Source organism: Pseudomonas sp. GW821-FHT09C10, assembly GCF_059418085.1.
Window position 1 is genome coordinate 113,743 of sequence record NZ_JBWKPE010000014.1, and the last position, 104,392, is coordinate 218,134.

Consider the following 104,392-nt stretch of genomic DNA (forward strand, 5'->3'; position numbering starts at 1 on the left):
GGCAGCCTGCGGGGCCGGCGCCTACTACCACATAATCGTATTCAGCAGCTGCAATGGGCATCTGAGGTCTCGCTTGTTTTTCTTATTGGCTCCATCCTAGTTGTTAGTTTTCGTCTTAAAAATGTTAGTTTTTACCCAGCTGCTGTGCGTTTTTAAACAGCGCTATCCGGGCCATGCAATGGAGGCGACATGTTCGACTGGAATGACCTGCGGTATTTTCTGGAGTTGCAGCGCAGCGGCCGCTTGCTCACCGCCGCGCAGCGCCTGAAAACCACGCACGCCACGGTGGCCCGGCATATCGAAGCCATTGAGAAGAGCCTCGGCACCGCGCTGTTCGTGCAGCACGCCCAGGGCTACGAACTGACCCCCGCTGGCGAAGCCCTGCTCAAACACGCCGAGGCCATGGAAAACGTCGCGCTGCTGGCCGAGGACGAACTGACCCACGCCGCTGCGCCCCTGGGCAAGATCCGCCTCGGGGTGGCCGAAGGGTTGGGGGTGATGTTCCTTGCCGGCCGCATGGGCGGGCTGTTCGAGCGCTACCCCGGATTGGAAGTGGAACTGGTGGCGGTGCCGCGCTTCGTCAGCATCCTCAACCGCGAGGCGGAAATCAGCATCCACCTCGAACGCCCCAGCGTCGATCAACTGGTCACGCGCAAACTCACCGATTATCGCCTGTCGCTCTATGCCAGCCGCGCTTACCTGGACCGCAATCCCCCGATCGAAAAACGCGAAGACCTCGCCGCCCACGCCTGGATCGACTACGTCGATGACCTGCTGTTCAGCCAGGAGCTGAAGTTTCTCAGCAGTTTCTGCCGTAACCCCAAGGTGGTGTTCCACAGCACCAGCGTCATCGCCCAGCACCAGGCCGCACGCTCCGGATTGGGGATTGCGGTGTTGCCGTGCTTCATGGCGTCGGGCGACCCGCAGCTGGTGCCGTTGCTGCCGGGGGAGGGGATCCAGCGCAGCTACTGGATCAGCTCGCGCCGGGAGTTGCACAAGTCGGTGCGGTTGCGGGTGCTGTGGGATTACGTGGTGGAATTGTGCGCGCGGGAGCAGCCACTGTTGCTCGGCGAATCCAACGGATGAAACCCTTTCACAGTGATCTGTGGTGTGGGTGACATCGGGTTAATCGCGCAATTCGAATTCGGCACTGCCCAATCGCTCTCCATTCACCAGCACATGCACCGCATGCCTGCCGGGATAATGCTTGCGTGTGGTCAACGCGCGAATATGCTGCTCGCGGCGGATGCTCTGCCGTTCACCCGCGTCCAGCGTAAACGCCTTGAGCTTGAACACCTTGGCCGCGCTGTGCCCGGCGCTTTTGACGTAATCGATGGCGTAGTCCACCACCAGTTTTTGCGCCGTGGCGGCGGTGGATTCCAGGCTGAACGACAGGGTGATCCGCTCGCCCAGGGTAATCACCGCCGGCGTCACGCTCAGGTGATGGAGCTTCACCTCGGCCTTGGCGCCGGCGCCCATGAGGGTCAGCGCGCGGGTGTTGCCCTGCTTGATCAGGCTGCGCAGCGCATGGCGGGCGATCCAGGCGGTGTGCGGGTTATCCAGGTTCCAGCCTTCGATCAGGGCGAGCACCCAATCCGGGTGGTCCTTGGTGATGTCGTTGAGGTGGTTGGCCACGGATTTACGTACGTAGAGGCTGCTGTCGGCCTTGAGGTTGTCGAGGATCGACGCGCACAGCTCGGGGTTGGCCTGCACCTTGGCCAGGCGAAACGACCACGGCAGGCGCGGGCGCGAGCCTTCGCTGGCGAGGCGGCGCACGTGTTCGTTGTCATCCAGCGACCAGGTTTGCATGATCGCCAGGGTGCGTTCGAAGTCGTGGAGCAAGAAGGGTCTTATGGCGAACTCAGCCGAGCCAAAGGGGGTGAAGTATTTGAGCGCGGCCATGGAGCGCTTGAAGTCATCCAGGCCGTAGCTCGCCACGTAGTGCGGCAGGCACAGGCTGACAAACCCGCTGTTCAGGCGCGGCGCCAGGGCGTAAAGCAGCTTGAGGGTCTGGGCATAGTCCAGCGGGATCACCGCGTGCAGGCTTTCGCTGACCCGCGCCATACGCTGCATCACCGATAACTCGGCGAGCCCGGCCTTGGCGTGCTTGAGAAACCCCTTGGCGTCGAACGCCGGGTACACCGCCGTCATCTCGCTGGCGATGTGCTGCAGGCGTTCGAGGTTGAAGATTTCCTTGAGGGCCGGGGCGCTTTGGTCGGTCATCGGTTATTCCGTCGTTAGAGAAACCAGCGGTATTCCCGCGCATGGATTTCTTGTTGAAAGGCCAGGTGATCCTGGCGTTTGTTCTCGCAGTACACGTCGACAAATTCGGCGCCCAGCTTATCGCGCACTACCGGCTGATGCTGCATGGCGCGCACGGCATCGAGCATTTCCACGGGGAAGTCGGTGCCGCTATTGCGGTCCTCGTTCAGTGGCGCGATAGGTTCTCGCCCGGCTTCAAGGCCATGTTCAAGGCCGACCAGGATCGCCGCCAGCACCAGATACGGGTTGGCGTCGGCACTGGCCAGGCGATGTTCGATCCTCAGGTTGCGCGGGTCGGAGTCGGGAATGCGCACGCACGCATCGCGGTCTTCAAACCCCCAGCAGGCGCGGGTGGCCGCGTTGACCGTACCGCCCAGGCGGCGGAAGGCGTTGTGGTTGGGCGAGAAGATCGGCATGCAGTGGGGCAGCAATTCCAGGCAACCGGCCACGGCGTGGCGCAGGGGTTGCTGCTGGTGCGCCGCGAGCACATTGTTGCCCGCACCGTCGTACAGGCTGACATGCACATGCATGCCGCTGCCGGGAAATTGCAGGTAAGGCTTGGCCATGAAGCTGGCGCGGTAGCCGTGCTTGAGCGCCACGCCGCGGGTGCTGCGGCAGAACAGGGCCGCCCAGTCGGCGGCGCGCAGGCCGTCGTCGAGGTGACCGAAATTGATCTCGAACTGGCCGGGGCCGAGTTCGGCGGTGATCACCGTGATGTCGATGCCCTGGTCCTTGGCGGTCTGCGCCATGTCGTCCAGCACCTCGCTGAAGCGCGACAGCCGTTCGATATGCAGGTTGGGCTGGTCGTCGGTGTCATCGCTGAGCGGGTCGCGGGCGAATTGCGGCAGGCCGTTGTCGAGTTTTTTGTCGAACAGGTAGAACTCCAGTTCGAAGGCCACCACCGGGTGAATGCCTTTGTGGTGCAGGCGCTCCAGCACCTTGGCCAGGACTTCGCGAGGTTCGAATTCGATCGGCGCCTCGGTACCGTCCGAGGTGATCAACATCTGTCCCAGCGGTTGCGACTCCCAGCTCACCGGCTTGAGCGTGCCCGGTACCAGGCGGCGGTTGGCGTCCGGGTCGCCATCGTGGAAGCAGTAGTCGCCGATCTTGAACAGCCCGCCCTGAACCCCCAGCAGCACGGCGTTCTGCGGCAGCTTCAAGGGGCTGCCGGCGGCGACCTTTTCCAGCATCTCGATGGGGTAGCGCTTGCCGTAGAAATGCCCGGGAATGTCCAGGGCGATCAGGTCGACATAGCGCACGTCGGGATGGTTCTGGCGAAAGGTCCGTACTTCGGCCAGTAACGTGGAGGCTTGGCTTTTCACGGGTGTTGCTCCTAGTTGTAAACCCACAGCACGCGGGCGGGCAGGTCGGTGAGGTTGGCGTAGCGGCAGTGGGCGAAACTGGCCAGGTGGAAGCTGTCACCGGGGCCGAGGGTGACCGAATCGGCCTCGCCCTCTACCCACAGCGTCAATTCGCCTTCCAGTACAAATCCGGCCTGCTCGGCGCGGTCGCTCATGGTCTGTTCACCGCTGTTGGCACCGGGTGCCAGCAGGCTGTCGAGCATCGAGAAGGCGCCATTCATGCTGGGGGACACCAGGATGTCGGTGATGCCGTTGGCGTAATACACCGTACGACGTTCGTTGGGGCGGGTGACCCAGCTCACGGCCTTGGGTTTGGGCAGGCTGTAGAAATAGGTGGTGGGCACATCGAGGGCATGGCTGATGGCGGTGAGATCCGCCACGGTCGGACGCGACAAGCCCCGTTCCACCTGGGACAGGAAGCCTACCGAACGCTCGATCTTCTGCGCGAGTTGGGCGAGGGTGAGCTTCTTGTACTTGCGCAGGTCGTGGATCAGGATCGCCAGGGCGTCGAGTTCTTCTTGCTGGTTCATGAAATTTATATCTAATAATTTCATGAAAAATTACAGGATTTATTTCATGGCGGCAATGGGCGAGGTGCGTAAGCCAGTGAATACCCTGTGGCGAGCGGGCTTGTCCCGCGTTGGGCTGCGTAGCAGCCCCATTAAAGAAGACGCGGTGTATCAGACACTCTGTAGCGGCTGGTTTTGGGGCTGCTTCGCAGCCCAATGCGGGACAAGCCTGCTCACCACAGGGAGATTTGTCAGGGTCTGAAAAGTTGTGTAGATACCTATGCTCATCACAGGGGATCAAGGTTCAGCAGGCTGAATGATTTCATGCGCCTGCGGTCGGAACCTGGGTACGCATCATTCATTGAAGGAGCACCCATGAAGTCCAAAACCCTCGCTGCCTGTGTCCTGGTCGCCGCCAGCCTGTCCACCGCCAGCTTTGTCGTGCAGGCCGGCGATACTCCCCAGGAAACCGTGCAGCCTTCGAACATCAATACCCGTGATTTGAAAGAAGGCGACCGCGCCCCGGACATCCTGATGCGCAAGGAGTCGGCGGTCAGCGACTGGAAGAAACGCGGTCTCAAGCAGCCTGAGGCCGACAGCCAGTGGGCCCGTGTGGGCGACAGGTTCGTGCTGCTCAAAACCACCAACGGCACCATCCTGGAGATCACGCCCGTCAAGAAATGACCCGCGTTTTTTCCTCGCTCTTGCGTTAAGGTAACCGGCCATCAAGACCGCGTTACCTTAGACGAAAGAGAGCAGGATGCTTGCCACAATAAGAAACTACCCCCGCGCCGTGAACCTGCTGTTGTCCGCCACGTTGCTGCTGACGCTGGCCAAGGCGATTACCTTTCCCTACCTGGTGATCTACCTCACCCGCCAATTTGCCCTAGACATCACCCAGGTCGGGCTGGTGATCGGTAGCTCGTTGATCCTTGGCTCGCTGCTCAGCGTATATGGCGGTTTTCTGGTCGACCGCATCAACAGTTATCGACTGTTGCTGGGGTTGAGCGTGCTGTTTGGGCTGGGATTTATCGGTACGTTGCTGGCGCAGAACATCTGGGCGTTCTACAGCTGCCTGATCCTGATCAACCTGGCCTATGCGGTCATCGATATTGCGGTAAAGGCCGGTTTTGCCAGCTTGCTGCCGGAAGATGCGCGCAGTGAAGTGTTTTCCATCAAGTACACCCTGACCAATATCGGCTATGCCGCCGGGCCGTTCTTTGGGGCGATGGTGGCCAAGCTGGATATCAGCCTGCCGTTCATCCTGTCGGCGTTGTTGGGGGCGGGGTTTTTCCTGCTGTACTGGCGTTGGGGCGATCGTACCCTGGCGACCATCGATGTGACGCAAAAGCCGGTGCCGTTCCTGGCCGTCGGCCGCGTGCTGCTGCGTGACCATCGCCTGGTGTGCTTCACCCTTGGGGGTGTGCTCAGCGCCGTGGTGTTCGGCCAGTTCACCGCCTACCTCTCGCAGTACCTGGTCACCACCACCAGTGCTGAATACACCTACACCGTCATCAGTGCCGTGCTCACCACCAACGCCGTGCTGGTGATCGCCTTGCAGTACGTGATTGGTCGACGTATTTCCCACCGTTACCTCAGCCAATGGCTGATCGCCGGCCTGGGTATGTTCATGCTGGGCCTGATTGGTTTTGCGTTGTCCACCAGCGTGCTCTGGTGGGTGCTGGCGATGGCGGTCTTTACCGTGGGGGAAATCATCGTGTTTCCGGCCGAATACATGTTTATCGACCGGATCGCCCCGGACCACCTGCGGGGCATGTACTACGGGGCGCAGAACCTGTCCAACCTGGGGGCGGCGTTGGGGCCGGTGTTGTGCGGGCTGGTGCTGGCCAGCCTGCCGGCCCATTACATGTTCTACATGCTGGGGGCGTTCATCGTCGCGGGCGGGGTGTTCTATTTCATTGGTTCGTCGTTGAAGGCACGTCTTCCAGCGTGACCTTGCCCATGTTGTTGCTTTGCAGTTCGTAGCGCAGTTCTTCCACCATCTTTTCCACGTCTTGCGGGGTCTGCAGCCGGTTGGTGCTGATCCCCGTCACCACCAGGTCCACCCGGCCGGTGTCGGCGTCGTAGACCTTGAGGGTCAGCGACGCATCCCGGCACAGGGTGAACTCGCATGTCAGCGGCGCGAGGCCTTCTTCGATGCAATTTCGCAGTTGAGAGAGCGTAAACATGTGGGTTCCTTCAGGGTGTCGTTTTACGACGGCACAGGTTGAAAGCCCTGTACTCACACCCTGAAGGTTAGGGATTGGGACTGCGCGGGATAAGGCGAATTCGCACTAACCGCACTAGTGCATTTGCACTTTTATCGGGTTTTCTTAACCCGCAGTTCACCGGCAAACAGCCCGCGTTCACGGGCCCAGACAATCGCTGCACTACGGCTATGCACCCCCAGTTTCGAGTACACCGTGGCCACATGGTTACGCACCGTGTTGGGCGCCAATTTCAGGCGTGAGGCGATCTCCTTGTCGGCCAGGCCCTCGCAGATCAGGCCGAGGACATCGCGCTCGCGGGCGGTCAGGTCGGTGAAGGCCACGTTCGGCAGGTTGGGGCTGTTGACGCTCTTGGCATTGGCCAGTTTCTCGATCAGGGTCTGGCTGAACCAGGACGCGTCCTGCATCACTTCCTCGATGGCCGCCACCAACTCCAGCTCCGAGCGCTTGCGTTCGGTGATGTTCATCATCACCAGCAGATAGCAGGGCACATCCTCAATGATCACCGTGTCTGCCGAGACCACGCAGTCGATGACCTCGTTACCTTTCTTGCGCACCTTGAGGTCCTGGCCATCGAGGTTGCCGGCTTTCTCCAGGGTGGCGAACAACTGCGCGGCCGCCTCCTGGTTGTCGATGAAGTTGATGTCTTCGATGGATTTACCGATCAGCTCTTCGCTGGTGTACCCGGTAATGGTCATGAACGCTTCGTTGACATCCACCACCTGGCGGTTGGCGGCGCTGCACACCAAGGTGGGCACCGGCGTCAGGCGAAACGACTTGGCGAAGCGCTCTTCACTCTGGCGCAGGGCGATTTCGGCCTTGCGGCGTGGCTCCAGGTCGGTGAAGGAAAACAGCATGCAGTCTTCCTCGTTCATGTCCAGCGGCTGGCCGGCGACGATCACCAGTTTGCTGCCGCCTCCGGGCAGTTTCAGCTCGGCCTGCATCTGCGGGATGGTCGCGCCTTCCCCCAGGCGCTGAACGGCCAGCTCCCTGCGTTCGGCATGCTCCAGCACGTCCAGTTCATACACTGAACGGCCGATCACTTGGTCACGGGTGTAGCCGGTCATCTCCAGGAAGCCCTGGTTTACTTTGATATAGCGCAGGTCGCTCAGGCGGCAGATCACCGCCGGCGCCGGGTTGGCGTTGAAGGTTTTCTCGAAGCGCTGTTCGGCGCTGGCCCATTCGGTGGCGTCGCTGAGGATCAGCACCAGCAATTCAGGCGTGCCGTGGGAATCGCTGATGACCAGGCTGCGCAGGCGGTGAACCCAGGTTTTTTCTTCATCGGCGGTGGGCATGACCTCCACTACCACATCACTGAATTCATCGCCTGCCGCCACGCGGGCGAGGGGGTAATTCTCCAAGGGCAAGGGATGATTATTACGATAGCGCAGGCTAAAGCGTTTGGCGTATTCCTGGGTATTGGCACCCAGTGCCGTGACGTCCTCCACACCGTGCATGGCCAGCGCGGCCTCATTGGCCCAGAGAATGGTCTGGTCGACTTCGGCCAGGATGATCCCGTCGGACAGCCCGGAGATAATCTGCTGCAGCTGGCGGCGATTGGTTTCTTTGGCGAGGACATCCTGGGTCATGGTTTCTCCGGGTTTTAGACGCATGAAAGTACGACAGCCCGGTGTCAGGATAGTGCAGGGCAATTGCGCGGCGTGGGGTGCGAATGCACCAGGTGGCCTGGTGCCTTTGCGCGAGGATGAGGAGTTGAAGCAACAGGCCGAGTATAAAACCCGTGAAGTGACGCCAAAGCAGCTGTCGCGTGCGGCGTTGAGTTTCTTTGTGGGGCGAATGGCACTGACGATGCGTCGGGTGCCGTTGGCTTGATCGATTATTGTTGTGTTCAAAAGTGGTTAGGGGGGGGCCCTAACCACACCTTTCAAGTTGCCAGCCAACCTACGATCGGCACAATCATCAACGTACTCAACGCCATTGAAACTACATTGCCAATGTACGGATGAAAATGGGCAGGCAGTCTCGCCGCAATTGCACAGGCCAACGGCGGTGCGATCAGTGCACCCAGCAATGCACTTGAAGTCACCACCATCCAACTGCCACCGTGGGTCAACACTGCTGCCGGTACCACAGATACCAACGGTACATAGGTGGGATACCAACCCCGCTTTATCCATTGATGGCGCCAGATCACTACGCCAAAAGCCGACGTCAGTGCCTGTGCTCCTACCATGTGCAAAAGCAGGCCGGAGCCATAAGCCGGGCTCATGGGGTTGAGGGCATAGGCAAGCAACACGCCTGCCAACAGTCCGAGACTGGCCAGCTCATTTCCAAAAAAGGGTGCTTCGGAAAAGTCCGCCAGCACTCGGCGCAGGCTCCAGAACACTCCGTAACTGGGCGGGGTAACAGGTATCGGTCGGTCTGGAGCGATAGAGTCCGAACGCACCAGCGAGGGCACCCGACGACACAGTGCAAATGCGATGACGCTTCCGATAGCCATACCCAGCACATTACCGACCACGGCTGGTAAACCCAGTGGCACACACACCAGATTGACGATCAACAAGCACAGTGGAGTAACCAGTAACGCTCCCAGCACTGCACCATTGAGGGCGACCTTCCAACCGCTGCCAAACATGAGCACCATCGCTGCTGGCAATGAAACAAACGCCGCAAACGTAGGCTGCCAGGTTTCGGCGGTAACGCTCCAACCCCACAGCAGGTTGCTCAGCAACAGCCCGATCAACGAACTGGTCACCACCCAAGGCCACAATCCGGTGCCGTAGCAAATGGAAAAGCCCTGCCAGGCTTTGCCACGTTTGTTTGCCCACCATGCCAGATAGGCACCACTCAATAGGCCCAGTGACGCGAGTTCATGCTTGTAAAAGGCAACTTCGCTTATATCCCCCACTACCCACCGCAACCACGCTAAGGGTTGGGGGAGGGCCGTCACCATCTCGTTGTATCCTGGCCATGAACCTTGATGACTGGATACAACCCATACCGCGAGCAAGGTAGCGACGAGTCCCAGTACAACAACTGTGATATCCGCTCGTGAGCGGGTTGGCGTTTTCCTGGCAAACAACGTTTCCATAGATTGCCCTCCTCTCAGCGAGGCAGGGCAGGGTGCTGGGAATACCCGAGCATCTGATCATAAAGATCATTGCGACGGTCCCGCTGCAGATCATTGAGGCTGTTCCAGATCGGCGCGCTGCGGGCGCTGGCGATGTCAATGTCGGCGAACAGGATCTCTTGGCGATTGGCCGAAGCCACGGCGCCGATTGGCCAGCCATTTGTCCCTGCAATCAAGGAGCATCCGAGATAGCGGGCATCCCGCTCTTCACCAATGCGGCTCGCGGCCGCGATAAATACGTTGTTCACATGTGCAGCAGTCATCGTCAGGTACGACGCCATGCACTTTCCTGCCTCATCGAACAACGGCGGAGGTGTCCACACCCAATTGTTCAAGCTGCAAATGATATCGGCGCCTTGCTGGCTCAAAATGCGCGGTACCTCCGGAAACCAGATGTCCCAGCAGATCAGTAGGCCGATACGACCGATCGGCGTTTCAAACACTGGAAAGCCAGAATTTCCCGGGGTGAACCAAAGCTTTTCCAGGTTCCATAAATGGGCTTTGCGGTATTTGCCTATGAACCCGTCGGGCCCCAGCAATACGGCTGTGTTGAACAGCTGCATACCATCGATTTCGCTAAGACCGGCGACCAGATACACCTGGTGCTTGCAGGCAAAGTCGATCCATTCCCGCACACTCGGTCCGTTCGGCACTGCCTCTGCATGATCAAACGCGTCCTGGCGGCTGCTGAACAAATAGCCGCAGTTGGAAAGCTCCGGCAGCACGATCAGATTGGCGCCGCCGTTTACTGCTTCAGTCGCCAGTAGAAGACTTTGACGCAGGTTGTCGCTTCGGTTGGCTATACCGACCTGTGGGTTGAACTGAATGACGGCGACGCGGGCAGGGCTTGTTGGTTCGTTCATGGGGGTGACCTCTTATTGTTATGCAACCAGGTTTGGTTGGATGTTTATAAGAGGTGACGAAATGTTCGAGGAGAAGTCGGATGGTTCCTGCTGCGTTGTAGTTAAATTCTCTAACGCTGCTTTAGCTGTTTGTGCTGAAACACCATGCCGAGCAGTGAGGCCCTAAGGTTAGAGAGGTCGTTGCTAAGCAATGGGCTGCTGTGCAGCCCAACGGGAGCAAGCTCCCTCGCCACAGAAACCGACTGTGCTTTTAGCGTGGCTGCACACACTCCAGTGACCGGTCCACCATCACACTCGCTATGTCCACCAGGTGCATGACCGAAAGCACCAGCGTACGTGACGGACCGTCCAGTTGATCACCTGCCGTCTGTGCGGCAACGGCGGCGCAACGCAGCACACTGCTGGCGTGGGCCAGGGCGTCTTCGAAGCTGAGGTCTGGGGTGGTGGTGAAAAATTGCCGTTCTGGGGCGGGTGGCGCGGGGACGAGTTTGTCCATTTTGAAGCTCCTCTAGTCAGTAGGAGCCGACACCATCGCTGCTAAACGATTTGGGGTGGCGGCCATGCGCAGGTTAGCAGACCGGTGACTAGTAACCCGGTGCACCCGAAGGTGCCCTGCGCACGGCCACCATGAAGCACGGGCCGAAAAAAAGCGCCCTGCAAAAGGTGGCGCTTTGCGCCTAGTCATATCGGCGGGCTGCTAAACCCGGTCACTGAATTGGCAGTGACCGCCGAAGACTAGCCACGTGATTTGAGCGGCGCAAGCGCTTGGGATTCTCTCGGAAACGTCCTGCAAGTTAAAGGGAAATGTCACGGCTGCGACTGTTCCTGCACTTGCCAAACCCCACCGATTCTGGGAAAACCCCAGTCTTTACGCCTTCAACGAGAACCACCATGAGCCCCGACGAACTCCAGATCACCGACACTCGCCCAGGCACCGGTAAAGCCGTGGTCAAGGGCGCACTGATCACCACCCAGTACACCGGCACCCTGGAAGACGGTACGGTCTTCGATTCGTCCTGGGAGCGGGGCAAGCCGTTCCAGTGTGTGATCGGCACCGGGCGGGTGATCAAGGGCTGGGACCAGGGGTTGATGGGCATGCAGGTCGGCGGGGTGCGCAGGTTGTTTGTGCCGGCGCACCTGGCCTATGGCGAACGGTCGATGGGCGCGCATATCAAGCCCAACAGCAATCTGCGCTTTGAGATTGAGTTGTTGGAAGTGCTGACGCGGGACGATTAATTTCGCAAAAACCTGGCCCACCACCTCGTACGCAGCTGCCACCTCACATTCAAGCATCGGCGGCTTCAGGCTGGGGGTTCCTGAACCCTCCCTGAAGAATCTTCTTATTCACCATATGGAAACTTTCCTACGGTTTACTCTCCTTAAATCGGGGCGTAAGCTTCGCGCGTTTTCATCAATAGCGGAGACCCTCAGTGGGTACTTGTTCGAGTGACAGTTGTCGGCCGGTCTCGGTAACCGGCACATACTTGGCAAGATAACGCGCATTTTTTTCGATGCCGTTGTCTCGCCACCTAGCGAGAAGCGGCATCCCGACAGCGGCCAGTCCTGGCCCCTGTGCGATCCCTCTCATCGACGCTGACCAGCACCCGGTTAACCTCGGGATGCTACGGACGCGCCTGCCTTTTACGGCGGGCGGGCCGGGCTGACTGTGCCTACGAAGCGGGCGCGGTGGGGCAGGCAGTACCTGCACGACGGTTTTTTCCTCGCGCAGGAGTAACACACCATGAACCTCACTCTGTTGAAAGAGTTCTTCGCCGGCTTCCTGCGGACCCGGCATATCGCCCGGCATTTCCGTCGCCTGGCGATGCTCGAAACCGTCACCGATGCCAGCGTCAGCCGCGAAGTGCCGCCCACCCTGGCGCAAACCCTGGTGGTCGCGGCCAATAGCAGCGCCGTGCAATTGCTCGGTACGTTGGGCAGCCATACCGAGGGCTTGAGCAGCCTGGAAGCCGATGCCCTGCACGTGCAATACGGCCTCAATGAAGTCGAGCACGAGCAGCCGCTGCCGTGGTGGGTGCACCTGTGGCATTGCTACAAGAACCCGTTCAACCTGCTGCTGACCTTGCTGGCGGTGATCTCCTGGCTGACCGAAGACATGAAGGCCGCCACGGTGATTTTCTCCATGGTGGTGCTCTCGACCCTGCTGCGCTTCTGGCAGGAGGCCAAGTCCAACAAGGCCGCCGATGCCTTGAAAGCCATGGTGAGCAACACCGCCACGGTGCTGCGCCGCGATGATGCCAAACGCGTCGAATTGCCCATCAAGCAGTTGGTGCCGGGCGACCTGATCGTGCTCTCGGCCGGGGACATGATCCCCGCCGACTGCCGCGTGCTCAGCGCCAAGGACCTGTTCGTCAGCCAGGCGGCGATGACCGGTGAATCGATGCCGGTGGAGAAGTTCGCCCAGCAGCGCGACACCAACACCCGCAACCCGCTGGACCTGGAGAACATCCTGTTCATGGGCACCAATGTGGTGTCCGGCGCCGCGACGGCGGTGATTCTGACCACCGGCAACAGCACCTATTTCGGTGCGCTGGCCCAACGCGTGACGGCCACCGACCGTGCGACCACCTCGTTCCAGCACGGCGTCAACAAGGTCAGCTGGCTGTTGATCCGCTTTATGTTCGTGATGGCACCGCTGGTGTTGTTCATCAACGGTTTCACCAAGGGCGACTGGACCGAAGCGCTGCTGTTCGCGCTGTCGATCGCCGTGGGCCTGACCCCGGAAATGCTGCCGATGATTGTCACGTCCACCCTGGCCAAGGGCGCGGTGTTCCTGTCGCGCAAGAAGGTCATCGTCAAGCGCCTGGATGCGATCCAGAACTTTGGCGCGATGGATGTGCTGTGCACCGACAAGACCGGCACCCTGACCCAGGACCGGATTTTCCTGGCGCGTCATGTGGACGTGTGGGGCGAAGAGTCTGACGATGTGCTGGAGATGGCTTACCTCAACAGCTACTACCAGACCGGCCTGAAAAACCTGCTGGACGTGGCGGTGCTGGAGCACGTGGAGGTGCATCGCGAACTGAAGGTCGGCACCGCGTTCCAGAAGGTGGATGAAATCCCGTTCGACTTCAACCGCCGCCGCATGTCGGTGGTGGTGGCCGAGCAGGGCCGGCCGCATCTGCTGATCTGCAAAGGTGCGGTTGAGGAGATCCTCTCGGTGTGCAACAGCGTGCGTCATGGTGATGTCAACGAAGCGCTGACCGACGAGCTGCTGGCGCGCATTCGCCAGGTCACTGCCGCGTTCAACGAAGAAGGCCTGCGGGTGGTAGCCGTGGCTGCGCAACCGATGGCCCCGGGGCGCGACACTTACAGCCTGGCGGATGAAAACAACCTCACGCTGATCGGCTACGTCGCGTTCCTCGACCCGCCCAAGGAAAGCACTGCGCCCGCTCTCAAGGCGCTGAAAGCCCATGGTGTGGCGGTCAAAGTGCTGACCGGCGACAACGAGCTGGTCACCGCTAAAATCTGCCGTGAAGTGGGTCTGGAGCAACAGGGCCTTTTGATGGGCAACGACATCGAGGACATGACCGACGCCCAGTTGGCCAAGGCCGTGGAAACCACCAATGTGTTCGCCCGCCTGACGCCCAGCCACAAGGAACGCATCGTGCGCCTGCTCAAGGCCAACGGGCATGTGGTGGGCTTTATGGGGGACGGCATCAATGACGCGCCGGCGCTGCGGACGGCGGATATCGGGATTTCGGTGGACAGCGCGGTGGATATCGCCAAGGAAGCCGCCGACATCATCCTGCTGGAAAAGAGCCTGATGATCCTGGAGGAGGGCGTGCTGGAGGGCCGGCGCACCTTCGCCAATATGCTCAAGTACATCAAGATGACCGCCAGTTCCAACTTCGGCAACGTGTTCTCGGTGCTGGTGGCCAGTGCGTTTATCCCGTTCCTGCCGATGCTGCCGATGCACCTGCTGGTGCAAAACCTGCTGTATGACATCTCGCAGATCGCGATTCCGTTCGATAACGTCGACGAGGACATGCTCGCCAAACCACAACGCTGGCAGCCAGGGGATGTGGGGCGGTTCATGCTGTTTTTCGGGCCGATCAGTTCGATCTTCGACATCACCACGTTCGCACTGATGTGGTATGTCTTCGATGCCAACACCCCTGACCACCAGACGCTGTTCCAGTCCGGCTGGTTCGTGGTGGGGCTGCTGACCCAGACGCTGATCGTGCACATGATCCGCACCCCGAAAATCCCGTTCCTGCAAAGCCGCGCGGCGCTGCCGTTGATGGTGATGACCGGCGTGATCATGGCCGTGGGGATCTTCCTGCCGATGGGGCCGCTGGCGCATTACTTCAAATTGCAGGCGCTGCCGTCGCTGTACTTTGTGTTCCTGCCGGTGATCCTGCTGGCGTACATGGCGCTGACCCAGGCGGTGAAGGGCTACTACATCCGTAAGTTTGGCTGGCAATGAACAGGGACGGTTTCCCATGCAAGCAATCGACAACATCAACCTCAACTCCCTGATCGATACCCTGGTCAGCCTCACCGCTGCCTTTATCCTCGGTGGCCTGATCGGCTTCGAGCGCCAGTACCGCCAACGCACGGCGGGCCTGCGCACCAACGTACTGGTGGCGGTGGGCGCGGCGATTTTCGTTGACATGGCCAACCGCCTCGGCGGTGCGGAAGGCGCCGTGCGGGTGGTGGCGTATGTGGTATCGGGCATCGGCTTTCTGGGGGCCGGTGTGATCATGCGTGAAGAAGGCAATGTGCGCGGTCTCAACACCGCCGCCACGCTCTGGGCGTCGGCGGCGGTGGGAGCGTGCGCCGGTGCCGACCTGGTCCTCGAGGCGCTGTTGGGCACGCTGTTCGTGCTGGCGGCCAACACGCTGCTGCGGCCCATCGTCAATAACATCAACCGCCAACCGCTGGATGTGGTGTCGGCGGAGGTCACCAACATCCTCTATGTGATTGCCCGGCGTACCCAGCAAACCGCGGTATTGGCGTTGCTGGAAGCTGAACTGGCGCGCTGTAACTACCCGGCCAGCGATGTCGATGTACGACCGTTCGGCGCCGAGGAGGTTGAAATCGAAGCCACACTGGCGGTGACCTCGGTAGACGGTGACGAGTTGGACGCCCTGGTGGCGCGAATTTCCCGGTCGACCCTGGTGGTACAGGCGTTCTGGAGCCCCAGCACCACCGAGTAGCTTCTGGAGGACTCTGAGGAAAAGTCCTACATTTAGTCGAGATTATCCCTTCATTTGAAAAAGCACGCGGTTGCTAAGGTTGCGCGCTTGCGCCTGTTCAGGAATTAAGGCGTGGCTTCACATGTTTACTGTGTTTTTCAAAAGGAGGGGCCTGTACTGCCTGAGGTGTTTGACCGAGTAATCAGTGCCGCTTGTCGGAACTGTTACTTTTCACAGGTAGTGGGGTCTCGCGTGATATGTAAGCGTACTGATCTTCCCAGGGGAGTCTTATGAGCAACAAAGCTTTAATCGTGGATGATCACCCTTTTATACGCGCCACCGTGAAGTATCTGTTGAAGCAGGAAGGCTTCGATACCATCTACGAAGCGGGGAACGGCGCTGACGCCATGCAGATTGCTCGTGAAGAACGTCCGGACCTGGTCATTCTCGACCTGGCGATGCCCAAGCTCGGTGGGTTGGAGGTGATCAGCCGGATCAAGGCACTGGAGTTGCCCTGCAGGATCCTGGTGCTGACCTCGTATCTGGCGGTGTTTTTTTCCACTCGCTGCATGCGCGCCGGGGCGATGGGGTTTGTCGCCAAGACCGGTGAGCTGGATGAGCTGCAAAAGGCGATCAGGGCGATCAGGTCCGGCTACAGTTGCTTCCCCAGCCTGCCCACCAGTTCGGTGCGTCGCGACGACCTGCAATCGACCGAGCAGGAGTTGGTGGAGGCGCTATCCGATCGCGAATTGACCGTCCTGCAAAAGCTGGCCCTGGGCCTGGGCAACAAGGATATTGCCGACGACATGCTGTTGAGCCACAAGACTATCAGTACCTACAAGACGCGGCTCAAGGAGAAGTTGCGTATGTCGTCGGTGGTGCATCTGTCCAAGTTCGCCCAGCGCAATCATCTGATCTGAAATGGTCACCTCCCGGCGTGTGAAACGCGCGGCCATCCTGCTGATGGGGCTGTTGCCTTGGGCGGTGATGGCCCTGGAGGAACCGCACGATCTGAAACTTCTGGGCCACTCCACCCTTGAAAACTCTTCCCTGGTGTTGGACGAAGCCGACTGGCGCTGGTTGCGCGAGCGCCGCACACTCACGATGGGGGTGTCGGCGCCCGACTACGCGCCCTTTGACCTGAGTAACAACCAGGAGCTTGAAGGCATCACGGCCGATTTTGCGGCACTGGTTGCCCAGGCGCTGAATATCACCATCGACGTGAAGCGCTACGACACCCGCGATGAGGTGATCGACGCGCTCAAGGCGGGCGCAGTGGATTTCGTGGGGTCGGCCAACGGGTTCGAGGCGGCCGACCCGGAGTTGGTGCTGTCCCGATCCTACGCCAACGACCAACCCGCACTGGTGACGCGTGCGGGAGAAAACCAGGCGCTGAAGGCTGACCTTTCAGGCAAGCGCCTGGCGATGCTCTACCACTATATGCAGCCTGAGGCCGTCCAGGCCTTTTACCCCGATGCGCAATTGCTCTTGTTTGCCTCGACCTTCGAAGCGCTTGGTGCCGTTGCGTTCGGCCAGGCGGATGTGTACCTGGGTGACGCCATCAGCACCCGCTATCTGATCAACAAGAACTACCTTAATAATGTGCGTATGGCGGATTTTTCCGCATTGGAGGTCAACCCTTTCGGGTTTGCATTCGCCAAGGACAATACCCGCCTGTTGGGCATCATCAACACCGCGCTGGCTGCCGTTACGGCCAGCGAGCAAATGGAAATCCTGCGCCGTTGGAGTGCCGGTGGCAGCGGATTCCTGGAGGCGGAGCAACTGCGCTTGAGCGCAAGTGAACAGCGCTGGCTGGAGAAGCATCCGCGGGTGAAAGTGGCGGTGCTCGACAAGTTCGTGCCGTTGTCTTTTTTCAACGAACAAGCGCAATTCGAAGGGTTGAGCGCCGAGGTGCTGTCGCGCATCAGTTTGCGCACAGGTTTGAAGTTTGATGTGGAGCGGGGCAGTTCGCTGCCTCGGCAAATTGAACAGGCCAGTGCGGGTCGCGTGGACATGCTGGCGGTCGTCACGCCGAGTGTCGAACGGTCTGAAAAGATCCGTTTTACCCGACCTTATCTGTCCAGTCCCTATGTCTTGGTGGTGCGCACCGCCGACGAGCATCTGGTTACCCTGGAGGATATGACCGGCAAGCGCCTGGCGGTTCTTCGCGGCAACAGCCTGGCCGCGCAAATCAACCGGGACTATCCAGGCATCGGGTTTGTCGAGGTGGAGAACCCCGAGCAGGCCATGGAATTGGTGGTCAACGGCAGTGTCGATGCGACTGCGGTTTCACTGATGAGCGCGCGCTACATGATCGCCCGCAATTACCGCAAGCGGCTACGCATCACCAGCACTATCGGGAGCGAGCCTGCGCGCGTGACCTTTGGGGTCAACCGCAGCCAACTGGAGCTGTACTCGATCCTCGACAAGGCGTTGTTGAGCATTACGCCAGAAGAAATGGACGAGCTGACCAACCATTGGCGCAGCGAGATCATCATCGAAGACAACTACTGGACACGTCACCGCAACATCATCCTCCAGGGGTTTGGCTTGGCTGCGCTGCTGCTGCTGGTCACGCTGGGATGGGTGTTCTACCTGCGCAGCCTGATTCGCAAGCGCGCCCAGGCCGAGCGTGCGTTGAGCGACCAGATGCGGTTCATGAGTGTGTTGATCGACGGCACGCCGCACCCGATCTATGTGCGCGATCGCCTGGGCCGCCTGATGGCCTGCAATAACGCCTACCTGGATGTGTTCGGCTTCAAGTTGGAAGACGTCATCGGTAAGACCGTGGTGGAAACCGACACGGGTAACGCGCCCCAGGCCCAGTCGTTCCATGCCGATTATTTGCGTTTGATGGAGTTGGGCGAGCCGCAGGTTCATGACCGTGTGCTCAAGGTGCCCGGCGGCGAGGTGTTGACCATCTACCAATGGATGCTCCCGTACCGTGACAGCAATGGCAGTGTCGTGGGCATGATCGCCGGCTGGGTGGATGTCAGCGAGCGCCAGCGCTTGCTGGGGCAGTTGCAGGTGGCCAAGGAGGAGGCCGACACCGCAAACCGTGCCAAGACCACTTTCCTGGCGACCATGAGCCATGAGATTCGCACGCCCATGAATGCGGTGATCGGCATGATCGAACTGGCCCTGAAGAACGCCGAGCAGGGCGTGGCTGACCGCGATGCGTTGGAGGTTGCGTCGGTGGCGTCCCGGAGCATGCTGGAGTTGATCGGCGATATTCTCGACATTGCGCGAATCGAATCCGGCCACCTGTCCCTGAGCCTGGAGCCGGCCAATCTGTACGAACTGCTGGCCTCAGTGGCGCGGGTGTTCGAGGGGCTGGCGCAGGACAAGGGCCTGGTGCTGCAGGTGGAGCTCGACCCGTTGATCGACCGGCCGGTGCTGGTTGACCCGCTGCGCTTCAAGCAGGTGGTGTCCAATGTCTTGGGTAACGCGATCAAGTTCACCGCCTTCGGCCAGGTGCGCCTGGGCGCCCAGGGTGCACCGGTGTTGGCCGACGACCAGTTGCACCTGCGGTTGTGGGTGGAGGACACGGGTATTGGCATCAGTGCGGAAGATCAGCAGCGTTTGTTCAACCCCTTTATCCAGGGCAGCAACAACGAACAGCCGGCGCGAAGCGGATCGGGCCTGGGGTTGGTGATCAGTCGTAACCTGTGCGAGATGATGGGCGGTCAATTGCACTTGAGCAGTGTGCTGGGCAAGGGCACGCGGGTGGATGTGACGTTGACGCTGGCCCTGACCACGGCCGTGCCTGCCAATGTAACGGTCCCCCACGTTCCGCCAGCGCGCGGGTTGAATATCCTGGTGGTGGATGACTACCCGGCCAACCGCTTGTTGCTGGCGCGACAGCTGAGTTTCCTGGGGCATCGCATCACCTTGGCCGAGGACGGCGCCCAAGGATTGTCACTGTGGCAGGCCGGGCATTTTGACGGCGTGATCACCGATTGCAATATGCCCTTCAAGGACGGTTATGCGTTGGCGCGTGATATTCGCGCACAGGAACGCCAGCGTGGGCTGGCGCCGTGCCTGATCCTCGGGTTCACCGCCAATGCCTTGTCGCAGGAAGCCGAACGCTGCCGGCAAGCAGGCATGGACGGTTGCCTGTTCAAGCCGACCGGGCTTGAGGACTTGCGCATGGCCCTGGCATCACGGACCGCTGGCGCGCTAACGGATGAAGTGGAAGTGGCGTTTGATTTAGGTTCACTGATCATGCTGACGCAGGGTGATAAGGATGCTCTCAACGAGCTGCTGACGCCGTTGCTCAAGAGCCTCGAGGAAGACCGTGCGCTGTTGCCGTCCCTGAAATCGCCGGCTGATTTCGCCAAGCTCCATGACTTGGCTCACCGCGTTAAAGGGGGCGCGCGCATGGTCAAGGCTCAGGTGTTGATCACGTGCTGCGAGACATTGGAAAGCGTGTGTGAGCGGCATGACAGCGATGCATCGGACGCTGCGGTAGAGGCGGTAGCTTCGGCCATCGAACAGTTGCATCACAGCCTGGGCCGGTATGGCAATCAGGCTTGACTGCGGGAGTTGGCCATTCGGTTGATTTGGGAGAACTCCTACGCGAAGGGGGAACATGCCTGATTTTGTCTTCGGGATATGTCTGGAAAATGGGCCTCGCTCACTGACGAGCGCTGCCTGCCCAGGGGTTTGCCATGCCGAACAAAGCACTGACCATCCTGATTGCCGATGAACAGCACCTGCAACGGTTGTACATCGAAAAAATGCTCAATCAGTTGGGGTACCACCGGATCGTGCCGGTACAAACCTTCGAGGAAGTCCAGATACTCACGGCTATCCCGGCCGAACCTTTCGACGTGCTGATCATCAATGCGGGGCTGACGGCCCAGGCCTGTGGGCCGCAGCCCCAGGTGCGCCATGTATTGGTCTACGATCACCTGGATGTGGGCGCGCATCCCGGTGTAACGCCGGCGGTGCTGGTGCGGCTGCCCGGCGTGCCGGACAACGTCAATCTCGAACACTTCATGGACATCATCGACCCACCCGAGGCCACGGCCGGCCTGCGGGTATTACCATGGCTGCGCGAGTTATCCCGCACACCGGTGGCCGGGGCTTAGTCCCACTTCGGCGCGATGCCCTTGGGGCTGGTCAAGCGCTGGCCCCGTTCCAGCCCGGCAATGTGCGCCATGTCAGCAGCGCTCAAGGTCAGTTGCAGGGCCTTGAGGTTGCTTTGCAGGTTGGCACGCTTGGTTGAGGACGGGATGACCGCATAGCCCAATTGCATGGCCCAGGCCAAGGTCACTTGCGCCGGGGTGGCCTGATGGCGCTCGGCGATCTGCTGGATCACCGGATCCTTGAGTACTTCACCGTAGGCCAGGGTCATGTATGAGGTGATCTGGATACCGTTGGCGGTGGCGAAATCCACAACCTGCCGGTTTTGCAGATAAGGGTGCAATTCGATCTGGTTGGTGGCGATGTGCTCGGCACCCACGGCTGCGATGGCCTGCTTCATCAGGGCGATGGTGAAGTTGGAAACACCGATCTGGCGTGTCAGGCCCAGGCGTTTGGCTTCCAGCAACTGCTCCATGAATTCGGTGACGGGCACCTGGTCTTCCGGCGATGGCCAGTGGATCAGGGTCAGGTCCAGGTAATCGGTCTCGAGCTTGCGCAGGCTTTCCTTGAGGCTTGGGATCAGTTGGCCTTCAGCAAGGTTGGCAATCCAGATCTTGCTGGTGATAAACAACTCGTCCCGTGGGATGCCGCTGGCGGCGATGGCCCGGCCAACGTCTGCTTCATTTTCGTAGATCTGCGCGGTGTCGATGACACGGTAGCCCAGTTCCAGGCCGGTGCTGACGGAATCGATCACCATCTGGCCTTGCAGGCGAAAGGTGCCGAGGCCGAAGGCAGGGACTTTTGGCGTGAGGGTAGACATCGGTAACTCCAATAGGGCCGTAGGCAATGGCGTTGAGTATCCCCTCGTCGTTGCTTCGGAAACACCGTCGACGCCGAAAAGGACTCTTGCCTGCACGTCACGAATGGCCTGTGTGCCGCAGGTTCTCATGAGGCGCTGTGCCTGCGGCAGCAGCGCCTCGATCCATCAGCCTTAAGCGCGCAGGCGCTCGGCAGCCGCACGCAGCAACTGCTCGGTGGCGGTCCAGCCCAGGCAGCCATCGGTCACCGACACCCCGTATTTCATCGACGGGCTCAATGGCTGGCAGCCTTCGAACAAATGGCTTTCGAGCATCATGCCGATCAGCGAGGTATCGCCCTGCAAGCGTTGCTCCAGCACATCGTTGAACACGGCCGGTTGGCGCAGCGGGTCCTTGTTGCTGTTGGCATGGCTGCAGTCGACCAGGATCCGCGGGGTGACCTTGGACTTGGCCAGGTCGTGTCTTACCCGCGCCACGCTCTGCACATCGTAGTTCGGCCCGTGATGCCCGCCGCGCAGCACCAGGTGGGTGTCGGGGTTGCCCGGGGTCTGGATGATCGCCGGATGGCCTTGGCTGTCGACGCCGAAGTGGCGGTGCGGGTGGGACGCCGAGCGCATGGCGTCACAGGCAATCGCGACGCCGCCATCGGTGCCGTTCTTGAAACCCACGGGCATGCCCAGGCCGCTGGCCATCTCGCGGTGGATCTGCGACTCGGTGGTACGCGCGCCAATCGCCACCCAACTGAGCAGGTCATCGAAGTAACCGGCGGCCATGGGTTGCAGCAACTCGGTGGCGACCGGCAGGCCCAGGCGCAGCATTTCGCGCATCAGCTCGCGGGACAGGGTCAGGCCGGCGGCCATGTCATCGCTGCCATCCAGGCGAGGGTCGTAGGCCAGGCCTTTCCAGCCGATCGTCGTGCGGGGTTTTTCGACGTAGGCGCGGATCACCAGCAGCATCTGGTCGCCGACGTCGAGGGCCAGTTTCTTCAGGTTGCGGGCGTATTCCATGGCCGATTCCGGGTCATGGATCGAGCACGGACCGACAATGACCAGCAAGCGTGAATCTTCGCCATTGAGGATGGCGCGCACGGCTTGGCGGTGGGCGTGGATCTGTTCGTTGAGGAACGGGCTGAGGGGCAACTGGTGCTTGAGCTCAAGCGAGCTGGGCAGGCGCTGGGTCAGGGCTTCATTGGCGCTGTTCAAGGCAGAGAGGGGCAGAGCGGCGACGGAGGAGTTCATATTCAAGGTTTCCTGGGCAAGCGGCGGGCTATTCCCGCGCGCTCGGCCTACTGGGGTGTTCGACAATTCGCCGTATCGGCGATGTGTGTTGGTTTGCCACCGATAGGTGACCGATCGGAGGCGGCAGGCTGTCCCGAGCGGAGCTGGCTAAATCGCCAGGCAGTGCAGAGGTCGTAGCGGTAATAGGTGGCGTAGTTCATGTCGTGATTCCCTTAAGTGTTCTTGATCAAGTTGAAAGGTTTATGGAGGCCTGAAAAAACAAAACCCCCGGTCGGGGAGCCGACCGGGGGTTAGATTTCTCTGGTAGGCGACCCCTTGGTAAGTGGGCGCCGATTTCAGGTATCAGGCGCGCCAGTGGCTAAACCAATACCCAAAATAAAAGCTGACCAGTGCGCTCGAACCGTTCACGCGGGTAGCCGACACCGAGCGCTGGGCGCTGGCAGCAGGGCAAACCTGAGTGTGGGTGAGTTGCAACATGGTGTGTCTCCAAATCTATGGGGGGAGCTTACTCGAGGCACGCAGGCAGATTCAATCAGTAATTTCTATTGCGGTGGGGGACTTACGACTATGGGGGGAGTGCCGATATGCTGTTTGCTCTTTGATACTGATTGCTTGGACGCGACCATGACTGCCTTCACCCTTGCTGTTGCTCAATCCATTTCCATCGCGGGCGATGTCCCGGCCAATATTGAACGGCACCTCGCATTTATGCGCACGGCGGCGGAACAGGGTGTGCAATTACTGGTGTTCCCCGAGTTGTCGTTGACGGGGTATGAGCCGTCGCTGGCCGCTGAATTGGCGATCGCACCAGAGGACAAGGTGCTGGCCCCCCTGCGCGAGATGGCGTGTGAGCTGCGACTGACGGCGGTGGTGGGAATGCCGATCCGACTGACGCCAGAGGCGGGCGTGCTGATCGGTGCGTTGGTGCTGGGAGCGGATGGCTCCCTGGCGGTCTACACCAAGCAGCATCTGCATGCCGGCGAAGAGTCTGTGTTTGTCCCAGGGCAGGGCGGTGCGGTCCTTGAGCGAGGGAATGAGCGGATTGCGCTGGCGGTGTGCGCAGATTTTTCCCAGGCCAGCCATCCCCGTGCCGCGGCGCGAGCGGGCGCCACGGTGTATGCCGCCGGGGTGTTGATCAGTGAGGGGGGCTATGCCACGGACAGTGCGCTGCTCCAAGGCTATGCCGCTGAACATGGCCTGCTGGTGTTGATGGCCAATCATGGCGGCCCGTCGGGTGGCTGGGCCTGCGCCGGTCGCAGTGCGATCTGGGCCGCCAATGGCCGTTTGCTTGCTGCTGTACCTGGCATGGGGGATGCGTTGCTGATTGCCCGTCGCGATGGCGGGGGTTGGGTCAGCCACGTGACGGCTCTCTAATGGCTTTTCACCTGCGCGCTGCAACGGACCAGGACCTGCCCTTTGCGCGGAAGTTGACCCACGAGGCCATGGCCCGCTACTACGTGCAGTACGGGTTGTGGTGGTCCAACGAAGGCTTTGATACGGCCTGGGCCGGTCGGGAAAACTGGCTGATTTGCCGGGACGACAGGGTCTTGGGTTTTATCAGCCTGAGCCGCGACAGCCGGGCCCTCTATATTCGCGAGTTGCATCTGCTCGAGGCGTATCGCGGGTTGGGCGCGGGTGGCTGGGTGTTGGAGCAGATGGCGCTCAAGGCGCAAACGTTGGGACTGTTGCGTTTGACCGTATTCAAGACCAACCCGGCCAGGAGGCTCTATCAGCGCATGGGGCTCAGCATCGTAGGTGAAGAAGACTACTTCTGGCGTATGGAGCGTGTTTGTCGCTCAAGCTAAAGCGTGCAACCACTCCTTATAAGCGCATACTGGCCTCAGGCGCCGATTTCCTGATCGTTGTTCAGGTCTCCCGTCTCAGCAAGGATGATCCCTTCTTTCATGCCCAAAAGGACCGCTACCTTGTGGGCTTCCCCACGCCGTCCCTTTTTGCGCCCAGCGAGCACTTGATAGGTGGTTGCCGGATCTACGCCATGTTCACGGGCGAACGCTTGAACTGACTTTCCTTGATGTTCCAGCCAGGCCTTGGCTTGTGCAGCGGTACGGATTCCGGGCATAGTTCAAAACCGTTCAAGTTTGTTTAATGAAGAGATGAATGTGTCACCTCTTGGGGTGTGCCAAATAGGATCATACATCCAAATGAGTGGAATCGGTTCGCGTTTACGGCAAGAAAGGGAGCGACTTGGCCTGTCGCAAAAAATGTTTGGTGAAATCGGAGGCGTTGAAGCCAACGCACAAGGTAAATATGAAAGTGGAGGGCGTGCGCCTAAAGCGGATTACCTGTCTCGTGTCGCCGAAAGAGGCGTGGATGTGCTTTACGTGTTGACCGGCGCAGCCACGCCGATTCAATTGGAAAATCTGAGCCAGATCGAAGAGAAAGTCCTCGGGGATTATCGCGCGATGCTCAAGGAAGACCAGGCTGCGATCCGGCGCCTGACCTCGACGTTGGCCGAGCACTCGATTGCGATGAATGGAAAACCCAAGCCCCAGCCCCAGGATTCCTGACCCTTCGCCCAGCAAATTGAGCCATCCGCCGCCCGGCGGATGGCTGTCGCTCAATCAATCTCTCTCTATATGACGCGTGCTATTAGGTCTGTGCCTTGGTTTTTTGCTAAGGTGTTCAGCAACCTATAAGACCATTTCGCGAGGTGTCTGCTTGATTAGGGTGCTAGTAGTCGATGACCATGATCTCGTTCGTACAGGCATTACACGAATGCTGGCTGACATCGATGGCCTGCAAGTAGTCGGTCAGGCCGAGTCAGGCGAGGAATCCCTGATCAAGGCCCGGGAGTTGAAACCCGATGTGGTGTTGATGGACGTCAAGATGCCTGGCATCGGCGGTCTTGGCGCGACGACCAAATTGCTGCGCAGTCATCCGGACATCAAGGTCGTGGTGGTGACTGTGTGCGAGGAAGACCCGTTTCCGACACGTCTGCTGCAGGCTGGCGCTGCCGGCTACCTCACCAAAGGTGCGGGCCTGGCGGAAATGGTCCAGGCCATTCGCCTGGTGTTTGCCGGCCAGCGCTATATCAGCCCGCAGATCGCCCAGCAATTGGCTATCAAGTCCTTCCAGCCCACCAGCGACTCGCCGTTTGATGCGCTGTCGGAGCGGGAAATCCAGATTGCCCTGATGATCGTCGGTTGCCAGAAGGTACAGACGATCTCCGACAAGCTGTGCCTGTCGCCCAAGACCGTCAACACCTACCGATATCGCATCTTCGAGAAGCTCGCCATCAGCAGTGATGTTGAATTGACCCTGCTCGCGGTGCGCCACGGCATGGTGGACGCCAGCGCCTGACATGACCACACCGTTTGATCCGAGTGCCTTTCTCTCAACCTGCAGTGGCCGCCCGGGCGTGTACCGCATGTTCGACAGCGAGGCACGCCTGCTGTATGTCGGTAAGGCCAAAAACCTGAAGAGTCGTCTGGCGAGCTACTTTCGCAAGACCGGTCTCGCGCCGAAAACCGCCGCCCTGGTGGCCCGTATCGCCCAGGTCGAAACCACCATCACCGCCAACGAAACCGAAGCGCTGCTGCTTGAGCAGACGCTGATCAAGGAATGGCGACCGCCCTACAACATTCTGCTGCGTGACGATAAATCCTATCCCTATGTGTTTTTATCCGACGGCAACTTCCCGCGCTTGAGCATTCACCGTGGGGCGAAGAAAGCGAAGGGCAAGTACTTCGGGCCTTATCCCAGCGCCGGGGCCATTCGTGAAAGCCTGAGCCTGCTGCAAAAAACCTTTTTTGTGCGCCAGTGCGAAGACAGCTTCTATAAGAACCGCACCCGGCCCTGTCTCCAGTACCAGATCAAGCGCTGCAAGGCGCCCTGTGTGGGGTTGGTTGAGCCGGCCGAATACGCCGAGGATGTACGCCATTCGGTGATGTTCCTCGAAGGGCGCAGCAATGCCCTCACCGATGAGCTTTCCACCGCCATGGAGCAGGCGGCCAGCACCCTGGATTTCGAACGGGCCGCCGAGCTGCGCGATCAGATTTCGCTGCTGCGCCGTGTCCAGGACCAGCAAAGCATGGAAGGCGGTACCGGCGACGTCGACGTGATCGCGGCCTTCGTCAATCCGGGCGGTGCCTGTGTGCACCTGATCAGCGTGCGCGGTGGGCGAGTGCTGGGCAGCAAGAACTTTTTTCCGCAGACCGGTATTGATGAGGAGGTCGCCGAAGTCATGGCCGCTTTCCTGGGCCAATACTACGTGAGCAGCCCCGAGCGCGACCTGCCGTCGGAGTTGATCGTCAATGTGGTGCACGAAGACTTCCCCGCGTTGATCGAAGCCATCCACGAACTGCGCGGCCGCGAGCTGGACATCAGCCACCGCGTGCGTGGCACCCGCGCACGCTGGCAGCAACTGGCGGTGACCAACGCCGAGCAAGCCCTGAGCGCGCGCCTGGCCAACCGACAGCACGTCGCCGCACGCTTTGACGCCCTGGCTGAGGTCCTTAACCTGGAGGAGCCGCCCCAGCGCCTGGAGTGCTACGACATCAGCCACTCCAGTGGCGAGGCCACGGTGGCGTCCTGCGTGGTGTTCGGGCCGGAAGGGCCGATCAAGTCCGATTACCGGCGCTATAACATCGAAGGCGTCACCGCCGGCGATGACTACGCCGCCATGCACCAGGCCCTCACGCGCCGCTTCAGTAAGTTGAAGGACGGCGAGGGCAAGCTGCCGGATATCCTCCTGGTTGACGGCGGCAAGGGCCAGCTGTCCATGGCCCGCGACGTGCTCAATGAGCTGGCGGTGCCTGACCTGATCCTGTTGGGCGTGGCCAAGGGCACGACGCGCAAGGCGGGTTTCGAGACGTTGTACTTGAATGATGCCGCCCATGAGTTCACTTTGAAGGGCGACTCACCCGCGTTGCATTTGATCCAGCAGATTCGCGACGAAGCCCACCGTTTTGCCATTACCGGCCACCGCGCCCGCCGTGGCAAAACCCGGCGAACCTCAACCCTGGAAGGGGTGGCAGGGGTAGGCCCGACGCGGCGTCGCGACTTGCTTAAACATTTTGGTGGCTTGCAGGAGCTGTCCCGTGCCAGCATTGACGAGATAGCCAAAGCACCCGGTATCAGTAAAAAGCTCGCTGAGCTGATTTATGCGAATCTGCATAGCGAATAGAATGCCTTTCCACCTCGTAGCCAGTTGTGCCGATGAATATCCCTAATCTGATCACCGTTCTACGCGTCCTGCTCATCCCTATTTTCATTTTGTTGTTCTATTTGCCGTACGAATGGAGTTATCTGGCTTCCAGTTCAGTGTTTGCCTTTGCCGCCGCCACCGACTGGCTCGACGGCTACCTGGCGCGCCGCCTGGAACAAAGCACGCCTTTCGGCGCGTTCCTCGACCCCGTGGCCGACAAGCTCATGGTGGCCGTCGCTTTGGTCCTGCTGGTGCAGGAACACGGCAACCTGTGGCTGACCCTGCCGGCAGCGGTCATCATCGGCCGCGAGATCGTCGTCTCGGCCCTGCGCGAATGGATGGCCGAAATCGGCGCCCGCGCCCACGTGGCCGTGTCCAACATGGGCAAATGGAAAACCGCCGCGCAAATGCTCGCGCTGGTCATTCTGCTGGCCAACCCGTCGGACTTCTCGTTCTGGGTCCTCACGGGTTATGCGTTGCTGCTGATCGCCGCGGGCCTGACCCTGTGGTCGATGCTCCAATATCTGCGCGCCGCCTGGCCGCATCTGCGCACCACCGTTGAAAAGAAATAAAACTTTTTTGAATCAAGGGGTTGACGGGTGCTGAGGATTCTATAGAATGCGCATCACCAAGCGGGAATAGCTCAGTTGGTAGAGCACGACCTTGCCAAGGTCGGGGTCGCGAGTTCGAGTCTCGTTTCCCGCTCCAAGCATTCACAAAAACGCCACTCAGTAGAGTGGCGTTTTTGTTTGCGCGTGATTTGTATCTGGCATTGATTTAAGAGGCTTCGGCCTCTTTTTTCGTTGTGGCGGCAAGCATGAAAATACACGGCCACCCAGAGTGACTTTGCTGGATTTAATGAGCCGGGCCGAACAGCGCAAGGCGTTAACGACTGGTGCCAGGAACACTCGCTCGGCGGTTTGCGGATTGACCGGGGCACGGGCGTTGAGCATCCGGTCGACGGGCGCGACACTCCGACCGGCCTGCTCGGCGACGGTCGCTATGGTGAGGCGTGTGCGCCTGTTCATAGCGAGCCTCAGGAGTGCCTTGATAGAGAACTATCAAGCTCTATAGCGGCCGGATGATAGCTTGATAGGGAATTGGTGCAAGGGATTGAGTGCAATTTCCCGGCCCCCTATATTTTCTCCTGCGATGTGATTCCACATCCAGGCAAGCGCCTGAAACTATCAAGCTTGCGGAGAATAAGAACATGTCCGAACCAAGTCTGGCTTTTGCACATGTCATCCAGCCTTTAGCCAGTGACTACCGATTGACCGGTCCCTTTTTTATTGCGCTCTAATTGTTTTGATAATGTACAAACACCAACAATAAAAAATAGGAATTTTAAATATGTATATCAAGTCTCGCGTGCTGGCTTCTGCGATGTTTCTTCTGATGAGTACCTCTGTGCTGGCTGAGCTCAGGATCGGTGTAAGTATGCCGACATTTGATGATACTTATCTTACGGCCTTGCGAAATTATTTAAGCAGTCGGGCCGAAAAGGAAGGGGTGGATCTACAGTTTGAAGATGCACGGAATGACGTGGTCAAACAATTAAACCAGGTTCAGAGCTTCATTAGCCAGAAAGTCGATGCCGTCATAGTCAATCCGGTGGATACCGGTGCCACGGACGCTATTACTGAGTCGGCCGTCAAAGCAGGAATTCCTTTGATTTACCTTAACCGGAGACCCGATAAACCTCAGCTGCCTGACGGCGTAGTAACAGTGACCTCTGATGACAAGGAGTCAGGGAGAATGCAAGCGCAATTCTTGGCTGAGAAGCTGGAGGGCAAAGGTCGAGTGGCCATTTTGTTGGGGGACTTGGCCAATAATGCGACGCACAGTCGTACGACGGGTTTCAAGGAGGTTCTGGCCAAGTATCCGAATATCAATATAGTTGAGGAACAGAGTGGCTCCTGGCTCCGTGAAAAAGGTATGGATATTACAAATAATTGGTTGGTGGCCGGTAAAAAAATTGACGCGATTTTATCAAATAACGATGAAATGGCGATTGGGGCGGCGATGGCACTACGTCAATCAGGCGTAAAGGAAGTTCTTGTTGGAGGGGTTGACGGTACTTCCGACGGGTTGGCCGCGATTCAACGAGGCCTCATGACGGTATCCGTGTTCCAGGATGCTAGAGGTCAATCAGAAGGTGCTCTGGAGGCTGCCATAAAAATGATTGATAAAAAAGCAGTTGAACAGAGTTTGTTTATTCCTTATCGCCTCATCACACCCGAAAACGTTGCGGAGTTCCAACGGTTGACGAATAACTAAAATTGTCCATCTGCCGGATAGAGTTTCGAACGTCTTGGAGTGCAAGTTTTCGGCATCGCGCAGGATGTTCAGCGTGAGCTCCTGCGTGTTGCCGATGTACTTGTGGCTTGCCAGCGGCACACTGTCTATGAGTAATGTAAACGCCAGCTTCGCGCTACAACACGGTCAGGCCTAACCCTGATAGCAGCATCGCCGCCTGGCTTTTGGAGATAATCGCGCCCTTGAACATCTTCGCATCGACAAGGCGTAGTCCATCCAGACTCGCCTCCCGCAAATCAGCCTGGTCGAAACGAGCATTATTGACCCGAGCCAGCGACAAGCTTCCCCCCTCAAGAAAGACGGCATGACGAAAGTCGCAGTAACTCAGATCGGCGTCGGCAAAGTCGAGGCCTCGCAGCTGCGATTTGTAGAATGAAAGGCCGGACAGGCAGGCGCTGCGCAGCACGCAGTCGGAAAAACTTAAACCCAGGGTTGAGGTGTCAATGAAATTGGCGCCCGTCAGCTTGCAGCCGTCAAAGGATGCGTGAGCCAGCTTGCTGTGCTGCCACTGGGTATTGTTCAGGTCGGAGCTGACGAACTTGGCATCGACCAATGTTGCCGAGCGAAACATCGCGTGTGCTGCTCGGCAACTCAACCACTCGGCGCTATCGAGCTTCGCCGCGGTCAGATTGCTGCCTGCAAAAAGGCAGCGCTCGAAGCGTGCGCCTTGCAGATTGACCCGCGACAGATCCTGACCGCTGAAGTCGACACCGGTGAACCAGAGGGGCAAGGACTGCCCCTGGATCAACTCCGCTAGAGAAGCTGCATCAAGTTCGCCGGGACCGATCTTCAGATAATTGCTTTCAGAGTGCATTGACCCTCCTGGGGGGCGATAAGTGGCTGGGCTCAATCATTGCGATTTTCGGCACCATCAGCACGCCATCCACCGCCCAGACTTTTGAACAAGTTGGTCAGTGCAATCTGCCGTTCGGTGCTGACCTGAATCAGCGTGGATTGATCGCTGAAGGCACTGCGCTGGGCATCCAGGTAGCGCAGATGGGTATCCATTCCTCCTTCATAGCGGGCCTTGGCCAGTTTCAGCGCCTCTTGGCTGGAATCGGCCAGTGCCTGGCGGGCGACTTCCTCGCGGCGCAGCGTGTCGGTGGCGGCGAGGCTGTCGGCGACCTCGCGGAAAGCGTTCTGGATAGTGCCTTCGTAGTTGGCCACTGCCGAATCCTTGCGCACCTTGGCCAGGTCCAGACCGGCGCGGTTACGCCCGCCGGCGAAGATCGGCAGTGACAGGCTCGGGGCAAAGGTCCAGGCATTCGAGCCGCCGTCGAACAGGCCGGACAACTCCTTGCTGGAACTACCAAACGAGCCGGTCAGTGACAGGCGCGGGAAGAACGCCGCCCTGGCGGCACCGATATCGGCATTGCGCGCCCTGAGTTGGTGTTCGCTGGCGAGGATATCCGGGCGCCGTTCGATCAGCGTCGACGAGGTGCCGGGTTCAATGTCCTGCACCACCAACAGCTCATCCTGCGGTCTGGCGGGCAGGTAACTCGCTGCATCCTGGGTCCCGATCAACAGTTGCAGGGCATGCCCGGCCTGGCGCAGCTCTCGATCGGTGCTCTCCAGTTCGGCCCGGGCCTGTTCGGTCAGCCCCAGGGCCTCTTGATAATCCAGTGCAGTGGCGGTACCGGCCTTGCGTCGCTGGGTCACCAGTTCCAGCGAGGCCATGCGCGTCTCCAGGGTCTGTCGGGTAAGTGCCAGGCGCCGTTGTGCGCCGTCACGGGTCAAGTAGGCCTGGGCGACTTCGGCCACCAGGGCGATCTGTGTGCCGCGGGTTGCTTCTGCGGTCGCCAGGTACTGTTCCAGCGCCGCGTCGGACAGGTTGCGTACTCGACCGAACAGATCGAGCTCGAACTCGCTCAGCCCAAGGCCGACCTGATAAGTGCTGTTGACCTGCGGGTTGCCTGTGGTGGAAAGGTCACCGGGCAGGCGCTGGCGATTGCCGCTGGCGATCGCGTTGAGCGACGGTACTCGGTCGGCGCGCTGGATCCGGTACTGGGCGCGCGCCGCGTCGATGTCCAGCAGCGCCTGGCGCAGGCTGCGATTGTTATCCAGGGCGGCCGTCACGGCCCGGCGCAGCTGTGGGTCGACGATAAAGGCTTGCCAGTTCAGGGCGTCGGCATCGACGGCGGCGGTGCCGGGTGTTTGCGCCGCGGCGTCGCTCCATCGCACCGCAACCGGTGATTCGGGCCGTTGGTAATCAGGGGCCAGCGAGCAGCCCCCCAGCACGACACTCAGTGTCGCTACGGTGGACCAGCGGAAGTTATTCGACGGCATTGGGTTACTCCGTGGTCCGGGCTGGGGCCTGGGTTTCGTCAGGGGTCGATGGGTGAGGTTGACGCTTGAGCCAAGACAGCACCCAGACGAAGAACACCGGGACAAAAATCACCCCCAGCAAGGTGGCGCTGAGCATGCCGCCAATCACCCCGGTGCCGATGGCCCGCTGGCTGGCAGCGCCGGCTCCGGTGGCCAGCGTCAGAGGAACGACGCCGAGGATAAAGGCCATGGAGGTCATCACGATGGGGCGAAAACGCAGGCGCGCGGCCTGAATAGCCGCCTCGCGTACGGGCACGCCTTGTTCCCACAGTTCTTTGGCGAACTCGACGATCAGGATTGCGTTTTTCGCCGCCAGGCCGATGATGGTGATCAGGCCGACCTTGAAGTAGACGTCGTTGGGCATGCCAGCGGCGGTAACCGCCAACACGGCCCCCAAAGCACCTACCGGTACGATCAGCATCACCGTCAACGGGATGGCCCAGCTCTCATAGAGCGCGACCAGCAACAGAAACACCACCAGGAAGGCCAGGGCAAAGACCGTCAAGGCCTGGCCGCTGGCGACCTTCTCCTGATAGGACAGGCCGGTCCATTCGTAACCTATGCCAGGTGGAAGTTCGGCGGCCAGGCGTTCCAGTTCGGCCATGGCTTCGCCGGTGCTGACCCCGGGCGCCGCATCCCCGGCGATCTTGATGGCCGGGTAGCCGTTGTAGCGGGCGATCTGTACCGCGCCTTCCTCCCAACGGGTAGAAACAAACGCGCTCAGCGGCACCAAGGCGTTGCTGTCGTTGGGGACATACAGCTTGAGCACGCTTTCGGGTGTCATGCGGGCGGCCTGTTCGGCTTGCACCACCACGCGTTGCAGGCGGCCGGCATTCGCGAAGTCATTGATCACCGTGGAGCCGAACGCCGTTGACAGAGCGTTGTTGATCGAATCGAAACTCACCCCTAGCGCTCGGGCCTTCTCCCGATCGATATCCAGGCGCAACTGCGGTGCTTCAGCCAGACCTTCCATCAGCGTGTAGAGAATCTTCGGATTGCCGTTGGCCTTGCCCAGCAACTGGTCACGCGCTGCCAACAGGGCTTCTCGGCCGAGTCCGGCGCGGTCTTGCAGGCGCAGGGCGAAGCCACCGGAAGTGCCCATGCCCTCAATCGGCGGCGGGCTCACGGCCATGACGGTGCCGTCATTCAGGCTGGCAAACCGTTGGTTGAAGGCTGCCGCCTCGTCCGCAGCCGACTGTCCCTTGCCGCGCTCCGACCAATCTTTCAACGTCGGGAAGGCGAGGCCGGCGTTTTCGCCTTGGCCGGAAAAACTGAAACCCAGCAACATGGTCATCGAGGCGGTGGTGTCCCGGGACATCATGTAGCGTTCCAGTTCTCGGGCCGTCTGGTCAGTGCGGTTACGGGTGGCCCCAGGAGGGAGCTGGACATCGATAATCAGGTAGCCCTGGTCCTCCACCGGGACGAAAGACTCGGGCAGGCGCAGGTAGAAAAAGCCCAGTAGGGCGACGATGCCCGCATAGATCAACATGTAGCGCCCGGTCCGTTTGACCAGTTGGGTATTGAGGCGCTCATAGCGCTGCGTGAGGCGGTTGAAACCCCGGTTGAACGCGCCGAAGAAACCGCGTTTTTCGTGATGCCCGGCGGGGACGGGTTTGAGCAGGGTGGCACAGAGCGCCGGGGTGAAGGTGAGGGCCAGGAAACCCGAAAACAAAATGGACACCGCCAGGGACAAGGAGAACTGCTGGTAGATCACGCCTACCGAGCCGGACATGAAGGCCAGCGGCAAGAACACCGCCGACAGGACCAGGGTGATGCCGATGATTGCGCCCGACACCTGGCCCATCGCCTTGACCGTCGCAGCGGCGGGGCTGAGTCCTTCCTCAGCCATGATTCGCTCGACGTTCTCCACCACCACGATGGCGTCGTCCACCAGGATGCCGATGGCCAGCACCATGCCGAACATGGTCATCATGTTCACCGAGAAACCCAGCAAGTACATGAAGGTCAGCGTGCCCAGCAGACAGACCGGCACCACGATGCCAGGAATCAACGTGTAGCGGATGTTCTGCAGAAACAGGAACATCACCAGGAACACCAGGACCATGGCTTCGATCAGGGTGTAGATCACTTTGTCGATGGCTACGTCGACAAAGCGCGAGGTGTCGTAGGGAACGGAGAACTCCGCATCGCTTGGCAGGTTGACCGACAGTTCGTTCAGGCGTTGCTTGACCGCCGCCACCGTTGCAATGGCATTGGCGCCGGGGGCAAGTTGCACTGCGGCGGCAACGGCAGGCTTGCCGTTGAGGCGCGACTCGAAGTTGTAGCTTTGACTGCCCACGGCGATACGTGCCACATCGGCCAAGCGCACAGTCGAGCCGTCCTGTTTGGCGCTCAGGACGATCCGGCCGAATTCCTCCGGATTGTCCAGCGTACCCTTGACCGCCAGGGTCGCGGTCAGCTCCTGTTGCGACGAGCCGGGGGTGCTGCCGAAACTGCCGGCCGGTACCTGGACGTTCTGCGTACGGATTGCCGCATTCACATCGTCGATGGACAGCCCATAACCGATCAACTTCTGCGGATCGATCCAGACCCGCATGGCGGCTTCAGCCGCGAAAAACTGCAGCCGACCGACACCTTTGACGCGACTGATTTCATTGTTGACGTTGCGCGCGGCAAAGTCGGCGAGGGCGACGGTGTCTTTGCCGGCGCTGTCGCCTTTGTAGCTCAGGGTGTAAATCATCAGGAAGCCGGAGCTGGCTTGCTCGACCTGCAGGCCCAGATCGAGCACGGCCTTGGGCAGGCGAGCCTCGGCTTTCTTGATCCGGTTCTGGACATCGACCTGGGCCAGCGGTGGGCTGGTCCCGGGTTCGAAGGTTACGACGATCTCGCCGGTACCGTTGGAGTTGCTGGTGGACTCGTAATAAAGCAGGCCCTTGGCGCCATTGAGTTCTTCCTCGATGACGCTGGTGACCGAATCCACCAAGACTTTCGCCGAGGCGCCCGGGTAGTTGGCGGTAATGGTGATCTGCGGTGGCGCGACGACCGGGTACTGGGCCACCGGAAGCAACGGGATGACCAGCAGACCGGCGAGCATGATGAACAACGCGACGACCCAGGCAAAATTCGGGCGTCGGATAAAGAACTGAGACATGTCGTTTCCTTGAGCGCTACGCCCTTACTGGACCTTGGCCTGCTGGGTAGTCAGCGATTTGGCAATGACTTTGTCGCCAGGATTGATGCCGTTCATTGCGCCGGTGACGATCTGGTCACCCACGACCAGTCCCTTGGTGATCTGCCAGCGGGAGCCCTGCATGGCGCCGGTGTTCACCGGTTTGGCTTCGATTGTCTGGTCCTGGCCGATGACCAGCACTCGTGCCTGACCATCGGCAGAGCGCTGCACGGCGCGTTGCGGTATCAGAATGGCGGCCTTGTCCAGGCCTTGTGGCGCACTGACGCGCACGTACATGCCCGGCAGCAGCGCCGTTCCCGGGTTGGCGAAGCGCCCGCGCAGCGAGATCTGGCCGGTGGCGCGGTCCACGGCGACATCGGAGAACAACAGTTCGCCCTGGCTCTGGTGCTCTGAGCCTTCGACACTCAGGGTCAGCGGGTTTTCAGCGTTGCCGGTAAGGCGCCCCTGTTCGATGGCGGCGCGCATGCGCAATGCATCGGCCGCGGGCTGGGTGAAGTCGACGTAGATCGGGTCCAGTTGCTGGATGCGCGCCATCATGGTCGCGTCGCCTTGACCGACCAATGCACCCTCGGTGACCAGGGCTCGGCCTATGCGCCCGGCGATAGGGGCTTTGACCGTGGAGTAGCCGAGGTTCAGCCTGGCTGTCTCGATATCGGCCTGGGCCGAGCGCTTGGCTGCCAGAGCGCTTTGCAGGGCCGCTTTGGCGGTATCGAAGTCCTGCTGACTTACGGCCTCGATCTTGACCAATGGTTCGTAACGCTTGACGGTCGCCTGGGCCTGGAACAGCGCCGCATCGGTCTTGGCCAGTTCGCCCTGAGCCCGCGAGAGCGCAGCCTTGAACGGCGCCGGGTCGATCTGAAACAGCAGATCGCCGGCTTTGACATCCGCGCCTTCCTCGAAATGCCGAGCCAGCACGATGCCCGCTACCCGTGCGCGCACTTCAGCCACGCGCACCGGCTCTACACGCCCCGGTAGTTGTGCGATCAGGGTCAGTGGTTCGCTGCTGACTGTCATCGCTTCGACTTCACGCGGCCCCCCGGGTCCGCCCCAACCCTGCGGCGGCTTTTCACAACCTGCCAGGCTCAATGCGGCCAATAAAGGGAGTACCGGAACCACTTGCCATCTGCGCGACGTACTCATCTTTCACCTGGGCCACGCCCATTAGCTGCTAAAGATGCGAATGATTGTTTATTTTGTCAAATGAGTCAATATTGACTCATGAGAGGCTTTTGTGAGCAACTTGGCCATAGCACTTGAGAAGATGAGCCATTTCTGCACAATGGCTCGCACGTCATTCTGATAATCGAAGAAACGCCTAATGGATTTATCTGCAGCGAACGAGAAACTGTTGAAGGCCCTGGCCATTGCCATGGTCGATCACCCGGCAGGGACGTTCAAAGACATCGCTGAAGCCGCAGGGGTGAGCAAGGCCACGTTGAATCGCTTCTGTGGCACGCGTAACAACCTCATTGAGATGCTGTTCAATTACGGCTCTACCGTGATCAATCAGGTCATGGATAACGCGAACTTGCAGGAAGCGCCGCCTCTTGAGGCCCTACAGCGCCTGATCGAAAACCATTTGACCCACCGTGAACTTCTGGCCTTCCTGGCCTTCCAGTGGCGGCCTGACTCGCTGGATGAACGCGCAGGCGGCAGCCGCTGGCAGCCTTATTCGGACGCGCTGGACAATTTCTTTCTGCGCGGTCAGCACGAAGGAGTGTTTCGTATCGACATCAGTGCCCAGGTGCTGACGGAGATGTTTGCCTCGATCATTTACGGATTTGTCGACGCAGAACGGCGTGGGCGGGTTGCCCGGGTGGGTATGGCGACGCAGGTTATGCAGTTTTTTCTGCAGGGCGCTACCAGCCGTTGAAGGCTGGGCCTCGGAACCGACGCTACGGTGTCGATGCTCGCGGCGCAGGGGGCTTGCACGTATATGAATAGCGACCGCTGTCTCCATAGGCCGCTATCTGGGTGCAGTTTCAGGTTTTCAAACCGTTCGATTGGGGCTGAGTGTTATCGGTGCATGCGGTGAATGCGGTCAAAGCCAGGCTTTGATCTGAGCGCTGACAGCCTCAGTCGAAATGCCGTAACGATCATGCAGCGTCGGCAAGGCCCCGGCATCCAGAAATGCATCGGGTAATGCAATCTGCCTGAAGGTCGGCGTCACGCCATTGCGCAGTAACACGCCGGCGACTGCCTCGCCCAGTCCACCAATAATGGAGCTGTTTTCTGCGGTGACCACCAGGCGACCTGGTTTGCGGGCTTCAGCCAGAATGGTTTGCTCATCCAGTGGCTTGATCGTCGGCACGTGCAACACGGCGACATCAAGGCCATCCGCTTGCAGCTCTTTAGCAGCCTCCAGTGCGCGCATGGTCATCAAACCGGTGGAGATGATCAGAACATCGTTACCGGTACGCAGGGTCTTGGCTTTGCCGATCTCGAATTTGTAGCCGTACTCGTCCAGTACCAGCGGCACATTTCCGCGTAGCAAGCGCATGTAAACCGGGCCTTGGTGCGCTGCGATGGCGGGCACGGCCTGTTCGATTTCAAGCGCATCGCACGGGTCGACGATCATCAGGTTGGGCATGGCGCGGAAGATCGCCAGGTCATCTGTGGCCTGGTGGCTTGGGCCGTAACCGGTGGTGAGGCCGGGCAAGCCACAGACGATCTTGACGTTGAGGTTCTCTTCAGCAATCGCCATGCAAATGAAGTCATAGGCGCGGCGAGAAGCGAACACGGCGTAGGTGGTGGCGAAAGGCACAAAACCTTCCCGGGCCATACCCGCTGCCGCACTCATCAGCAGTTGCTCGGCCATGCCCATCTGATAGAAACGATCCGGATGCGCCTTGGCGAAAATGTGCAGGTCAGTGTACTTGGACAAGTCGGCGGACAGGCCGACGATATCCGGACGCTGATCTGCAAGCGCGGCCAGCGCATGACCAAAAGGTGCGGACCTGGTGGCCTGACCTTCTGAGGCAATCGAGGCGATCATCGCCGAGGTGGTCAGGCGTTTTTTGACCGGTTCAACCGTGGAAGACGGAGTGTTGGATGCGTTGCTCATTGGTTTTTTCCTTCTTCAAGGTTGCTCAGTGCCAGATCCCATTCGTGTTCTTCCACTCGGATGAAATGGGTTTTTTCACGGGATTCGAGGAAGGGCACGCCTTTGCCCATTTTGGTATCGCAAATGATCACCCGTGGCTGGGTTCCGGGATGGTTGCGCGCGGCGTCGAATGCGGCGACCAGTGCTTCCAGATCATTGCCATCGACGCGCTGGGCGAACCAGCCAAAAGCCTGCCAGCGATCGACGATAGGCTCGAACGAGAGGATTTCACTCGAGTAACCGTCAGCTTGCTGGTTGTTGACGTCGACGATGGCGATCAGGTTGTCGAGCTTCCAGTGCGACGCCGACATCACCGCTTCCCAAGTCGAGCCTTCATTCAGCTCGCCGTCCGACAGCAGGTTGTAGACGAAGGAGGGTGAGCCTTTGCGTTTGAGGCCCAGGCAGGCGCCGACCGCGATCCCCAAACCCTGGCCCAGTGAGCCCCCCGTGATCTCCATCCCCGGGGTGTAGGTGGCCATGCCCGACATCGGCAGGCGGCTGTCGTCCGCGCCGTAGGTTTCCAGTTCATCGAGCGGGATGATGTCGGCTTCGATCAGGGCCGCATACAGTGCAATCGCGTAGTGACCGATCGACAGGTAAAAGCGATCGCGGGCTTCCCATTCCGGGTCTTCGGGTCGATAGTTCAATGCGTGGAAGTAGGACACGGCCAGCAGGTCGGCGGCGCCGAGGGCCTGGCCGACGTAGCCTTGTCCCTGAACCTGCCCCATGCGCAATGCGTGGTGGCGGATGTTGTGGGCACGTTGCGCCAGAGTCGTGGATGTCGCGAATGCAGGATGAGCAGTCATGGTGAAAACTCCAATAAGTCAACGATTGACCAAGGCGGCGGGGATGCGCAGCACCAGCGTGGCACCGAACAGCAGTACGCCGGTGATCAGGTACATGCCGATGGCGCTGGAGCCGGTCTGTGTGGTGATCCAGCCGATCAGGTAAGGCGAGCAGAAGCCGGCGAGGTTGGCGAAGCTGTTGACCGCCGCGATGCCTGCGGCGGCGGACACGCCACCCAGCAGCGTGGTGGGTAGCATCCAGAACAGCGACGTCGCCGACAGAATTCCGGAAGCGGCCAGGCAAAGGCTGAGAATGGAGAGCGTTATATTCCCCCCCATCAGAGCTGCCAGGCTCAGCCCGATAGCACCCGCGATCATCGGTACAATGAGATGCCAGCGGCGCTCACGATGTTTGTCGCCGCTGCGTCCGGCATACAGCATGGCCACAATCGCACAGAGGTAGGGCAGGCTGGTCAGGAAGCCGATGTGCAGCGGATCGGAAACCCCTGCGTTACGCACCAGGGTCGGTAGCCAGAAGGTGATGGCGTACTGACCCATCACCACGCAGAAGTAGATGCCGGCCAGCAACCACAGACGACGATCGCGGATGAACTCGCCTACCGAGGCATGGGTGACTTTCTGCTGGTCGTCCTCGGCCAGTTCGCGACTGATCAGTGCTTTCTCGTCATCATCGAGCCAACTGGCCTGATGCACGCCGTCCTTGAGATAGCTCAGCACCAGCAACCCGACAACGACCGTGGGCACCGCCTCCAGCACGAACATCCATTGCCAGCCAGCCCAGCCATGCACACCGGCGAAGTGGTTCATGATCCAGCCGGAGAGTGGGCCACCCACCATTCCCGACAGCGGAATGGCGATAAACCACAGCACGGTCATGCGCGCCCGACGGTAAGAAGGAAACCAATAGGTCAGGTACAGCAACAGGCCCGGTGCCAGGCCGGCTTCGGCGATGCCGAGCAGAAAACGCAGGGCATAGAATTGCCAGGCAGTTTCGACAAAGGCGAACAGGGCAGAAATGATGCCCCAGGTGATCATGATGCGGGCAATCCAGATACGCGCACCGACCTTGTGGAGAATGATGTTGCTGGGCACTTCACACAGGAAATAGCCGATGAAGAACATGCCCGCGCCCAGTCCGTAGACCGTTTCGCTGAGTGCCAGATCGTTCATCATTTGCAGCTTGGCAAAACCGACATTGACCCGATCAAGATAGGCGCACAGGTAGCACAGCATCAGAAAAGGCATCAACCGCCACGCGGTTTTACGGTAGGCGTTGGAGCGCACGGTCGAAACCGCTTCGAGCGACAAGGTTGTCATGATGGTCTGATCTCTTGTTTTTATTGACCGCCAGGCCATGAGGCCCGGCTGCATCGTCGATCCAGAACCGCACGGGCCGTGAAGCCCGCCAGGTGTCATCAGTGAATCAGCATTCCGCCGTTCACATCCAGCGTGATGCCGGTCAGGTAGGAGGACAGGTCGCTGGCCAGAAACAGCGCCGCATTGGCCACATCCTGTGCCTCACCCAGGCGTCCCAGAGGAATGCCTTCGATGATCGCGTGCCGGCGCTCGTCCTGCATGAGGCCGCCGGTGATGTCGGTGTGAATCAACCCGGGAGCAATCGAGTTGACGCGTACCTTGTCCGGCCCGAGTTCGCGCGCCATGGCTTTGGCCAGACCCAGCACGCCCGCTTTGGCGGCACTGTAATGAGGGCCACCGAAAATGCCACCGCCCCGTTGGGCGGAAACGGACGACATGCACACGATGCTGCCGGAGGACTGTTGACGCATGGTTGGAATCACTGCCTGCGACATGAGCAGAGTACCGCGCAGACTGACGTCCAGCACCTTGTCGTAATCGGCAGGGCGGATGTCCAGGGTCTTGAGCGGTTGGGTGATGCCGGCGTTGTTGACGAGAATATCGATGCGGCCGAAATGCTCGATGATTTTGGCGACTGCTTGCTGAACCTGCGATTCGTCAGCGACGTTGGCTGCGAGACCAAGATGACCTTCGCCCAGGGAAGCAGCGGCATCACGTGCAGCGGATTCATCCAGATCGAGTATCACGACGCGAGCGCCTTGTTGCGCGAAAGTGATCGCTGTTGCCCGGCCAATGCCACGTGCTGAAGCTGCACCGGTGATGATCGCGACCTTGCCTTGAAGAAGCATGGGAGGGTACCTCTGATTGTTGTTATTGGGTCGACCCGAAACGAATCGATGGCTCAGCTTGTTCTCCAGGGAAACCTTGAGCAATAACGCGAATTTCACTGGGTGCTGAAAAATATTCAGCACTCGCCAACGACCTATTCCGATGTTTGAATAGCTGCACGCCCGGCCCAAGCCACTTGCAGCGGAATAACAATAATCATGAGTTCACCTGGCGATGTACCTTCAATCCTGCCACCCCTGAAAGCCATTCAGGCCTTTGAACAGACGGCACGCTTCGGCAACGTCGCCCGCGCCGCTGAACTGCTTGATCTGACACCCTCGGCGGTCAGCCACCAGTTGGCCAAACTGGAGGCGATGATCGGTCGACAGTTATTTTTCAGAACGGCCAGAGGCGTGACGCTGACCCCGATCGGCGAGCAATACCTCACTGAGGTTTCCGGCATTCTGCACAGTCTTGCTGTGGCCACCGAACGCGCCGCCAGTGACGTCAGTCTTGATTGTCTGCGATTGCACTCGTCGCCCAGTTTTGGCCTGTTATGGCTGATGCCGCGTCTGGAGCAGTTTCGCCAGAGTCATCCCGATATTCAGCTCAACCTCTCGTGTTCCTACGAATCACTGCACTTCAGTCGAGACAAGATCGATGTCGACATCCGCCATGGGATGCCCAATTGGCCGAGTTTCGAAGTGCGAACGATACGTGATGAAAAAATTGCGGTGATGGCGTCCCCGAAACTGTTGGAAAAGCACCCGATCCGAATGGTCGCGGATCTGCTGGACAGCAATCTGATCCTTTCGGAGGCCACGCTGATCAAGTGGCCACAGCTGTTTGCACAACATGGCTTGTCACGTCCAGAAAAACCCTATTCGCTGAGCTTCGACCGGTCTTACATGACATTGGAGGCCGCCAGCCACGGGCTTGGCTTTGCTTTGGAAAGCACATTGCTGGCGCAGGATTATCTCGCGCGCGGTGCTTTGGTAGAGGTAGCACCGGAGCTGAGCGCTTCAATTACTGCACACCACTTGGTTTTCCCAAGGGCCCACTCAAACTTTCCCAGGGTCAGGCGATTCCTGGAATGGATGCAGAAAGAGTTGGGGCATGATTTCAGTTACTGACTGTCAGTTAGGCGCGGGGAGCTCCGATGCCATGGTCATCAAGAGTCCATCGACGGCGAGACCGCTTTTGCGGCGTTCGATATTTGGAGTGGTGTTCGATCGGGCGATGTCGTTTTTGAATCGCCACGATAAACGAGAGAACACATCTGATCGACGCACCTCCGACCATCGCGGCAATCCTGCGGAAAATGATACCCACGGCCTGATAGCTGCTTCTCCACGTGGCTGTAGAAAGCACTCGGTAGCGCGACTCGGACTTATGTTCTTCTCGTTCTTGACATGCTCTCCGAACAAGTCCAAAAATGAGTCCATTCCCACTGAGGGGATATTAAAAAAACTTTAGATTTCAATGGGTAGGACGCTAGATGCGAGTCTCGTTTCCCGCTCCAAGATTAAGAAAAAGCCACTCATATGAGTGGCTTTTTTTGTGCCTGGAAAATGCCCCGGCGTTTGGATGCCTGTGCTAGATGGCCTGCAAGGCTTTTTGGTGCTCGGGCGTATCGGTAAATGCCAAGCACAAGGAGGCAATTTCAAGTGCTGGTGGAGTAAAGCCCTGGGCGAGGCTTCGTTCGAACAAGGGGCAAGCTTTCGCTTGATCACTTCGCTCGGAGACAGCATTGCGTAAATTAATCCGAGACGATATTGGGCTACGGGATGATCAAGGCCCGCTGTACGGGGCTGGGCTATTTCTTTTGCGGCGTATGCATCGCCGCGCCAGGCTGGCGTGGTGGGTATAAGAGGGCGGGCTTTGAAGCGGCCTCTTTGCCGGCGGCGTTGTATGGGCCCTTTTGGCCGATTCTGTTGAAAAAAATCGGCCATGGTTTTATCAAAGCTCGCTCCTACCTGGCACTAGGCGTGTCACTCTATCGCGCGTGATGTGCTCTGCGACGACTGCCTTAAGCTCAATGGGCTCATGTCGCTCCAGTTCTTTTCTATGTAGGCGAGGCAGTCCGTTTTGGTGCCTTGGAACTCAACGGTGCGCCACCCATTCGGGATTTCCTTGACGATTGGCCATAGGGAGTACTGTCCTTCTGCGTTGACGACTACGTGAAACCAAGTGTCTTCGTTATCCCACAACATGATATACCTTCATAATGAGCACTGTTTTTATTCGCTCCTCGCGTTTGAAAACGGAGGAAAAGATCTGGAGGGCTTAATAGGCGTCAACCAATGCACTTCTGATATTTTCTACTCGGGTAGAAATAACCGACAGAAGTGTATCGCTTAGGCCATGAGTGTCCTCGCAGGCCCCTTGCAGGAAAACAGCAGGTTTGAAGTTTTCCGTCGAGCCTAGGCGGTATTGACGGTCTGCACGCAAGTCGCCCAGATAGGGCAGGAGCGGAGCGAGCAGCGTTTCGTGTTGGTTTCGCACATACCCCGTTGCCAGGATGACGGCGTCGTAGGTATGCCCTTGAGTTGAATTACCAACCATATCGTATGTGTTGATGTGGACACCCTCGGCGTGCGCTTGGGCGCTAGTCACTGTATGGCTTTTCAGGAAGCGGTGTTTGTACTGACTTTTGATTTTCTGGTTGTAGAAAATCTCAAACATCTTTTCTGCCAGTTCAACATCGGGTGCTGAGTAGTTGGTGTGCCAGAACTCTTTGATGAGTGCCTGGCTTTTATCCGGGTGGTGATAAACAAAGTCGACAAAGTCACTGTTGAATATTTCATTCACGAAGGGGCTGTTGTCGGAGACCCTCAGCGTATGCCCGCGCATGATGATATCAATGTTGGGTGAGTCCGGGTGCTTCTGGAGGTCCATGAATATTTCGGCCGCGCTTTGTCCCGAGCCGATGATCGCAACGTTGCGGATGTTGGATCGGCACCTGATATCTTGTAGGTAAGAACTGGAGTGGAACACCCGGGCATCCGCTTTCAATGACAAAAAAGCCTCGGGGATATGCGGGGCGCCACCAATGCTGACGACGAGGTTGCGGGTCAGGTGTTCATGGGGCGTTCCGTCGCTATTGATGGATTGCACGCGAAGCGCGCTCACTTCATCTCCCGTTTTTTCAGGGGTGATGCTGACTACCTCTTCACCATAGCGGCAATGGTCTTCGAAGTGACTGGCTGCCCAGTTGAGGTAATCATTGAATTCATATCGACTTGGGTAAAAGGTCTTGAGGTTAATGAAGTCCTGAAGACGCTGTTTTTGGTGCAGATAGTTGACGAAAGTAAAATGGCTTTTCGGGTTGCGCAGTGACACCAGATCTTTCAGAAACGAGATCTGCATTCTAGTGTCTTCCAGCATCATATGTTTGTGCCAGGCGAACACTGGCTGACGCTCAAGAAAGAGGGTGTTGAGCGGACGCTCCTTCTGGGGCTTTTCATTTAGTGCAATGGCCAGCGCCAGATTTGAGGGGCCAAAACCGATGCCGATGAGATCGTGAACTTCCATGTTTTGACGTCCATTGAAATAAGAAAGTTGAATCAGTTTACCTTTGGAATCCAAAGGCTTTCCTCAAAGAATCGCTCTCGTGATATTACACACAAGGCCGCTCGCTTGTGGGGAAAAGAGAACTCTTTAAGGAGGGCGTAGCCGCACTTGGATAAGTTGCCGATCATCTTCAGGTTGTCCACGCGGGGTTCTACCACGACCCGTTCTGTACGGCAATCGTCGAGAAAAAGATAATGCGCAAGAGAAGGCAGCCACGCTGACAGATAGGCTCGGCCCCTGTATGTGGGCTCTCCCACCAAGGCGTGCCAACCGCGGTCATGGTCGCCTGGATTGCAGAACGGGGCGATACGGTCTTCTTTGGCCCAGTACGTTTCGAAGTAGCCGAAGGGGACGTCATCGAAGCAGCCTACGACGCTTTGCTGATGTGGCATGCCCTGTAAAGTTTGGATGTAGGTTTTGTGTTGTTCTAGATCGCCTTCCTCCTGCCAGAAATGTGCAACACGCGGGTCATTCATCCATTTATGGAAGAGCGGCAGATCATCCTTAGGATCGAGTGTTCGAAAGCTCAGGGTTTTGTTCAGCCACGGCACATGGCGTTGGTACAGAACCCCGGATGTTTTGGGGCGGCGAAGGGGGTGTCGCGTGCCTTGGGCATTGACGTATCGGGTCGGATAGGGAGCGGGATTGGTGCTGTGCCAGATTCTTGGTGATTGCCAGAAGGCTTCCCGTGCAACGACCGCACCATGGTCGCCCTGGGGGACAGCAACGCCGGTATGCAGCAGATGTTCCACATGGCGTGGCGAGCCAGAAAAGTGAACGTGGCCGATGCCAGGGTTGCATGCAAACACGGCATCGATGACAGCCAGTGAATGTCGACCCTCATGTGAGGCCTCAACGTCGGTTGAGGATTCCAATTGCACCAGATGATTCTCGCCAGTCAATCGCCAATGGCTGTGCGTAGAACAGTCATGACTGTTCACTGTAAATGCCCTGCCGTTTTGCGAAATCTCCAGCAATTGCGCGTCGATGAAGGAGCGGAAGTGTTGGATATTATTCTCGATTTCGGAAGCACATCCTATTGCTTGCATGTTGTAATCTTCTGTAATGTAATATTAGCGAAACACGGTTCGAGCTATGGTAGCAGCAGTTCTTCCCGCAACGCACGCGAGTGACTGTCAAGATCATGAAGCATCAATGCTCGCTCTGGCTCACGTAGTAGCCGATTTTGGGCAGTAAGATCCATTCAAAAAAGGCGGCGAGCAGTTTCTTCCTAACTAATTTTTCCTCAAGCCTCCGTGTGTGTCAGCTGAAATGACTGGCCGCGCCAGTGCCGTGACAACGGCTCTGGCGTTCGAGCGGGTGCGCAGAATACCTACCGTTTGCAATAAGGATGTTGTGATGATCTGCGGCGATTACATCGAAATCACCCACAAGTTTTATTCCATTGAAGACATCAGCAAGGCAGCTGCGAGTGGGCTGCCTATTCGCCTATCGCCCGAGGTCGCTCGCAAGATTGATGAGGGCCGCGACTATGTGTTGAAAATCGCTTCGTCGGAAGATTTCGCCTACGGTATCAATACTGGTTTCGGTTCGTTGTGCACAACGAAAGTGGATCAGTCCGAACTGTCCGCTTTGCAGCATAATCACCTGCTTTCGCATGCCTGTGGCGTCGGGATGATCGTTCCGGAGTTGCTCAGCCGTATCGTGGTGCTGGTTAAATTGCTGACCTTCCGCAGCGGCAATAGTGGTATTGGTCGCGAAACCCTTGACCGGGTGATTGACCTCTGGAATCAAGGCGTGGTGGGTGCCATTCCTCAAAAAGGTTCTGTAGGGGCCAGTGGAGACCTGGCGCCGTTGGCGCATCTTGCACTACCCCTGATCGGCCAAGGTGAAGTCTGGATGGATGGTCATTTGATCCCGGCATCCGAGGCTTTGAGTCGCTTGGGTATGGCGCCCGTCCAGCTCGGACCCAAGGAAGGGTTATGCTTGACCAACGGCGTGCAGTACATCAACGGTTACGGCGTGATGTCTTTGGTCCGGGCGCAGCGCTTGCTGAGGCTCGCAGACCTGTGTGCAGCCATGAGTATTCAGGGGTTTTGCACGGCAAACACCTTCTACGATGCGCTTATTCACCGCACGAGCCATCATCCGGAGCGCAGTGTTTGTGCTTCAAACATCACGGCACTTACCCAGGGCAGCAATCATTATGCATTGCCTCAATGTAACGCGGCCAAGGAAGATCCATACTCCTTCCGATGCGCGCCTCAAGTACATGGCGCAGTACGCCAGGTCATCGATTTCGCAACGTCGAGTATCGCCAAGGAATGCAACAGCGTCTCGGATAATCCATTAGTGTTTCCTGAGGCTGGCAAGCTTTTGACTGGCGGTAACCTGCACGGCCAGGCAACAGCGTTCGCCTTGGACTTTGCCGCGATTTCCATGTCCGAGCTGGCGAACATTTCGGAACGGCGCACTTATCAATTGCTATCGGGGCAGAACGGTCTTCCTGACTTCCTGATCAGCCGTCCTGGCGTAAACTCGGGCTTCATGGTGGTTCAGTACACTTCGGCGGCGCTGGTCAACGAGAACAAGGTGCTGTCGACTCCCGCCTCGATCGATACGATTCCGACCTGCCATCTACAGGAGGACCATGTCAGCATGGGCGGCACCTCCGCCTATAAGCTAGTCACGGTGCTTGATAACTGCGAAATCATCTTGGCTATCGAGTTTCTATGTGCCTGCCAAGCAACGCAGTTGAACGAAGGCCTGGTGCTTTCCGAGCCGGCAGAGCGTTTGCTCAACGCGTTTCGCAAGACGGTACCTTTCCTCGAGCACGATCTGTTGATGAGTGACCTTATCAATAAAACCCGTGTATTCCTGGCTTCTTCACCTGAAGTCAATGCAGTTCTCGAGACCCTAGAGTAGTCGATCATGGCTGGCATCAATGATGCAGCCGAGCCGGGTATCGAATTGATGGCTATCCCCGTTCCCGTATCGTCCGGGCCTGCATCGTTGATGCAGGAAGGGGTGTGGTTTGTCGAGTCGATGCGTCAGCAGCAGGGTGCTTATAACGAGAGTGTGGTCTTGCATCTTCGCGGTTCACTCGATGTGGCTGTGCTTGAGCGTGCGTTATCACACGTGATCGCGCGTCACGCCGCACTGCGCACTTGTTTTGTAGAGAGTCGGGGAGGACTCGTGCAATGCGTTGCGTCCTTACCGTCGGTAGTGCTGTCAGTCGCGCCCGCGTTGCAGGATGACGAGCAATCGTTGGCCAGTTGGATCAAAGGTGTCACGCTCCCAGGGTTCAATCTGCGAACAGGGCCTTTGTTTCGTGCAGAGCTCGGCACGTTAGCAAGTGACCATCACGTATTGGTCATTGCCGTGCATCACATCGTCGTCGATGGGTGGTCGCTTGGATTATTCAGGCGCGATCTCTCAGCATTTTACGGTGCTTTGGTGCGACAGGTGGATGTCCAATTACCTGAAATACTTACCACGCCAAGTGCCTATTCGGCACGGCAGCGGGCTTTTGTGGCCAGCGCCGCCGGGGAGGCCGCAGGTCGTTTCTGGTGCAGCCAACTGCGTGATCGTCCGCTGCGTCCGTTGCTGGTACAGCGCCCCGGGATGGCCGACCACGCCGTCCATGAGCGACTGACTCCGCCACAGTCTTTGATCGACGGCGCTTCAGCCTTGGCTCGGCAGGCAAGAACGAGCGTGTTCGTGGTCATGCTGTCAGCGGTCGCTGTCGCATTGGCCAAAATGACTGGAGAGAAGGACCTGGTGATTGCGACCGACTTCAGCGATCGGGGCCTGCCCGAGCTGGAGCCAATGATCGGACTGCTGGTGAATCAATTGCCCTTGCGCCTGAACATTGGTCATGTGAAGACGACGCAGGCGTTACTTGCCCATGTCCATGGAGTTTGTATCGCTGCTCTAACACACAAGGACTTGCCGTACCCGATGATTGCGCGTGCGTGCAAGGATGTGCCGGGAGCGGGCGCTGAGTTCGCGGTAAAGTTTGTGCTTCATAGCATGCCGATGCATACATTGGATATGCCAGGTCTGGCCGTCGAGCAGGTTGAGATCGAGCCCATGCGGGCGAAGTTCCCGTTGCTCATCGAGCTTTGGGATGCGCAGGCCGGCATGCGTGGCGATATGGTCGGTTCTGCGCATTACACCGATTCAGCTTGGTTGGGAGCACTGCACCGCGGTCTTTTCTCCACGCTTGAACAGATGGTCGCCGACCCTGGCGCCTCGATTTTCCCCGATGAGGCTGGTGTGCCTCCACCCGTGGTCGCCCCGGCAGCCTTTATCGCTCGGCGGGTACCGGTTGCCGTTGGAGCCTTGGCCCGTCTCGTACGCAATGACGTCCCCGGGGCACTGCCCGCGACGGTCATTGCCAGTCATGCCAAGGTTGATGCGCGAGCATGGGTTCGACAATCAGCTGTTGAACTCAACAGCCTGCTGGTTGAAACCGGAGCTGTGTTATTGCGCGGATTCCATGTCGACAGTGCTCAGCATTTCAGTGACATCGTGCGCGCCTTTAACACCGATGTAATGGACTATGTGCAGTGCTCGACTCCTCGCATTGCCGTGCTCGATAAGGTCTATACGTCCACCGAGTACCCGGCGGATCAGGAGATTTTTTTCCATAATGAAAACTCATACGCCTCCGTTTGGCCTGAGCAGATTGCATTTTGGTGTGACCAGCCTGCCGCCGCAGGTGGCAGGACACCGATTGCCGATGGCCGCAAAGTCCTCGCAAGCTTGCCTGGCTATGTGAAAGAGGCTTTCGAATCACGTGGGCTGTTGTATCGCCGCCAGTTCAGCCCCGGGATGGGGATTGCCTGGGAGCAAACATTCGGTGTTCGCAACCGGAGCGAACTCCAAGAGCGATTCGGGCCTCAGGGTTATCAATTTGAATGGCTGGGTGAACATACCTTGGTCGCGCGCTTTCGGGCTCCCGCCGTAGTGACTCATCCCGTCAGCGGCGACAGGAGCTGGTTCAACCATGCCAGTCTGTTCCACCGGGCTGCTTTGCCAGAGATGCTGCGCCGACACTTCCAGGATCATGATCCCGATGGGATGGCAACCTCGACATTCTTCGGTGATGGCGAGCCCATACCCGACTCGTGGATTGAAATAATCCGTGATACCTACCGGCGCAATGCCGTGCATTTCGACTGGCAGCAGGGTGACATTCTGTTGCTGGATAACCGACTTATGGCTCACGGCCGCGAAACCTACACCCCACCTCGACGAATACTCGTCAGCATGGCAGGTGGTTCGCGTCACTGAGCAAGACCAGATAAAAGGGAATTTATACATGGCGTCACATTTCGAGCCTGCGCCTCATCAAGTGCATTTCTGGGCGGTCGACCAGCAAACCGGGGACGATCAAGTGTCCACGGTAAGTGCATATGCTCGCATTCAAGGGGCCAGTAGCGACCTTAAACAGCTGCATGCGCATCTGCTGACCGTCTGGGATCTGCACCAGGGGTTGCGTTCCAGGCTTGAAGTGCCGGAAGGGTTTTCCGAGCCCCTGCTCGCTGTGGACGAATCGGCGGCACCCTGCATCGTCTCGTTGTCGCTGGAGGCAGTGGACAGTGAAGAGTGGTTGCGTGGTTTCCACGAACAAGTGGGAGAGGCCGAGCGAAACACTGCGAATCAGCATTGGCTTCAAGGCGGTGCGGTGCTTGCGGTCGCACCGGACGGTCTGATTCATGTGTCACTGCACCACCGCGCCGAGGTGGTCGATACCGCCAGCCTCGTCATGATTCTTGAGGATGTGGCACGGCGAATCGACGCTCTGCCCGAAGTCCACAGAATCCCCTTTGCTGACGTCGCGGGCTGGTTGTTGACGTCGATGCCTTCTGGCGAAACCTCCGTACCGACCAGGGTTGGGCAGCGTCCGACACGCTGCTCGATGCAACTGAAGGTCGCGAGGGAACCCCTGGTCTCATTGTTTCCGGACGCTTGCGTGGAGGCGGTCCTGCTCGCCGCATGGGCTTCATTGGTGGCCCGCATGAACACCGTTCATGCTATCTCGGTGGAGGTCTGCACCGACGTTCGAACAGTGGTCGGCGACAGCGCGGGCGTCGGGCCGTATTCGATGCCGAGGGTCCAGTGTGTATCGGTCGAAGAGCAGGTGTCGTTCCAGAACGTGGTGCGCCAGGTGCACCTGGATATCTGCGAGCCCGTGGATGTTACGACCTTCATGCTCCCGGCACAGGCGTGCAACTACTCGTTCTTATATACCCGGATCGAGAAGAGGATCGAGATCGGACGGGTCAGCATTGAAGTCGGCGAGTTGCAATATTCGGCATCCGGCGTGCCATTGGTCCTTTCATGTGTGGATTCAGGCACATCCCTGCAAGTGAATATCAGCGCCGACCCGTCGTTGTATGACGTGCAATTGCTTGAGCATATAGTCCAGGGTTACTCCGCGATTTTGGCGACCATCCTGCAACAGCCCGATGCGATCGCTTTGCAGATGCCTCTGACTGCAGACCCGAAGCAGCTCGCTGCGCAGATGCAAGTGTCGGGGCCGGCATCTACTCAATACCTGCCATTTCCCCTGTTGTTGCAACGCACCTTGGGCTGGGCCAGCGAGCGGATTGCTTTGCGTTGCGGCGGGCAAGCCTGGAGTTACAAAACCCTTGATGCCGTGGCGAGTGGCATGCGCGTGCAGCTCGAGGCCGCGGGTGGCCGACGAGGTGACGTCATCGCGTTGATGATGCCACGCTCGCCGGAGCTGATCGCCGCAATGGTGGCGGTGATGCGCATGGGCGGCGTGTTTCTGCCGCTCGATATCAGCGCGCCGGCCCGACGCTTGGGTTACGTGCTTGATAATGCCGAAGCGGCGTTGGTCATGGTCGACCCGACAAGGCACGAACATCCGGCATTGGCGAACCGCCGCTGTGTCTTGGTACAGGATGAGGCCTTGCCGGTTGACCCCGCAGCCCAAGACGAGCCGGTGCTGCTCGAGCCGGATGACTTGGCGTATGTGCTCTACACCTCGGGTTCCACCGGACAGCCCAAGGGCGTCGAACTGACTCACGGTGGATTGTCCAATTACCTCCAGTACGCCGCTCATGCTTATGAACTCGATAAGGGGCGTGGGGCTGTCGTTCAATCGCCAGTGACCTTTGACCTGACCCTGACTGCCTTGCTCGGCCCCTTGCTGGTCGGACAGACGGTGATCCTCATCGAAGACGATGCGGTCAACGGTGCTGGAGCGCAGATTGAAACTGTGCGTGATGAGTTGATCGCCGGGAACTTGACCCTGCTCAAGGCAACCCCTTCGTACTTGCAATTGATCAATGAAATCCTCCCCGAGAAGCATTTCAAGGGTGCAGTACATAGCCTGGTGGTCGGCGGTGAAATGTTGCACTGGGATGTCATTGCGCCTTGGCTGGCCGACGGTGTCACCACAAGAATTTTCAACGAGTACGGGCCGACGGAAACCGTGGTGGGTTCGATTTGTCACGAGGCGACCCGTGACGATGTTCGCATGGGGCATGTGCCGATTGGTATGCCCGTCGACTACACGCATATTCTGGTGTTGGATTCCCAGGGGAACCCGGTGCCGTCCGATGTGTTCGGTGAAATTTGTATTGGCGGCAGGGGTGTCGGTCGTGGCTATCGTAACCTGCCCGAATTGACGCAAAGGTCGTTCGTGACGCTGCCCTGGTTTGACACGCCACAGCGCTTCTACCGTACAGGAGACCTGGGACGGGTGCGGGCCAGTGGCGAAATTGAGTTGGTTGGCCGGATTGATGCGCAAATGAAGGTCAACGGTGTGCGTATCGAGCCAGGGGAAATTGAAGCCTTGCTGTTGGCGCATTGCCGAATCAGTGCAGCGGCGGTGATGAAAATCAGCGAGGGGGCCAGTGAGACGCTCAAGGCATATGTGGTCCCGGGTAATTCTGACCTGCCTGATTTGCTCGGTATGCAGGCTTGTCTCATGGAGCATTTGCCCGCGGCCATGGTGCCGGGGCAGATCGTAGCGGTTGCCGGCTTTCCACTGACGCGTCACGGAAAACTTGATCGCGAGGCATTGCTGGCAATGGCGCACATCGACTCGCTCAAGGTCGGCGCAGTCGAAAGCAAGACTCGGCCCGTCACGCCCTTGGAGAGCCTTCTGGTGGATGTCTGGTGCCGAACCCTGGGGCTGACCGATGTCGGTACCGATGAAGACTTTTTCAGTTTGGGGGGCGATTCGATACGCAGTATTGCGTTGGTCGGTGAAGCTCGTCTGCAGGGCGTGGAAATCACGGTCGCCGAGGTGTTTGCCAACCGCACGATTCAAGCCCTTGCCCAAGCCTGCCAAGCTCAAAAGGTAAGCCCTGAACAGCCCGTGGAGCGCTTTGCACTGCTTGACGAACAGGATATGCGCCGGCTGCCCCAGGGGCTTGAAGATGCCTATCCAATGGCCACATTGCAGCTGGCAATGGTCTACCACAACGAACACGGCGGCAGCGATGCGCTGTACCACGACATATTCAGCTACCATCTGCGATTTGCGCCGGATGTGGCGCTACTGACTCTGGCGGCGCGCCAGCTTGTGCAAAACTACGAAGTCCTGCGTACTACGTTCGACTTGGTGTCGTACAGCCAGCCGCTGCAACTGGTTCACCCCCATGGACCGGACATGCTGATTGTCGAAGATATCAGCCAGCTGTCGCTTGAGCAGCAGTCGGCCGTCGTTGAACGGTACATGGCTGAGGAAAAGAGTCGTCGTTTCGATATCGAAGCCCTGCCGATGATGCGCTTGATGCTGCACATCCGTGGTGATGGAACGGTGCAGTTGACCATGAGTTTCCATCATGCGCTGATCGATGGCTGGAGCGATGTGGTCATCCTCACAGAACTGTTCGAGCTGTATTTTGCACTGCTTGCCGACACGCTCCCTACGCCAGCCCCCAAGGCCCGATACGCAGAGTTCGTCAAGCTGGAACAAGCCACCATCGCTGACCCCATCGCCCGCGAGTTCTGGCGCAAAGAACTTGAAGGTTATCGGTTCATGCCGCTGCCCCGTGCCGTGGCAGTGAAACAGGGTGTCCATGTACACCCTATATCGCTGCCGACCCCGGTGGCAGAGCGACTGAAGCAAATCGCGCAGGACAACGACCTGCCCCTCAAGAGCCTTTTGTTTGCCGTCCACTTGAAGGTAATGGCCCTTCTTCGCCAGCAGGACGACTGTGCGTCATCGATTGTAGTCAACGGTCGGCCCGAAACCCTGGACGGCGATCGTATGGTCGGCCTGTTCATCAATAGCATTCCGGTCCGAATCCAGCTGGAAGACGAAAGCTGGATAGACTTGGCCCGCCGTGTCGTTTCCCGCGAGCGTGACTTGCTTGTTCATCGACGCCTGCCGTTCGCCGAAATCAGAACCCTGGCTGGCGGAGATGCGATCAGCGAAACGCTGTTCTATTTCACCAACTACTACATTGCCCGCAAGCTCAAGCAAGAACATGGAGTGGAGCTGCTCAAGCTGTCCGGACATGAGGCTTCGAGCTTCAAACTGGTGGCGAATTTCTGGGTGGAACCCTTCACTGAGGAAGTCAAGGCATCACTGGCCGTCGACCGAAGTGTGGTGGATGAGACGCTGTTGATGAAGCTCAGTGAGTGCTACGAACGTGCCCTGTCTTCCATCGCAGAGACTCCCTATGCACACCACAGTGATCTGAAGCTCCGGGACAGCAGCGAAGTACAGGCACATGCCGATTTCACGGTAGAACGCGCGATTGTATCGCGCGCGACGCTCAGCCCCGGCTCTGATGCGCTGATACATCGCAATACGCACGTATCGTTTGCCGAGCTCGCGCAGCGCGTACAGGCTTGTGCCCAACGCTTGCGCAGTCAGGGGGTAATGCCGGGGGACCGGGTGGGGCTGTGCGCGACAATGACACCGGCGTTCGTCATCGCCATGCTGGCGACCATGCGTTGCGGGGCGGTGTATGTGCCATTGGCGACTAACCAGCCGCCTGCTCGCCTGAGACTGATCCTGGAGGACTCACAACCCAGCCTGGTACTGACGGACCTGCGGGGGCGCACGCTATTGCCTGAAGCAGCCCCGTGTGCCGACCTGATTGAAATGACACAGGTCTCTGCCGATCTGGCGGCTCTGGACGTGTCCCTGAGTAAGGCCGAGGGCTTGGCCTATCTTTCCTATACATCGGGCTCGACGGGTAAACCCAAGGGCGTCGCGGTTTCGCAAGCCAGCCTGTCGAGTTTCTGCGCGGCGATGAGCGATCTCTTGTCATCTGACTCTGCGTCAGTGTGGCTGTCGGGGACCAGTGTCGGGTTTGATATTTCGCTGCTCGAACTGCTGTTTCCGTTGACTGAAGGCCACACCGTTGTCCTTCATGACGATACTCAAGCGTTGCTGCCAAGTGTTTCATCTGGCAGGAAGAACCCGCGGTCCGGCCCGGACATGAGTTTGTTTTTCTTTGCCAGTGAAGCGCCTGACGACGCTTATCGGCTTCTGCTTGAGTCTGCCCGGCGCGCCGACGCGATGGGCTTTAACGCAATCTGGACTCCCGAACGGCATTTCAACGCGTTTGGTGGGCCATTCCCCAACCCATCCATAACCAGTGCAGCGCTGGCCATGGTCACCCAGCGTCTGCAGATTCGTGCGGGCAGCCTGGTAATGCCTTTGCATGATCCCGTGCGAGTGGCTGAAGATTGGGCGATGGTGGACCAGCTTTCCTCCGGTCGTGTGGGTTTGTCCATCGGGTCGGGCTGGCATCCTGACGATTTTGTCCTGGCCAGAGAGCCGCATGCACAACGACGCCAGAGCATGGAGGAGGGGATCGATGTACTCACACGTCTTTGGCGGGGTGAGGCTGTTTCGGTTCGTGACAGTGATGGTTCGACGCGATCGGTCAGTACCCTGCCTAGACCGGTTCAGGCCCAACTGCCTATCTGGCTTTCCGCCGCCGGCGGTCGTGAAACGTTTGAACTGGCGGGTTATTCCGGTTTCGGCGTACTGACGCACTTGTTGGCTCAGGATGTCGAAGGGCTCACGGAGAACATCGCGAGTTACCGTCGTGCCTCCCGCGAGAAAACTCATGTGGCCTTGATGCTCCATAGCTATGTAGGTACCTCTGCGCAACAGGCACTGGATGTCGCCGGTGGCCCATTGCGTCAATACCTTGATGGGGCGATGAATCTGGCCAGCCCGGCGACGGGGCGCGAGGGTGACTCCCGTGCGCGTGACGCGCTGTTGGAGCAGGCGGTTCAGCGCTATCTGGAAAGCGCCAGCCTCATCGGTTCTGTCGAGGAGTGCGTCGAGCGCGCACGCGATCTCCATCGACGCGGTGTGGATGAGCTGGCGTGCCTGATTGACTTCGGGATCGATGCCGACCAGGTGCTTGAGAACCTTGAGCGTCTCGACGAAGTGCGGGCCAGGGCCGGTGAGATCGCCTCAGCGAGTGACGACCATTCCCTCGCCGCGCTGATTGAGCGCCATGGTGTCACGCACTTCCAATGCACACCGACCCTACTGCGCGAACTGATGGCCAACCCGCGTACAGGCCGTGCTCTGCGCAGTCTCGACGTACTGCTGGTAGGCGGGGAAGTCTTGCCTGAAACCCTGGCTCAACGCCTGCGCCGGGAAGGGCCGTCGAGAGTCCTGCACATGTATGGGCCTACGGAAGCGACCATCTGGGTCAGCGGCAGCGAGTTAAGCGATGCAGTGCTGACGTTGGGGCAACCGTTGAGCAACAGCAGCTTGCATGTCCTGGATGACGAGGGGCAGCCGGTGAGGGATGAGGAACCTGGGGAGATTCACATCGCCGGTGCCTGCTTGGCCAATGGTTACTGGAACAATGCGCCGCTGACCGCCACCGCATTCGTCGACGGTCTGGTGCCGAACCAGGGGCGGCTGTATCGCACCGGTGACATCGGTATGCGACTGGCCGATGGCAAGATCAAGTTTCTCGGCCGCAAGGACCGGCAGCTCAAGATCATGGGCCAACGTATCGAACCCGGTGAGATTGAGCATGTCTTGATGACCCATCCGGCGGTTGCCGACTGTGCCGTGGTACTGGAGGCTGATCAGTTGGTTGCCGCCATCGTGCCGGCCACCGGTCAAGTGCTGTCGGAGGACGCGCTGCGGCATTTCGCCCTGGATCACCTGCCGCTGGGTATGGTGCCCGTCCGTTTTCTCGTGATGCCGCGCCTGCCGCGTACGCCGAATGGCAAGCTGGATGCGTCCGGCATTCTCAGTCTGGTTGGCACATCGTCGGCCTCCACCGTGCCGGTTATCGAGCCAGCACCGGAAACGGCACTGAGCACACGCATTTCACAGCTATGGGCGCGAACATTGGGTGCTGCGCCAGCCAGTGCGGATGCGCATTTCTTTCGTTCCGGTGGCAACTCATTGAAGGCGATGTTGTTCGCCAAGCATTTGAGCGAAGCACTGAGCGTCGACGTCACGGTGCGCACTGTCTTCGAAAACGCCACGGTCGAAGCGTTGACTCGCTGGATTTCGCAGCAGGCGCCGGTGACGCTGGAGGCTCGCACGGCCACTGTAGAGCAGCCTCATTCAGTTCATCCGCTGAGCTTCTCCCAAAGCAGCTTGTGGGCGATGGTGCAGTTGGCGCCGCAGTCGATGGCGTATAACGATGCGATGTTGGTGGAGGCCTGTGGCTCCCTATCGATCGAGCGTGTACGCGCAGCGGTCGAGTGCGTTATCGCTCGGCATGAGTGCCTGCGCAGCCGCTTCTTCGAAGAGCATGGCGTTGGCCGCGTCAGGTATGTGCAGTCGTGCGCTTTTGATTTCGAAACGGTCGACCTGCGCGAGCTCGACCCATCCCAGCGCATCGACGCGGGTATCGCCCTGGCGCGTGAGGTGGCGCGCAAGGGCTTCGATCTGGAGCAAGGGCCTTTGCTGCGTATGCTGGTCACCCGTTTGGGGGAGGAGCACTACCAGTTGCTGCTGGTGGTGCACCATATCGTTTCCGATGGCTGGTCACTGGCGTTGTTCATGCGCGAGATAGCGGCCAAGTACGCCGAGCCGGAGCGCGCGCTCCCACCGCTTGCGTTGACATACTCTGAGTTCGTTCGTCGCCAGCAGGACTATTTGGCGCCGGCGCTCAAGTCGGAACAGTTGCGATATTGGCGGGAACAGCTGGCGGACCTGCCGGTTCCGTTCGAACTGCCCCTGGATTACTCGCGGTCCCATGCTCTGGACAATCAGGGCGCGATTACCAGTCTGTTCATCGTACAGCCGCTGCTGAAGGCGCTCGACGAACTGGCAGTGCAGCAAGGTACTTCGACTCATATTCTGTTGGTTTCAGCACTGGCTGTTGTGTTGATGCGCATGTCGGGTCGTACCGACATCGTTGTAGGTTCGGACAGTGCCAATCGCTTGTCGCCTGACACCCAGGAGCTGGGCGGGTTGCTGGTCAACCAACTGGCGATCCGTTGCGATCTGTCGGCAGACCCGTCGTTCGCGCAGCTCCTGGCGCGTGTGCATGGCACTGCACTGGATGCCTACGATCACCAGGACCTGCCGTTCCAGATGATCGTCAACGATCTCAGCCCACAACGGGAGGTGTTCAGGAACCCGATTTTCCAGGTTGCTTTCACCCTGCAAGAGACGTTCGATTTCACGGTGGACAGCCTGTCGCAATTGACACTCAAGCCCTTGCCGTTCGACATTGGCATTGCGCGCCTGGATCTGGAATTCAACGCCCACAGAACCAGCCAGGGCCTGACGTTGCAGGCCATCTATAACAACCAGCTGTACAAAGTCGAGACGGTCGACCGACTGCTTGATTGTTTGTTGCGGTTGCTGCAGGGCGTGTTGCTCGAGCCTGACCGACCTATCAGCCAGATCGATATCATTGGCGACGCCGAAAAAGACCGCCTGCTTAATCAGTTTAACCAGACAGCGGTGGCGTGGGAGCAACGGTCGTTTCTTGAGATCTTTGCCGATTGGGTGACGCGTACTCCCGATGCTCAAGCCGTGGTAGGCGAATCGGGCGCCTTGAGCTACCTCGAACTGGACGAGCAGGCCCGTTTGCTTGCGCTGCGTTTGCGGACGGAGGGTGTGCAGTCCGGTGACGTGGTGGCCGTTATCTGCCATCGAGATGTGCCATTGCTGGTGTCGATGCTGGCGTTATGGCGAGTGTCGGCGGTTTACCTGCCGCTGGACCCCAACTGGCCATCGCGACGCATTGGTGAATTGTTGTTGGAGTCGAGCGTCAGGCATGTGCTGTGCACCGATGACCTGATGCCCAGCGTTGGTGATGCCTGCTTGGTGGCGCGCCAGGCAGGCCAGGAAGTCGGGATTATCGACCTGCCTGTTCGCTTGGTGGTGCCCCTCGCGGGGGGGGAGGACATCAAACCTAATGAGGATGTTGCTGACGCTGCAGCGTATGTGATGTTCACGTCTGGCTCCACCGGCAGGCCCAAAGGGGCTATCGTGCAGCACCGCGGCATGATGAATCACCTGTGGGCCAAGATCAGCGACCTGTCGTTGCAGGCCGGGGACTGCGTAGCACAGACAGCACCGCAGACCTTCGATATCTGCGTGTGGCAGATGTTGTCGGCGCTGGTCGTTGGTGGGCGTGTGCGGATCTACGATGATGAAATGGCGCAAAACCCTCGTGCGCTCATCGATGCCATCGACCATGAGGCGGTCACCGTCTTGCAGGTGGTGCCCAGCTTCCTCGATTTGGCGATCACCGCCGCCAGTGCGGCCGGCGCGTCGACGCTGTTTGCGAAGCTGCGTTGGCTGATCTCCACTGGCGAGCCGTTGACCGTGGCGCTGTGTCGTCGCTGGTTTGTGGTGTTCCCGAATATTCCGCTAATGAACGCCTATGGCCCGGCAGAATGTTCGGATGATGTGACCCATCACGTCATCACGCACATGCCGGAGGTCGATGCCGTATCCATTCCTATCGGGCGTCCGGTCGGTAACGTACGCATCTACCTGGTGGACGAGCACCTGAACATCGTGCCAATGGGGGCTGCCGGCGAGTTATGTGTCACTGGCATCGCCGTGGGCGCGGGTTATCTGAACAACCCGCAAGCGACCCAGCGGCAGTTCCTCGAAGACCCTTTCAATGCGGGCAGCCCGTATGGGCTGTACCGGACCGGTGATCTGGCACGCTGGCGCCCCGATGGCGTGCTCGAGTTTCTCGGACGCGTCGACAATCAGGTCAAGATCCGTGGATGCCGTATCGAGTTGGGTGAGGTCGAAGCGGTGCTCAATGAAGATGCCCTGGTACGCCAGAGTGTCGTGATTGCGGCGGGGGAGACGCACACGCGATTGGTCGGTTACGTGGCCGCAGACTGGCCGCAAGTGGAGGCCTTCATTGCCGATCATGCCAACCATGATCGCACTGCGGAATGGCAGTCGATCTACGAATTTTACTATCAGGACGGTGATGAGCGTGCGGTTGAGCCGGCACACCCACAAGCGCCGATTGACCCGACTTTCGACACCCGAGGCTGGGTAGATAGTTTCACCTCCGACGCTATCCCCGCGCAGCAGATGCGTTCCTGGCTGGACCAGACCGTCGAGCGGATCCAGTCATTGAAGCCGCGCAGAATTCTGGAGATCGGCTGCGGTACCGGCATGCTGCTGTTCCGGCTCGCTGAGGGCTGCGAGCGTTATCGCGGGATCGACTTGTCTGCAGTGGTCATTCCCCAATTGCAAGTGTCGCTGGCCGAGCGACATCCGGATTGGGACCACGTGGAGGTCAGCCAATGCGCGGCCCATGAACTCGAGCTTATCGACGAGACAGGGTTTGACTGCATCATCCTCAACTCGGTGGTCCAGTACTTCCCAGGTGAATCGTACCTGCGCAATGTATTGGAGGCGGCCAGCCGCAAGTTGGTGAAGGGCGGTCATATATTCCTGGGTGATATCCGTGCACTGGAAATGCTCGAACCGTTTCACCAAGCAGTGCAGTTGACCGGCAGTGAGGATGAGTTGTCGTTGGCCGAGTTGGCGGAGCGCACACGTGTAGCGATCACCCGCGACAAGGAGCTATTGCTGTCCAATCGTTTCTTCAACGGGCTGCTGGCCGAAAGTGGCCTCGACGGTCGACCTGTCGGGGTGCGCAAGTGGCTCAAGCGCGGGCCGTTTGACAACGAGTTGGTGCGTTACCGACTGGATATCGTGCTGATGCTGGATACGCGCGCCGGCAACGTGATCGACAGCGTCACTTGGCAGGACGTGGCGGGATCGGGGATTGTGCAGCGACTGCGTGACAGTCGCGTCGAGACTCTGCTGATCACGGGCGTTCCGAATCTGCGGCTGGAGGCTGAGTGCCGAGCGGCCAGTTGCCTGGCCGCCAATGAATCGCTCAGGACTGTCGGTGAACTGCGTGAGCAGATGCGTCTGTTGGCGATGCCGACGAGGGTCTGCCCCGATGAGCTGATTCACGAGCTCGCTGTGCAAGGCTATGTGGTGCAGACGGGGTTCAGTTCCGTCAGCCAAGCAGCCTTCGGGTTCGATCTGCTGGTCAGTCGCCAGGAAATCTCCTGGCCGGTCGTGGAAGACATTGATACCGGGGCCATCGCGTTGTCGAGCAATCCCCTGCGTAACCGTGCCCAACAGGTCCTATTGCAACGGCTGCGGGAAAAACTGGCTGAGCGCCTACCTAGCTATATGGTGCCTGGAACCCTGGTTGTATTGGACGACTTTCCGCTGCTGCGCAACGGCAAAGTCAACCGGCGAGCGTTGCCGAAAGTGCAGTTGGTACAGGAAGAAACCCCGCTTGATGAGCCTCGTACCCAAGCCGAGCGCATTCTGTGTCAGATCTGGGGGGAGTTGCTCGGCGTCAAACGGGTAGGCATTCGAGCCAACTTCTTTGCCTTGGGCGGCGATTCGATTCTGGCAATCCAAATGGTTTCGATGGCGGCCAAGCAGGGCCTGAAACTTAAGACTCGGCAAGTGTTTCGTCATCAGACCATTGGCGACCTGGCCGCTGCCACTATCGGGCAGTTCAGTGAGGACAATCGAGACGAGCCGCTTCACGGTGACTTTGCGCTGGCGCCCAACCAAATGGATTTTTTTGTCGCGGGGCACGCGAACATCAACCATTGGAACCAGGCCGTCGTGCTGCACTGTAGCGAAGCGCTCAACGAGCCGCTCTTGCGCGACGCCTTGCGGCATCTGCTGCATCGCAACGACGCGCTGCGCATGCGTTTCGTCAATGAGCACGGGCGCTGGCATCAGGTGTATTCGCCGGTGGCAGAGTGTCCGGATATTCCGTTGACGCTTATCGCTCATGACAACACTGAAGCCTTCCAGGCTGCTGAAGCCCAACTCAACGCGGGCCTTTCGCTCGAGCACGGACCGATTATGCGAGTGGCCGTACAACCGGCTGGCGATGGCGGCACCTGCAAGATATTGCTGGTGGCACACCATTTGGTGATTGATGCGGTGTCGTGGCGGATTATCGTGGATCAACTGTCGCACTTGCTCCAGGCTCTGGCGGCGCAACGTTCACCGATGTTACCGAGCAAAGGCGCGAGCTACAGGGAGTGGGTAGAGCGTCATATCGCCCTGGCGGAGTCCCAAGTACTGCGTGACCAATGGCCATTTTGGGTGGAGCAGGCGCGTGTGGGCCAGGCTCATCCGATTGCCGGATCGCCAGGAGGCGAACCGGCGGGTACCGCGATCATCACCACGATGATCGACTCGCACAGCGCTCACCGTTTGACCCAGCCAGCGCCGCGCCTGGCAGGTGCCAGCGTCGAAGAGGTGTTATTGACCGCCTTGATCCTTGGATTGAAACAGCGGTTTGGCAACAACGATGTGATCGTCCTCATGGAGGGGCATGGCCGGGATCTGTTTGATGAGCTGGACCTGAGCCAGACCGTTGGCTGGTTTGCGACGGAGTACCCCATGCGCCTGCGCGTCAACGAGCATGCGAATGTGGATCGGCAAATTGAGGGGCTGCTGGAGCAGATACGGTTCGCCAAAAGGCATCAGGTCGGTTTCGGCGTGCTCAAGCATTTCAGCCCTGACGCTTCGATGCGTCAGGCTTTGTCAGAGTTGCCACCTGCGGAAATCGCGTTCAACTATTTCGGCCGCGTTTCCCGGGCCGGTGGTGTTCCAGGCCCACTCAGCTTCATCGAGGCGGGCGGCGGAACGGTTCGCGACAGTATGAGTGTCAACCCTTGCGCGGTACAACTGGATGTCCTGGTGCGTGAGCAGGCGGTAGAGCTGCACTGGACACTTGACCTGGCACGGATCTCACGGGAGCGGGTGCTTGAAGTCGCCCGGGCGTTCGAGTCTGAATTGACCAAGGCGCTGGATATCCTTGAAGGCCGTGACGACACCACTCAGGAGCGGGTATCCGACCGCTTCGACTCAGTCGCCATTGAAGATCTTGGCGCTGCAATTTCAGAGATCAGTCAATAATGAATGTTGCTATGAGCAGACTATCGCCAGCCGCTCCCCGGAAGTTGGCAAGGCAGCCCCAAGACCTGATCTTTCGCGATCTGTTTTATGAGCTTGAGGGGTTCAGCGAGCGTGCACGAGTGATTGCCAAGCTCGAGGGCTTCAACATCACCGGGTCCATCAAGATCAAGACCGCGCTCGCGTTGCTCGATGACGCCGAAAGGCTGGGAGGGGCAGTGCCGGGCAAAACCACTATTGTGGAGTCGTCCTCCGGCAACCTAGGCGTGGCCCTCAGTTGCGCATGTCAGCAGCGCGGTTACCGTTTCATTTGTGCCACCGATCCATCCATGTCGCGCAGCAACCTGTTGGCAATGCGTGCCTATGGCGCGCAGATAGTCTCGGTGTCTGAACCTCACCCGGTTGAAGGTTTTGTGGGTGCCCGAATTGCCAGGGTGCGGCAGATAGTCCTCGAAGAGCCCGATTGCCTGTGGTTAAACCAGTATGCAAACCCGGCAAACAAAGGGGTGCATGCCCGGGAAACGGCGCGTGAAATCCTGGCGCACATCCCACGTCCCGACTGGCTGGTGTTGGGGGTCGGCACCTCTGGCACGTTCATGGGGTGCGCCGAGGTATTTCGCCGCGAGTCGCCCTCTACCCGCCTGGTTGCCGTCGATCCCGTTGGTTCCGTGATTTTCGGCGGCCCGGCGGGAGTTCGCAGGATCCCCGGGCTGGGAGGCGGCCGAGTGCCTGAGTTGTTGGATACCACTTTGCCAGATCAGGTCATACAGGTTGAGGAACGGGAGACCATACGGGCCTGTCGGCACATTGCCCGTAATTACAGTCTGCTGCTGGGTGGTTCTTCAGGCACGGTGTTGGCTGCGGTGCGTGCACTTGAGTCGCAGTTCCAGGACGGGCAGACCGTGGTTGTGATCGCTCCGGATACCGGTGACAAGTACCTGGATACCATTTATGACGATGACTGGGTCATCGACCATTACGGCGCGTTGCCGACCGGTTACTGAATTTTTATTCAAGGAGCATGTTTTTTGAACGTTACCCCTTCATTCACCCTGGTTCCGGGTGTCGCCGTGACCGACGTCCTGGCCCGCGCCCACGATGCGATCGCCGAGGTTGTCGAGCAGGCCTATCTGTTGCATGCGCAGGGCCAGTCCGAGAACCCGGACAGTTACTTCCTGCGGTTTGCCGAAAAGCCTTCGGCGCGCATTATCGCGTTGCCAGCTTACCTGGGAGGTGCGTTCGATTGCGCCGGGCTTAAATGGATCTCCAGCTTTCCGACCAACGCCGCATTGGACCTGCCCCGGGCTTCTGCCGTGCTGGTTCTCAACGACTACACGACCGGGTTTCCAAGGGCCTGCCTGGAAGCCTCACAGATCAGTGCACATCGCACGGCGGCTTCGGCAGTGCTGGCGGCCGAGAGGTTGTCTGGACGTGGCCGTAGCAGTCAGCGTCTGGCGATTGTGGGGGCCGGATTGATTGCACGGCATGTGGTCGAGTACCTCATCGGCCGCAACTGGTCACTGGGGGAGGTTGTGGTGCATGACCATCACGCTGATAGCGCCGACCGATTCTGTGGCTGGCTGGAGGGCAAATGCACATCTGCCCAACGCGCGGTAGACCTGGAGCAGGCTTGCCGCGACGCGGACCTGGTGGTGTTTGCCACCACTGCTGCCACGCCCTATGTTCACGATGCCGGTGTGTTTGCACAGGCGCCGACAGTGCTGCATTTGTCCTTGCGTGACCTGGCACCGGAAGTCATCGCCTCTGTGCAGAACATTACCGATGATGTGGAACACAGTATGAAGGCAAATACCTCGTTGCACCTGGCCGAGCAACAATTGGGTTCCAGGGCATTTGTCGCCGGTACGTTTGCCGATCTGGCGAGCGGCACGCTGCAACCGGATTTCTCCAGACCTCGAGTGTTTTCACCGTTCGGCCTGGGCGTACTGGATCTGGCCGTGGCGAGCCTGGTGCTCGAAGCGGCGACCAAGGCCGGTACAGCCATGGAGATCCCGGGGTTTCATATTCCCAATCTGTCCTGGTCAAGCTGAGGCGCCTGGGAGCGCTGAGTACAGGTGCGCGCTCAGGTGCTTGTGGCCATTTCCCGTTTCAGGCAGGCGATGACCGCATCCAGCTGGGTGTTGATGAAAAAGTGGTCACCTTCAAAGCTGTGGGTGCGGCACGGGCTAGCTGTTTCTTCAGCCCAGCGGTTGGTTTTATCAGGGCTGACCTGAAAATCCCCGGTTCCGTTCAACACGATGATCGGGCACTGCAACGCAGGGCCTGGGCGGTAGGTGTAGCTGCGAGCCATGTGCAGGTCGGCGCGGATAAGGGGGATGAGCAACTCCATGAACTCGCGATTTTCAAGGACGTCGGTGGGGGTGCCATTGTTTTTTCGCAGCCATATGGTCAGCGAGTGGTCATCCAGAGCCATCGTGCCCCGGTCCAGATTGAAGAGTGGTGGTGAATTACAGCCAGAGACAAACAGTTTCTCTGGTGGCAAGCCCCAAGCCTGCAGCTTTCGGCTGACTTCGAATGCCACCAGAGCGCCCAGGCTATGGCCAAAGAAAAAGAACGGGCCTCTGACGTCCTGTGCGATGCATTCGGCCAAGGGGGTCACGACGTGATCCATGCTGACCAGCGGGGGCTCCGAGAACCGCGTTCCTCGGCCTGGCAGTTGTACGCCGTAAACATCGGCAAGGGCGCCCAGGTGCTTTTGCCAGTTGGCGAAGCTCGATGCGCTGCCGCCCGCGTAGGGGAAGCAATACAGCTGTCTGCTACGTACTGCAGGCACTGGAGGTATGAGCCAGGGAGAAGAACTGTACGATGGGGTCACAAGATTCATCCATCAGGGTGTCATGAAAAAGCGTGGGAGGTGCAGCCTATGGTGGACCTGTCCCGCGCAGTGTTTGGAACGCATTGGCGCATTGTGCATGACCGGTGAGCGCTTCCCAAGGTTTGCATGATGTCCTGAAGACCACCGGGTCATAGGCATTGATATGAAAGGATTCAGTTCTTGAGCAAGAAATTTCCACTGTTGACGCGCGTCATCTTGATCATCGTCATTCCATTGCTGGTCGTGTTGGGGCTGATCGTTCATCAATTGCGCTCGGCGCTTCCCGAGCAGGACACGCAGCTGTTGCAGGGCGACGTTTCGAGCAACCCTGTGGCGCATATCCTGCGTGACGAACAGGGAGTGCCGCATATCGAAGCTGGTAATGATCGAGAGGTCTTCTATGCCCTGGGCTATGCCCACGCTCAGGACCGTTTATGGCAGCTTGAGCGACAGCGGCGCATTGCCCAGGGACGCTTGAGTGAGCTGTTCGGGCAAGGCATGGTCAAGCAGGACGCCTGGTTCCGGACATTGGGGCTGTACCGGGCCGCCCAGGCGGCCGTGCCCGCCCTGAGCGCCGAAGCCCGGGATTCGCTTGACGCCTATGCCGAGGGCATCAATGCCTGGATTGGCAGCCATCCCACGTTGCCGGTGGAGTTCACTGCGCTGGGCATCAAGCCGGAGCCCTGGACGCCTGCAGACTCATTGGCCTGGATCAAAGTGTTCTCCTTGAACCTGTCGGGCAACTTCAGTGAAGAAATCGAGCGCTACATCAGCAACCAGTACCTTTCCAAAGAGGAGATGACCTTCCTCTATCGGGATCGCGGCCAGGGGCAACCCGTTATCGTGGACACCCAGGCGCAAGCCAGGGCGAAGGCCTTGACATCGGTCATGGGGCTTACGCAGAGCGTTCAGGACGAATTGCATTTGGGTGGCAAATGGCTGGGTAGCAATGCCTGGGCCGTGGCAGGGCGATTGTCCACAGACGGGCATGCAATTCTCGCCAATGATCCGCACCTGGGGTTGAGCATGCCATCGTGGTGGTATCCGGTCGTGCTCAAAGGCTCACGCTTGAGGAGTTCTGGCATGAGTCTGGTGGGGCTTCCCATCGTGGTGCTCGGGCGTAATGCGGACCTGGCTTGGGCGGCGACCAGCATGACGGCGGATGTGCAGGACCTGTATTTCGAAACCACCGATACACGCAGGCCCGGGCAGTACTTGAGTAACGGTCAATGGGAAAACTTTGCGAGTCGAACGGAAAGTATTCAAGTGCGGTCGGATTTCCCGTCCAGTTTGCGCCCGCCGCTCCACCCGGTAGACATCCGGGTGCGCTCCACCCGCCATGGCCCCGTGATTACTGACAGCGAAACGGCGCTGGACGCAACCGCATCGTTGCGTTGGGTGGCCCTGGATCCCGGGGATACGACGTATGAGGCGTTGCTGAAACTGAACTACGCCCAGGATTGGGCGACGTTTCAGTCGGCCCTGGCCTTGTTCGTGTCCCCGGCGATGAATTTCCTGTATGCAGATACCAAGGGTAATATCGGCTACCTGGGGGCAGGGCGAATCCCGATTCGCCAGCAAGGCGAGGGAAGCTTGCCCGTTGCCGGCGAAACAGACGCCTATGCATGGAAGGGATACATCCCTGCAAGCGAAATGCCCCGCAGCTACAACCCGCCCAGCGGCTACCTGGTGTCGGCCAATAACCGGGTAGTAGGGCCCGAGTACCCGTATTTCATTTCCAACGACTGGGCGCCGCCGGGGCGCGCGCAACGCATTACCCAGTTGCTGGACCTGTACAAAGCAAACGGGACAGGGATAGGCATTGAATCCCATCAGAAGATTCAGCTGGATGTGCTGAGCTTGCCTGCAATCAAGATGCAGGCCGTGCTGAAAAAGGTCGAGGGCCGAACGGCGCGTCAGCAGTCGGCCCTGAAGTACATTGAACAGTGGGACGGCCAGATGGCCATGGACAGCCAGGCGGCGTCGATCTTCAATGTGTGGATGCGCCATCTTGCCACCCAGTTGTACGGCAAAAGAATCAAGGCGCCGTGGAACTCCAAGGGTCATAACACCTATTTGAACGCATTGATGGCGCGTACCACGACGGATGATTTGTACGCTTCGCTGACTGAACCTGCCAGCCCCTGGTGTGATCAGGCACAGTCGCCGCTACCGTGCGCCGATGCGCTGTCACGTTCGCTGGACGCAGCTCTGGATGAACTCGGCAAGCTGAAGGGCGATGACATGAGCAACTGGAAGTGGGGTGAGATCCAGCGTGCGTTTTATGAGCATATTCCCTTCAGCAATGTTAAACCGCTCAATGCGTTATTCGAACGCAAGGTCGGCACGCCGGGCTCGACGGACACCATCAACATCGCCTATTCGGTGTTCAAGAATTCCGAGGGCTACCTCAAATACTCCGGTGCCGGCTTCCGCCAGATCATGCAAATGGGCCCTGAGCACAGCGAGCACGTCTACATGAACTCCACAGGGCAGTCTGGAAACGTATTGAGCCCGCACTACGCCGACATGGTGGTGCCTTTCGAGCAGGGTCATTACGTGAAACTCGACGATGCCGAGCCCTCTGCCAGATAAGCCATCTGGCTTGAAATCCATGCTGCAACAACGGTAATTGACATGCTGATCAGTGAATTCGGGCGCCAGGCGCCCAACCGACTCTTTGCCGCCGTGGTACTAGGGTGCCTGGCAGGCGTGTGCTATGCCTTTCTCATACCGATTGTGCTGAGCAGCCTGCGCGGCGCAGGCGAAGGGGAGACTGTTGCGGACAGCCAACCCTTTACGCTGTTTTCCATCGAAATTGCGGATCACAGGCTGGCGGCGGTGTTCCTCGCCTTGTGCCTTTTCATTTTAGTGGCTCGCACGGCCTCACGGGTGATGTTGACGCGCATTTCGGTGGAAATGACCGTGAGCCTGCGCAGCCGGTTGTATGCGCGAATCCTCTCGGCAGACCTGCACAATCTTGAGCGTGTGGGCGCGCCACGGTTGATGGCGACAATGACCGAAGACGTCAAGCGCATCATCCTCGGCGGGCAACTGCTGCCTGACCTGCTGATGAACTGCGTGACCCTGTTGGGGATATTGGGTTTTCTCGCTTTTCTCAATGGTCCAGCGTTTGTTTTTGTGCTCCAGGCCATTCTGTTCGGCGTGGTCACCCACCAGGTGCCGGTGTTCTTGAGCACCCGCAGTTTTCGCAAATCGCGCCAGATATTCGGCAAACTCCAGGAGTCCATTACGGGGCTGGTGTATGGCGCGAAGGAGCTCAAGCTCAACTCGGCAAGCCGACGCACTTATCTGGATGAAGTCGTCATGGGCCATGAGCGGGATTTGCTGCAGTCGGACAAAGCGACCTACACCACGCTGGTTGCCGCCAATGCCTATGGCGACCTGCTGAGTTTCTTCGTGATCGGCGTGGTCGCCTTCGTATTTATCAACTATCACGCGGTGAGCACCACAGAGTTGGTCGGTATCGTGATGGCGCTGCTCTATGTATCCGGCCCCGTGGCGGTGATCATGGATGTGATCGCACCGATCGCGATGGCCAAGAGCGCGGTCGCCAGTATGGAGCGCGTGTTCGCGGAGCTGTCCGAGGACCCCTCCCAAAACGCCCTTGAGGCGGTACAACCCTGGCGCCATATTACATTCGAGGACTTGGTCTACGAGCATCCTCGCAGCTCGCGCAAGGATGGTTTCAGCGTCGGCCCGGTGGGTTTTGAAATCAGGCGCGGGCAATTGACCTTCATCGTGGGTGGCAATGGCTCTGGAAAATCCACGTTGTGCAAAATGATCTCGCTGCATTATCTACCCATGAAGGGCAGGATTCATTTTGGCGAGCACCCCGTGACCGATAGGTCTCGAGAGAGTTTTCGTCAGGAGGTCTCGGCTATCTATTCCGACTACCACCTGTTCGAGCGTCTGCTGTGTCCGTTGGACGACCGCGTCCTGGCGCAAGCGCGCATGCACCTTGTCGACCTGGGGCTGGAAGGCAAAGTCTCTATCGAGGATGGGCAGTTTTCGACCCTGGCTCTCTCTGACGGTCAACGCAAACGTCTGGCCTTGATGGTTGCGCTGATGGAGGATCGATCGCTGTATGTCTTCGATGAATGGGCGGCCGACCAGGATCCTGCCTTCAAGGAGGTTTTCTATCGCAAGATTCTTCCGTCGTTACGCGCGCGGGACAAGGCGGTCGTGATCATCAGTCACGACGACCGTTATTTCGATATCGCTGATCAGATCCTGGTGATGGAGTCCGGCAAGTTGGTTGATAGCCGCACGCCTGTAAAAGTGCCGTATCGCGAAGGGTAACAGGGCCTTTGCTGCGCCGCGATCAATGTCGGGCGCAGCAAGAGCGCCGGCCTACGTCAGGGCGGCGCTGGCTGCGGCGCAAGCGCTGAACGTTTTGCTGGCCAACGCTTCCACGGTTGGATTGGCAAGGAACTCGCCAATTGCAACTTGAGTGCCTGTGCGCCGCATCACTTCGTTGAGCAGTTGCATGGCAATGATCGAGTTGCCTCCCACTGCAAAGAAGTTGCTGGTGATATCAATCGTTTCCTCAGGGAAAAAACTGCTCCAGATCTCAATCATCAAGCGTTCGTTGGCACTGAGCTTGGTGGTGGCAGACGTCGGTGGTGTGACCGATCGCTTGGTTCGTTCCAGTCGCGTGCGGTCCAGTTTGCCGTTGAGCAGCCGCGGCAGGCTGGACACCCGGCGCAACTCGCCAGGAACGTGGGTATGCGGCAGCGCTTCGAGGCAGAAGCGGCGCAACTCGGTGGTATCCAGCGCAGTGCTGCCGACCACCAGGGCGATCAATGTCGCATCGGCGCCTTCTTCGCGGTCAAGGGTGACCAGACACTGCTCGACGTGTTCATGACGTAGCAGGGCCGCTTCCACTTCGCCCAGTTCGATACGCACACCTCGCAGCTTCACCTGATTGTCCCGACGGCCCGCCAGCTCCAGCACTCCGTCGCTCAACCAGCGCCCACAGTCACCGGTGCGGTAACGCCCTTTGATAGCGCGCACAAGGTCAGGTTTGCGCACGAAACCGTTGCCGACGGCGGGCGCGCCAAAAGCGTAGTCCTGGGGCATGTCCCACGTCTCTACCCAGATATCACCTTCGATGCCCACGGGCACAGGTTCACCTTCATTGTTCAGAACCAGCAACGTGCGTTCATGGATCGGACGACCTACCGGGATCTTGGGGCGGCGAAGGTCCATTGCTGTCACATGATGGTAGGTGGCGGCGACGACCTCGCTGGGACCATAGAGGTTCAGCAGGTCCAGCGGCGCCTGGCTGCGCCCCAGGATCTCGCTCGCCAGTGCTGGCGTCAGTGCCTCACCGACATTGGCCAGGGTGCGCAGGTGCGAAGGCCATGGGCCCGGGCTGAAACGCAGCACTTCGCTGACGAACGATGAAATGAGCTGTACGCAGTGGATACGGTCACGCTCGAGCCAGGCCATGAAATTACCCGGCGCCAGATCGGTATCGCGATTGGGCAAGCAAAGGGTCGCACCAAAACAGAGGGCGCCGAGTATTTCGCAGAAGCTGACATCGAAGCCGGCCACTGCGACTTGTGCCACCCGGGTGCCTGGCTGAATGGACAAGGCGTGGGCCTGCCATTTGAGGAAGCGGTAGAAGGCCGCGTGGCTTTGCTCGATACCCTTGGGTGTGCCGGTTGAACCGGAGGTGAATACCAGGTAGGCGGGCGCTGTGCTATCGACCTCTCTACAGCGTGGAGATTGGGGCCTATCGCCGGGTACCGTGACATCGACCAGGGCAGTGCAACGGTGCCCCAGGAGAGGGGGCTGGTCGCTATCGGTCAGCAACAGTGCCGGATTGGCCGCTGCAATCCGTGCGCCCAGGTAATCTTCGGGCGCCTGGTGGTTGAGTGCCATGGCGATCCCGCCCGCCTGCAAGGTGCCGAGCAGGGCTGCCACCTGCAAAACCGGATCTTTTATCAGCAGGCCTATACGTGGGTTGTGCCTTCCATGGGTTGCCCCGAGGATCTGGTCACGGATGCGCGCGGCCATGGCATCGAGTTGTTCATAGCTACAGGACCGAGTGCCAAGCAGCAGGGCGGTGTTCTGTGGCGTGTTGCGCACCCAATGATCAACCTGCGTATGCAGGCAGGTCGAGTTGGTTGCCTGGGAGGCGGGTTGGCCCCATACCAGGGCATTGTGGGTGTCGCTGGCCGAACGCGGGATATGTGGACTGATGAGTTCTTCCGGCGCATCGACGAGGTGTTGCAGGCATTCGGATACGCGAGCGGCAAAGCGCTCGGCACTGGCCTTGGATAACACGTCAGCGTCCATGCGGAGCAGCGCGTGCAGCGTGCCCGCACACTCGGCTGAAATCAGTTCGACGGTTTGTTCAAGCCGCGTGACGGGCAGCGCAGACAGTGAATAAGGCCCAGCCTCGATCGACGTATGGCTGTTGCGCAAACCCAGGCCTGCCCACTCGTGGGACAGGCCGGGCGGCAATGACAGATGAATGGCCGCCTTGTCCAGCACCAGTGATTGGTGAGCGTGGCCACTGCGGCGCAATGCACTCAGGATCGGACCGAGTGTCAGCGAGCGGTGATCGATTGCAGAAAAGATCGCCTGGCCGACGGCTTTCACCGCGTCGACATGGCTCATTCGCTCGTTCAGTGAGAGCCTGAGTGGCAGTGGGTTCACCTGGTAATCGACGCTGGTCGGGTCCTGGGCGTCATCGCGAACCGAGATGGGCACGGCAATGACGACATCGTTGTCTGGCGAGTAGCGCCAGAGTGTGATGGCGTACGCCGTCAGCAATACGGCGAAGGGAGTGTGCCCCCAATCGCTGGCACGCTGGTACACCGCTGTCGAAGGCACCGAAACAGATGCCTCATGGGGCGGATGTCGATAGTCCGGTATGTTGTGAAAGTCTGTAGGGAAAGTGCTCCAGGTGCAGTCACGCAGGTTGTCCACCCAGTACGTTTCGTCGCGGCTGTCCGATTCGTCGCGAGAGCGGGCCAACGCTGGGCGAACCTCCAGGGGCGATGGCTCGTGCGGCTGCGGCGTCAGGGTGTTGAGCAGGTCGTTGGCCAGGAGCGCCAATGAAGTAAAGTCCGCGACGATGTGATGCACCATGACCAGTACGCTGTACATGCCACCGGATTGTTCGCCATGGACCAACCGGAGTGCACCTTGCTCCAGGTCCATGGGCGTTTCCAGTGCGTTGGAGAGCTCATCGCGCCACTGGGCTTCGTCATGTACACCCGTCAGATGCAGCTCTGCCGGTTGCGCTTGAGGTTGCTCGAGTATCACGGCAATGTCAGCCTGTTCCGCGAACCTGCGGGCCAAGGCCCTATGGCGCAGGGGCAACGCACGGGCCGCTGCGATCAGTGTCGTTGAATGTGACGCCTTGCATCGGACCTGAAAGGCCAGCAAAAACGCGGCATCGCCGATTTCTTTGCGGCGTATCCATATAGCCTGGGAATCCGGCCCGAGCTTTTGTTCCGCATGCACAGATAAAGGCAGCGGGCTGGGCGCGGCAGGCGCCTCGGCAGGCATCGCGCGGGTGGACTGAAGGGTGGTGGCCAGATCCAGAACAGTGGCGTTGCCATAGAGCAAGCCCATGGGCAGCCTTAGGCCGGTTTGTGCGCGGATGCACGAGAGCAACCGCATGGCATGCAAGCTGGGTAAACCGAGGTCTGTCAGTGGGGTTTGCGCAACAATTGGGTTAGTTGAGGTTGCCCAGTACCCACATAGCTGGCAAAGCGCTTCGATCATGGCCTCAGGTGCCTGTCGACGGTACGCCAGCCTCAGGGCTTCAAGCGCGGTAGAGGTTGGCTCGGCAGGCTGTTCGGCAGGGCGAGTCCAGCGTGCGAGCATTTTCAGTTGCTGATGAACCAACTGATGGCGCATCTGTGCCCGGCGGACCTTGCCGCTGGTGGTGAGCTCCACGCCACCTTGGTGAACGATCACGACAGCGGCGACGGCGATACCGTGTTCTTGCGCGATGGCCTGCCGTAGCGCAAGCATGGCGATGTCGATCTGATCCGCCGGGGTATGTCGGCCGACCTCATGTACGACCACCACGCTGTCGTTGGTTTCTCGCTCCGCGGACTCGATACCGAACGCCGCCTGCATTTCCTCCGGGCTCAGCCCCAGGGCCGCGCCGAGCCCAGGTGTCAGTAGGGCATGGGCAGCGCGCACGGTCTCTTCGATATCCTGGGAGTGATGATTGCTCCCGGCGATGATCAACAGGTCTTTCTGGCGCCCGACGATAAACAGCTCACCATCGATCAGGCAGCCCAGATCGCCGGTGCGCAGAAAGCGGTGGTCGTGTGAGGTGTGATAACTCGACAGGTCATCGCGATCTTGCGGCCAGTATCCAGGGGTGATGTTCGGTCCACGGAGGCATATTTCACCAATCTGGCCGGGTAGCACGGCGGCATCGGTGTCGACCTGGGCAATGGCAATGTCGCAGACGGGAGGGCCGAGGGAAACCAGGGTCTTGGCGTCTTCATCGTGCGGCGAAACAGTCACCAGCCGATCTGTGCGCATGGCCGCCTGAGACAGGTGAACTTGGCGCGGCACGCTGTCACGACTCTTTCCGGAGCACAACAGTGTCGCTTCTGCCAGGCCATAGCAGGGCAGGAATGATTCTTGACGGAAACCGACGTTGCTGAAGGCGTCTGCAAAGGCTTTCAAGGTGGTCGCGCGCACAGGCTCGGCGCCGTTGAAGGCGACTTTCCAGGCGCTCAGATCGATGTTGCGCAGGGCTCGCGCTTCAGTGTCGCGCGCGCATAGCAGGTAGGCCGAATCAGGCGCACCGCTGGTGTGCGCGCGATAGTCGGAAACCATCTGCAGCCATCGTGATGGCTGTTCAACAAAGCCCGCCGTGGGTAGCAGGATGGATTCGGCACCGAGAAAAAGCGGCTGCAGTACCGTGCCCACCAAGCCCATGTCGTGAAACAGTGGAAGCCAGTTGGCAAAGCGACTGCGGGCGTCATGCCCGAACGCGGCGCGAATCATGCGTGCGTTGGCCAGCCAGCCCTCATGCGTGACGATCACCCCCTTGGGTTGCCCCGTGGAGCCTGAGGTGTACTGCAAGAAGGCAGCTTGGGTGGCCGGTACGCTGGCGGTGGTAAAACCTTGGCCAGGTTCTACATCGGCCATTGTCAGCAGGTTGATTTCAGGGTGGATGACGCTCGGGGTGGTCGCCGTGCTGGCGTCCATGATCCATGCCGTCGGCGAGCAATCGGCGACAATGGCATTGATCCGCTCACGGCGGCGTCCCCGGTTGACGGGCGCAGGAACTGGGATGGCACCCAGCAGGGACGTGCCCATGAACGCGCAGACGAAATCGGCCGGGCTGGAGCACGAAACGACGACGCGATCACCTGCGCGCGTTCCACATCCTTGCAGTGCGCTGGCGACATCTGCGCAGCGTTGATACAGCTGGGCATAGTCCAGCTGTGTTCGCTCCTGGCCATCCTTGTCGAGAAAGCGAAAGGCAGGCTTATTGGCATCGTGCACGGCACGCCATGTGAGGATTTCACCCAGGGTAGACAGGCCGTCAAATGTGTTGGTCTGGAAATTCATCGGGTGGTGCGTTCCCTATAGGTTCGGCATGTCGAAGAGGTCGAGGAAAATGCCGAAGGTCAAGGCCAGCAGCACCGCGTCATCTTCGATATGAGGGTTCAGGGTCCGCCCGGTCTTGCGGCTGTCATCGATCATTCGGGTGATCCACTCGACATTGAGATAACCCTGGCGCTTGAGTGTTTCCGGTGCCAGCAATTCTTCGATCCAGGGCTCGTTGAGACTGAGCAGATAGGGGCTGCCTGGCGCCCGGAACCCAAATTTTTCGCGGTTGAGGATGCGCTCTGGAACCAGGCCCTTGGCGGCCTGTTTAAGCAGGTATTTTTCTTCCAGGCCACGCAGTTTCAAGGACGGCGGTACTTTGATGAGAAAGTCGCACAGCGAGCGGTCAAGAAATGGATATCGGCCTTCAATCGAGTACGCCATGTTCATCCGGTCGCCATGATCGCCCAACAGGTGATCGCCAAGACGCGCTTTGACGTCGATGTAGGAGCGCTGGTGCAGCCGATGGCGGCCCTTGAGCTGCTCAATGTCCAGGATAGGTGCGCCCAGGCAGCCCTGTTCGCCCAATTCATGCAGTGCATCGGCGGAGAACAGGTTGCGTCGCCACTGGCTGAACTGACCGTATTGGCGTTCATAGCGAATGTCCGGCGCGCCCCACAGCCGCTGGTTGGCCACCTGCTCCTCGGGCGAGGCCATGCTTGGGTTGCTCGCGGCGAACTGGTCGAATCGATAGCCGGGATATCCGCCCAGCAGTTCATCGGCACCTTCTCCGCCCAGGACCACGGGGACTCCGCTGGCCCTGGCGGCTTCAGCGAGCGCCATGGTGCAGGTGTTGTAGGTTTCCTTGATCGGGCATTCAGAGTGCCATACGGAGTCTCTGAGCCGAGAGGCGATCTGCTCGCGGGAAAAGGCGATTTCGTGATGATCGAATTTCAAGGTCTGAGCAACCAGGCGCTGGTACTTGCGCTCGTCGATCAATGTCGAGTCGGGAAAAGTGATCGAGAAGGAAGGAATGCTTCTATCCGGTTGGAGCTCACGCATGACGGCGGCGACAATCGATGAGTCGAGCCCGCCGCTGAGGTAGACACCCACCGGCGTGTCCGCGCGCAGTCTCAGCGCCACGGCATTCTTGAACCGGTAGCTGAACTCTTCGACGGCCTCGTCTTCGGTCATGACGTTTTCGGCCACGCCATCGGCGGGGTAATTCAAGTCCCAGTAACGGGTGGCGGTCACTTTCTGATTTGTCACGCTCAGGCAATGGCCTGGCGGCAAAGCGCTGATGCCCTTGAACATCGAGCGGGGACTGGTCAGGCCTGGAAAGCAGAGAATCTGGTCAAGGCCGGCCAGGTCCACGCGACGGGGCACCGCCGGGTGGCACAGCATCGCCTTGATTTCCGAAGCGAACACCAGCACGCCATCAAAGACCCCATAGTGCACCGGAGTGATGCCGAAATGGTCGCGAACGATGTGCAGCGCCTGGGTACGTTTGTCGAAGAGCGCCAGGGAAAACTGCCCGTTGAGCTGATGCACGAATGAGGTGCCCATTTCCTCGTACAGGTGCACCACGACCTCCAAGTCTCCTTCGGTCTTGAAGCAATGGCCGCGCGCCTGGAGTTGCTGGCGCAGCTCGCGGTAGTTGAAGATTTCGCCATTGCCCACAAGGATGATGTCGCCGCTCTCATTGAACAGCGGTTGCGCGCTGCCTTGAGCGTCGATAATCGAGAGCCTGCGCATGCCCATTGCCACGGGACCGTTGATATAGGTCCCGGTGCCGTCCGGTCCACGGTGCCAAATCTTGTCAAGCATTGCTGCCAATACGTTTGCGTCTGCCGGGTGTCTTCCCGAGAGATCAATGAAACCTGCTATTCCACACATGACGATCAACCAAAGCGGGGACGACGAATCTGCGGAATGATCTCCAGATCGTCATTGAAATCCTGGGCCTCCAGAGGAGGGTTCGTGGGTATATCGATCTGATTCAAGGGTTTGTCGGGAAACTCGCAGACGGCCAGAACCAGTTTTGTGAACGCATCGGCAAAACGCGTCATGGTGCCTTCGTCAAACAGGTCCATTCGATAACCCAGCCAGCCGGTGAGGCCTTCGCCGCTCTCGGCAAACTCGAACAGCATGTCGAACTTCACCGAAGTGCTGCCTGCCGCCAATAGCTTGATATCTATCTGTGGCAATGACAGGGCAGGCTTGCGGGTGTTTTGCAGGATGAACATCACTTGGAACAGCGGGTTGCGCCCCGGTGGGCGCTCTGGCTGTAGCATTTCCACCAGCATTTCGACGGGTGTGTCTTCCTGTTCGAATGCGTCCAACGAGGAATTGCGCACGCGTTCCGTCAGTTCCTTGAACGTCGGGCTTCCACCCAGGTTTGTACGGATGACGGCGGTATTGGCGAAAAAGCCGATCAGGTCTTCCGTGCTGGGGTGGGTGCGCCCGGCGACCGGCACGCCGACGGTGATGTCTTCCTGCATTGAGTAGAGGTGCAGAAGACCTTTGAAGGCGGCGAGCAGCGCCATGAATACCGTGGCGCCCCATTGCTCGGCCAACACCTTGAGGCGTGCAGTGGTTTGGGCGTCGAAGTGTACGTAGCGGTACCCCCCGCGGTCAGTGACCGCCGAAGTCGGCGTCCGGTCAAAGGGCAAGCGTAGTGGCTCGACGCCGGCAAGGCGGTCACGCCAGAACCTGCGCAGCGTGTCCAGCCTTGCGCTCGTCATGTGTTCTTGTTGCCAGCGTACGAAGTCGGCGAATTCGATGGCCAGCGGTTTCAACCGGTGGGGACGGTTTTCCACGCGCGCTCGATAGCATTCGCTGAAGTCGGCGACGAATACCCCTGTTGACCAACCATCACTGATGATGTGGTGCATGTTCACCACCAGGTAATGCAAGTGCTCGCCAACGCGGATCAAGGTCATTCGAACCAGCGGTCCGTTCTCCAGATCAAAGGAGCGATTGGATAGGTCGGTGAGCATCTGCGTCACCCGCTCCTCCCTGTTGGGGTCGCCTTCGGCGAAGGGGGCCTGGACGACTTCTACGGCCTGGTTCGTGACCGGCAGGATCGTCTGCGCGGGGCCGTGCTCGGTATCGGTAAAGACCGTACGCAGGCTGGAATGGCGCTCGAGCACATCATTGAATGCGCCGTTGAAGTGTTCCAGCTCGATGGGGCCGGTCAGTCGTGCGCACTCCGGCATGTTGTACATCGCACTGTCAGGTGTGATGCGAAACAGAAACCACAGCCTGCGCTGAGTGTATGACTGGGGGATGAAGGCGCTGTGGTCATAGCGCGGTATGGGCGCAATGGCGGTTTTCGCCTTGGCACGCATGGCCTCAACCAGTATTTGCCGCTGATGCGGTGTGAGGTCCTGGAAACGTTGGCTCAGGGATTGTTCAGGCTGCTTGCTCATGAGGTGGTCCACCGTTCGTTGAACACATTGGCCATGCGTTGATCTTCGCCATGGCGTAAATCGATGCTGGCGATCTGTACGTTGGCGTCATCGACCACAACGTCCAGCAAGCGCTGGAACCGTTGGGCAAAGGTTTCAATGTCTACCAGGTCGAACAGGTCAGTGTCATAGGTGAAGCGTAAGGTCAGGCCGCGATCGAGTTCGAACATCTCGATCAGCAAGTCGGTCTCTGCGGTGGCGCTATCCACTGCCTGCGTCTTGATGGGGATGCCGGCGATATGGCATCCGGGCGCTGGCATGTTTTGCATGACAATCATGATTCTGAACAGCTGACTGATACCGTCATGGCGATCCAGGCGCTGGACCAACTGCTGGAAAGGTACGGCCCGGTGACGATGCGCATCGAGGAATACCTGTTGTACGGTCGCCAGCAAAGTCTTGAATGAATCATCGGGGCAGACGGGTATACGCATCACCAGCGGGCGTGAGAGTGGCCCCACGACGGATTCGAGCCATGGCTCATCGCGACCGGCATCCATCGTGCCCAGACAGATGTCTTTATCCGCGTGGTAAAGGTGCAGCAGGACGCTGAAAGCACTCATCAGCGCAGCAAAGCGGGTCGCGGAGGCCAAGGTGGCTACGGTTCCCAGGCGAGTCATGGTGGCCGGCGAGATCGTCAGGGTGTGATGCCCGCCCACAAAACTGGGTACTGCCGGCCGTGGTCGGCGCAACGCCAGTGTCGTCGGGCGTACACCGCTCAGGTGTCGGCTCCAGTATCTGAGGGCTTCGTTGAAATGGCCTTCGCGCACGTGTTGCTGTTCCAGCGCTGCATATTGGGCGAATTCGGGACGCACTGTATCGGGTAGTGCGAGCGCAGGGTCTATTGCCGCTTCATAGCATCTGCCCAGATCGTCAATCAGCAACTTCAAGGACCATTCATCTACAAGGATGTGATGGATGATCAGCAGCAGGGTGGCGCTGGCTGTCTGCTCCATAAAAATGCAGCGAACCGGCACGCGCTCTTCGAGCAGCAGTGGGCCACTGATTTCCGAGCGCATCCGGCGCTCCAGTTCGTTTGGCGCAGCGTCGCGCAAGTCGATGACTTCCAGCGCCACTGTTGGGCGTTCGAACACCTTTTGCTTAAGGCTGTCGCCTTGCTTGACGAATGTCGTCCTCAGGATAGCGTTGCGTTGTTGCAATGTTTCCACGGCCTGGCGCAGCGCCAGCAAGTCCACTGAGCCTTCGAAGCGAACAGCGGCACTCAACTGGTAAGGATGGTTCGCCGGGGATATCTGCGTGACGTAATACAGGCGCTCCTGGGTGGCCGATGCGGGTTGAAGTTGCGCAAGATCTACCGGCGGCAGGGTGTCCTGTACGGCGCCGGGCGAGCGCAATGCCTGTTCGATAGCTGTGACGAACTGCCCGGCGCCAGGGTTTTCGAAGATGGTCGCCAGTGGCAGTGAAACGTGACAGGTCCTATTGATGGCCGACATCAGAGAGATGGCCTTGAGCGAGTGGCCACCGAGCGCAAAGAAGTTGTCGTCGCGCTGGAAGGTTGCGACGCCCAGGATGGAGCACCAGATTTCTCCCACCGCATCCTGCAAGAGTGTGCGCGGGCCTGTCGCAGCAATTTCGGTATTGACGAGGGGGGTGGGCAAGGCTTTCCGATCGACCTTGCCGTTACTGCTGACGGGCAGTGCATCCAGATGCACTAATTTTGCAGGAATGGCAGCGCTGGACAGATGCGGCTTGAGGAACTCGATGAGCTGAATGTCCGCTTGCTTCAACCCGGCGCTGACGACATAGGCAACAAGCGTGTCATGTCCTTGCAGCGATACCACCTTGACCGCGACAGCGCTGACCTGCGGATGTTGGCTCAGTAACGCTTCGATTTCTCCGAGTTCGATTCGCACGCCTCGTAGTTTGACCTGCGTATCACTGCGGCCAATGAAGCAGATACGCCCATGCGCGTCCACGCGCGCCAGGTCGCCGGTGCGGTACATGCGCTGGCCGGGGTGGTCCGGCATCGGGTTTGCGATGAAGGCGTTGGCAGTTGCACCTGGATTGCCGGCATAACCCTGCGCCAGGCACGCTCCGGCGAAGTACAGCTCGCCGGCCACGCCATCCGGAACCGCTCGCAGCCATTGATCGAGGATGTAGCAATCGACGTTATTGATGGGGCGGCCCAGCTCTATTGGCGCGGGGCCAGGCTGGACCTGTGCAACCATGGTCCAGATCGTGGTTTCGGTAGGACCGTATAAATTCCACAGAGAGGCGGTGCACGCCAGGAGGCGGTCAGCGAGATCACGAGACAGGGCCTCCCCCCCACACCATGCCCGCAAGCACGAGCGGCCTTGCCAGCCACTCTCCAACAGCATGCGCCATGAGGTAGGCGTCGCTTGCATCACGGTGATGTCGAACTGTTCGATAGCCCTGGCCAGCAAATCAGCGTCACGCACCATGTTTTCTGCCGCGATCACCAGGCGTCCTCCGGACATGACGGGCAGCAGCAGTTCAAGTACCGAGATGTCGAACGACACGGTGGTGACGGCGAGCATGACATCTTCGGCACTGAAGCCTGGGTGTAATGCCATGGCGTGCAGCACGTTCTCCAGGGCGCTATGGGGGACTGAAACTGCCTTGGGCATACCTGTGGTGCCCGAAGTGAACATCAGGTATGCGATGCGTTCATCACCGCCTCGCAGGGTGTTCAGCGCTGGAGCTCCGATACTGGAAATCACCCCCGACTGATCAAGGGCTATAGTGGGGAAACCATTGGACGGTGGTTCCCAGGCGACAGCGATGCGCGCGCCACTGGCCTTGAGCATATGATGCTTGCGGGCTAAGGGAAGCATCGGGTCAATTGGCAGGAGCGTGGCTTTCAATTGCAAGATGCCGAGCATCGCTACCACCAATGCAGGTGAGCGCGGCAGGTGGATCGCCACGACATCACCGGCCTCAATGCCGGCCTGCGTCAGCGCCTGTGCGAACGAGCGGCTGCGTTGCGCCAGTTGTGCATAGGTCAGTCGGCAGTCGTCGTCAGCCCCTGACACTATCGCTATCCGGTGGGGCTGCGAGTCGGCATGGGCAAGGATAGTCTTGGCGATGCTCGTCGCTGGAGCCGTACGGGCAAGGCCACGCACAACCGTGCAGGCGCCGCTGCCGAATGAAGCACCGTCCAGCAGTTGCTGTACGGTCTGGGGGGCTTGAAGAGCGCTGGATACGAGGCGTTCCAGTTGCTCCAGGATTCGCTCGATGCCGTCAGTGGAAAAGCGGCCACTGTCAAAAGAAAACTCAAGCTTGAGTCTATGCCCGGGGGCGATCATCAGCGACAACGGGTAGTTGGTCTGCCAGTGAGTACGCCGGTCTTCGATCATCAACTCACCCTCGGAGGAGGGCTTGAGGGCAGTTGGCAGGTTCTCGAAAATCATCACCGACTCGAACAGCTCCTGCCGAGGATCTATCGAAGCGACACGCTTGATCTCTGCAAGCGAAAGGTGTCCGTGCTCATTCGCCTCTACAGAGCGCAGCGCGACTTGTGCGTAGAGGTCTTTCAGTGTTTGCGACGGTTCGACACTGACCAGCAGGGGAACGGTCGCGATCATCAAGCCCACCATCTCGGAGGCTTGTGCAAGGTCGTGCGGGCGAACCGACATTACCCAACCAAAGCAGATCTCACTTGCGTTGCTGTAGCGATGCAGGGCAACCGCCCACATTGACTGCATGAAGTGCGCCAGGGTCATTTGCCGGGTGCGTACATACGTTTCGACTGCGTGTGAGAGCTCAGGTGACAGCAAGCGCACTTGCTTGGTGATCTGTGTGGCGCCTGGGGCCGACGGCTCGGGCAACTGCATTGTGCCCGCGATGTTGTGATTGGCCAGCAGAGATGACCAATACTGGCGTGCGCGATTGCCATCCTGGTGCTCTAGCCATCTTGCGAAATCCTTGAACCGGGGCGCGTTGCGTGTCGTTTGCTCAACGGGGTGCTGGTACATCTTCATGACGTCTGACATGACGATCAGGGCAGACCAGCCATCGAGGATCAAATGGTGATAGGTCCAGACAAACTGATACTCGTGTTCGCTCAGGCGAACCAGCGTCATTCTCATCAGGGGAGCGCTGGAAAGGTTGAGACCTTGGGCCCGATCCTGCGCCAGGAAATCTGTCAGGTTGAACGCTGTTGCATCCGGTAGGCGAGCATCGATCTCGTTCCATTCAGGAGCTGCGTTGGCGGCAATGACTTGTACGGCTCGCTTGACTTTCTTCCAGCTGAAACCGGCCCGCAGGATTTCATGATGGGCAATCACACTGTTCCACGCTCGCCTCCAACGATCGGTTTCCAGCCGGGTCAGCTTGCATGAAACTTGGACGATGTACTCATTCGCCTCCTCATCCTGCAAAGAGTGGAAGAGAATGCCTTCCTGCATCGAGGTCAGATGATAGGCATCGAAGATGTTCGAATTTCGATTCACTGAGGTTGCTTCGCACTGATTTCAAGAATGAGGAGACGGGCATGACGCTCCCCTTGATCGTATGACGATGTATGGGCGAGACAGGGTCGAGATAACGCCCGACACGAGTCGTACGTCAGCAAGGTGCCGACGTAAAAAGCATCAGGTCATTAAGCTGCCAGGCTGGCCAATCGTTGCGAGAAAGGCATCGAGAGGTCGCTGGTGAGAAGTCAGGGTCACCCCGGTATTGGTCACGGGGTCCCATCGACGATATTCGATTGTACTTTGCATAATCCTCCCTGATTCGCTCATGTGCAGTGGGGTGTGGCAAAAACTCCCTGCTGCTTGGGGCCGGCACGGCGATCGAATTCCCGGTGCTTGCCGAGTTCATCCGATGCCACTTGGGTATTGGCTACCACGCGCACGCGCAACGCGTTGTGTTTGCAATAAGCAAACCAGCAGTTGCGGATGTGTGAAGTGATTTTTGATGCCGTCGCTCGGATGAACGGATAAGATCTAAGCGCAAATGAGGCGTGCATTGCAAGAAACTTCTAATGGCGTCGCTGCGCTGAACGTTAAGTGCGAAGCGAACACTACCTATTGAATTTGGTGCGATGAGTAGTGCCTGCGAAGCGACGTCACGCTATGTTTCGCTTGCGCGGCAAGGATCAACTGAAACAAACTATTCATACATCGTCACTTCATATTCACACAACACTCGCACATTCTGTTTAGTCGAATGCTTTCGAGGAGATCCCGTGTGAGTAGGCAAGGCCTTTTTAATGAGATTTGTTATCAGTTCCCGTGAAAGGTCGCTCGGATAAAAAACATTGATAAGGCGTTTCTGGCGGACAATCACGTCTGCAGGCAAGTCGGTTAGCGTGCTGTTTCTGGTCAACTATTTCAGGGAGGAAATCTAGTGTCATCGAACATATCCGAAACGATCGCCCAGGTAATTACGGCATTGCCCGATCACGTGGCGATCAGCACGCCAGACCAGGATCTCAGCTATCGCGAACTCGGACATTGGGCTGCAAGTATTCAGCAGCAAGTGGCGCAGTTGGCCACCGACACTGAGGCTGCCGTACTCATTCTGAGCGCCGATGCGATGGGGGCCGCGGTCTCGATGATCAGCTTGATGGCCAGCGCCAAAGTCATGGTGCCGTTGGATATGGACCAGTCGCCCCACCGCTTGTCTCAGATCGTTGAACAGGTTAAGCCTCAGTTGGTACTGCATGACACCGAGGCTGCCAGGGTGTTGGATGCCGTCCCCGCGCTGGCTACAGTGCCCCGCTTGAATATTCAGCGCGATCAGTTATCGATCACCTCCTGCGGACAGTTTCAAGTCACCCCGCGTGATCCCGATGCGCCTTGCTACATCTACTTCACGTCCGGCTCCACCGGTCAACCCAAAGGTATCCTGGGTCGACTCAAGGGGGTCGCTCATTTTATCGACTGGGAAGTGGACGAACTGCAGCTTGAGGAGGGCGTACGTGTCTCACAGATCACGTCGCCTTCTTTTGATGCCGTGCTTCGCGACCTGTACACGCCACTCACATTGGGTGGCACCGTCTGTGTGCCATCCTCTCGCAAGATCGTGGGTGATGGCGCCGCCTTTGCCGCTTGGCTTGGTAAGGCGCACGTAAGTGTTCTTCATTGCGTGCCGTCGGTGTTGCGCGTGTTGCTTCAGGCCATCAAGGCGAACGGCGCCCTGCGCCCTGCGTCGCTGCAGCATGTGTGTGTCGCGGGTGAAGTCCTGTTTCCCGCGGACGTGCAGGTGTTCAAGGAAACATTGGGCGACACGGTGTCGCTGATCAACCTGTATGGCCCTTCCGAAACGACCATGGTCAAGTTGTTCCATCGTGTGGACATGCACGCCGACTCACGCGTATCGGTGCCGGTGGGCAAGGCGATGCCCGGTGCTCGCGCGTTGGTGATCGACTCGCGCGACAAACCCTGCGGCGTTGGCATGGTTGGGGAGATCTACATCCGTACGCCTTACCGCAGCCTGGGGTACTTCAATCGCCCGGACCTGACCGCCGAAGTGTTTGTGCCTAACCCGTTGAGTGGTGATCCACTGGACCTGGTGTATCGCACCGGCGACTTGGGGCGCATGCTGGATTCCGGTGACATCGAGTTCGTAGGCCGGCGTGATCGCCAGGTCAAAATCAACGGCGTTCGTATTGAGCTGGCTGAAATTGAGAGCCTCATCCGTCTGGCCCCTGGTGTCACTGACGTTGCCGTGGTCGAGCGCCAGTTGCCTGAGCGTACGAGTGAGTTGGTTGCCTATATCGTGATAGCCGAAGGCGCTGATATCGAACAGGTCCGCAGCTTTGTGCTGGAACAGGGTTCAGCCGTGATGCTGCCCCATCACTTGCTGCTTATGCCGGTTCTGCCGCGTACGGTCACAGGCAAGATCGACTATGCGAACCTTCCAGCCGTCGAATTGCTGGCAAGCGATAGTGATGATGATGGTCCTCAGCCCGGGACGCCTCTGGAGATCGCGGTGGCAGAGTTGTGGCAGGAATTGCTGGAAGTGCCCGAACTACCGGGCATCGATGCGCGCTTTTTCTCCAAGGGCGGGCACTCGCTGCTGGCCATGCAGTTGCTGTCGCGGATCGAGGCGACGTTCGGGGTCAGCGTATCCATTCGCAACTTCCTTGACTCGCCCACCGTTCGTCATCTTGCTCAATTGGTCGAAACCGCGTTCCTTGAGGCCAGTGCGGACGACGACTTGTTCGCGCTAATGGACGAGGGGGCGTAAATGGAGTTGATCTCTGTATTTCCGACGACCTCGATGACCTCTGGCGCTTGGGTCTCGCGGATGCAGTCCGAAGGGCTGGCGACTGATGCCGTCCTGTTGAGGGCGGCCCAGCCCAAGGGCTGCCGTTGTGCGCGCTGTGGGATTTCCGATTTCGTGGACGGCATCGTGCTGGACGCGGCTGGAGTCTGTAGCGAGTGCCTGCGTTACGACACCTATCGGGATCGCCTGGCGGCCTATTTTCGGACACCTGCCCAATTGTCGGAAGTGTTCAGCGAAAACCGCGCCGTAAAGCGCGGGCCATACGATTGCCTCCTGCTGTACAGCGGTGGCAAGGACTCGACCTATGTGCTTTATCAGCTGCTGAAGATGGGGTTGAAAGTCCATACGTTCACCTTTGATAACGGCTTCATCTCAAAGCAGGCACTGACCAACATCAGCAACATCACGCAGAAGCTGGGTGTTGAACACACGACGCTTACCCATGCGAACATGCACGAGGTGTTCCGCGAGAGCCTCACCCGTCACAGCACGGTCTGTAAGGGCTGCTTCAAGGCATTGCTGGACCTGAGCCTGGAGTTTGCCGAGCAACAGGGGATCAATCTGATCGTCAATGGTTTGTCCAGAGGGCAGATCGTCGAGGAGCGGCTGAAAAAATTCTACGAACAGGACACGTTCGATTCGGGCACCATCGAGCAAGGGCTCAAGGATGGGCGACGGATCTACCACACTGTCGAAGCGTACAGCGGCTTGAATGGCGCCCGTTTCAAGGATGACAGTATCTTTGATCGCATCACGCTCATTGATTACTTCAGATACTCCGATGCTTCGAAGGAAGATATCTATCGCTGCCTGACCGATCACGACAGCTTGTGGAAAGAACCGGAAGATACCGGTTTCTGCTCATCCAACTGCCTGATCAATGACGTGGGCGTCTACGTGCATGGCAAAGAGAAGGGCTACTCCAATTATGAGGTGCCAACTTCATGGGAGGTACGCTTGGGCCATCTCAAGCGTGAAGCGGCGTTGGCAGAGTTGGCGCCAATCCAGAACGAGCGACCTGTGCTCGGCATTCTAAGACGTATCAACTATGAACCTCGCACCGGACACGCTGTAGCGGCTTCGGTTCTTTATTGCGTGCTGGCGCCCGGCAAGACGCTGGCGCAGGCGCAACAGGCGGTGAATGCCGTGCACACCGATGGTGTGCCTCCGCATGTCGTGGCCGTTTCGCATATTCCTCGCGACACCGATGCGAACGTTCAGGAAGATGCTTTGCGCCTGTTGGCCGCGGTCGTCAAGGAATCGAAGCCGGCAGTTGGCGATAAATCCACAGAGCCAGCCTTGGCGTCCGAATGGCTTGAGGCCCCGCCGCCTGCGGATTTATGGCTGCAACGCAAAATCGAATCCAGCCTGATCCTGGATAAGGCCGCATTCCGCCGCGTGATGTTGCAGTTGTTCATTCAGCACCCGGCACTGCGCAGCTCGCTGGTGGAAGTAGAAGGGCGCTGGCGCCGCGACTTTCCAATGCCTGCTGCCGGGTTGCCCTTGCAGTGGCTCGACCTGAGTCAAATCGCTGTGGACCGACGTGCAGCGGTAACGGCGGCGGCGATGGGCAAAGTGCTTGAAAAGGCCCGTGCTGGCTCCGGTGGCCCACTGGTGAACTTCCTGGTGCTTACCCATGATGAAAACGCAGGCAGCAGTCTTGTGATCACGACTCACGGGATGGTGGCTGATGATTGTGCGTGGGCGCTGTACCTGTCGGATTTCCAGGCGGCTTATGTCGCGGCGACAGAGGGCGCAACCGCTGTTCGTTCTGGCCCCGTTCGGCAGCGAGTTGAGACGCTGGCACCGCTTCAGGTCCCGCCTGGGGGGATAGCTTCTGCTGCGCGCCGCGCTGAGAGGGTTGGTACCGCGTGGCTGCCGTTCGCCGAGCCTGCGCAGTTGCTGGACGTCTTGCGCAAGCACGTTCCGGGGCACTGGTCATGGGCGTCGGATCAACTGGAGTGCAAGCGCGCTGACGACGGCCAGATCGTGGGGTCCCATTCAAGGTTTGTGCCGATGAGCGTATTGCCCGGCAACGTCGGCGCCGAGCAATCGGATGAGCAGGATTTTTGTGTACTGCTCTTCTCGGATGAAATACAGGGCAGCACGGCGCTGTTTCCCGATACGACCCAGGTCTACCGACCATTTTTCGTGGGGCAGGCCTCCTGGCTGACGATTCAGCCGGCTGACGGTGGCTTGAGCCTGATGTGGAGTGCCAACACAGACCGCGCAGATGACACCGCACTGATGCAGGCCTTGGCCCGTCTCGTGCAGTGATGAGTGAGCGTCGCCGGTGCCTGCGATTGCGCAGTCATCGGCCTGGGCAACGTGGTTGCGTCGATAAAATGTACAAGGAAGGCAAGGATGGAATCAGGCGTCGAGGAGGCCGCCCGCGTAGCTCGGGAACAACGCAAGCAATTGTTGGATGCCATGCTGGCGAAGGGTGCATTCAAAAGAAAGCAGCTGATCCAGCCTCGTCCCGCAGGCCAAGATAAAATCCCATTGTCATTGGCTCAGCAGCGTATCTGGTTTCTCGATCAGCTTGCATCGGATCCTGCGGTTCATAATGTGCCCAATGCAACCCGGTTCTACACCGCCCTGGATATGTCAGCGCTCGGCCTTGCGATCAACGAAGTGATCAAGCGCCATGAAGTGCTGCGCACCGTTTTTGATATGCACGATGCCCAGCTCTGCCAAGTGGTTTTACCAGCATTGATGGTCGAGCCTGTGTTGGTAGATCTGACCCAGCAGCTATCCACCGAGCCCGGTAGCGCGGTGCTGTTTGAGCGTATTGACCGGGACGTGGCCAGCCCATTCGATTTGCGCACAGGGCCGCTCATCAGGGCGCATGTCTACCATTGCGGTCATGATGATTTTGTTCTGTTGATGACTGTGCATCACATTGTGTTCGATGCGTGGTCGATTGGGCTCTTGTATAAGGAAATGCTGACGATCTACCGCGCACTGCTCGAGGGCAGGGCTCACGGGTTGCCGGCGCTGTCGCTGCAATATGGCGACTTTGCCCGCTGGCAAGCTGAACAGTTGGGCGGCCAATCCTGGTCCGGGCAGTTGGCCTATTGGCGTGATCAACTGGTGCAAATGCCTGAACCGCTTGAGTTGCCCTTCGACTTGTCCTCTTATGCCATGGCGGACAGCGCGGGTGCTGTGTTGCCGTTTGCTGTGGACGAGCGTGTGGCAACCCGCCTGAAACAGTTGGCTGCTGCCAACGACGCGACCTTGTTCATGGTGCTGGCCACTGCGTTTTATGTGGTGCTGCACCAATATTCCGGCCAGAGCGACATCTGCATCGGCGTTCCCGTGGCGGGCCGAGGGCGGTTGGAGTTGGAGCCGGTTATCGGACTGTTCACCAACATGCTGGTGATCAGGACTCAAATACCCGTCGATGAGACGTTCGCAGGGTTGTTGAAGGTCGTTAAAAAGAACTTGCTCAGGGCCTATGAGCATCAGGATGTCCCCTACGAAAAGCTCATGGAGTTAGCCAGCGCAGAGCGAGCCGTTGGCCCGCTTTTTCAGGTGGTATTCTCGATGCAGGGGACCGCGGAAAATGCGGCGCGCGCGCGTGTGTCTGAAAGTCAGGTGGCGTCGGTCAATTGGCATGGCAACCGGTATTCGAAATATCCCTTTTCCCTCTTCATGCAAGACACTGCCGAAGGGCTGGTAGGGTCTTTCGAGTACCAGACGTCGCTGTTTCATAAAGAGACGATGCACAACCTGTCGAGCAACTTCCTTCACCTGCTTGCGCAGATTGCCGAGTGTTAAGGGGTGCTGTGTCCTGTTGCTTGCATGGCGAGGTCAAGGATGGATATGGACAAAAAAGGAGTGTCGTGTGCGTTTAGGTGATTTGGATGTGCTCGCTCCCGCGCAGCGACAGCTTCAATTGACCGCCTGGAACGATACCTCGCGCCCCTATCCGCAAGGGTTGCGTCTGCATGAGGTATTCGAGCGCCAGGCCAGTCAGTTTGCCGATTCGATAATCGTGGAGCACGGCGACGTTCGGCTGACTTACGCCCAGCTCAACGGTAAGGCCAACCAATTGGCTCACCGCTTGATCGAAGACGGCTGTGGTGCCGGCAGCATGGTCGGTATCAAGCTGGAGCGCAGCCTGCAGATGATCATCGCATTGCTGGCGGTCTTGAAGAGTGGTGCGGCGTATGTCCCGCTTGACCCGGCGTATCCGAGGGCGCGTCTGGACCACCTGTTGCGCCAATCCGGCGCAGCAACGGTGATCACGTCTGCCGCGCTTGCCGACAGCGACGACACCACGCTGCAGTGGGTCATCTATGACGATGACCAGCTTGGCGGCTATAGCGAGGACAACCCTGAAGTCGTTGGCGGTGAGCTCGCCTATGTGATATTCACGTCCGGCTCTACGGGACTTCCCAAAGGGGTTGCAGGCTTGCACGGTAGCATCCTCAATCGTCTTCAATGGATGTGGGAAAAGTATCCGTACGCAGTCGATGAAGTCTGCTGCCAGAAAACGGCGCTTAATTTTACCGATTCGATCACTGAGATTTTCGGGCCGTTGCTGAGTAACGTGCCTTTGGTGCTGATCAGCGATGCGCAGTTGAAGGAGCCTTTGACTTTTTTGTCACTGGTGCAGCAGAAGGCAATTACCCGCATTGTGCTGGTGCCTTCGTTGTTGAAGGTGTTACTGGCGGTGGGCGGTGCGGTGCGCCAGCAGTTCGCCGGACTCAGGTTGTGCGTGGTCAGTGGCGAGGCGCTGGATGGACAGACGCGAAATGAGTTTCTGCGTTTGCTGCCCCATGTCCTGCTGCTCAACCTCTACGGTTCCACTGAGGTCTCGGGTGATGTGTTGTTCGCCGAGGTGAATCAGATGCAGCCAGTATCCGTGCCCGTTCCCATTGGTCGTCCGATGGCGAATGTCAGGGCTTATGTCCTCGATGTGAACATGAGCCTGTTACCGCAGGGCGCGCGGGGTGAGCTGTATGTGGCGGGGAGTAATCTTGCGCTGGGCTACTTTGCCGACCCGGCGGCGACAGCCTGGAGCTTCGTGCCTGATCCTTTCTCGACAGTGCCCGGCCAGCGACTTTTCAGAACGGGCGACATGGCGCGGCTGCGAGCCGACGGGCAAATCGAATACCTGGGGCGCCGCGACTCGCAGGTCAAGGTGCTTGGCATGCGCGTGGGGCTGGGCGAGATTGAGGAATGTCTGCGCCAGTTGAGTGGAATCAGGGATGTCGTGATCGTAGCGCGGTCAAGGGAGGATGGGCATGACCTGGCGGCTTACTACACCCTCGGCGGGCCATGGCCGGACAGTGTCAGCGTGCGACGCCACTTGCTCGACAGGCTGCCTTCGCACATGGTCCCCAGGTTTCTGAGTGAGTTGGAAACCATGCCTTTGCAAATCAACGGCAAGATAGATCGACATGCTTTGCCGGAACCCAGCCTGGCGCTCGCTACCCTCGATGATGGGGTTCGGCTGCCCCCGGTGGGTGAGACTCAGGTATGGCTCTGTGAGCTCTGGTCCAGGGCCCTGGGTCTTGACACGGTGGGAATACGTGATGACTTCTTCATGCTGGGCGGTAACTCTCTGGATGCAATGAGGCTTGTCGCAGCTATCAACACGCACTGGCGTCACGTGAATATCGGGGTTCGGGATATTCTCGAACTCAGGACTGTCGAAGGGCTGTGCGCGTCAATCGAGTCGAGGTTGGCGCTTGGTCCAGAGAATACTCAAAGTCAGGCCGACGAGGATGAAGAGATCCTCTGGGTGCTCGATGATCTTGCTCAATGAACGCTTCACTGCCCGCCGGAAAGTGTCATGACTAATTCAGTTCTTCCTGTTGATATGGGCTCAATCGAGTTTTGCGAAGGGCAATACCTCGCTGCACGCGTCCGTGCTCTGTCTGCCCTGGCTGGAAATCCCTATGGCGCGAGTGTTCGTGAATTGGGGGAGTTGTCGGGGTGTAAGGTGATGGCGACCAAAAGCCCGATGTTGAACCGGGTTTGCGGCGATGCGGTGAAGTCGCCAGATCACTTCGCTGCGCTGGCACGTTGGTTTGCAAATGATGGCAGGGAGGTCGCTGTGCCCCTTGTGTCCGCCCGCAAGCCGGGTGGTGAGGCGCGGCAGGTCGGAGAGTGCCGGCTTACGAAAATGCGCGGTTGGACTCATGCCCAGATGGCCGCATCGGTCGATGAGTTGAAAGCGATCAAGCCCGGCGTGCGGATCGAAGAGTTGGACGTAGCGAAACTGGGCTCGTTTCTTGATATCCATGCCGCGGCATTTCATACCCCACCTGAGGAGCGCGAGATGTCACTGGCCTCGTTCGTCGGGTTGTACGAGTCGGGGCGTGCCGGTTTTTTCGTGGCTCAGATCGACGGGCGAGTGGCGGGTGCGGCACTTGTCTATTTTGCCACCAACGGCATGGCCTATCTGGGGACCGCTGCCACGGCCAAAGCATTTCGTGGGCAAGGTTGTCACGCCGCTCTGATTGCAGCGAGGATCGCAGCAGCGCGTCGGTTCGGATGTCATGGTGTGGCGGCGACTGCGCTGATGAATTCGCAAAGCCGGCGCAACCTGGAGCGCTTCGGCCTAGGCTTTTCCCATGTTCAGACGCTTTACACGGCCGCGCAAGACTGAAGCGGCCTGGGCCGTCAGTCCGCGGCCAACGCATTGACTGGGTTCAACTTGGCTGCTTTTCGCGCCGGCATGAACCCGAAGACCAGGCCGGTCAGAACTGCACAGCCGAAGGCGCTGGCGCACGCCGCCAGCGACTGCACCACCGGTACCTTCAGCCACTCCAGGGCCACAACCACGCTCGTCCCGATGATCACACCGGCGGTTCCCCCTATGGAGGTAACCAGTACGGCTTCGGTCAGGAATTGGTACAGGATATCGCGCTGTCGGGCCCCCGTAGCCATGCGCACGCCGATCTCGCGCATTCGCTCGCGGATACTCATGAGCATCACGTTCATCACCCCGATACCGCCGACGATCAGGGAGACTGCCGCCACCAGCCCGAGCATCCTGGTCATGGATTGGGAGGCAGCGGCTTGAGCCTGCATGGCGTCGATCCTGTTCCACACCTGCACATCCCACACATGACGCTGTTCGGCCAGCAGCGCCTCTATGGCTTCGGCGGTCTCCCAGGATTGCCCCATGTCCCGGATCTTCACGGCTATCCAGGATGGGTTGGGGCGACCAAACAAGCGGGCGGCGGCAGCCGAGAAAGGCACGGTGACACGATCATCGAGATCCTGGCCACCGCTGGCGCCCTTGGAGGCAAAGACGCCGATGACTTGAAAGGGCACCTGATCTACCAGGATGTTCTGCCCAACAGGGTTTGAACCGTCCGCGAAAAGTGCCTTTTTGACCGTCTGGCCGATCATCGCGACTTTCTCGACACGGCGATCATCCTGCGCATCGATCATCGTGCCTTCAGCCATCTTCCAGTTCATGACTGAAGCGAAGCTCGGGGTGGCGCCACCCCCGTAGGTTACATGGTCCACATTGCCACGTCTGACGACTACCCGATCTTCGATATACGGGGCCACGGCTTCGACATTAGGCAACGACTGGATAGCCTTGGCATCCTCCAGGGTCAGTGGCGCCCCTTGAGTGCGGGTGCCGGCCGCCTTGACCGACACAAACATCGTCTGAATGCCCAGGGTTTCGAACTGTGCCATGACCTGGCGTTGCGTTCCGCTCCCCACGGCGAGCATGACGATGACGGAAGCGATGCCAATCACGATACCCAGCAAGGTCAATCCGGTGCGAAACCGGTTGGTTTGCATGACACGCCAGGCGGAGCGGGCCATTTCGCCCAGATCGGCCGGCACTCGTCTGGACCGCGTCGCGTTGAGCTGCGGGCTAGGTGCGGCCGACTCGGTTTCTAAGACGCTGGGTGGGGTATCGAATGTATGTGCGTCGCCCGAATCTGCAACGATTTGGCCGTCATGGATTTCAATGATACGACGCGCTTGTGCGGCGATGTCACGGTCATGGGTGACGAGAATAATGGTATGGCCCGCTTCGGCCAGTTCATGCAGCAGCGCCATCACTTCTGCTCCGCTGCTGCTGTCCAGCGCACCGGTCGGTTCGTCGGCGAGGATGATACGTCCGCCATTCATCAGGGCGCGGGCAATCGCGACGCGCTGCTGCTGACCCCCCGATAATTGGCTGGGGCGATGCGCCAGGTGTGCACCCATGCCCAGCCGCTGAAGCAGGTTGGTGGATTGCTCCCGACGTTTTTCGCGCAATTGCCCGGCGTACAGGGCCGGAACCTCTACGTTCTCCCTGGCTGTTTCGGTGGCCAACAAATGGTAGCCCTGAAACACGAAGCCAAAGCCGTCGCGTCGAAGCTGAGCCAGCTCGTCGGCGCTCAAGCCAAGGGTATCGCGCCCTTCAAATAAATAGTCTCCGGAGCTGGGCTTATCCAGGCAGCCGAGAATGTGCATCAGGGTGGATTTACCTGAGCCCGACGCGCCGACGATGGCGACAAATTCTCCCGGGTATATCTTCAGGGAGACGCCGCGCAGCACTTCGGCACAGGCAAGGCCCTGGCCATTTCGCTTCGGCGAGTCGCCATAGGTCTTGCGTATGTCGCGCAGCTCGATCAACGGTTGCGCGCGGTTACCAAGGTGCCCATCCATGGAGGTCATCCTTTTGCACCATTTTGGATAAGGCTGCTGGTGACAACACGCTCACCAGGCTGCAGTCCCTCGAGGACCTGAGCGAAAAAGCGATTGCGCGTCCCGATACGTACCTGGCGCGTTTCAGTGTTGCCATCGGCTTTCACCACCTGCGCCAGGAACAGATCAGCAGAGCCCTCTACCGGAAACAGCGCGGCAAGAGGTACCGACAATGCGTCCTTGGCCGAGGTCTCGACGAAGGTTACCTGCGCTGTCATCTGGGGCATGAGTTCGGCATCTGTGTTGCTGACGTCGAACAGCACGGTATACACCACCACCTTGTTCGCGGCGCTTGGGGTGCCCGTGGCAGCACCTGCCGCTGCAGCAGGCGGCGCGGGCAATACTTGGCGAACCTTGCTTTCCCAGCGGCGCTGGTCATTGCCGAGTGTGGTGAAGTAGGCGGCCATCCCGGGTTTGACTCTTCCCACATCCGCCTCGGAGACTTCGGACCACACTGTCATGGACGTCAAGTCTGCGATGCGCAGCACGTTGGGAGTCTGGTAGGTGGCGTTGAGCGTCTGTCCTTCGCGGGCATCCACCGACACAACCGTGCCAGCCATGGGGGCGTAGATGCGGGTGTAGCCCAGTCGCGCCTCATCGGCCTTGAGTGTGGCTTGAGTCTGGGTGATCTGCGCTTGCAACTGTTGAATGCGAGCGCCCGAGGAGGTAAGCGTGGCTTGCGCGTCTTGCAGTTCGTCAAGGCTTGAGGCACCGTCGCTGGCCAATGGCCGAAGGCGCGCATGCCGCTGAGTAGCCAGCCAGTACTGTGCGTTCTGATCGATCAGTTGGGCTTTCTGGGCTTTGAGCGAGGCGCGTCCCGCGTCAACCGAGGCTTGTTGGACACTCGGGTCGATCTCAACCAGCAGTTGTCCCTTGGTCACGACATCCCCGGCCTGGGCATGCAAGTGCATGATCTGTCCCGACACCTGTGCACCGACATCGACATACCGATGTGGCTGCAAGGTGCCTAAGGCAGTGACGCTGGTTTCGATGGTCGAGCGCGTCACGGCGACGGATGCTGGAGGGTTCGACGCTCGCTGATCCCAAGGGTGCCATGCCACACCGCCAACCAGCAGAAGGACAAGTACGAAACCGCATGCAAACCAGCGCGCCAAGCGTGAATGACGTGGCGTGCCGACAGAAGTTCTAGAGGACATAGTGGTGGACTGCCAATGACGGCGGCGAAGAATCACGGCCGGCTTCCTTGTTCGGATGGGACCCCCATCTTGAGGGCTGTTTTCTTAGTGGACACTCAGTATACTCGGCGCGACCTTTGAGCGCTCCCCACGAAGCTTATTGCAGGGAGTGCAAAAATCGAAAACGTCACATCGATATCATGGGTTTGGCCGTAGTATCTACATGTTGCGCACGCGCAAATTATACGTCTTTTATGGCGCTGCACATTACTTTGGCTTTTTACTTCACAGGTTTTTCTATCAGAGCAAGGAGGCGCGATGGCTGCAAGTCGATTGACCAGGAAACTGCGTGGTGTTGATGAGGATCAGACTGCTGTTGCATCGGATCTTATCGCTCTAATTCGCAGCGCAAATACTGAGGGGATCGAGAATCTCGATCTGGTGGGCATGGAATTTCCAGAGGTGGTGCTCGATGGCATCAGCCTGAAGTTTGCCGATCTGTCGTCTTCCAATCTGGAGGGTGCGCTTTTCTCTGGTGCCGTCCTCAGCGGCGCCTGGCTCGAGAAGGCAAGGCTCGCTCATGCCAATCTTTCCGGCGGACAATTTCTCGGGACCAGTTTCCAGGGCGCGGACCTGCGCGGGGCGACGCTGGAAGGCGTCTCGCTGGAAGGTGGAAACTTCATCAATGCCGTTCTTGTTGATGCACGTGCCAAGCGCGGCGAGTTCAATGTGACCAACTTCAAGGATGCCGATCTGTCCGGCGCCGATTTCAGTTTTTGCACATTGAACAATTGCAATCTAGGTGGGGCTGATCTTCGCGGTGCCAACTTTGAAGGCGCTCGATTGAGCAATACCAACGTTCAGGGAAAAACACTGGATGGGGCGATCTTTGAGAATGCCTATCTGGGGGAGTGTCTGGCGTCAGATGTGGATTTCAGAAAGGTCAATCTCAAAGGGGTCGACTTCAGTTATGCCAACCTTGCAAATGCCAACTTCTCAGGGGTAGACCTGACAGGCGCCAAGTTTATCGAAGCCTCATTGAAAGGCGCGGATCTGCGTGGTGCGATATTGACCGATGCGGACTTCACGCATGCGTCGATGAAAGGTGCATTGAAAGACGACTGAGTCTGGACCTGTCACCAGGCGGCTTAAATGCCCAGGCGCGCCGCGCTGGTGATGCCGACACCAAGGTTGGAGGCATGGCAAATGGATGAGCATAGGAAAAGCGCTTTGGACTCAGGGTTGATGGACCCGTTGTTGACACCCGACTGGATCGCAGCCTGCGAGGAACTCGACGTACAGTTGGCCGACGTTGCCGAGCCGGATCTGGCCAGGCTGGCTTTCAGGTTGATGGCTGCAATGTATTGTCGGGATCTCAAGACACTGCCTTCGTGTGCTCCGACTCAGGCATTGGTCGAGCAGTGTGCTCAGTTGGTAACACCGTTGTATCGGCCAGAACCAGATCTGGTTCGCGCTATCTACTTTCCCACGCGTCCCGGTGATGTACCGCAGTTCTATGGAATTATCGCGTTTTGCGCGTTCTGGGCGTTGATAAGCCGGTACGAAGGGCCGGTTGCCTGGTTGTCATTTCCCCTTGGCTTACTCGGTGACAAGGTGCATGGGGAAGTGTGTGAACTCATTGCCTGTGTGGAGCGCACCCGACTTCGGGCTGGAGCGCTGGCAGGGTCCAACAGGCCCGTGACGATCAGCTTCGAAGATGAGTCGGCCTCCCTGAGCATGTTTCATCTGGGGCGTCGCTGCCCTCCTGCCTGGGAGGTGCTGGCAAACGAGCCTATGGCGACGGCGTTCGGGCTCCCGCTTGTCTGTGTGCCAAGCCGCTCGGTGGCTCAGATGAAAGTGTCGCGGACGTCTTGGGGAAATGTCGTCGGGGTATTCTGACGGTGGTAGGTTGTATTGCAGCGTAGTCTGGCAAGGATGCATGAATGACGATTTCAAATCAGGATATTTTCGATGCCGAGTTGCGACTTGAGGGTGTTGTCCGGAAGACGCCGGTCCTGCGCAGCAGCAGCCTTGATCGAATGATCCATGGTAACGCCTTCATCAAGGCAGACTCGCTGCAATGGGGAGGCGCGCTCAAATATCGCGGCGTGATGAACAAGTTGTTTGCCTGCCCAGTGCCACCCGGCACTACGATAGTGGCGTATTCCTCGGGTAATCATGCTGTCTCTGTGGCGATTGCTGCTCGCCAACACGGTCTCGTAGCGATACTCGTGATGCCCCATGATGCGCCTGCAATCAAGATCGAACGGGCGAGAGAGCAGGGTGCAGAGATTGTTTTCTACGACCGAACCCATACCGATCGAGTCGCTCTGGCACAACGCTTGTGCAACGACGCCCAAGGCGTGCTGTTCCCGCCTTTCGATGATGAGGACATTATCTGTGGCCAGGCAACGGCAACGCTCGAACTGATCCGTCAGTGTCGAGAGCAGGGGAGTGAGCTGGATCACATCCTGATCCCATGCGGTGGAGGCGGGTTGCTCTCGGGAGCAGTCCTGGCCGTCCGGGCCGCTCGGTCGAATGCCAGGATATGGGCGGTTGAGCCCGAGGGGTTCGACTGCATGCGTCGATCCATGGAGGCCGGGTGCAAGATCGAAAACCGCTTGGGCGAAGGGTCAATTTGTGACGCGCTCATGGCCCGCGCACCTGCCGATATCACGCTTGAATTGGCCTTGGAAGGCCGGTGTGGATCGTTAAGACCAGATGATGAGACGGTACGCAAGGCAGTTGCCCATGCATTCTCCGAGCTTAAGCTGGTCGTTGAGCCGAGCGGTGCGATTGCGCTGGCGGCGGTCATGTCTGCTCCCGAATTGTTTACGGGAGCCTCGGTAGGTGTGGTCCTGTCGGGCGGAAATGTCGATGCGTCGGCATTCGCTGAAATCATTGCGCTTGAGGCGCATCTCTCATCAAGCTGACGTGCTCCGGATCCGTGATTGACGCCGCTGCTGGTGCGTGCTGACAACTACGCGTTGGCAAATTTCTCGTTTTTTGGCCTGTCGGCCATCCTCTTTTTGTCTGGAGTCCCCTGTGCCTGCTGAAGGTTCAAACCGCCCGCACGGTTCGCCGCTGGATATCTTGCGTGTGCTTGAAGCCGCCAATATACGGCTCACACTCACCCCTGCTGGCCAGCTCAAGGTGCAGGCGCCAAGCGATGCCATGACCGAGCCTATGCGGGAGCTGATCGTGACCAGCAAGCGGGCATTGATCGATCTGCTGAAGAGTTTCAACGGCGCAGGGACAATCCCAAGAGTGGCGGATAAGGAGCGGATGCTTCCTGCTGTTTTGTCCTTTGGTCAGGAGCGGTTGTGGTTCCTCGATCGCTACGAATCCGGCAGTGCCCAATACAATATTCCGGCGGCCGTTCGCCTGAGCGGTGAGGCATTCAGTTTGCCGATATTGCAGTGCGCGCTGGACGATCTTTTGATGCGGCACGAGTCACTCAGGACGGTATTCGTGGAGCGCGAAGGCCGGCCATATCAGGTCGTTCTGCCACAGGCTCGATCACTCATCGACATGATCGATCTAAGTGCTGTGCCAATGGTTGAGCGAGAGGCTCGGTTGATGGCACTGCTAGCACAGGAGTCGGCCAGGCTGTTTGACCTGACCAGTGGCCCCATGCTCAGAGCAGCGGTGGTTCGCATGGGCGAGCGCGAGCATGTGTTGTTGGTGACGTTGCACCACATCGCCTCGGATGCCTGGTCCATGTCGGTGCTAATCCAGGATGTACTCAGCCTTTACAACGCGCACTTGTCCGGTCTTCCGTCGCAGTTGCCTGAGTTGCCGTTGCAGTACTTGGATTATTCGGTGTGGCAGCGCCAACGGTTGCAAGGTGAATTACTTCAGGAGCAGGTGACTTATTGGCGTCGTCAGATGGCCGGTGCTCCCGCTTTGCTCGACTTGCCCACGGACCGACCCAGGCCGCCCATCCAGACGTACCAAGGGGCGAGCCTGGACTTCATGTTGTCCAAACAGACCACCGCCAGGCTGAGGGAACTGGGGAAAATCCATGGCGCAACATTGTTCATGGTGCTACAGGCAGCTTTTTGTGTGTTGATGCACCGCTACAGTAACCAGGAAGATATCAGCCTGGGAACACCGACTGCCGGTCGCAGCCGCACCGAGTTAGAGCCGCTGATCGGTTTCTTCGTCAATACGCTGGTGCTGCGTACGCGTATCGATCCCCAGGCACGCTTTCTTGACCTGCTGGCGCAAGTCAAGGAAACCGCTTTGCAGGCTTACGCCCATCAAGACTTGCCTTTCGAACAGTTGGTCAATGAACTCAAGCCCACGCGCAGCCTCAGTCATTCGCCGTTGTTTCAGGTGATGTTCATTGTGCAGAACGCGCCACGCGGCACCCTGAATATTCCCGGTTTGCATTTCGAAACGCTGGAAAGCCCTGTCCAACTAAGTAAGTACGACCTGACCTGTGCCATTGTGGAAAACGCCCACCCTCATCAATTGCTGGGGAGTCTGGAGTACAACACTGCACTGTTTGACGAGTCGACGATGCGCCGGTTGGTGCAGCACTTTGAGGTGCTCCTGGAGGACGTCGGCGAACGCCCTGAGGCGCGTATTGAAACGCTACGGTTGCTCTGTGCTCAGGAGCTGCACAAGGTGGTGGTCGAATGGAATGACACAGCGACCAGCCAGACGAATGTCGAGTCGATACATCAGTTGTTCGAGCGACAGGCGAGCCTGGTGCCCGACGCCGTTGCTGTGGTTTTCGAAGGGCAAGAGCTGACTTATGCAGAGCTAGATGCCAGGGCCAGCCGCCTTGCTGCCGGGCTGTTGGCGCTTGGGGTGCAGGCCGGCACGCGGGTGGTGTTACTGGCGGAGCGTGGGCTTGAGATGATGGTTGGGCTGTTGGGCATCTTGAAGGCCGAAGCGGCTTATGTACCGCTGGATCCTGGGTATCCCGTAGAACGCCTGGCATTCATGTGCGAAGACTCAGGTGCGAAGGTGATGTTGACCCAGGCACATCTGGTTAGTGTATTGCCCGAGAGTGCTCACTGCCTCACCCATATCCTGCAGGAAGACTGGAACGTACCCCCCGAATCTCGCTGGTCAGGGCTAAGGCACGCAGGTCGCCCGGAAGATCTGGCCTATGTGATTTACACCTCGGGCTCGACCGGTGTACCCAAAGGGGTAATGGTCGAGCACCGCAATGTCATCAACCTGCTGGGCGCCATTGGCCGGCGCATCCCCTTGGCAGCGGGAGAGGGGTGGCTGGCGGTCACCACAATTTCCTTCGACATCGCTGTACTGGAACTGTTTTTACCTTTGGTATGCGGCGCGCGCATTGTGCTGGCAAGCCGTGAAGCCGCTGCCAACCCCGGGATGCTGACGCAGCTCATGGAGGACCATGAGGTGTCGATCATGCAGGCAACACCTTCAACCTGGAAGATGCTTGCCGAGCATGGCTGGCCTGGCAGGAAAGTGCGGGTATTGTCGGGTGGCGAACCATTGCTGCCAGGATTGGCGCAGGGCTTGTTGGCTTACTCGGGAGAACTCTGGAACCTCTATGGGCCTACGGAGACCACCATATGGTCGACGTGCCAGCATCTGGTGGGCGACGTCGTGGCAGAGGTCACGCTTGGCCTGCCGCTGGACAATACCCAGGTGTACGTCCTTGACCCCTCTGGCACACCAGTCCCTGTGGGGGCCGTGGGTGAAATTCACATCGGTGGGGCAGGTGTTGCACGGGGCTATATCGGCCGTCCGGAGCTGACCGCCGAACGCTTTGTCCGGGACCCCTTCAGTGGCGGGCAGGGGCGCCTGTACAAGACCGGTGACATGGGACGATGGTTATCCGATGGTCGCCTGCAGTATCTGGGGCGCAACGATTTCCAGGTCAAGATTCGCGGCGCTCGGATCGAGCTAGGTGAAATTGATACTTGTCTGATCAGTCATCCCGAGGTGCGTGATGCGGTAGTGGTCGCCGGCAATGATGTCAGCGGCAATGCTCGTCTGGTGGCCTATGTCGTTCCCCGGGGGAAACATTCGGAACATTTGCCCGGGCTGTTACGCGAGTATTTGAGCCAGCGATTACCTAGGCACATGGTTGTCAGTGGCTTCGTTTTTCTTGATTCAATGCCGTTGACGTTCAACGGCAAGATCGACCGCAAGGCGTTGCCCAGCGCGGATCAGGCCGGTGCGGCGAGCGCCGCCTATGAGGCGCCCATCGAAACCGGCGAGTGGGTGTTGGCCTCCATTTGGCAAGAGCTGCTGACCCTGGAGAGGGTTGGTCGCAACGATCACTTCTTCGAGCTGGGCGGGCACTCGTTGATGGCGGTGTCTATGGTTGCGAAATTGCGCGCCCAAGGGCTCGACCTGGAGGTGCATTCGGTGTTTGCTGCACCGAGGTTGGCAGACATGGCCAAGGCGCTTTACGAAAAACGAGAAGCCCAGGTTCCGCCCAACCTGATTGGGCACGATGACACCCTTATCACACCGCTTATGCTGCCGCTGGCAACGTTGGTCCAGGCCGATATCGACCAGGTCGTTGCCCGGGTCCGTGGTGGACGGGCCAACGTCCAGGACATCTACGCGTTGTCGCCCTTGCAAAGCGGCATTTTGTTTCATCACTTGATGGCATCGCAGGGCGATCCTTATTTGCTGGCGCACCAGTTGGCCTTTCAGGATCGAGGGGGACTCGACCGCTACCTGGCCGGCATTTCGTCTGTCATCGAGCGCCACGATATCCTGCGTACCGGGTTTGTCTGGAAAGACTTGTCAGTACCTGTGCAGGTGGTCTGGCGCGAGGCACCGCTACACATCGAAGAGGTGCATTTGGATCCCGCACAAGGACCGATCAGCGAGCAATTGCATGCGCGTTTCGACCCTCGGTATCGGAGCATCGATGTCACGGAAGCTGGATTGCTGCGTGCGGCCATCGCTTATGATTCTGAGCACGACAGGTGGCTGCTGCTGCTGCTTCAGCACCACTTGATTGGCGACCATTCCACGCTGGAGATGTTGCACGAAGAAGTCACCCAGATCCTTGCTGGAAACGCACGTACGCTGGGAACGGCTCGCCCGTTTCGCAATTTGATCGCGCAGACCTTCCTTGAGGAAGACTCTGGGCGCCACGAGGTGTTTTTTCGCGAGCAGTTGGCCGATATCCACGAACCTGCCTTGCCGTATGGCATCGCGCAGTTGAAAACCCAGGACATTGCAGAGTTCCGTCTGGCGCTGGAGCCCGCACTTTTTGAGCGACTGAGCCTTCAGGCCCGGCGTCTTGGAGTTGGCTTGAGCAGCCTCTGCCATTTGGCGTGGGGGCTGGTCGTGGCCCGCACCAGTGGGTCTGACACAGTGGTATTTGGCACCGTATTGCTGGGGCGTTTGTCCACTCAAGAGCATTCTGAGCGCACCATGGGGCTGTTCATCAATACCTTGCCACTGCGTCTCGAGTTGCAGGATATGGCGGTGGATGCGGCTGTTCGTCAAGCCCATGCCAACCTGACTGCACTCTTGCGTCATGAGCACGCGCCGTTAGCCTTGGCTCAAAGTTGCAGTGGTATCGCTGTACCCGCACCATTGTTCAGTGCGTTGCTCAATTACCGACACGGGGCGATGGCTGCAACGGGTAACGACTCAGGCGTACCAGACGTCGAGTGGCTTGGCTCCTCTGCCGGGGCAACGTATCCATTCTGTCTGACGATCGAGGACTATGGGCAGTCGTTGGAGCTTATTGCACACGTTGCCAGCCCGATCTCGCCAGCGCGTACGTGTGAGCACATGCGCAGCGCCTTGGAGCAACTGGCCGATGCCTTGGGCCATGGCGAGCCAACGCGTATGGACCAATTGCATATCCTCCAGGATCATGAACGCGTGCAGGTACTGCAAGCGTGGAACGACACGGCTACGCAGTTCGATGCCAAGAACTTGGTGACGTTGTTCGAAGACCAGGTGCTGCGCACACC

66 protein-coding genes, 1 tRNA gene and 1 pseudogene (1 of these 68 cut by a window edge) are annotated in these 104,392 nt (G+C 59.0%); 36 read left to right on the top strand and 32 right to left on the bottom strand.

Annotated elements, in window-relative coordinates; genetic code table 11:
- Positions 1 to 61: the beginning of a GMC family oxidoreductase gene (locus tag AC07OT_RS24030; RefSeq protein WP_495109211.1), read on the bottom strand. It extends 1,607 nt beyond the left edge of the window; 61 of the gene's 1,668 nt are visible here — the first part of the coding sequence; it begins with the start codon at positions 59 to 61; its stop codon lies beyond the left edge, outside the window.
- A gap of 128 nt (positions 62 to 189) precedes the next feature.
- Between AC07OT_RS24030 and AC07OT_RS24035 the strand changes: the two genes are divergently transcribed.
- Positions 190 to 1,086, top strand: a complete 897-nt coding sequence (locus tag AC07OT_RS24035) for a LysR family transcriptional regulator (RefSeq protein ID WP_495109212.1) — start codon at positions 190 to 192, stop codon at positions 1,084 to 1,086.
- Between the two features lie 39 nt (positions 1,087 to 1,125).
- Here the strand turns inward: AC07OT_RS24035 and AC07OT_RS24040 are convergent, their stop codons facing one another.
- Genes AC07OT_RS24040 through AC07OT_RS24050 form a run of 3 tightly spaced genes read right to left on the bottom strand, consistent with a single transcriptional unit; the run spans position 1,126 to position 4,153 of the window.
- Complete coding sequence (locus tag AC07OT_RS24040) at positions 1,126 to 2,223, bottom strand: DNA alkylation repair protein (protein WP_495109213.1); 1,098 nt, start codon at positions 2,221 to 2,223, stop codon at positions 1,126 to 1,128.
- 14 nt (positions 2,224 to 2,237) lie between these two features.
- Complete coding sequence (locus AC07OT_RS24045) at positions 2,238 to 3,584, bottom strand: glutamine synthetase family protein (RefSeq protein WP_495109214.1); 1,347 nt, start codon at positions 3,582 to 3,584, stop codon at positions 2,238 to 2,240.
- Positions 3,585 to 3,595: 11 nt separating this feature from the next.
- Positions 3,596 to 4,153: a helix-turn-helix domain-containing protein gene (locus tag AC07OT_RS24050; RefSeq protein ID WP_407694643.1), complete on the bottom strand. Its 558-nt coding sequence runs from the start codon at positions 4,151 to 4,153 to the stop codon at positions 3,596 to 3,598.
- A gap of 354 nt (positions 4,154 to 4,507) precedes the next feature.
- Between AC07OT_RS24050 and AC07OT_RS24055 the strand changes: the two genes are divergently transcribed.
- Together AC07OT_RS24055 and AC07OT_RS24060 are read left to right on the top strand one after the other, a co-directional pair.
- A complete protein-coding gene (locus AC07OT_RS24055; RefSeq protein WP_027603185.1) occupies positions 4,508 to 4,816 on the top strand; it encodes an RcnB family protein in 309 nt (102 codons plus the stop codon).
- 76 nt (positions 4,817 to 4,892) lie between these two features.
- Complete coding sequence (locus tag AC07OT_RS24060) at positions 4,893 to 6,086, top strand: MFS transporter (protein WP_495109215.1); 1,194 nt, start codon at positions 4,893 to 4,895, stop codon at positions 6,084 to 6,086.
- Here AC07OT_RS24060 and AC07OT_RS24065 read toward each other — a convergent pair.
- Positions 6,049 to 6,321 carry a DUF1652 domain-containing protein gene (locus AC07OT_RS24065; RefSeq protein ID WP_495109216.1) on the bottom strand — a complete coding sequence of 91 codons (273 nt, stop codon included), beginning with the start codon at positions 6,319 to 6,321 and terminating at the stop codon, positions 6,049 to 6,051. The genes AC07OT_RS24060 and AC07OT_RS24065 overlap by 38 nt on opposite strands.
- Positions 6,322 to 6,452: 131 nt before the next feature.
- The gene (locus AC07OT_RS24070) at positions 6,453 to 7,949 is read right to left on the bottom strand and encodes a PAS domain S-box protein (RefSeq protein ID WP_495109217.1); all 1,497 of its coding nucleotides are present in this window, start codon (positions 7,947 to 7,949) and stop codon (positions 6,453 to 6,455) included.
- 22 nt (positions 7,950 to 7,971) lie between these two features.
- Between AC07OT_RS24070 and AC07OT_RS24075 the strand changes: the two genes are divergently transcribed.
- Positions 7,972 to 8,193 (top strand): hypothetical protein, encoded by a 222-nt coding sequence (locus tag AC07OT_RS24075; RefSeq protein WP_495109218.1) that lies wholly within the window; start codon positions 7,972 to 7,974, stop codon positions 8,191 to 8,193.
- 52 nt (positions 8,194 to 8,245) lie between these two features.
- Here AC07OT_RS24075 and AC07OT_RS24080 read toward each other — a convergent pair whose 3' ends face one another.
- From AC07OT_RS24080 to AC07OT_RS24090, 3 genes are all read right to left on the bottom strand, one after another.
- Positions 8,246 to 9,415: a hypothetical protein gene (locus AC07OT_RS24080; protein ID WP_495109219.1), complete on the bottom strand. Its 1,170-nt coding sequence runs from the start codon at positions 9,413 to 9,415 to the stop codon at positions 8,246 to 8,248.
- 14 nt (positions 9,416 to 9,429) lie between these two features.
- A complete protein-coding gene (locus AC07OT_RS24085; protein WP_495109220.1) occupies positions 9,430 to 10,317 on the bottom strand; it encodes a nitrilase family protein in 888 nt (295 codons plus the stop codon).
- Positions 10,318 to 10,567: 250 nt separating this feature from the next.
- Positions 10,568 to 10,813 (bottom strand): DUF6124 family protein, encoded by a 246-nt coding sequence (locus AC07OT_RS24090; RefSeq protein WP_495109221.1) that lies wholly within the window; start codon positions 10,811 to 10,813, stop codon positions 10,568 to 10,570.
- Between the two features lie 395 nt (positions 10,814 to 11,208).
- Between AC07OT_RS24090 and AC07OT_RS24095 the strand changes: the two genes are divergently transcribed.
- From AC07OT_RS24095 to AC07OT_RS24120, 6 genes are all read left to right on the top strand, one after another.
- Positions 11,209 to 11,553, top strand: coding sequence for an FKBP-type peptidyl-prolyl cis-trans isomerase (locus AC07OT_RS24095; RefSeq protein WP_065926228.1), 345 nt, complete (start codon positions 11,209 to 11,211; stop codon positions 11,551 to 11,553).
- Between the two features lie 505 nt (positions 11,554 to 12,058).
- Positions 12,059 to 14,764, top strand: a complete 2,706-nt coding sequence (mgtA, locus tag AC07OT_RS24100) for a magnesium-translocating P-type ATPase (protein ID WP_495109222.1) — start codon at positions 12,059 to 12,061, stop codon at positions 14,762 to 14,764.
- A 16-nt stretch (positions 14,765 to 14,780) separates the two neighbouring features.
- Positions 14,781 to 15,497 (top strand): MgtC/SapB family protein, encoded by a 717-nt coding sequence (locus AC07OT_RS24105; RefSeq protein WP_065942150.1) that lies wholly within the window; start codon positions 14,781 to 14,783, stop codon positions 15,495 to 15,497.
- Between the two features lie 269 nt (positions 15,498 to 15,766).
- Positions 15,767 to 16,396, top strand: coding sequence for a response regulator transcription factor (locus AC07OT_RS24110; protein ID WP_115487913.1), 630 nt, complete (start codon positions 15,767 to 15,769; stop codon positions 16,394 to 16,396).
- Between the two features lies 1 nt (position 16,397).
- Positions 16,398 to 20,012: a transporter substrate-binding domain-containing protein gene (locus AC07OT_RS24115; protein WP_495109223.1), complete on the top strand. Its 3,615-nt coding sequence runs from the start codon at positions 16,398 to 16,400 to the stop codon at positions 20,010 to 20,012.
- Positions 20,013 to 20,146: 134 nt separating this feature from the next.
- The gene (locus AC07OT_RS24120) at positions 20,147 to 20,569 is read left to right on the top strand and encodes a chemotaxis protein CheY (RefSeq protein ID WP_495102267.1); all 423 of its coding nucleotides are present in this window, start codon (positions 20,147 to 20,149) and stop codon (positions 20,567 to 20,569) included.
- On the opposite strand, the gene dkgB is transcribed toward AC07OT_RS24120, so the two are convergent.
- The 3 genes from dkgB to AC07OT_RS24135 form a co-directional block, all read right to left on the bottom strand.
- Positions 20,566 to 21,384 (bottom strand): 2,5-didehydrogluconate reductase DkgB, encoded by an 819-nt coding sequence (gene dkgB / locus AC07OT_RS24125; RefSeq protein WP_495109224.1) that lies wholly within the window; start codon positions 21,382 to 21,384, stop codon positions 20,566 to 20,568. The two genes, AC07OT_RS24120 and dkgB, sit on opposite strands and share 4 nt — an antisense overlap.
- A gap of 171 nt (positions 21,385 to 21,555) precedes the next feature.
- The gene (locus AC07OT_RS24130; RefSeq protein WP_495109225.1) at positions 21,556 to 22,620 is read right to left on the bottom strand and encodes a 3-deoxy-7-phosphoheptulonate synthase; all 1,065 of its coding nucleotides are present in this window, start codon (positions 22,618 to 22,620) and stop codon (positions 21,556 to 21,558) included.
- A gap of 342 nt (positions 22,621 to 22,962) precedes the next feature.
- A complete protein-coding gene (locus tag AC07OT_RS24135) occupies positions 22,963 to 23,097 on the bottom strand; it encodes a hypothetical protein (protein WP_256585361.1) in 135 nt (44 codons plus the stop codon).
- Positions 23,098 to 23,244: 147 nt separating this feature from the next.
- Between AC07OT_RS24135 and AC07OT_RS24140 the strand changes: the two genes are divergently transcribed.
- Positions 23,245 to 23,994, top strand: coding sequence for a carbon-nitrogen hydrolase family protein (locus AC07OT_RS24140; protein WP_495109226.1), 750 nt, complete (start codon positions 23,245 to 23,247; stop codon positions 23,992 to 23,994).
- Positions 23,994 to 24,425, top strand: coding sequence for a GNAT family N-acetyltransferase (locus AC07OT_RS24145; protein WP_141157253.1), 432 nt, complete (start codon positions 23,994 to 23,996; stop codon positions 24,423 to 24,425). The genes AC07OT_RS24140 and AC07OT_RS24145 overlap by 1 nt, the downstream gene beginning before the upstream one ends.
- Positions 24,426 to 24,460: 35 nt before the next feature.
- On the opposite strand, the gene AC07OT_RS24150 is transcribed toward AC07OT_RS24145, so the two are convergent.
- Positions 24,461 to 24,700, bottom strand: a complete 240-nt coding sequence (locus tag AC07OT_RS24150; protein WP_495102262.1) for a DNA-binding protein — start codon at positions 24,698 to 24,700, stop codon at positions 24,461 to 24,463.
- An 82-nt stretch (positions 24,701 to 24,782) separates the two neighbouring features.
- Here AC07OT_RS24150 and AC07OT_RS24155 point away from each other — a divergent pair, with 82 nt between their 5' ends.
- The 5 genes from AC07OT_RS24155 to AC07OT_RS24175 all read left to right on the top strand — a co-directional run bounded on the left by AC07OT_RS24155 (position 24,783) and on the right by AC07OT_RS24175 (position 28,495).
- Positions 24,783 to 25,148, top strand: coding sequence for a helix-turn-helix domain-containing protein (locus tag AC07OT_RS24155; RefSeq protein WP_495109227.1), 366 nt, complete (start codon positions 24,783 to 24,785; stop codon positions 25,146 to 25,148).
- 151 nt (positions 25,149 to 25,299) lie between these two features.
- Positions 25,300 to 25,941, top strand: a complete 642-nt coding sequence (gene gacA, locus AC07OT_RS24160; protein ID WP_003190387.1) for a response regulator transcription factor GacA — start codon at positions 25,300 to 25,302, stop codon at positions 25,939 to 25,941.
- A gap of 1 nt (position 25,942) precedes the next feature.
- A complete protein-coding gene (gene uvrC / locus AC07OT_RS24165) occupies positions 25,943 to 27,766 on the top strand; it encodes an excinuclease ABC subunit UvrC (RefSeq protein WP_027603206.1) in 1,824 nt (607 codons plus the stop codon).
- A gap of 32 nt (positions 27,767 to 27,798) precedes the next feature.
- The gene (gene pgsA / locus AC07OT_RS24170) at positions 27,799 to 28,359 is read left to right on the top strand and encodes a CDP-diacylglycerol--glycerol-3-phosphate 3-phosphatidyltransferase (protein WP_027603207.1); all 561 of its coding nucleotides are present in this window, start codon (positions 27,799 to 27,801) and stop codon (positions 28,357 to 28,359) included.
- 60 nt (positions 28,360 to 28,419) lie between these two features.
- Positions 28,420 to 28,495 (top strand) — tRNA-Gly (locus tag AC07OT_RS24175).
- A gap of 188 nt (positions 28,496 to 28,683) precedes the next feature.
- On the opposite strand, the pseudogene AC07OT_RS24180 reads toward AC07OT_RS24175, so the two are convergent.
- A pseudogene (locus tag AC07OT_RS24180) lies at positions 28,684 to 28,815 on the bottom strand (LacI family transcriptional regulator); the annotation flags it as partial.
- A 322-nt stretch (positions 28,816 to 29,137) separates the two neighbouring features.
- On the opposite strand from AC07OT_RS24180, the gene AC07OT_RS24185 reads away from it, so the two are divergent.
- Positions 29,138 to 30,064 (top strand): sugar ABC transporter substrate-binding protein, encoded by a 927-nt coding sequence (locus AC07OT_RS24185; RefSeq protein WP_495109228.1) that lies wholly within the window; start codon positions 29,138 to 29,140, stop codon positions 30,062 to 30,064.
- A gap of 154 nt (positions 30,065 to 30,218) precedes the next feature.
- Here AC07OT_RS24185 and AC07OT_RS24190 read toward each other — a convergent pair whose 3' ends face one another.
- Genes AC07OT_RS24190 through AC07OT_RS24205 form a run of 4 tightly spaced genes read right to left on the bottom strand, consistent with a single transcriptional unit; the run spans position 30,219 to position 36,719 of the window.
- Complete coding sequence (locus AC07OT_RS24190) at positions 30,219 to 30,917, bottom strand: pentapeptide repeat-containing protein (protein WP_495109229.1); 699 nt, start codon at positions 30,915 to 30,917, stop codon at positions 30,219 to 30,221.
- Positions 30,918 to 30,949: 32 nt separating this feature from the next.
- Positions 30,950 to 32,389 carry an efflux transporter outer membrane subunit gene (locus AC07OT_RS24195; protein WP_495101846.1) on the bottom strand — a complete coding sequence of 480 codons (1,440 nt, stop codon included), beginning with the start codon at positions 32,387 to 32,389 and terminating at the stop codon, positions 30,950 to 30,952.
- 4 nt (positions 32,390 to 32,393) lie between these two features.
- Positions 32,394 to 35,540, bottom strand: coding sequence for a multidrug efflux RND transporter permease subunit (locus AC07OT_RS24200; RefSeq protein WP_495101847.1), 3,147 nt, complete (start codon positions 35,538 to 35,540; stop codon positions 32,394 to 32,396).
- Positions 35,541 to 35,564: 24 nt separating this feature from the next.
- Positions 35,565 to 36,719 carry an efflux RND transporter periplasmic adaptor subunit gene (locus AC07OT_RS24205; protein WP_495101848.1) on the bottom strand — a complete coding sequence of 385 codons (1,155 nt, stop codon included), beginning with the start codon at positions 36,717 to 36,719 and terminating at the stop codon, positions 35,565 to 35,567.
- A 178-nt stretch (positions 36,720 to 36,897) separates the two neighbouring features.
- On the opposite strand from AC07OT_RS24205, the gene AC07OT_RS24210 reads away from it, so the two are divergent.
- Complete coding sequence (locus tag AC07OT_RS24210) at positions 36,898 to 37,452, top strand: TetR/AcrR family transcriptional regulator (protein WP_495109230.1); 555 nt, start codon at positions 36,898 to 36,900, stop codon at positions 37,450 to 37,452.
- A 168-nt stretch (positions 37,453 to 37,620) separates the two neighbouring features.
- Here the strand turns inward: AC07OT_RS24210 and AC07OT_RS24215 are convergent, their stop codons facing one another.
- From AC07OT_RS24215 to AC07OT_RS24230, 4 genes are all read right to left on the bottom strand, one after another.
- Entirely contained in the window at positions 37,621 to 38,643 is a 1,023-nt protein-coding gene (locus AC07OT_RS24215) for a transketolase family protein (protein ID WP_495101850.1), read from the bottom strand.
- Positions 38,640 to 39,488, bottom strand: a complete 849-nt coding sequence (locus AC07OT_RS24220) for a transketolase (protein ID WP_495101851.1) — start codon at positions 39,486 to 39,488, stop codon at positions 38,640 to 38,642. Before AC07OT_RS24220 ends, AC07OT_RS24215 begins: the two co-directional genes overlap by 4 nt.
- An 18-nt stretch (positions 39,489 to 39,506) precedes the next feature.
- Positions 39,507 to 40,805: an MFS transporter gene (locus AC07OT_RS24225; RefSeq protein ID WP_495101852.1), complete on the bottom strand. Its 1,299-nt coding sequence runs from the start codon at positions 40,803 to 40,805 to the stop codon at positions 39,507 to 39,509.
- 98 nt (positions 40,806 to 40,903) lie between these two features.
- The gene (locus AC07OT_RS24230) at positions 40,904 to 41,653 is read right to left on the bottom strand and encodes an SDR family NAD(P)-dependent oxidoreductase (RefSeq protein ID WP_495101853.1); all 750 of its coding nucleotides are present in this window, start codon (positions 41,651 to 41,653) and stop codon (positions 40,904 to 40,906) included.
- Between the two features lie 198 nt (positions 41,654 to 41,851).
- Between AC07OT_RS24230 and AC07OT_RS24235 the strand changes: the two genes are divergently transcribed.
- Positions 41,852 to 42,766 carry a LysR substrate-binding domain-containing protein gene (locus AC07OT_RS24235; protein WP_495109231.1) on the top strand — a complete coding sequence of 305 codons (915 nt, stop codon included), beginning with the start codon at positions 41,852 to 41,854 and terminating at the stop codon, positions 42,764 to 42,766.
- An 858-nt stretch (positions 42,767 to 43,624) separates the two neighbouring features.
- On the opposite strand, the gene AC07OT_RS24240 is transcribed toward AC07OT_RS24235, so the two are convergent.
- The 3 genes from AC07OT_RS24240 to AC07OT_RS24250 form a co-directional block, all read right to left on the bottom strand.
- A complete protein-coding gene (locus AC07OT_RS24240) occupies positions 43,625 to 43,846 on the bottom strand; it encodes an MbtH family protein (protein WP_495109232.1) in 222 nt (73 codons plus the stop codon).
- 73 nt (positions 43,847 to 43,919) lie between these two features.
- Complete coding sequence (locus AC07OT_RS24245) at positions 43,920 to 45,167, bottom strand: lysine N(6)-hydroxylase/L-ornithine N(5)-oxygenase family protein (RefSeq protein ID WP_495109233.1); 1,248 nt, start codon at positions 45,165 to 45,167, stop codon at positions 43,920 to 43,922.
- A gap of 32 nt (positions 45,168 to 45,199) precedes the next feature.
- Entirely contained in the window at positions 45,200 to 46,255 is a 1,056-nt protein-coding gene (locus AC07OT_RS24250; RefSeq protein WP_495109234.1) for a GNAT family N-acetyltransferase, read from the bottom strand.
- Positions 46,256 to 46,565: 310 nt separating this feature from the next.
- On the opposite strand from AC07OT_RS24250, the gene AC07OT_RS24255 reads away from it, so the two are divergent.
- Genes AC07OT_RS24255 through sbnB form a run of 5 tightly spaced genes read left to right on the top strand, consistent with a single transcriptional unit; the run spans position 46,566 to position 65,609 of the window.
- Positions 46,566 to 48,092 (top strand): HAL/PAL/TAL family ammonia-lyase, encoded by a 1,527-nt coding sequence (locus AC07OT_RS24255; RefSeq protein ID WP_495109235.1) that lies wholly within the window; start codon positions 46,566 to 46,568, stop codon positions 48,090 to 48,092.
- A 6-nt stretch (positions 48,093 to 48,098) separates the two neighbouring features.
- Positions 48,099 to 50,465 carry a condensation domain-containing protein gene (locus AC07OT_RS24260; protein ID WP_495109236.1) on the top strand — a complete coding sequence of 789 codons (2,367 nt, stop codon included), beginning with the start codon at positions 48,099 to 48,101 and terminating at the stop codon, positions 50,463 to 50,465.
- Positions 50,362 to 63,561: an amino acid adenylation domain-containing protein gene (locus AC07OT_RS24265; RefSeq protein WP_495109237.1), complete on the top strand. Its 13,200-nt coding sequence runs from the start codon at positions 50,362 to 50,364 to the stop codon at positions 63,559 to 63,561. The genes AC07OT_RS24260 and AC07OT_RS24265 overlap by 104 nt, the downstream gene beginning before the upstream one ends.
- Positions 63,562 to 63,572: 11 nt before the next feature.
- Entirely contained in the window at positions 63,573 to 64,562 is a 990-nt protein-coding gene (gene sbnA, locus AC07OT_RS24270) for a 2,3-diaminopropionate biosynthesis protein SbnA (RefSeq protein WP_065939520.1), read from the top strand.
- Between the two features lie 24 nt (positions 64,563 to 64,586).
- The gene (gene sbnB, locus AC07OT_RS24275; RefSeq protein WP_065939521.1) at positions 64,587 to 65,609 is read left to right on the top strand and encodes a 2,3-diaminopropionate biosynthesis protein SbnB; all 1,023 of its coding nucleotides are present in this window, start codon (positions 64,587 to 64,589) and stop codon (positions 65,607 to 65,609) included.
- Between the two features lie 32 nt (positions 65,610 to 65,641).
- On the opposite strand, the gene AC07OT_RS24280 is transcribed toward sbnB, so the two are convergent.
- On the bottom strand, positions 65,642 to 66,403 hold the full coding sequence (locus tag AC07OT_RS24280; RefSeq protein ID WP_495109238.1) for a thioesterase II family protein: 762 nt from the start codon (positions 66,401 to 66,403) through the stop codon (positions 65,642 to 65,644).
- A 171-nt stretch (positions 66,404 to 66,574) separates the two neighbouring features.
- On the opposite strand from AC07OT_RS24280, the gene AC07OT_RS24285 reads away from it, so the two are divergent.
- Both AC07OT_RS24285 and AC07OT_RS24290 read left to right on the top strand, forming a co-directional pair.
- The gene (locus tag AC07OT_RS24285) at positions 66,575 to 68,989 is read left to right on the top strand and encodes a penicillin acylase family protein (RefSeq protein ID WP_495109239.1); all 2,415 of its coding nucleotides are present in this window, start codon (positions 66,575 to 66,577) and stop codon (positions 68,987 to 68,989) included.
- 42 nt (positions 68,990 to 69,031) lie between these two features.
- Positions 69,032 to 70,717 carry a cyclic peptide export ABC transporter gene (locus AC07OT_RS24290; RefSeq protein WP_495109240.1) on the top strand — a complete coding sequence of 562 codons (1,686 nt, stop codon included), beginning with the start codon at positions 69,032 to 69,034 and terminating at the stop codon, positions 70,715 to 70,717.
- Between the two features lie 51 nt (positions 70,718 to 70,768).
- Here AC07OT_RS24290 and AC07OT_RS24295 read toward each other — a convergent pair whose 3' ends face one another.
- From AC07OT_RS24295 to AC07OT_RS24310, 4 genes are read right to left on the bottom strand one after another with little or no spacing between them, the layout of a single operon-like run.
- A complete protein-coding gene (locus AC07OT_RS24295) occupies positions 70,769 to 75,979 on the bottom strand; it encodes an AMP-binding protein (protein WP_495109241.1) in 5,211 nt (1,736 codons plus the stop codon).
- 15 nt (positions 75,980 to 75,994) lie between these two features.
- On the bottom strand, positions 75,995 to 77,854 hold the full coding sequence (gene asnB, locus AC07OT_RS24300; protein WP_253488687.1) for an asparagine synthase (glutamine-hydrolyzing): 1,860 nt from the start codon (positions 77,852 to 77,854) through the stop codon (positions 75,995 to 75,997).
- Positions 77,855 to 77,859: 5 nt separating this feature from the next.
- Positions 77,860 to 79,389 (bottom strand): condensation domain-containing protein, encoded by a 1,530-nt coding sequence (locus AC07OT_RS24305; RefSeq protein ID WP_253488689.1) that lies wholly within the window; start codon positions 79,387 to 79,389, stop codon positions 77,860 to 77,862.
- On the bottom strand, positions 79,386 to 83,861 hold the full coding sequence (locus AC07OT_RS24310) for an amino acid adenylation domain-containing protein (protein WP_495109242.1): 4,476 nt from the start codon (positions 83,859 to 83,861) through the stop codon (positions 79,386 to 79,388). The genes AC07OT_RS24305 and AC07OT_RS24310 overlap by 4 nt, the downstream gene beginning before the upstream one ends.
- Before the next feature lie 898 nt (positions 83,862 to 84,759).
- Between AC07OT_RS24310 and AC07OT_RS24315 the strand changes: the two genes are divergently transcribed.
- The 5 genes from AC07OT_RS24315 to AC07OT_RS24335 all read left to right on the top strand — a co-directional run bounded on the left by AC07OT_RS24315 (position 84,760) and on the right by AC07OT_RS24335 (position 93,265).
- Positions 84,760 to 86,604, top strand: coding sequence for a non-ribosomal peptide synthetase (locus AC07OT_RS24315; RefSeq protein WP_495109243.1), 1,845 nt, complete (start codon positions 84,760 to 84,762; stop codon positions 86,602 to 86,604).
- Entirely contained in the window at positions 86,605 to 88,920 is a 2,316-nt protein-coding gene (locus AC07OT_RS24320) for a 7-cyano-7-deazaguanine synthase (RefSeq protein WP_495109244.1), read from the top strand. It abuts the gene before it with no gap.
- Positions 88,921 to 89,007: 87 nt separating this feature from the next.
- On the top strand, positions 89,008 to 90,423 hold the full coding sequence (locus tag AC07OT_RS24325; RefSeq protein WP_495109245.1) for a condensation domain-containing protein: 1,416 nt from the start codon (positions 89,008 to 89,010) through the stop codon (positions 90,421 to 90,423).
- 67 nt (positions 90,424 to 90,490) lie between these two features.
- Complete coding sequence (locus AC07OT_RS24330) at positions 90,491 to 92,419, top strand: non-ribosomal peptide synthetase (protein WP_495109246.1); 1,929 nt, start codon at positions 90,491 to 90,493, stop codon at positions 92,417 to 92,419.
- Between the two features lie 27 nt (positions 92,420 to 92,446).
- Positions 92,447 to 93,265, top strand: coding sequence for a GNAT family N-acetyltransferase (locus AC07OT_RS24335; RefSeq protein WP_495109247.1), 819 nt, complete (start codon positions 92,447 to 92,449; stop codon positions 93,263 to 93,265).
- A 14-nt stretch (positions 93,266 to 93,279) separates the two neighbouring features.
- On the opposite strand, the gene AC07OT_RS24340 is transcribed toward AC07OT_RS24335, so the two are convergent.
- Both AC07OT_RS24340 and AC07OT_RS24345 read right to left on the bottom strand, forming a co-directional pair.
- The gene (locus AC07OT_RS24340) at positions 93,280 to 95,277 is read right to left on the bottom strand and encodes an ABC transporter permease (RefSeq protein WP_495109248.1); all 1,998 of its coding nucleotides are present in this window, start codon (positions 95,275 to 95,277) and stop codon (positions 93,280 to 93,282) included.
- A 5-nt stretch (positions 95,278 to 95,282) separates the two neighbouring features.
- Complete coding sequence (locus AC07OT_RS24345) at positions 95,283 to 96,473, bottom strand: efflux RND transporter periplasmic adaptor subunit (RefSeq protein WP_495109254.1); 1,191 nt, start codon at positions 96,471 to 96,473, stop codon at positions 95,283 to 95,285.
- A 297-nt stretch (positions 96,474 to 96,770) separates the two neighbouring features.
- Here AC07OT_RS24345 and AC07OT_RS24350 point away from each other — a divergent pair, with 297 nt between their 5' ends.
- From AC07OT_RS24350 to AC07OT_RS24365, 4 genes are all read left to right on the top strand, one after another.
- Entirely contained in the window at positions 96,771 to 97,577 is an 807-nt protein-coding gene (locus AC07OT_RS24350; RefSeq protein WP_065939532.1) for a pentapeptide repeat-containing protein, read from the top strand.
- 81 nt (positions 97,578 to 97,658) lie between these two features.
- The gene (locus tag AC07OT_RS24355; RefSeq protein ID WP_495109249.1) at positions 97,659 to 98,351 is read left to right on the top strand and encodes a hypothetical protein; all 693 of its coding nucleotides are present in this window, start codon (positions 97,659 to 97,661) and stop codon (positions 98,349 to 98,351) included.
- A 44-nt stretch (positions 98,352 to 98,395) separates the two neighbouring features.
- Complete coding sequence (locus tag AC07OT_RS24360; protein WP_253488705.1) at positions 98,396 to 99,385, top strand: threonine ammonia-lyase; 990 nt, start codon at positions 98,396 to 98,398, stop codon at positions 99,383 to 99,385.
- A gap of 166 nt (positions 99,386 to 99,551) precedes the next feature.
- The coding region (locus AC07OT_RS24365) for an amino acid adenylation domain-containing protein (RefSeq protein ID WP_495109250.1) at positions 99,552 to 104,392 on the top strand (4,841 nt) is incomplete at its 3' end.

Excerpts from the sequence above, each read along its gene's own strand:
- AC07OT_RS24320 (WP_495109244.1), top strand. The coding sequence starts at position 86,605 with ATGGAGTTGATCTCTGTATTTCCGACGACCTCGATGACCTCTGGCGCT.
- pgsA (WP_027603207.1), top strand. The coding sequence starts at position 27,799 with ATGAATATCCCTAATCTGATCACCGTTCTACGCGTCCTGCTCATCCCT.
- sbnA (WP_065939520.1), top strand. The coding sequence starts at position 63,573 with ATGAGCAGACTATCGCCAGCCGCTCCCCGGAAGTTGGCAAGGCAGCCC.
- uvrC (WP_027603206.1), top strand. The coding sequence starts at position 25,943 with ATGACCACACCGTTTGATCCGAGTGCCTTTCTCTCAACCTGCAGTGGC.
- AC07OT_RS24130 (WP_495109225.1), bottom strand. The coding sequence starts at position 22,620 with ATGAACTCCTCCGTCGCCGCTCTGCCCCTCTCTGCCTTGAACAGCGCC.
- AC07OT_RS24135 (WP_256585361.1), bottom strand. The coding sequence starts at position 23,097 with ATGTTGCAACTCACCCACACTCAGGTTTGCCCTGCTGCCAGCGCCCAG.
- AC07OT_RS24210 (WP_495109230.1), top strand. The coding sequence starts at position 36,898 with ATGGATTTATCTGCAGCGAACGAGAAACTGTTGAAGGCCCTGGCCATT.
- AC07OT_RS24235 (WP_495109231.1), top strand. The coding sequence starts at position 41,852 with ATGAGTTCACCTGGCGATGTACCTTCAATCCTGCCACCCCTGAAAGCC.
- AC07OT_RS24085 (WP_495109220.1), bottom strand. The coding sequence starts at position 10,317 with ATGAACGAACCAACAAGCCCTGCCCGCGTCGCCGTCATTCAGTTCAAC.
- AC07OT_RS24050 (WP_407694643.1), bottom strand. The coding sequence starts at position 4,153 with ATGAACCAGCAAGAAGAACTCGACGCCCTGGCGATCCTGATCCACGAC.
- AC07OT_RS24035 (WP_495109212.1), top strand. The coding sequence starts at position 190 with ATGTTCGACTGGAATGACCTGCGGTATTTTCTGGAGTTGCAGCGCAGC.
- AC07OT_RS24200 (WP_495101847.1), bottom strand. The coding sequence starts at position 35,540 with ATGTCTCAGTTCTTTATCCGACGCCCGAATTTTGCCTGGGTCGTCGCG.
- AC07OT_RS24325 (WP_495109245.1), top strand. The coding sequence starts at position 89,008 with ATGGAATCAGGCGTCGAGGAGGCCGCCCGCGTAGCTCGGGAACAACGC.
- AC07OT_RS24205 (WP_495101848.1), bottom strand. The coding sequence starts at position 36,719 with ATGAGTACGTCGCGCAGATGGCAAGTGGTTCCGGTACTCCCTTTATTG.
- AC07OT_RS24295 (WP_495109241.1), bottom strand. The coding sequence starts at position 75,979 with ATGAATTTCCAGACCAACACATTTGACGGCCTGTCTACCCTGGGTGAA.
- AC07OT_RS24190 (WP_495109229.1), bottom strand. The coding sequence starts at position 30,917 with ATGCACTCTGAAAGCAATTATCTGAAGATCGGTCCCGGCGAACTTGAT.
- AC07OT_RS24145 (WP_141157253.1), top strand. The coding sequence starts at position 23,994 with ATGGCTTTTCACCTGCGCGCTGCAACGGACCAGGACCTGCCCTTTGCG.
- AC07OT_RS24225 (WP_495101852.1), bottom strand. The coding sequence starts at position 40,805 with ATGACAACCTTGTCGCTCGAAGCGGTTTCGACCGTGCGCTCCAACGCC.
- AC07OT_RS24305 (WP_253488689.1), bottom strand. The coding sequence starts at position 79,389 with ATGAGCAAGCAGCCTGAACAATCCCTGAGCCAACGTTTCCAGGACCTC.
- AC07OT_RS24355 (WP_495109249.1), top strand. The coding sequence starts at position 97,659 with ATGGATGAGCATAGGAAAAGCGCTTTGGACTCAGGGTTGATGGACCCG.
- asnB (WP_253488687.1), bottom strand. The coding sequence starts at position 77,854 with ATGTGTGGAATAGCAGGTTTCATTGATCTCTCGGGAAGACACCCGGCA.
- AC07OT_RS24195 (WP_495101846.1), bottom strand. The coding sequence starts at position 32,389 with ATGCCGTCGAATAACTTCCGCTGGTCCACCGTAGCGACACTGAGTGTC.
- AC07OT_RS24290 (WP_495109240.1), top strand. The coding sequence starts at position 69,032 with ATGCTGATCAGTGAATTCGGGCGCCAGGCGCCCAACCGACTCTTTGCC.
- AC07OT_RS24115 (WP_495109223.1), top strand. The coding sequence starts at position 16,398 with ATGGTCACCTCCCGGCGTGTGAAACGCGCGGCCATCCTGCTGATGGGG.
- mgtA (WP_495109222.1), top strand. The coding sequence starts at position 12,059 with ATGAACCTCACTCTGTTGAAAGAGTTCTTCGCCGGCTTCCTGCGGACC.
- AC07OT_RS24060 (WP_495109215.1), top strand. The coding sequence starts at position 4,893 with ATGCTTGCCACAATAAGAAACTACCCCCGCGCCGTGAACCTGCTGTTG.
- AC07OT_RS24080 (WP_495109219.1), bottom strand. The coding sequence starts at position 9,415 with ATGGAAACGTTGTTTGCCAGGAAAACGCCAACCCGCTCACGAGCGGAT.
- dkgB (WP_495109224.1), bottom strand. The coding sequence starts at position 21,384 with ATGTCTACCCTCACGCCAAAAGTCCCTGCCTTCGGCCTCGGCACCTTT.
- AC07OT_RS24105 (WP_065942150.1), top strand. The coding sequence starts at position 14,781 with ATGCAAGCAATCGACAACATCAACCTCAACTCCCTGATCGATACCCTG.
- AC07OT_RS24360 (WP_253488705.1), top strand. The coding sequence starts at position 98,396 with ATGACGATTTCAAATCAGGATATTTTCGATGCCGAGTTGCGACTTGAG.
- AC07OT_RS24140 (WP_495109226.1), top strand. The coding sequence starts at position 23,245 with ATGACTGCCTTCACCCTTGCTGTTGCTCAATCCATTTCCATCGCGGGC.
- AC07OT_RS24340 (WP_495109248.1), bottom strand. The coding sequence starts at position 95,277 with ATGGATGGGCACCTTGGTAACCGCGCGCAACCGTTGATCGAGCTGCGC.
- AC07OT_RS24255 (WP_495109235.1), top strand. The coding sequence starts at position 46,566 with ATGATCTGCGGCGATTACATCGAAATCACCCACAAGTTTTATTCCATT.
- AC07OT_RS24350 (WP_065939532.1), top strand. The coding sequence starts at position 96,771 with ATGGCTGCAAGTCGATTGACCAGGAAACTGCGTGGTGTTGATGAGGAT.
- AC07OT_RS24110 (WP_115487913.1), top strand. The coding sequence starts at position 15,767 with ATGAGCAACAAAGCTTTAATCGTGGATGATCACCCTTTTATACGCGCC.
- AC07OT_RS24150 (WP_495102262.1), bottom strand. The coding sequence starts at position 24,700 with ATGCCCGGAATCCGTACCGCTGCACAAGCCAAGGCCTGGCTGGAACAT.
- AC07OT_RS24120 (WP_495102267.1), top strand. The coding sequence starts at position 20,147 with ATGCCGAACAAAGCACTGACCATCCTGATTGCCGATGAACAGCACCTG.
- AC07OT_RS24185 (WP_495109228.1), top strand. The coding sequence starts at position 29,138 with ATGTATATCAAGTCTCGCGTGCTGGCTTCTGCGATGTTTCTTCTGATG.
- AC07OT_RS24250 (WP_495109234.1), bottom strand. The coding sequence starts at position 46,255 with ATGCAAGCAATAGGATGTGCTTCCGAAATCGAGAATAATATCCAACAC.
- AC07OT_RS24090 (WP_495109221.1), bottom strand. The coding sequence starts at position 10,813 with ATGGACAAACTCGTCCCCGCGCCACCCGCCCCAGAACGGCAATTTTTC.
- AC07OT_RS24215 (WP_495101850.1), bottom strand. The coding sequence starts at position 38,643 with ATGAGCAACGCATCCAACACTCCGTCTTCCACGGTTGAACCGGTCAAA.
- AC07OT_RS24065 (WP_495109216.1), bottom strand. The coding sequence starts at position 6,321 with ATGTTTACGCTCTCTCAACTGCGAAATTGCATCGAAGAAGGCCTCGCG.
- AC07OT_RS24335 (WP_495109247.1), top strand. The coding sequence starts at position 92,447 with ATGACTAATTCAGTTCTTCCTGTTGATATGGGCTCAATCGAGTTTTGC.
- AC07OT_RS24245 (WP_495109233.1), bottom strand. The coding sequence starts at position 45,167 with ATGGAAGTTCACGATCTCATCGGCATCGGTTTTGGCCCCTCAAATCTG.
- AC07OT_RS24070 (WP_495109217.1), bottom strand. The coding sequence starts at position 7,949 with ATGACCCAGGATGTCCTCGCCAAAGAAACCAATCGCCGCCAGCTGCAG.
- AC07OT_RS24280 (WP_495109238.1), bottom strand. The coding sequence starts at position 66,403 with ATGAATCTTGTGACCCCATCGTACAGTTCTTCTCCCTGGCTCATACCT.
- AC07OT_RS24345 (WP_495109254.1), bottom strand. The coding sequence starts at position 96,473 with ATGTCCTCTAGAACTTCTGTCGGCACGCCACGTCATTCACGCTTGGCG.
- AC07OT_RS24155 (WP_495109227.1), top strand. The coding sequence starts at position 24,783 with ATGAGTGGAATCGGTTCGCGTTTACGGCAAGAAAGGGAGCGACTTGGC.
- AC07OT_RS24095 (WP_065926228.1), top strand. The coding sequence starts at position 11,209 with ATGAGCCCCGACGAACTCCAGATCACCGACACTCGCCCAGGCACCGGT.
- AC07OT_RS24230 (WP_495101853.1), bottom strand. The coding sequence starts at position 41,653 with ATGCTTCTTCAAGGCAAGGTCGCGATCATCACCGGTGCAGCTTCAGCA.
- AC07OT_RS24055 (WP_027603185.1), top strand. The coding sequence starts at position 4,508 with ATGAAGTCCAAAACCCTCGCTGCCTGTGTCCTGGTCGCCGCCAGCCTG.
- AC07OT_RS24260 (WP_495109236.1), top strand. The coding sequence starts at position 48,099 with ATGGCTGGCATCAATGATGCAGCCGAGCCGGGTATCGAATTGATGGCT.
- AC07OT_RS24240 (WP_495109232.1), bottom strand. The coding sequence starts at position 43,846 with ATGTTGTGGGATAACGAAGACACTTGGTTTCACGTAGTCGTCAACGCA.
- AC07OT_RS24075 (WP_495109218.1), top strand. The coding sequence starts at position 7,972 with ATGAAAGTACGACAGCCCGGTGTCAGGATAGTGCAGGGCAATTGCGCG.
- AC07OT_RS24220 (WP_495101851.1), bottom strand. The coding sequence starts at position 39,488 with ATGACTGCTCATCCTGCATTCGCGACATCCACGACTCTGGCGCAACGT.
- AC07OT_RS24040 (WP_495109213.1), bottom strand. The coding sequence starts at position 2,223 with ATGACCGACCAAAGCGCCCCGGCCCTCAAGGAAATCTTCAACCTCGAA.